Source organism: Rhizobium rosettiformans W3 (genome assembly GCF_004912135.1).
In the GTDB taxonomy this organism is placed as follows: Bacteria; Pseudomonadota; Alphaproteobacteria; order Rhizobiales; family Rhizobiaceae; genus Allorhizobium; species Allorhizobium rosettiformans.
Genome location: NZ_STGU01000012.1, coordinates 1 through 113,502 on the forward strand (window position 1 = coordinate 1; position 113,502 = coordinate 113,502).

The following is a 113,502-nucleotide window of genomic DNA, read 5'->3' on the forward strand; positions in this document are numbered from 1 at the left end:
CCTAACACTTAGCAAGTGGGAGATCGTGTCCGGGGATTTAGGGGCCACTACAAATCGTCCTTCCTAAGGCTGGTAACAATGGCGAAAATCTCGCCGCCGCTCATGCCTACATCCGGCAATCCCTGTGCCACCATTTTGGCGGCTTCACTGCCCTTGACTCGTTTGGTGGCTGGATCGATCCGGAGACGGGAGTCGAGTATATGGAAGCGGGTTTGACCTATCAGACCGGCATGGAAGACACGGCGGAGAATGCCGCCACGTTGCGCCGTATAGCCACGCAAGCGGGCATTATGGCCGGTCAACTTGCAATGGCGGTCACGCTTGCCAATCGCGCTTTTGAAGTCATCACCATTGCAGAGGAGGAGTCGCGCAATGCTCAAGCCTAAAAAGATCGAACGTCAAAACGCCCGTAAGAACAAGGAAAAACAGCGGCGATTCTTCACGGGAATCAAGCGCTAAAATCATGCGCGGCGGAGTCAGAAAATCTGACTCTGCCGTTTGACTCCTTATCCAATATGCTCTATATAGATCATATTGGATAAGGAGTCACCCAATGGTCAAGGTCATGTTTCAAGATGCTAACGGCAACGCGCCTTTCGCTGCAGCGTTCTGCTCTATCCGCGAGTCGCGTGGTGTCATGCAAGAGACACTCGCCAATCTCAAGGCGCAAGGCGTTGCAATCGTGGCCGCAGATAGCCAGCGCATTGTCACAGCGACGGGCGCCAAATATTGGCTTGCCTAGTCAGAAAATCTTACATTAGGCGTTGACACTAGCGCCTAATATGCATTATATAGATCATATTGAAACGGCAAATGGAGTCGCCGCAATGTCCTACTTCCACATTGATTGCATTGATATCGCAAACGCTGCGCGTGTTGACATCGACGTGTTTAAGAATGTCGGTTCTCTGGTGCTGGCCTCGATCCGGCAACCCTTTATCGTCATGCCGCTGCAGATGGCTGACATCTGGGCAAACGGACGGGAAAGCCGTTTCCTGTTTGGCCACAAGCGGGCTGGCTATGATTTCATCCAGCAGCATGCAAAGCGCCTGCAGCAGGCAGCAGTCCGCGCCTATGAGTGCGACGATTTGGACTCGTATATCCTGACCTTGCTGGAATGCCCTAACCTGGGAATCGTCAAGGCCTCTTTCTTCGCTCAGATGACAATCGCAACAGGTGCTTGCCTTGACATGCACAATCTCCAGCGCCTGGGCCTATCAGATACCGCCTTCCGTTTCCCTAAGGGTTTGAAGCTGGACTCGGTTCATAAGAGAATCCGCACCTATAACACGGTGTGGCGTAATGAGGGCGATTCCGCCTATTGGTGGAATTCATGGTGCGACCATGTCGCCGGTCAACAGCTTGCCAAGCGCGATCAATGGAAGGCTGATTTTAACAATGGTGCTGCAGTGTCGCGCTTGCATCGCCTTGCCCTGGGAGAGACGCCGTCTGTTTGAAATTGGTAGACTCATTGTTCTAGCTGGACTCGTTTGGATCGTCTTTAAAGCGGTCGCTAATATGTGAAGGGAAGGCGGATTAACCGCCTTCTTTCCCAATCTGGGAACGGGTCGAAATTGAATAAAATTTTACCGAGGGACCCAAAGGGGACCGTACCCCTGGGGGCCTGTCGAGGCGGGTGTAGCTGTCACGGATAGCTAGAGCATTTTCCGGCTTTTCATATTGACCGGGGACCCGGAGGCCCACCTGCCTTCTTCATCTCGATCCCTATGACACCCCACCCGGTATATGCATCGGGGGACCCAGAGACACTCCCCACGTCACATATCCGAGACACTCAACGCCCCCACGTAATTTTTACGATACACTCAGGGGACCCATCGACCGTCCCGTCATCCTATCGTCCTGTTATCCCGGCATCCTGTTAAGATGTCTTATGCGACATATCTGGCGCTAAATATGCTTTAAACGACATCATTTGGGGGACCCAAGCCGTCCTCCTGGTGAGCCGTTGGGTCAGTTATTTTGACATACTGGGCATGATGTGTCAGAATATGCGGACATTTTAGCCCAAGCAAGGATAAGACCGTGGCAACGAGAAGCGGCAAGAAGGAAATCAGCCTCAAGAACATCATGTCCAGCTATCCGACCTGGGCGCATCCTTCTGTCCATTATCACTCGGTGGACTGGGAGACGCTGCGTGACACCTTCCAGGGTGAGCGCCAGGTCAAGGACAAGGGTGAGGTGTATCTTCCGCAGCCATCCGGCCTGGATGATAGCGAGTACGCCCTCTACCTGGACAATGCCACCTACTACAACATGACGAACCGCACGGTCGGCGCCCTGGTGGGCACGATCTTCCGTCGCAACCCCGTCATCTCGAACCTCCCCAAGAAGCTCCAGAAGAGGGTACGCAAGATCACGAAGGACAATCAGTCCCTTCGTTCATTCACGCGCCGCGCCGCCAAGGAAGTGATCCACATGGGGCGCTATGGTGTCCTGGTCGACATGCCCGAGAGCGGTGGGAACCCATACCTGACCGGCTACGTCACCGAGGCGATCCTGGACTGGTCTTTTGAGATGGTCGGCGACCGCGAGGTGCTCACCGAGGTCATGCTGATGGAGGCGTATCTGCGTGGGCATGAGGCGGGATCGACCAGTGGTCAGCGTTCCTACTCGATCCGCATCCGTGCGCTGCGCCTGGTCAATGGTATCTACCAGCAGCACGTCTATGATGCCCTCTCGAACCAGACCTTCCCGGATGTGACGCGCAACCCGGATCGTGTGATCACGCCGACCAATCGTGGTGTCGCACTCGACTACATCCCCTTCATCATCTTCGGTACCGAGTCCAACTCGCCGGACATCGAGCGCTCTTCCATGCTCGACATCGCCCAGATGAACATCTCCCACTTCCGCTCCTACGCTCACCTTGAGCATGGTCGCTTCTACACGGGCCTGCCCGTCTATTACGTCTCGAAGGGGCAGGGCGAGGGCAAGGGCGAATACACCATCGGCGCCAGTGTCGTCTGGGAAGTCGGCCCCGGTGAGAGCGCAGGCATCATCGAGTTCAACGGGAATGGCCTGAAGTTCCTGGAGAATGCGATCTCCACCAAGGAGCAGCACATCTCGACCCTGGGCGGTCGTCTGATCGGTACCGGCAGCTCGTCTGGCGCGTCCGAGTCCGACAACCAGGCCAACATGAAGGACCGCAATGAGCAGGCGCTTCTGCTAAATGTCTCGATGGCCCTGGATGAAGGCTTCACGCAGGTCATGCAGTGGTGGGCAAGCTGGCAAGACGTCAAGAATTCCGACGCCGAGGAGATTAGCATCGAGTTCAACAAGGACTTCATGCTGAAGGACGCCGCCGCCCGCGAGTTCCGTGCGATCCAGCAGATGTACAATGATGGCATCCTGCCGATTGAGGTCGTCTACGACTACCTGAAGAAGGCAGAGGTCATTCCGGACTGGCTTGAGCTGGAAGAGTTCAGAAAGCTCCTCGAGTCCAAGAACAGCTTCCCGAACAATCCGGATGCAGAGGCCAATTCTCGCGGCTTCCCGGATCGCAAGACGGAGCTGGAGCTGGAAGAAGCGGACAAGGACCGCAAGAGCCAGGAAACCATCGCCGAGAGCCAGGCAGCGGTCGCGCTGAAGGCAGCTCGCAACCAGCCGGAGCAGCCGCCCGCCAAGAAGCCGGTTGGTGCAGCGTGATCATGAAAATCTGGGGGAGGGTGGTGACGGCCTGGATCGTCCTCTCCCTCCTCCTCGCAATCCCCTCGATCCCATACATCACGGAAATCCTGGTCGGCTCACTGATCGTCGGATTCCTCACGCTGGTGGCGTCGATCTACCTATTTTTCAACCACGTGAACGTGAGAACCCGAAATGCTCGCTCTGAAACTCATCATCGCCCAGGTTAAGCGCAACGAACTGCAGCACTTCTGCATGGCGTTTCCTGAATTCGTGCGCCTTTACGGCTTTTTCCCCTTTCCGAACGGCGCTCGCCTGTAAGAGACAGAATTTCTGACATTTGCTGTTGACTTCTCTGTCATCAGGTGATTAATTCTGCCCAACAGGTTAGAAAATCTGTCAGGTAGGGAAATGGAGCAAGGCATGAGCGAGAATCCTTTCCAGTTCGATCCAGGCATCACGAAGACCGACAAGGTTCTCGCTGTCTGCATCATGCTGGCGGGCATTGCCATGTTCTGGGTAGCGACCGAGCTGCTGGAGACGTTCCTCTTCTCGATCCTGGCGCAGCTGTAGGAGTCGCCAGTGACCATTCATCAAACCCTTTACGCCCGTGACACCTCGGGCAACGTACGCGTCTGGAAACTGGAGAGCGAGGGTCCCGCATACCGTTCGCTCTCCGGTCTGATCGACGGCAAGCTTGCAGAGTCCGGCTGGACCACCTGCTCGCCGAAGAACGTGGGCAAGAAGAACGAGACGACCGCCGAGGCTCAGTGCCTGAAAGAAGTCGAAGCCGAATACACGAAGAAGGCCAAGCAAGGCTACTTCGAAGACGTCGCTGACATCGACAACTGCCAGACGCTCTTCCCTATGCTCGCCTTCAAATACACCGACCTGAAGAAGGGTTTGGACTGGTCAACCGGCGACGGCTTCTATGCTCAGCGCAAGTTCGACGGCATTCGCAACCTGGCACGTGCCCAGGGCAACTTCTCACGCACTGGTGAGCCGACGCTGACCTTCCCGGCGATCCATGAGGTGATGCAGGAGATCACTTCCTACTTCCCGCAGCTCTCGCTCGACGGCGAGCTGTACAATCACGCCCTCGCCGACGATCTGCCGAAGATCAACAGCCTGGTGCGCAAGAAGAACCCTTCTGAAGCGGATATCGCCGCCGCCAACAAGCTCCAGTATCACGTCTACGACGTCTTCGATGAGCAGCGTCCGGACCTGACCTATCATGAGCGCCTGAACCTCCTTGAGGAGCTGTTCAACGACTTCGCGCTGATGGACCATCCATCGTTCGTCTTCGTGGACACCGAATACGTCGACAACCAGGCCGACCTGGACGCGCTCTATACCAAGTGGCGCAAGGAAGGCTACGAGGGGCAGATCATCCGCTCGCCGCTCGGTATGTATCAGCCCGACAAGCGCCCGAAGGACCTCATCAAGCGCAAGGAATACATCGATGAGGAATTCGTCGTTGCGGACATCCTTGAGGGCAACGGCAACTGGGCAGGTGCCGCCAAGGCAGTCGTCTACCACCATCCGACGCGCCCCGGCGACACGTTCGAGACCGGCCTGAAGGGCACCTACGAAGACAACGTCAAGGTCCTCCAGGAGAAGGCGAAGTACATCGGTGGTGACGGCACTGTTGCCTACTTCAAGTTCTCTCCGAAGGGCGTCCCGGTCCAGGGCGTGACCAAGCTCCTCCATGGCGGCAAGCGAGCCGCCTGATGACGATCACCCTCGGAACGTGGGCGATCCCCGCGTTTCTGACCGGGTTCTGTTTCGCCTGCGCCTACTTCGGACTGCCACACAAGCCGGGACGTAAGATCGATCCCGTCTTCCTGATCTTCCAGCTGTTCGTGATGTTCGTCCCCGCGAGCGTCATGTCCTCCACCGCCTGGCTCGCCTGGGCATACAACTAGACCAAGGATCAAAGCATGTTTCCTCCCCATCTCATCGAAGACGGCAAGCAGCCTCCGTTTCAGTTTCCGGTTCTGAAGTTCGGGCGCTCGCGCTTCCCAAAGGTGATGTTCGCCGTGACGCTCGACACCCTTGCGCTCAGCTCGTTCGCCGCTGTCGCTGCGATCACCGTCACCGCCTTCAACCTGGAGGGCGTGATCGACACCCGCACGATCCTGCTCGACTACGATCAGCAGCAGCGCGACTTCGGGCGCGAGATCAACGCACAGACGCTCCGCTTCTGGCTCGAAGATGCATCTGCCAGCCGCCGCTTCATCTTGACCGAGCAGATCGGGAATCGCTTGATTGCTGATGACGCAATTTCTGTCCTCGCGGACTTTATCGCTGACCACAAGTCTCGCGCCAAGGAAACGCGCACCGTGGTCTGGACCAAGGGCATCAAGCTCGAAGCCAGCATCCTGGAACAGCTCGCCGCTGACTACGACACCGACCTGGGCATCACCTACCAGGACTGGGCCGATCTGCGGACCCTTGCGCTTCTGACCGGCGTCACCATCGGTCGCTTCGATGGCACGGACGGCGCCCCTCTCACCGCACCTGAACAAGCACTGAAGGTCATCGAAGGCCTCCAGAAGCTCAACCTCGACTGAAGGAGACCATCATGCCCCGCATCACTCGTAACAGCGCCTTCAGAGCGCTCTCCGTTTGCGCCCTCGCCGTTGTCGGCGCAGGCCTGCTCACCAGCTGCGGTGTCAACCCGCGCAATGCCACCTCAGCGCTCGAAGCCCAGGGCCTGAAGGACGTGAAGATCGGCAGCTACTCGTTCTTCGGCTGCGGGCGTGACGATACCTTCGCGTCCAACTTCTCCGCCATCGGCGCCAACGGCAAGCCGGTCACCGGTACCGTCTGCCAGGGTCTCTTCAAGGGCACCACGGTTCGGTTCGACTGACAGTGGTCGAAGTCCTCATCGTTCTCATCCTCGCAGTGGCCCTGGTGGGCTGCTGCATCTACTTCGGAGGCTCCAATGGCGAAATTTCGTAAGCTCCCCGTCGAGATCGAGGCCGTCCGTTGGGATGGCGACAGACTCGATGAGGTTACTCCCTGGATCAGGGAAGCAATCGCAAAAGCGCCGGTATCCGGTACTGCTGGCTGGCTCTTGCGCGTCAACGACGACGTTCACATCGGGACCCTTGAGGGAACCATGGTCGCTTCACCCGGCGACTACATCATCCGGGGCGTGAAGGGTGAGGTGTATCCCTGCAAGCCCGACATCTTCGCTCAAACCTATGAGGCCGTGACATGATCCCATCCAACTTCCGCCAAGCCAACCTGGTCCTCAAGGCCCCACCAGGCGAGGGAGAGAACGTCGTGGACCTGCCAGTCTTCCTCAATCGCGACGAAGGCACCGTCAGCTCGCTCTGGATGCCAACCGACGAGGAGCGCGAGATCATCGCCAAGGGCGGCGGCGTCATGGTCACGATCTGGGGCCATACCCATCCACCCGTCATGGTCGGCGCCGCCGAGCTGGTCTATGGTGAGCATTATGAGGCGACTGATGAAGCACCTCTCTCATCCTGACCTGCCGGAAGACTCACCCTTCTCCCATCCCAACCCCTTCCAGGATTGGATAATCAGGAAGTCGGAAGAACCGGTCCCCTATGACATCGTGATCCTGTGCAAGGACGGGCAGGCGGGGTACACACGGCTCTATGTCGAGCATAAAGCAGAGTTCGCCGTCACATCGCAGCCCACTGGGCACGTGTTCTTTCGTCTCAAGGACGGACGCTTCGCGGTGATTACGGCAGACCCGACCAACCTGGATGAGATTTGGCCCTGCCTCGACATCTGGAACTGGTGGGACGAAGGCATCCCAGATTTGGACACGATCCGGGAAAAGAGTGAGCTGAAGGAGAAAATATCGGCAGCAAAGTTTCATTAATTTTCCGGTTGACAGAAAATCTGACTTAGGATAGATTAATGAACATCGGAAGACGGCGGGTTCTGTGGTTCCTTATGTTACCGCCGTCTTCCCAACCGAAATTCGAATTGGCGTATATCGGAATAGCCAAACATGTTCTGGACGCGGGGGCGGTACCCGCCGCCTCCACCATGATCATCTGGGATGGTTCGAGGCCATCAAGGCCCTGATTGAGGGCACAGCACCTGGGCACAGGTGATCATGATGGGGGCGAATTAGGATCGACAGGCATTGGGAAGTGAAGACGCGCCACGGTAAGGAACGACCGACACATCTGTCCAAGACTCGTAACTGCAAAGTACGAAGCCAGCAACGACAACGTTGCATTTGAGGACATCCGCGTAGCGGCTTAACCCTCTTGGGCGCACCTGGGCGCCTCGAAACAGAAGGTGGGACCTCCCACCACCAGGGATCATTTTTGACGTGGCCTCGGTGTCCCTGCGACTCCTCCCTCCCACCGAGGTCACTTCCAAGATGATCTGCCCTTATCGAGGGCGACCGCCTGATAGCGAGACGTCGAGAGCGAGACTCCATAGCTCCCGAAACACTCGAATAGGGGACTCCCGGTCGTCCGCGATAAGAGCAGACATGTCCTCTGCTCCAGGTGGAACCGGCGCCGGTCGACAGGTAATGGGAAAGCTGTGTAGGTGCGGGAGCGCGTAGGAGGTTGATCGCCTTCATAACACGTCGGGGTTCGATTCCCTGGGAGGGACCCCATTGAGCTGGTCAAAGGACGCCAGGGCAACGCAAGTCCTCAGTTTTCCGGAACCTCGATAAAACCGGACCAATTTCCCTGACCGGGGTGCCCTCTTCCCTGGTCTGAGAACCTGCCGAGGCCAACGGTTTTAAGGTTCTCCAGTGCCCGATCCTTCAAATGGCGGGCCAGCATTTCGCTGTAGTACGCCAAGGGTTCCGTGTTCCCTTGGTTCTCAAGCCCGCCCCGGTTCACTGCCTGGGGCGGGCTTTTTTCGCGTTCGCCGCATCTCCCGCGAGCCGCCCATCGGTCAGAAATAATGGCGCATGTCAACGCAGAAATGAGCCACTCCAAAATTTTCTTGCAAAAACGGTTAACCGATGTCAGAATATCTTGCATCAGAGTTAGAAATACAAACTCCACCGGCAGTTCCGGTGGGCAGATTGCTCGGAGAGCAGCTGTCTCAACAATTCACAACCTCGGTGAGGATCGAATGCCTGAAGTAACCTTTGACACCATTGACGCCATTCCGGAGGGCCTCCGCGAGGGCGCCAAGCAAGTCGACGGGAAAGTCGTCGTAAACGTCGTACTCAAAGCCAAGTTGGATGAGTTCCGCGACAACAACACCACGCTCTCCCAGGAGCGCGACACCCTGAAAGCCTCTGTGGCATCGCTGAGCAAGCTCGTTGGCGAAGACCCGGAAGCATTCCAGGCCGAGCTTGAACAGCTCCGCACCACGTCGCAGCAGGTGAAAGACGGCAAGCTCAAGGGCACCGATCAGATCGAGGCCGAAGTGACCAACCGCGTTTCTTCCATGAAGACCGACTTCGAACGTCGTCTCCAGGAAGCCAGCCGCGAGACGGTGACCTGGAAGGAAAAGGCATCCGCCGCCGACCAGAAGTTCCGCCGCTCCCTGATCGACCGTGCGGTCACGAATGCAGTTCTGGCGGAAGCCAGCGGTGCTCAGCCTCAGGCGCTTCCGGACATCCTGTCCCGCTCCTATGGCGTGTTCACCGTGGACGACAACGGTTCGCTCGTCGCGAAGGATGGTGAAGCAACCATCTACGGTGCGGACGGCGCCACTCCGATGACCCCGGCTGAATGGCTGGACAAGCTCAAGGAGCAGGCCCCGTACTTCTTCAAGACGTCGAACGGCGGCGGTGCCGGTGGCACGAACGCAAACGGTATCCCTGGTGGCATGTCCACCGAGGACTTCAACAAGCTCTCCGGAGCACAGCAGCTGGCGCTCGCTCGTAAGCAGCAGGGCCGCGCTTAAAAATTTAGGTCGCACCTTTCCCTTCAGTGGGCGAGGTGCGCCCTGAGAAGTCAGAATTTCTGACACAAGGACAGTCTTGCCGGGGGTGAGACAGAAAAACTGACCCGCGAGGGTCAAAGAGCTAACCAACAGGAGATAACAATGGCTCTTACTCTGCTCGAAGCCTCGAAGCTGAATCCTGGCGAAGTTCTGCGCAACTCCGTCATCAAGATGTTCGCCGAAAACTCGGACATCCTCGCCGCCATCCCGTTTGACGACATTCCGGGTGGTTCTCTGTCTTACAACGTCGAAGGCAAGCTGCCGTCCGTTGGTTTCCGTGGCTTCAACGAAGGCTACCAGGAATCGACCGGCATCATCAATCCGGCGACCGAAACGCTCCGCATCGCGGGCGGTGACATGGACGTCGACCTGGCGCTCATCAAGACCCGTGGCGAAGGCGTCCGCGCAACCCACGAAGCCATGAAGGTTAAGGCCTTCTCGCTCAAGATCGCCTCGAAGATCATCAACGGTGACTCCCAGGTCAACCCGCGTGAATTCGACGGTCTGCGTGTCCGTATCGTCGGCGACCAGCTCGTTCCTGCGAACCTCACGGCTCCGAACGCCAACAGCCCGCTGTCGCTGGAAGCTCTCGACGCTGCAATCGACAAGGTCGACGGTGCAACACACCTGATCATGTCGAAGGCAATGCGCCGCAAGCTCACCGCTGCCGCACGTGCTGGCGTGGGTGGAGACATCACCTACACGGTAGATGACTTCGGTCGTCGCGTGACGATGTACAACGATCTGCCGATCCTCATCGCGGACTACGACGATGAAGGCCAGGAGATCATGCCGTTCAACGAAGCCGGTCCTGCCGGTGGTGACGACTGCGGCTCGATCTATGTCGTCAACCTCAGTGACGGTTATCTGACCGGCATCCAGAACGGCGTCATGGACGTTCGCGACCTGGGTGAAGTCGATGACAAGCCGGTCCTGCGTACCCGTGTCGACTGGCTCGTCTCGCTGTGCGTCATGCACGGTCGCGCCGCTGCTCGCGTCTGGGGCATCACCAACGCAACGCCGACCGCCTAATGGGCAGGGGCTTCGGCCCCTTCCTCTTTCGGTCCTCGCAAACTGTTCGCAAAGGAAAAGAACATGTCCATCAAGGTTTCTGCAGTGCGTTACCCAATCGACGCCGCAAACATCGTCCGTGCTGAAAGCGCTGGCGCTGTCACCGCCGCCACGGTTACGGAATCCCGTGCCCTTGGCAAGCTTGCCGCCTACTGGAATGCCGACGAACTGGCTATGCCGGAATACGTCGCGCTCGTCATCTTCGTCACGGCGAAGGAAACGGTTGATGGCGACGAGAAGTATGCTGCTTCCGTCGAAGTCGCAGCCGACGAGGCGTTCACTACCGCTACTACTGTCGTATCTGTGCCGGACCTCAAGCTCGGTCAGAATGTCATTGCCGTAGCGCGTGATCAGGTGCTCGCAGCCGACGCTGACGCCACACACATCCGCCTCGCGGTTACCCCTTCCGGCACCACGCCGAGCATCGACTTCTGGGCGCAGCTCTCGCCGCTCGTCGGTCGCTAACCCAAGCATCCTGGTGAGGGCGGGCTTAGTCCCGCCCTTTCTCTGTAAGCCTACACCTACCGCGAAGGAGCGAACATGAGCATCAACATCACACGCAATCGTTTCGCCTTCGACAAGGCCTTGGAAGTGAGGCCAGCAGGCCTGACCAACGACGAGTACAGGGTAGCGGTCGACAAAGTGATCCCGCTCGCGCAGCTCGACCCGTACTGGGAGAAGGGAACCAGCGGCACTAATGGTTTTCCGCAGGGATTTGCAGCGGTCGTGATCATTGAGCCACTCACAAAATATTGGCGCGACAATCCGTATTATCAGAACCCTTTCGAATACTCTTACTTCAACGTCGAGCTTAAAACGAGAGGCTCTGGCCTAAGCATCGTCAGCACAGAACTTCTGCGGGAAGGCCTGAATGCGCTCGGTATCACGAGAGGAAACATCCTGCGAGGCATCGAAGAGCTGAAGTATAGCGGAGACAAGCTCGAAGATTTGGCCCTCACGATCAGGGTCAGCCTCAATTCAAGCTACGACGAAGAGGGTGTTGAACACCTGATCAAACACTCGTCTTACTTCGCTCCGCTTGGCAGATAAAAGGAAACCAACATGCCATCTCCAGCAGGACGTATCCCTTATCAACTCGACCAGGTCCTCATGCTCCGGGAACCCGGATTGCCTCCCACAACCGGGGATGCGATGTCGACTATCTTCAGTCTGGATGAAATCGACAGTTACTGGACGGGCAAGGGCCTTATTGTCCCCCAGCAATTTACGGTCGTCACAGTGGTTCCTGGTTATCCAACATTGCCCGCCCACATCTGGCCCCAGGTTCAGGCGGATGTTGTCGGGCCATCCGAAGACTACGACAAGCCTCTGTTCTATTCTACTATGGGTTTCAGGAAGTCTGGAATGCAGGAGAACCTCATTCTCCGAGAACAGCTCTTCGCTTCGGGGCTGAAGTCGCTGGCGGTACGCTTTTACAGCAGGGCCTATAACTCGCAGACTTTCCAACCAACGAGCCTTCCAGTCGACTGGTACAGCTTCATCGCCCCGGCGCTTACACGATAAGGAGACGCTTATGCAGCTCACCAAAATCTGGGACCCTGGTAATCAGGTCTTCGAAGTCCCAAACAACAAGGTCGCTGGATTGGTGAAGAAGGGATGGACCCTGTCGCCCTCGAAGAAGACGGAAACGCCTCCGGTTCGCCTGGCTCTGAGTCGCAAGCAGCGCCGCCTTGCCAGGACGTCCGACTGAAAATGCTCCAGCCCTCCGCCTACCTGCAACGCCTCATCGCCCGCTGGTTCGTGGGCGAGAACTTCCCCGGCTGTCCCTCCCTGAAGGTGGGGCTGTCGCTGGCGAACCCATACGCAATCAGCGTCGAGCCGAAGGACCGAGGGTACGTCCGACAGGACCTCGATCTCGGCGTCACCTTCGGGTCGACCAGCATCTACACCAGCAACTCCAACTCGATCCAGTTCGGACCCGCGCAAGATACCCAGCTTGCCGCCGCAGGTTTCCTGACCATCTTCGACCAGGACGACAACATCCTCTTTCACGGACCGCTCCGCGATAAGTTTTCTGATGGGTCGTTCACGTTCGAGCCTGGCGAGATCACCCTTCGCATCGACGGCGCCTTTGGGCACTCCCTGGGTCCGGCGATCTTCGCCTGGCTGAAAGGACAAGCGCCTATGCCTTCGGCCCCGTCTGGGCTTAGCATTGAGGTGCAGGGTGCGTTGCATCCGATCACCCTCGAAGGTCCGGTCGCGGGCGATGGCTGTCTATTCCTCCGACTGAAGGACGATGTCCAGCTCGATGCCATGTCTGGCGAGGCCGTGGATGTCGCCATCATCGATCCGGAAGGAAGGACACTCTATACCGGCGAGTTTGCTACACCCCTCCAGGGTGCCACGGTGACCGTCTCAGCCGAGACCTTCCGCCTGATGATCCACTAACCCACCGCCAAGAGTGGGATGAGGCGCTAAGCGCCCAACTACCGGCCCGCTCGATGGAGCGGTGCCGGGTTTCCTTGAGCCAAGCAGTCAGAAAATTTGACTTTGATAGAAAATCTGACTAAGCTTTTTGATATTTCCAACTCTCTGCAGGAGAAAACATGACAAGCCCCAAGAAGGTCACGATCTACGATCTGGAGAACAAGCCACATCGCATGACCCCGTTGAACGCACGTGACATGCAGCAGCACAACGGCTGGACATTTACGCCGGTCGACCGAGCAGCCCTGGCAAAGGCAGAAGCCGCCGAGGCGGCTGACTACGAACAGGAAGGCGTTACCGTCGATATCGGCAACATCGAAAAAGAGCTGAACGGTAAGACGAAGGCGGAGATGATTGCGCTTGCGGCTGAACGATTCAACGTCCGCATCAATGGGCGCAAGTCCGAAAGCGAAGTCATCAAGGCGATCATCGACGCAGCGAAGGCCGCGTCTGCTGATGAGGCTGACACCGCCGCTGATGGTCAGGAAGGCAATCAGGATGGTGCTGGTGATGATGAAGGCGACGGCGAAGAATAATCGCCAACCATCCACCTCGATGATGAAGCCCTGGTCCAGTGCCGGGGCTTTTTCTTTTGAGCCGCTCCATAAAACGATGGCAGAAATTCTGACATTGGGTTATCATGAGTGGCATGAAGGTAGTGGAACACGATCACGAAAAATCACATTGAGATAGGGTCGTACCCACACCTTCTACGAGACACAGGTGGCATATGTACTTCAAGGTCTATGATCCGAAAGGCGAGATGTTCGAAGTTCCCGCAGGTCGACTGCAGGAGCTGATCGTCTCGCTCGGCTGGACCTTCTGGCACCCCTCGGAGAAGAAAGTCGTATTCAAGGACCAGGGCGCAAAGACCCACGAGGACGAGAGCCATGAGCAATCCCACCACGCTGTCTGAGCAGCAGATGAAGCAGATCGCAACTGAAGCAGCCAAGGAAGCCGTCACGGAGACGTTCCTCCTTCTGGGGATCGATGTGACGAGTCCGCTGGAAGTTCAGCGGGACATGGCAGCTTTGCGCGTCCTTTCCAGCCGAAGCGACGACCCTGAGGTTGGTCGTGACATGACCTATCTGCGCGAGCTGCGCCTGACGTCCGAGTCGATCAAATCCAAGACGCTTCTGTCGTTCGTGGGCATCCTGGTCGCCGGTCTGGTGTCTGCAATCGTCGTTGGTGCGAAGTCCATTTTCTCTGGAGACGGTGGTTAGATTTTCTAACCTCCTTCAACTTGAAAAACCCCTAAAAACTGACTGGTATTCGAAAAGTTCCCATCCGCAGACGAAAAAAGTGCAGAAAACGTCCGCAAATTCTAACACAGCGCTTGAATTTCTTTCCTTTGAGCGTACAAAGGACATCGTTAATGACCAACGTAGGAGTTGCCGAATGTCCAAACATGCACGATTGATCCGTGTAGCCCACGAGCTGAAGGAGGTTTCCGAACAAGACCTAACCAAGACCTCCCGAGCGCATATGCGCAAGCTTCTCACTGAGGCCGATAGTTTGCTGACGAGCCTCGGAGGGACCACCTGATCCCAGCTCAAAGGAGACCACGTTGAACGTGCATTCTCAAATCTTCGAAGCCGACCGTCCAGCCAGCAATGAACTGGACAAGTTTCTCACCCGCCGCGAGCGCAAGCAGCTTCGCAAAAAGGGAGGCCGGAACCCAGCGCCACGGATGGACATCAAGGAAGGATACAAGCCCCTCGTCGCAATGACGCCCACCCAGGCGGATTACATCGACAGCTTGACCAATGCCTCCCAGGTTTTCGCCATCGGCCCTGCCGGTACGGGTAAGACCTACATCCCAGCCCGCATCGCAGCTCGTATGCTCAAGCAAAAGCAGATCGAGAAGATTTACATCGCACGTCCGACAGTTTCCGCAAAACGTCACCAGCAGGGTTTCCTACCCGGCAAGCTGGAACAGAAGTTGGCGCCCTGGGTGGTGCCAATCTTCGACGCCATCAAGGATGAGGTGAACCCGAAGACGCTGGAAGATTGGCAGAAGAATGGGCAGATCGAGATCGTCTCTTTTGAACACCTTCGCGGTCGGACCCTTCGTGATTGCTTCGTCATTCTCGATGAGGCTCAGCTCTGCACCTACGCAGACCTGAAGCTCTTCCTGACCCGTAAGGGTGAAAGCTCGACCTACGTCATCACAGGCGACCTGGATCAGACGGAAGACGAGGTCATCCCTGACAGCGGCCTTGGAATCGTGGTCGACATGATCGAGCGGTTCGACCTGTCTCCCGACCTGATTGAGTTTGACGAGTCCGAAGTCGTTCGCTCGGCAGACGCTAAGGAATGGGTAACGGCCTTTAAACGTGCGAGCCAGGGATAGAATTTTTGACATCTGAGGCGTTCTATGTCAAAATAAGCGCCTCAGATTAAAGGATCGATCCATGGCATTCGAATTCATCCTGGAGACCGGGGAGATTGTCCCCGGCGCCAACTCATATGCAAGCGTCGAGGAAGCTGATGACTACCTCGCCGCCAATATCCATGCTGATGAGTCCTGGTCGGCCCTGCCGGAAGAGAGCAAGCAAAAGCTCCTGGTCTGGTCCACGCGCTACATCGACCAACGCGCCCGCTGGAACGGCAAACCTGTCTCTGCCACCCAGCCCCTGCGCCATCCCCGCCACGGCTTGAAGAATGCCGATGGTATCGAAATCCCTTGGAACATCATTGCTCCGCAGCTGAAGGCCGCGACCATCGAGATGGCTCGCTACCTGGTCGACACTGACCGGTCGGCGGATCGCCCGCAGGACGGACTGAAGAGCCTGAAGGTTGACGTGATCGAGCTGGAATTCCGCGAGGGATATTCGCTTCCTTCCGTACCGCAGGAGATCAACAATATGCTCGCCGGTCTCGGCTCGCTGATCTCCGGCCCTGGTGGTCACGCCAAGATTCGGAGAGCCTGATGTTCAAAAAGCTGATTAGAGACATGGTCGACGTTGCTTTCGATGTGACCGGTGATCTCAAAGAGATCGTCACCTATCGTCAGTTTGTGGAAGCAGGATACGACACCGCCACATCGACCCCGATCAACATCACCAACGACGTCTTGAATGTGAAGGCGATCTTCGCTCGCTTTTCGGAAGACGAGAGGGATGACGAAGTCATGGTACTGAAGGACTGGAAGGTCCTCGTCCCGGCGTCGGCGCTCGAATCGATCACCCTCGGTGATGCCGTCGAAGACACGATCATCGACAGCAAGGGCAAGGAGTGGAATGTGCGCCGATACATGGGCATCGTCTCCGGCGCCATGCACACTTTTCATGTGAGGGCAGCATGATCGAGATCGGCGGTCTCGACAAATTCCTGTCCGGACTGGCTCGGGCAAAGCTCGTCCCAGACGAACTGATCCGAATGAAGCTCAACTATGCGCTTCCGTTCGTGCATCAGGAGGTTACGTCGAAGACCCCGGTGTGGTCAGGTGCTGCGCTCCGAAACTGGGTCTGGTCTACCGGTCAACCTTACAGCGGTCCCGCGCTCGGCCCGTTGGGAAGCATGGCGCCTGGACCGACGAACTCGATGCCGCTGGGGACAGAACCGAGACGACCTATCAACCAGGCTGCTGCAGACGCGTCTTTTGGGCAAATCAGCACTCGCAATCCGTATCAGCAGTTCTGGCTCGCCAACAACGATCCTGACATTGTCGACCTCGAATACGGAAAACTTCCAACACCCGCACGATCAAGAAACCCACGAGGTATGGTTCGTGTAACCGTACAAAACCTCATCCTCGCGCTTGAAGGAGGCGCAAAGAAGAAATGAGTGAATCTTCAATGCGCTCTGCTATCGAAAGCCGCCTCTCTGGGTATCTGAGCACCCAGCAGCCACCGGTCAGTCTCTTCTTCGAGAACACCAAAGGCACGAAGCCTGAGAAGGCACCCTATGTGGAATTCACGATCCTGGAAGGCAACTCCCGCCGCGCCAACCTGGGTGGTAGTCGCACGGTGCGCCATGTCGGCGTTCTCCAGATCGATGTCATGTGGCCTAAGGACACTGGCATGGGAGGCGTCGAGCGCCTGGCCTCCAAGTGCGGCAGCTGGTTTGACGAATGGTCAGTCAAGCTGGACGACGATGCCAGCCTGAACTTCAAGACGCCGCGTCAGACAACACTGGGCATCGCAGGCGAGTTTCAAAGGATTGCTGTCAGCATCCCTTACTGGCGGGACGAAAAATCCAAGTGAGCCACCGGACAAAATCTTTGACGTAAGTGGGATTTCGGGATAGAATTTCTGACATTGGGTTATTTACCCTATCGTCTTTCATCCTGAAGTCAATTGGCGGGGTCGGTTCTTCAGGCAATCACATCGGAGAAGAACCGTGACATTTGCTGATTCCAACCGCGCCTCCATCCGCTACATCGCTGAAAGCACAAGCGAGTGGGGCACCATCCCAGCGGACGGCAAGAGCCGTCAGCTTCGCTTTACCTCTTCGTCGCTCGCCGCGCAGAAGGAAACGACCGTTTCGGAAGAGCTTCGCGCTGACCGAATGGTGTCGTCTGTTCCTGAAGTTTCCGCCTCGTCTGAGGGTGAGATCAACTTCGAACTCTCAGCCGGTTCGCAGGACGACTTCCTCCAGGCCTTCGTTCTTGGTGCCTGGACGCGCCCGATGACCTTTGACTACTTCAAGGGTGTCGCCGTTTCCTGGGTCGCCAACAACCGCCTCCTGATCGCCGGTCAGGACGCTCGCGGTTATTTCGAAGTCGGTCGCCGCATCAAGGTCGAGGGCTTCGTCGCCAACGACGTCAACAACGGCTACTTCGAGATCGCAGCCCTCGCCATGTCCGGCGATGACACGCAGATCACCGTGACCACGACAACGTCGGTTCCGGAAGGTTCGTCCGCTGCCACCAAGGTGCTCGACGCCAACGACGTCATCGTCGCAAACAACAGCGGGCTGCGCCTCGGCACCGCCGACGCCTCGACCATCGACTCGAACGGCGCCAACGCATTTGCCTCGGCAATCGCAGCTGGTCAGCTCTCGGTCGGTCAGATGATCTTCCTCGACCTGCCGGTCAGCGAGATCACCTTCGACAGCTACACGGTCACCTTCGCCGCTGCCGCAACCGCTGGCGACAAGATCATCGTCAACGACGGCCTGAACGTCATCGACTTCACCGCAGGTCGTGAATACCAGGTTGGCGCCGACGAACTGGAATCCGCTGCTGCCTTCGCGCTCGCCGTGAACCAGAAGCGCGTTGCCGGTAACATCAACGCCAAGGCTGTTGCAGCTGCCGGTGTCGTGACCGTCTACATCTTGTCGAACCACGTCAACTCGGAAGCCTCCACAACCGGCGCAGGCATCACAGTTGGTGCCAAGGTTGCTGCGACTGCCGCCGACGCCCGTGGCTTCTACAAGCTGACCGGTGTCGCCGACGACGTTCTTACCGTGACGCCGCAGATTCCGACTGTAGCCGCGCCTGGCGTTGCCACGATCAAGGGTTCGATGCTCCGCAACCCTGGTGACGTTGAGGACATCACGCCTCAGTCGTTCGCCCTGGAGCAGTCGTTCAACGACGTCGACAAGCACTTCATCCAGAACGGCATGCGCGTCGGTTCCTTCTCGCTCGAAGTCGCCTCCGGCTCCATCGTGACCGGTGCCATGAACTTCATGGGTAAGGAAACCCAGACCGTCACCGCTTCTCGTCTCGGCAAGGCGCCTTACACGACGCTCGAATCCACCGCGACCGAAGTGATGAACGCGACGACCAACGTCGGCAACCTGACCAAGAATGGCGCGATCCTGTCGACCGCCGTCCAGTCGCTGTCGATTGAAGGTGACGCTTCGCTCCGTAACCAGAACGCGGTCGGCTCGAAGTTTGCTCGCGGTATCGGTACCGGTCGTTTCCAGCTGACGGGTGCGCTCACCGCGTACTTCGAAGACCTGACCATGTACAACCACTTCCTGAACCACGACACCATCTCGATTGGTTTCGACTTCAAGGACCAGGACTCGAACGTCTACTACTACACGATCCCGGCCCTGAAGATCACGTCCGACCCGATCACCCCTGGCGGTATCGACCAGGACGTTCTGGAAGAGATGGAATGGTCCGCTCTTCGCGATGCCGCCACCCGCTGCATGCTGCAGGTCGACCGCTTCAGCTCCGTTCTGCCAACCTAAGGAGACAGAAATTCTGACATCGCATGTCAAGTGCGCTGTCAACCCGACAAAGAAAACACCCCTTGGGAGCGAGTGATCGGGCGCTCGCTCCCGCCCTTACCCGAAAAGGACTGACTACCATGGCTCTGAAGACCAACCTCCACAAGAACTACGCCACCTCCTCGGACAAGGAAGAGAACGGCACCTGGCAGGAATTCGAAGGCGGCATCCGCCTGAAAATCCGTCGTCTGAATTCGCAGGCATCGCTCGACGCCCGCAAGGAAGCCGAGAAGCCCTACACGTCGCAGCTTCGCCAGAAGAACCCGCCGACCGACATCCTCGAAAAGGTTCTCATCACGCAGCTCGCCTTCGGCGTGATCGCTGATTGGGAAGGCATCGAAGGTGAAGAAGGTCCCATCCCTTACTCCGGCGAGACGGCATTTGAGCTTCTCTCCGACGAGTCGCTCAAGGACTTCCGTGGCGAAGTGCTCTCGTTCGCCCTGAACAAGGACGCCTTCCGCGCCGAGGACGTCAAGGAAGCCCTGGGAAACTAACTGAATTCCTGAAGCAACAGCTCAGGCCAGACGCCAAGAAGCTGGCCTTCCGCAAAAAGCTCCAGGAAGAAGGCAACGTCTCCCGCAAGTTCGCAGACGATGCCGATTCCGAAGCTGAACTGTTCCCAGACCTCACGTGGGTCTGGGACATTTTCACCCTTCTGAACAGGCAGCGTCAGGTCGGGTCTAACGGCCCTCAGCCAATCTCCCTGCAGGACATTCGCTCGATCTGCGAGCTGAAGAACATCACCCGCAGCGACGACATCGAACTCCTCCTCCTCTCGATCCCAGAACTCGACGCCATGGTGCTCAAGAAGCACTACGACGAGGTCGAAGCTCAGATGAAGAAGGCAAACAAGAAAAAGCAGCCTGCGAGAAAATAAATGTCTGAGACTCATAGCATTAATCTGAATATCAACGCCACTGGTGCTAAGCGCGGCGCCACGGAATACAAGGCCGCGATCAATCAGATCACTGCGGCTACTCAGGCATACAAGAAGGCGGTCGAATCCTTCGGTCGACCATCTGTAGACTTCTCGAAGATGGCGCGTGATCTCAATGCGCTATCCGGTGTCCGTTTCTCTGCCAGCACTGCCAAGAATATCCAGGACCTGGGCACTGCCCTCCGCAACTTCCGTGGTCCCTCGGCTTCTCAGCTGAAGGGGACACGTGACTTCCTGCGTGTCATTGCCTCTGCCTCGGTCAACCCATCTGTCGCCCGAAACATCGCTGCAGTCAGTGCAGCCTTCTCCACATTCCGAGGACCGACACGCAACAACGCGGCAGCTGTCCGTGAACTGTTCCGTGCGCTCAACAGCGCCCGTATGAACCCTGCGACAGCCGGTCAGCTGGCGGCGATCACAGCTTCACTTTCAGGCTTCCGTGGCCCTTCGGCGGCAGCAGTTCGCAATGTTGATGCGATGGTCACCGCCATCAATCGTCTGCGCACTCCGCCTGACATGGGTCGCCTCGTATCCGCCCTGAACCAGATCGCCCATGCTGCGCAGAATGCAAACACCCTTCTGACGCGCCTGTCTCAGAGCCATCGCGGCAACGTGACGGGCATGAGAAGCGCATCGAGCGCCACCCTCAGCCTCACCGGCAACATGCGAGGCCTGGAGAACGCAATGTCGCTCTCCTACCAGGCTGGATCGCAGCTGCGCGTTCTGCTGGGATCGTTGACGCTCGGTCAGTTCACACAGGGCGTCTACAATGCGACCCTGTCCGCTCAGCGCTTCGAGACCGCCATGGGCGTTGCATCGAAGACCGCGATTGAACAGCAGTCGTCTATGAATTTCGCTGCCGAAGCTGCCGACAAGTACGGCATGTCTCTGGTCGGCATCCGCGAAGAATACGGCAAGTTTTACACCTCCGCTCGTCTCGCCGGTCAGTCGGTCGAGAACACCCAGTTCGTCTTCGAATCCATGTCCGGCGCGATGCGCGTCATGGGCGTTGACGCCATGGGTCAGGCTCGTTCGTTCAAGGCTCTGACTCAGATGTTCTCGAAGGGTGCGGTAATGGCGGAAGAACTCCGCCAGCAGCTCGGCGAGCAGCTCCCTGCTGCATTCCCTCTGATGCAGGAAGCTCTGTCTGAGCACCTGGGTAAGAAGGTCGATCTGTCGAAGATGCTGGAGCTGGGTCAGGTTTCTGACGATGCTGTGGTTCTGCTCGCCAAGAAGATGGCGGAAGTCTTCGGTCCCCAGATCATCGCTGCGCTCGACCGCGCCGACACCAAGATTGGTCAGCTGCAGAACAGCTGGACCAAATTCCAGGAGCTGGTCGGTAAGAATGGGGTCATGGACGCCTTCGGCGACGTTGCCCGCGCTTTGACGGATGTCATGGAAAGCGCCGAATTCAAGGGGAACGCTGTCGCTATTTCACAGGCTCTTGGGGACACTATTCGTGCCTTGGGAGATGCCGCCATCTGGGCACTGAAGCATGTCAAGGAACTCGGGGCAGTAATGCTCGGCGTGATGTCATCTGGTTTGATCGCTGGCATCGCGAAGGGCATTTCCGTGTTCGGAATGCTGGGGTCGGTAGGGGGCATCGTCTCCGCCGCATTCGCAGCAATTCCAATGGCTGTTGGAGCTGCTGGTGGTGCTCTCGCATATTACTGGGACACGCTCGTCCAGGTTGGCGAAACTTCCGTCACCGTGGGGACAATGGCAACGCAGGCGTTCTATGATGTCCGTGATTGGATTCTGAATGCCTCCACAGCTGCGGACAGCTTCTCGCTTCAGGGAATTGTAGACGCGATCATCCTTGCTGATACAGCAACTGCTACCGGCTTCAACAATATGGCGCAGAACGGGGAAATGACTGCGGCCAAGTTCAAGCTGCTGTTCCAGAATGCTGGGTGGGTGGTATTGGCTGAGCTTAGCAAGATGCTGCTTAGTTTCGGCGTCTACTCTAACAAACTCATCGCTACAGCCGCTCGCAACATGGACTATTATACGTCCAAGTTGAACCCATTTAAGTCTGAAGATGAACGTCTTGCCGAATACAAGGCTAATCTGGAATCCGACATTGCCGCATTGAACCGGACCCTGGAATCAGGGTCGAAAGCTATCGATGAATGGTTCCAAGTTGACGAGCTATATAAGCAGTCTGGCGATATTCTAAAGCCGGTGTTGGAGGCCCACGCCGAACATTCAAAGCAACTGCAGGAGCTGCGAGACAAGGAGGCAGCTGCCCGCAAGGCTGAATTGGACCAGGCAGCTCGCGACCGTGAGCAGGCAAGACTCGACACGCTGAAGCTCACAGATACCTCCGATCTCAATCCCCTGCGTGGTGACATGACCGGGGATAAGAATGCGGTCACAAAGCGCGCAAAGGATGCTGAAAAGGCTGTCAAAGACTACCGTGCCGAGATCGATGCTCTGAATTCTCAGCTGCAGGCTGGGAAGATCACGCTCGACCAGTACAACGCCGGAATCGAATTCCAGACTCGCAAGATGCAGGAGGTCTCGGACCCCTACGCGGCGATGGTCCGTTCGATGAACGACGAGGTTGGCCTCCAGAATATGGCGTCCCGCGCACGTGAGATCGAGATCGCGCATCGTGAGAAGATCAACGAGCTGGCGGAAAAGGGCATTCACGTCACAGCCGAGCAGAGCGCCAAGCTGCGTGAATTGATCACGACCCAGCAGAAAATGAATGATCGCCCGCTGAAGGAATGGGTCGACGGTATCGAAGATATCGGCGTGGCGACCGACCGTGTTGCGGTCACCGCCATCGAAGGCCTGTCCGACAACATCGCCGAAATGGTGGTGACCGGCAAAGCAGACTTCGCATCACTCGCCCAGTCGATCCTGAAGGACTTCATCAAGGTTGGTCTCCAGTCGATGATGAAGGACACCTTCAGCAGCTGGTTTGGCGGTGCCAAGAGCGCGACCCAGGAACAGCTGTCGACCGCTCAAAAGAGCAAGGACCAGGCAAACGCTTGGAACCTCGGTCAGCAGGCTCAGAGCTGGGACCTGAAGGGCGGATTCGGCTTGAAGGGCGCCCCGCAGAACCAGCACTGGGAAATGAAGGGTGGCTTTGGTCTCGACGGTGCTCCACAGGCTACCAACGCCTTGGCTGCTTCTGTATCGACTGCAACCCCGCAGATCGATGCGATGGCAACTGGTGCCGTCAATGCGGCAAACGCTTTGAACAGCCTGGCGACCGCTGCTGGTGGCAAGCAGGTTCCGTTCATCAATCAGCCGATGCCAGCCAGCCAGAGCGCCGCAGCTGCCACGGCCTACGCTAGAACCGGTGTGGACCCGATGCAGGTCACGCAGTCTGCAGCTCGCATGGCGGCGACCCCCTACAACCTGTCCAGCAAGACGCTGTCACTGACGCCGCAGGAAATCACCGATCTGAAGAAGACGCTGATGACCGAAGTCGACGCCTCTCTGACTGGTCCGGCTTACGAGTCGCAGGCAGCAGGCGTTGTCGACACGATCCTGAACCGCAAGGTCTCCGGGAAGTGGGGCGATTCCGTCACCTCCGTCGTCAATGCCAAGTCGCAGTTCTCGGACATCAACGGCCCGGTCGCCTGGAAGAACGGTCGTCAGGGCGTTGAGTATCTGTCGGACAGCCTACTCGAGTCTGGTCGTGGCAAGCGCTCAAGCGAGTTTGTCGATCAGTACCTGGCAAAGCGAGCTGCAGGGCAGGCCTCGTCGGTCGGCGGCAACCTGCACTATGCGAACCCCGCTTACTCGGATGCTAAGAACCAGGAATGGATCAGCAAGCTCGACGGCCCGACCCTCGGCGCAGGCGACCGTCTGCACAAGCACGGCACGACGGCAGGCTTCAAGCCGGTCGACCCGAACTATGGGATCAAGCTGCCGGGTCAGCCGTCGACCAACGCCATGGACTTCGTCGGCAACTACAAGAACGGCGTCGACCAGCGACTGACCAACATCCTTGAGGATGCGTCGAAGAATTATGAGGCGCAGACTGGCTACAAGGTGGAAGCTTTCTCCGGCTTGCGTCCCGGCGACAAGCGCCTGCACGGTCAGGGACTGGCAACCGATGTCCGCATCATCGATCCGGCGACCGGCAAGGAATTCGGCAACTACCAGGACGAGTCGGGCTTCCGCACCTACGAGCAGTTTGCTCAGCAGGCGAAGATGTCCCAGGAGCGCCTGTATCCTGACATGGACCCTGAGGCTCTGCGTTGGGGTGGCTACTTCTCCGGCGACCGCAGCAAGTACGGGTCGCTCGACTCGATGCACTTCGACCTGGGCGGTGAGCGCGGACTGAAGATGGGTGGCGGCTCATGGGAGAACGGCTTGTCTGCGCAGCAGCGAGCATTCTATCCGAACGCGGTTTCCGTCGGGATGGGTCAGCAGCAGCAACAGCAGGTCGATCCGATGGTGACCAGCTCGATCCAGCAGGTCAATACGCAGCTGCAGACGCTCGGTACAACAGCCAGCCAGGCCTCGATGCAGACGCAGACGAAGATCGCTGCCGATCAGCAGGCGGGTATGGCGGTGCAGACTGCAGGTCAGCAGGCTCTGCAGGCAAGCCCCGGCTTCCAGCAGGCGGGTCAGTCCATCCAGTCGGCGAGCCAGCAGGCTCAGGCAGCCCAGCCTGGTTTCCAGCAGATGAGCCAGGGCCTTGGCGCTCTCATGGGTCCTCTGTCGTCGGTGATCCCAGGTCTGGGTCAGTTCGGTGGCGCGATCATGTCGCTCCTCGGCTCGCTCGGTTCGAGCGGCGGTATGGGCGGAGGCGGTCTCGGCGCTTTGTTTGGTCTCTTCGCCGAAGGTGGCCTGGCAACAGCGCCGGTCGCCATGGGTAAGATGCCTCACTTCGCCGAGGGTACGGCAAACACCGGCTCATATGGTCGCGGCGGCATCCCGTCCGTCCTTCACCCGAACGAAGCGGTCATCCCGCTTTCACGCGGTCGCAAGGTGCCGGTCGAGATGAACACTCGCGAAGAGAAGCAGCCGACTTCGGAATTCGCAGCAGCCCGCCAGGGTGGAGGCAACACCTTCAACCTGAACCTGACCGGACTGAAGAGCGCCGACGACTTCAAGCGCAACCAGCGCCAGATCAGTCAGCGCCTGGCACACGCCCAGGAGCGCACCCAGCGCCGCAACGCATAATCCTCCTCGCGAGAAATCGCGGGGACCCTTCCCGATCCATCACATGAGGAAACATCATGGCTTTTCATGACGCCGTCTTCCCTGAAGAAATCTCCTACGGCTCCAAGGGCGGTCCCCAGTTCCGTACCACCATCGTTACGCTCGCTTCCGGCCTCGAACGACGCAATGTCGAATGGCGCCGCGTCCGCGCCGAGTACGATGTATCCCACGGGATCAAAGACCCAGATCAGCTACAGGAGCTGCGCAACTTCTTCTATGCCCGCCGTGGGCGAGCGCACTCCTTCCGCTTCAAGGATTGGGGTGACTTCGAGTGGTTTAATCAGGCAATCGGCTACGGCGACGGGACGACCAAGACTTTCCAGCTGATCAAGAGCTATGAGCCGGGTCCCTACCAGTACGACCGCGTGATCACCAAACCCGAGCAGGGTTCGCTTGAGCCTCTAATCGTGGGCGGAGAGACCTTTGTCGAGAACGGCCCGACGACCGGAGGCGGAGGGAACAACGCTCGTGTAGCCTACAAGGTCAATTATTCTAACGGAACGGTGAATTTCACGACAGCGCCCGCTGCGGGCTTGTCAATTATTCTGCCCTATGGTAGATTTCACGTACATGCTCGATTTGACGTCGATGTGTTCGATCCGACGCATGACTTCTGGAACTACCAGTCCTGGGAGTCCATCCCCATCGTTGAAATCAAGGATACCGAATGAAGACTATCTCGCCAGCAATGGCGGCTCATCTGAGAGGTGAGACCACCACACTGACGACGTGCTGGCGCATCACCCGGCAGGACGGCAAGGTGTTTCGCTACACCGAGCTGGACGAGGACGTCACCTATCAGGATGAGGTCTACAAATCAGCGGCTGGCTTCAACAAGTCAGCCATGAAGTCCAGCGCCAACTTCGCCGTGGATGAGATGGAAGTCACCGGCTTCCTCCGCGACGACGGCATCAGCGATGAAGAGATGCGCAACGGCGCCTTCGACTTCGCGCTCGCCGAGGTCTTCCTCATCAACTACGAAGATGAGACCATGGGCGAGATCAAGCTCCGATATGGCTACTTCGGTGAGGTGAAGACGACCGGCTCCGGCGCCTTCCTGGTGGAGCTGCGAGGCCTGGTCGATCTCCTCTCGCAGAAGATCGGTGACACCTATCTGAACGAGTGCCGTCTCGATCTCGGTTCGAAGAAGTGCGGCATTGAAATCCAGCCTCCCGTCCATCGCCCCGGCTCCAAATACAAGGTCGGTGACCGTGTGCTCTTCCCGCTCGCCTCGCTGATCGAGCGCCCGCGATACTATCCGGACGTCGTCGGCGTCTATGATGGCAGCAAGTGGTACCACGGGGATGTGTTCGGCGAAGACATCAACATGACGCCGATCTCGGGCGGCAAGGTTCTGGCTTTCACCAACAGCAATGAGCGGTCGATCAGCTTCTTCCCGAATGAGATCGGACTGACGCCGGAGCAGATCGCCAGCGGACGCTACAAGCTCGTCTTCTCAGGGCAGGCTTACGGCTACTGGGCAGACTCGTCGGGTTGGGCATCTGTCGCATGTCAGTACCAGTATTTTGGGACCAACTTCTATTTCAACATCGCTGGCGCAAGACGGTCGACCGAAGTGCCATCCCAGGTCCCCGACCGCCGCTGGAGGCCCTTCTCAGTTGAGGTCGACGTCGACCCCGGCTCTAAGCGCTTTTCCGTGGCTCTGGGCGGTCGCCCTGGCAATGACGGGCTGACGCGCCGGATCGCTTTCGATGAGCTGACCATCGCTGTCATGCTGAAAGATGAGATCGAGCCAGGCTATGAGCAGTATGGCGGCATCGAATTCATCGCCCGCTCAGCCGGAATGACATCCGTCGATCCTGTCGAGCTGAGCGGCGTCCCCGGCGCCCAGACTGTCGACGGCACAGTCACCTGGGAAGCTGTCGCCCCGCGCTATCGGTTCCTCGGTGAGGTACCAGAACTGTCGACCCGCACGACACAGGTGCGCTCGACTGACCTGGCGGTCGCAGACGGTTGGCTCGACTGGGGCGTCATGACCTTCCTGACTGGCAAGAACGCCGGTCGCTCGATGGAGATCATGGGATACGACAGGCCGAGCGGCATCGTCTCGCTGGCTCTGCCTTTGCCCTATCAGCCGCAGATCGGCGACCAGTTCACCGTCACCGCAGGCTGCAACAAGACGGCGTCCGAGTGCGCCGCAAAGTTCAAAAACATCCTCAATTTCCGAGGTCATCCGCGAGTGCCGGGTGCCGGACAATATTTCAAAGTGGCAGGTATGTGATGAGTGCATCATTCGATCAGATCGTAGCAGAGGCGAAGTCCTGGATCGGCGTCAAGTTCAAGAAGGGTGGGCGCGACCGCATGGGCGTCGACTGCATCGGATTGCTTGTCAACGTCGGACGTTCTTGCGGAATCGAAATCAACGACACGACGGAATATTCTTTCGATCCCGAACCCGCGAAGTTTCAGCAGTTGGTTTACGGGCAGACTGATCCGATGCCATTCCAGGGCCTGAAGCCTGGCTCGATCATTCTGCTGCGCCAGTCCATCTTCCCGATGCACACAGGCATTCTGTCGCGAGATGCCCACGGGCGCCTGTCGGTGATCAACGCCAACCTGCACAAGCGCCAGGTCGTTGAGCAGCCCTACACCGACTGGAAGGACATGGTCATCTCTCTGCGTAGCTACAAGGGAGTGGTGTAATGCAGCTTGCCGTTCTCGGGGCGTCTAGCCTCTTCTCTGGCGCCGGTCTTTTCAAGGCGACTATCCTCGGCGCATCCATCGCCGGGTCGATGATCATGAATGGTCGCAAGAAGCCGACCGGGAAGCTCAACGACGTCCGCGTTTCCTCCGCCTCATACGGTCGCGGCATTCCCAAAATCTGGGGCACCATGCGCGTGACCGGCAACATGTTCTGGGCGACCGACTTCCGCGAGGAGAAGGTCTATGTGACCCAGAAGGGCAAGCAGAAGTCGGGCGGCAAGGGTAAGATGAAGGGCAAGAAGGGCAAAGCCCAGCCCGTCTACAAGTATTACGCCAACTTCGCCATGGGCCTCGCCGAGGGTCCGATGGCTGACGTCCTGCGCATCTGGGCAGACAACAACCTGATCTACAATAAGCTCAATCCCGACGATGACGATCTGGTCGGCCCCGGCTTCTCGACCCGCGACCAGGAAGAGTCCGGCAAGCGCTCGATGAAGTCTGCCGGTGGCAAGAAGGGGCAGGGTGGTGCATCCGGTCGCTTCGCTTGGCGCTTCTATGCCGGTGACGAGCAGCAGATGCCTGATCCATTCATGGAAGAGCAGGAAGGTGTGGGTAAGGTCCCCGCCTACCGCGATCTTTGCTACCTGATGTTCCAGGACTTCGCTCTTGAAGACTTCGGCAACCGCATCCCCACAATCACGGCGGAAGTGGTTTCAAAGGTGACGCGCAAGCCGCAGCTGATCATCTTCGAGAACATGGAACCGCCAACCAAGAATTGGTATCGTCCGGACTTCGGTTCGAAGATGATCGACATCGTGCGCGGCACCCTCTTCATGACTGGTCTCGATGAGAACGAGGACCGTGTCGTCCGCATGTGGGATATGGACACACGTAAAGAGGTCAAGCGCCTCAAGTACGTCGACGTTCTGCCGCAGACCGTTCCTCACGGGGAGGCAGCAACGCCGATGACCTCGTCCACGTTGGGTACACGCACATGGACCAAAGCAAACGGCAACGACTTCGAGGAATTTGGAACGACGCCGTCCGGAGACCTGGTGCTCTATAAGTTCGAAGGCAACTACGGCCCGATCCTCTTTATGGACCCGTCGAGCGGAAAGATCATCAAGTCCTGGGGACGCTCGGGGAACATCCTTGCGGACATCTGGAACGGCATCTTTGCACCCGGTGGGGCATTCCCGATCATCGGCTCTGGGTATTATGGAAACCCGGTACCCTACACCCTGGTCTATGAGGTGTTCGGACGCATCCACATCTTCGATGAGTATTACAACAAGATCGGCACCATCGAGTCCGAGGGTCGACGCACGAACTACCGCCAGGGGTCCATCGGCACCGAGCAGGCACTGTTGATGACTTCGACCGACTATGCGGGCGTCGACCGTTTCAACTTCTACTATGCGCCCGTGGTGGGACCATACATGGGGAAGACAGGCACGTCGAAAGACCTGGCATTGGGCTTTGAGCCATCCAGGGCTTATGAGACGAAGCTCGGTCAGTGGCCTGAGGTGCGCGGTAGCAAGGGCGACGTCCTGGTCATGTACGACATGGCATACATCGTCGGCGCAAACTGCATCGGCATCATCGCTGGTCCTGCAGGCGGAACGCCGTGGGTTGCGTCGATGGACATCATGACGGGCAAAATCCTCTGGGAGAAGCGCCTGGACGGTATCTCCTGGGCACACCTGAACCTGAACGGCTTCCGCTCGCCCAAGTCCTACATCAACACCAACGGCTGGACCATCGAAGGCGGTCCCTACATCGTCAAGATCGACTTCCACCTGCAGACGGTCGATATCCAGATCGGGCGGGAAGGCTACACGAACGTCGCCATGCGTGACGGTCGCTACTACTGGTCCGAGCGCGATGCGATGATTGGCTTCGCGACCATCGGCGGCGAGATCACCCCGGTCATTCAGTACCAGGACCGCAAGGTTCAGGATAAGGTCGACATTGCGCAGATCGTGACAGATGTCGCCGAGCGCGTGGGCATCGAGCCAGATCGTGTCCGAACCAGCGGCATCGAGACGCAGGAACCGCTTCTCGGCTACATGTTCGAGCAACCGGTCGACGCCCGCTCCGTCCTGGAAGAGCTGGCAAACGTCTATCAGTTCGACTGCGTTGAGACCGACAATATGCTCGTCTTCAAGATGCGCGGCGGCGCTCCCCTGGTGACCATCCAGGAAGAGCAGTTGGGCGTGATCGAGGCGGATATCGGAACTGATAATGAGCGACTGTCTGAGACAATCCAGCAGGCCATGGAGCTGCCGGAGCGCGTCACGGTTTCCTACTACGACCCGAAAAACGACTATGAGACCGGCTCGCAGTATTTCAAGCGCCCCGGTCGTCCGCTTCCGGTGATGTCGACCAAGGAGCACCTTGAGGTCACCTTCAACATGTCCCTCCTGTCCAAGGATGCGAAGGCCATGGCGAAGCGCATTCTTTATGCTGCCTGGTCGGAACGCACCACGCAGGAATTCCGCCTGCCGCGTGACTTCCTGTTCCTCGACGCTTCGGACGTTGTGACGATCCAGCTCAAGGACGGTCGCGCCATCGAGTGCCGCATCACCGACATGACCATGGGCGCCAACATGGAGCTTGAGGTTGTCAGTGTGGCGAACCTCGCTGAGAGCTACCTACACACCGCAACGACCGAGCAGCCGCAGGGCACGGTCAACCAGCCTGGCGGCTCTGTTGCGTTCGCCACGCCGATGGTCGCGAACATCCCGTACATTGACGACAACCACCAGAACCTGAACGTCAAGATCGGCTACTATTGGGGTGCCGGTGCTCACAAGCCGGGGTTCAACTTCGGCATGCTGCAGTCGCGGATCGAGGACACCAACTGGTCGACGGATGGCTATACGCAGGTCGATGCGATCTGGGGCTACACCAAGCAGCCGGTCCCGCCGCCAGCGAACGGTTGGAACATCCAGGACGATGAGACAGAGATCAACCTCATCCCCGCCTTCGACTTCAATGAGCAGGCTCAGCTCTGGTCCTGGGAGACGATCCCGGATGAGGAATGGCCCTCGACCCAGAACATGATCATCATCGGCGACGAGGTGATCCTCTTCAAGAACGCTGTCGAAAATTCTGACGGGTCCGTCACAATTTCTGCCTTAATTCGAGGGTATCGTGGCACAATTGACGCCGCGTATCGTCACGGCAATGGCGACACCTGGATGATCTACACCGAGAACAGTGTTCACCTGGCATCGGACTCGCTCGAATATCTCGACAAGGATCAGCAGTTCATCGTCAACACCGGCAACGTTCTGGCGCCCTTCGTGGCGAGCAAGACGCTGGCACTAACAGGCGGAACAGAACGACCTCTGCCTGTTGGGAATGTGCGCAGAACGAACCTCGCCAATGGTGACGTCCGCATCCAGTGGTCCCGTGCAACGAGGATCGGCGGCGCGATGAGCAACAATGGTTCGGTCCCCCTGAACGAAGAAAGCGAGCGCTACTACCTCTTCCTCCTCCCCGGCGAATACGACGCGAAGAAATGGGACCCAGAGGACGATTCTCTTTACGTGTGGAAGTCAGAAATTCTGACATCCGGACAGGTAATAATTCCGGCAGCAACCCTCGGGACGCTGTCTCTCTCCAACCGACGCGACCTCAACGTCGTGATCCACCAGATGTCAGCAAATGTCGAATGGGGCTTTCCGCTCGGAACCAAGCTCCCATACGCCCTAATCGGAGTATAAAATGGCTCTCTCGCCGATCCTCAAAATCCCGCTGCTCGCAACGTCCCAGGCTGCAAAGGAAACGACCGTCAACACGATGGTCGCTTACCTCGAACGCGCCATGAACGATGCGGTTGACATCGACCTGCAGAACGGCTCGCTCGCGCTCACTGAGACCGACTTCAATCGCTACATGATGTTCTCGATGCAGAACGTGGCGGTCGGCTCGACGCTAACGGTACCGGCGACCAAGCGGCTGTTCGTGGTCGACAATCGCGGCAACGTCAATCCTCTGACTGTCTCGATTGGTCCGGATTCCAAGGAAGTCGCCCGCGATGCCCTGGTCATCTTTCACTCGTCGCCAACCCGCCTGACCTACGTCTCCAACTCCGCTTGGACAGGCTACGACGACGCGATGCCCTCGGAAGAGCCGAACGGCAAGCACACCTTCTGGCGCGTCAAGTTCCTCACCGGCAAGAGCAGCAACTCGGCTGTCGTCGGCGACCTGATCATGCGCGACACGCTGACCGGCGACCAGCTCGCCACAGGCGGTACGGCAATCGGTAGCGGGGGCACCCTGGCGAATGCGTTCGACAATACCCTCACAACCTTCTGGCAGTCCCAGTCCGAGAACCTATCGAACGGCAACACCTGGATCGGCTATCAGTTCGCTCAGCCGGTCGCGATCACCAACCTTGAGATCAAGCAGGCGGTCCCCGGCAGCACCGACCGCCGCCCGCAGTCGGGCGTGGTGGAATTCTCCGACGACGGCCTCACCTGGTACGAGAGCTGGGCTTTCTCCGGCCTGGTCTGGGCTGCGTCCACGGCTGACACAAAGCGTCTGGTCCACCCGCGCTATCAGAAGGTCTACGACAGCCTGGGTGATCTGGAAGACACCGACTTCCTGGCGCAGCCGCCGCAGGAGGGTATGGTCCTCACGTACAACTCCGTGACCCAGAAGTGGGAACCCAAAGCCGCGACCGATAGCGACGACTCCCTGACGCACCGCTTCTGGCGCATCTTCGTGCTGGAGTCGAACGACGGCAACAACACCTACATTCACAACCTCGAATTCCGAAACATCGCAGGCGTTCCGCAGCAGGCGACCGGGGGCGTGGCTATCCGTGGCGGATCGTCCGGCACAGCTGCCAACGCCTTCGACGGTGACGACGCCACGTTCATGGCGCTGAACCCACACGAGAACAACTACATCGGATACGACTTCCTCTCCCCGGTCACGGTTCGCGAGGTCGCGATCCGCATTGGCTCGGTTGCATCTCGCTCGCCTAAGGTCTTCCGCATCGAATGGTCCGACAACGGGACGAGCTGGAACGTCGCTGGTCTCGAAACGAAAACCGACTGGGTTGCTGACGAGACCTACCTTGTCACGCCGACATCCAATTTCCAGGAGCTGCCGGACGGCGGCGCCCAGGGTCAGCTGCTCGCCAAGAATTCCTCGGCTGACGGCGACGTCGCCTGGGTCGATGCACCTGTGAGCCTGCCTGCCGGGGGCACCGAAGGTCAGGTTCTTCAGCGTGACGTGAACGGTGAAGCGATCTGGGGCGACGTCGAAGCTGGGGGCCTCGGTGCCGGTTATCGTGGCGCTTGGGGCGGTGTCGTTCCGATCACCTTCGAGGATGGTGTAATCCCAGCGAAGTTCGTGTTTGACGCTCCCGGTGCTGCTATCGTCAACGAGAGCGACCCATCGGCGCTTTCCACGAAGTCGCTGCGTTTCCGCTCGATCCCTGACAATGGTCTGACCTACTTCTTCTTCACGGAAACCTTCCCGGAAGATGGGACTTACACCGTTCGGTACCGCACGTCTGGTGAAGCGCCGGACAGGTTCATCGTCAGCCTTGATGGCGTCGAGCAGTTCAATGACGGCGGCGTCACCAACACCTACAAGCAGGCAACCTTCGCTGTCACGGCAGGATCGCACACGCTGCGTTTCGCCTATGACAAGGATGGAAGCATCGCCCAGGGCGACGATACGATCTTCATCTCGCAGCTCACCTTCACATCCGCGACCGCCCGCCCGTATGAGGCGGGCGACACCGTCGATTATCAGGACGACCTGTGGATGTGCGTGATCACCGGGACGACGGATGAACCAGGCGCCACGGAAGCATGGCGCAATCTGACATCCGGTGGTGGTTCCGCTTCCTATCCGGACTTCGTCGGAAACGCCGGACGTGTTCTCGCGGTCAATGCAGACGAGACGGGTGTCGAGTGGGTGACGATGACAGGTGGCGCACCTTCGTCGCTGCATGCGGCGAACCAGTGGCGCATCCTGATCGAGACAAACGGCGGCGATGCTCGCACCGGCCTGGGCGAGCTGGAGATGCGCGTTCTGCCGGGTGGCGACAATGTGGCGACCGGTGGCACCCCGGAAGTGTCATCTTCCTTCATGGGCGATGCTGCCGCAGTCTTCGACGGCGACACAGCCAACACCTGGCTCGCCGCTGACGTGGCAGACGAGTGGGTTTCCTACACTTTCGACCAGGCGGTCACGATCCGCGAAGTTGCCCTGACCACGGTCGCTGAAGAAGGCTTCGGCGCCGCGACCGCTCCGAAGAATTTCAAGGTTCAGTATTTTGATCCTGAGACCTTCTCGTGGGCAGATGAATGGACGGTGACGGACGCCACCTTCACGGGTGACTCCGAGACACAGGTCTTCGCAAACCCGGCGCCGGTCTACAACTTCGAGACCATCCAGGCAGTCGTGAAGACCGAAGACGCGACACTGACGCTGAGCGACATCGGCAAGATTGTCCGCTTCAAAAACCTCGCTCCCGCCACGTTCACGATCCCGACCCAGGCAGCTGCCGCGATCCCGGTCGGAACGCTGATCGACGTCCTGGCAGACAGCGACCAGGACCTGACGTTTGCCGCCCAGGATGGCGTCACCCTGAACTATTCCGGTGGTCTCTCGATCTCAGGCCCTGCAGTCAAGGTGACCTTGCTGAAGGTAGGCACCAATGAGTGGGACGTCATCAAGTCCGGTGGTGCCGGTGGCGGAGAAGTCCCGGATGGAGGCACCCTGTCCTTCCGGTTCTGGCGCTTGGCTGTCTACGAGAACAACGGCGACTCGGCTTATCTCGCAATGGCAGGTCTGGACTTCCTGGACGAGGACGGTGCGAGCCTGCGAACGGGTGGCTCTGCCTTCGCTTCGAATTCGTCTTCTGATGGCAACAAGCAGCCTGCCAATGCGTTCGGCCCTTGGACGAGCGACTCTGACTACTATTGGACCACGCAGGCAAATCCTGTGTACCCGATCTATATCGGTTGGGAATTCCCTGAAGCCGTTTCTGTCCGTGGTATGACCATGACCGGCGTTCGCTTGGCAGAACGCAACGCGAAGGTCTTCTGGATCGAGTGCTCTAACGACGGCGTCGAATATACCACGGTCGAGAAGTTCGGCCCTGAAACCAACTGGGCGCTCGGCGGCACTGACACGCGCAGCTTCGTCGTTCCTGCCGTTGTTCAGGACAACACGATCCCGATGATGTTTGGCAACGAGGGCAAGGTCCTCGCTGTCAACGCGACCGCTACTGGCTTCGAATTTATCGACGGCGGTGCCGGTGGTGCGAGTTACCCATCATTCACTGGGAACGCTGGCAAGCAGCTCACGGTCAACACGACCGAGGATGGCGTCGTCTGGGCAACGGTCGGCGGATTCACGGAGCTGCACACCGAATGGCGTGTCCTGTTCCTCGCGAATGGCGGCGACTCTCGAGTCGGTATCTCCGAAATGGAGATGCGTCAGGACCCGGAAGGGCCTGACGAGTGCGTTGGCGGGACGGTCACTGTCTCATCTTCCTTCGCAGGCAACGCAGCGACCACGGTCGATGGTGACCTGACAAACTACTGGCTCGCCGATTCGGCGACGAATGAATGGGTCGCCTATGCATTCGCCAACCCGGTCGAGATCAATGAGGTCATGTTGGCTTCGACATCGCAGCCAGCCTACGCGGTTGCCTGCGGGCCGAGGGATTTCGATGTCCAGTACAAGAGCGAGTCAACCGGCGAGTGGACCACGTATTTCGCTGTTCGGGACAACACCTACACCGCCTACAGCGAGCCGAAGGTCTTCACCAACGAGAATTATTCCAGCGGGAACAATGGACGCCTCCGAGATGCCTCCGACGTCAACCTCGATGGCCTGCTGGACGGAGACACGCTGCGCTACAACTCGGCAAGCGGGAAGTGGATTCCATACAAGCTCCAGAAGGAATTCGCGACCTTCCTTGGTGGCAACACTCAGGCTGGCGAGTTGGTCTTCCGTCATGCGGTCACGAAGAGCTTTGTGCTGCCGGTCGGTCTTCTGGGCAGCGTCATCAATGCCGGTACCGCCGCCAGCGCCGAGACGGTCTTCACGATCAAGCGCAACGATGCGGTGATCGGAACCGTGACCTTCGTCGCCGGGTCGACTGTCGGTGCTGTGTCCTTCGCCACGGCGGTGGTGTTCGCTTCGGGGGACATCTTCCAGATCGTGGCGCCGACCACGCCTGACCAGGCACTCGCCGACATCTCCTTCTCTATCATTGCGAGCTAAACATGACTGTTCTCTTCGCTGGATCATCCATCGCTGACGTGTCCCTTTCACAGGGGACACCGAAGGTGGTCACCAATACGAGCTACATCACGTCGACCTGTCTCGAAGGCATCGACACAGGGAACTATCAGGAAGGGTTCAGAATCCCGTTCCCAGCTCCTTTGAGAGAGGTGTATGCTTCGGCGTACGTGCGTCGAGTAGCGCTGACCACCACCGGCTCACCGTATCCATTCCGGTTTTACTCGCCGACCAATGCCACGCTCATCAGATTCCGCGCCACCAGCAGCAACACCATGATCCTGGATATCTGGAACGGTACCGCATGGGTGGCTGAGGCTACCACCTCAGCTGTACCTGGGGTTGGCGTTGTCGAGCGCATCGATTTGTACGTGAAGCTCGGGGTCACTGACGGACGAGTGCGCTTGAAATATGCGAACCAGGTGATCCTTGATTTTACCGGGCGCACTGACTACGGCGTGGCTGATCTGGCATCGCTCACATTCAGCTCATTCGGCTCAAACTCAAGCTATTACTCAGGGATCGTGGTGGCTGATGAACCGACCGACTACATGACGGTCCATCAGACGCTTCCCACGGGGAACGGCGCAGAGACTGCCTGGACCGGCGACTATACGGCGGTCGATGAGACCGGCGTGAATGATACCGACTTCATCCAGGCGACAGCAGCCGACCAGGTGGAAACCTTCACCTTCTCGCAGCTCGGCAGCGAATGGGCGGCTTACGAGATCAAGGCGGTCACGGTGGGCATGAGAGCCGTGGGCGGAGTAGCGACCCCGACTGTGGAAGGTGTCGCCCGCATTGACGGGGTCAATTATGCCCAGGCAGCGCAGCTTCCGACCCCGGCAACTTTCGGCGCTGTCCAAGCCGTCTTCGAAACAAATCCGGCAGACGACTCCGCTTGGACTCGGGACGTCATCAATGCAGCTCAGTTTGGTGTGAAGGCCGTAGCGTAATGTCAGACGTTTCTAAACTTTCCCGATACCTCGTATCGCAGCGCCTCGCGCCAGAAGTAGCGAAGGTCTCGCGATACATTGTGACCGGCGCCCGCGCCACATCCGCCCGTGTTCGTCGTCGGACCCTGATCAACGACTATCTGTCATCAGCGGCTCTGGGCGGTCTGCTTCCGATGTCGTTGCCAGTACAGAACGCAGATGCATCGAAGGGCGTGAACGGTTGGACTGCTCGCGCTGGAACCGGACCCCTGGTCATCACCGGCATCTATGCTCACTCTGGAAACACCCATTTTGCAGCAGGTAGTGAGTTGCTCGGTCGCTGGGACCAGGACATCGAAGTGCCTGTAGTCCTGACGCCACGTGTCGACGCTGGGCTTGTTATGATGGAGCTGTCTGCTTACCGCGCCGCCTGGACGGATGCCGACGAATCCGGAATGTACATCGAGATGCTCAATGGCGCCGGTAAGATCATTGCCAGCGAGTATCAGCCGCGCACAGACCCGGCGAACAACAGCAACCCGGTCTGGGCAAAGGATACCCTCGCGGTGTTCCTGGCACCGCAAACTCGGACGGTGCGAGTGGGCGTCTGGCACGAGCGAGATTCAGGCACTGAAAGCTCCACCTACTTCGATGATTTCGAGGTGATGTTCAAGGCACCTGATAAGACCTACAGCCAGGTGTTTTATCTGGAACCCGACCTTGGGGACCAGATCGGCTTCTTCCGCACCGAGGGGACCACGGGGAATGCCCATATCTATCGCGGAACTGCGAACCGCTTTCTGTTCCCCGGCTTCGGCTTGGATGGGACCGGCGAAGTCTATCGCGATTTCACCTTCACTGAGGCGCAGCTCGACCTCGTCGGAACAGGTGGCGCGGAGATCGATTGGACATGGCTGGAGGGTCAGTATCCGGGTGGAGCGGATACCTACCGCGTTCAGCTCATCTTCTTGGATGAGAATGACGCACCCATCGCGCACGACCCGATTGAATCGAGTGCAGGGCTTACGGCCCCCGCTGAGACTTGGACAAAGCTGAAGCGAACTGCTGTGGTCCCGGTGCAGGCTCGTAAGGTGCGTTTGATCTATACAGGTGGAGGCAGCTCGGGCAGCAATCGAGACGGCTACTTCGCTCATATGCGCCTGGTCATTTCGGTGGCGAGCATCGGCGGAGCGCTTCTCACCGTGCCTTCTTACGACGACCTGACCACCATGCCTGTGAAGGGCGCCTGGGGTCTTCGCCGCCTCATCTCCACCTACTCTGGACCTATCGTTCGCCTGCGCAATCAGGCAACGAATGAGGAAGTTGATCTTGGCTCGACCAACAACGGAAACCTCGCGAAGGTGCCTGACGCAGCCGCGATCTACAAGGTCGTTCGTCTATATGATCAGTCAGGACTAGGTTCAGACCTGGTTCAGACCACCGCTGCTCGTCAGCCTGAATTCCGTCAGGCTGGGTCGCCCAACGGTCGCCCGATCATGAAATTCGATGGCGCGGGCACCCATATGATCGACGTGGAGGAAGGCACCAACCGTCCCTACATGATCCCCTATCCAAACGTGGTCTGGCTTGGCGGCGCAGGTTCAGAAGTTGGTTCAGCGTCCTATCAGACGATGTGGGGCATCCCACAGGCATGGGGTTCGAACAGCCCGCCGTACTTCCGTACTCAGGTCGGCTGGGCGAATAACCAGGACACGGCATTGGTCCGAAACGCTGCCGTAGAAAGCAACATCCAGCAGGGCACGTTTGGCTGGAACGGTGGTTGGGGCGGGTGGATCACCTGGGCGCAAGCCGGTCGCATCCAGCCGCTGGGCATTCCGGTCGAACGTCAGTTCGGGGATGCATCGACGCCGACAACCTATCCTAACTCGACCAGGATGGTGCTCGGTGGAGGTGGTCTCGGAACGACTGATGCATTCTCAGGCTTCTTCACCGAAATGGTTGTCCTGGAAGGATCGCCTAACCCTGATGTTCGCCGGACATTCCGGGATGAAGTCGAAAAGGTGCTCGCCGCATCGGTCATGGGTGATGGCACGATGTACCGTATCTACCTCAAATCCAGCTTTGGCGGATATGAGCGCAACGGTAACTTCTCGGAAGTTCGTCTGTTCAACGATGGTGGCGAAGTCGACCTGACGGATGAAGGCGGGACAGCCTTCTCGTCCAAGAACTTCAGCACGGGCGAGCGTGAACGCAATGCGATCAACAATAACCTGAACGACACCTGGACGGCGGGCGCCGACCCGGTTGACGCCTATTGGGGCGTAAGCCTCAATGGCGACTACAAGCCGAGTCGGATGGATATCGTCAACCGCAACGCCTACACGGACTATATGCCCGACAAGTTCGAGATTCAGCAGCTGACCAAGGATGGCTGGCGGGTGGCTGCAGACGTAAACGTGGGCAGTCAGGGTCATTCAGCCAACCAACTCTATGTGATCGAGTGGGTTAATTCCGACTTCTAGAGTCAGAATTTCTGACATAATGGCGTGAGCCACCGGACTCCGGTCGTAATCTATGGCATAATTGTCAAAAATTACGACCGGAGAATTCTATGGAAGTCAAGTACCATAAGCTCGCGGGTGTCGAATTTATCCAGTCGCCGAACGGCGGTGGACCGATCACCCCTCGCTTCCTCACCATGCACTATACGGCTGGCTATGACGCTCAGTCGGCAATCGACACGTTCAAGAACCGTACGTCCGAGGTGTCGGCTCACCTGGTGATCGACACCGATGGCACCATCACGCAGATGATGCCCTTCAACAAGAAGACCTGGCATGCCGGTCCTTCCGTCTTCCAGGGCGTGAAGAGCCTCAACAGCCACGCCATCGGCTTCGAGTTCGTCAACATCGGCTTCCTGCGTAAGTCCGCGAAGGGCCTGGTCGATGCCTACGGTCGTCCGGTCAAGGAAGACCTCTTCGAAGACTACGTCATCGCGCCGAACGCTCGCGTTGGTTCCGGTGACTTCTGGTGGCCTGTCTATCCGAAGGTCCAGATCGAAGCGGGCCTGGCTGCGGCGAAGGCGATCATCGACGCCTACAAGATCGAGGGCATCTGCTCGCACGAGGAGATCGACACTCGTGGTTGGAAGACCGACCCAGGTCCGGCATTCCCGATGAAGTCCTTCACGAACCTCCTGGGCGCCCATCGCAAGGACCCTGACCAGGCGAGCCAGAACGTACCGTTCAACGTGGATGTCAGCTCGCTCAATGTGCGTGGCGGCGCCGGTACCAACTGGCCTGTGATTGCAGGCGTGAAGCGCGGCGACCGCGTCTATGTCGTCGGCACGGAAGGCGGCTGGTCCCGCATCCTCTTTGACGGAGGCGAGGGATGGGTAAGCACCCAGTACCTGGAGAGAGCCTAAGCCAGACCAAGCAGCGGACGCGCCGAACGCAATACGTGTTCGGCTCGACCGCCCTGTTCATCGCGATCATCTGCGCCGTCAACTACTTCGGGAACACGGGACCAATCGCTGAAAGAACCGTCGATGGTGCCTATGGGATCATTGAGCTTCTGGTGATCGGCTTCCTGTTCTCAACGACCGTGGATCGCTCCGAAATCCTGCACAACATCGGCAGGGGCGTCCGCGACTACGGCAGCAGGAAACCTCTGCGCACCGGCCTGACCAGTGGGCGAGACGATGCCGATGATGATCCAGCTGAGAAGGAGAAGACCTATGGCTAACGTGTTCGGATCGATCACAGCCTTCATCGACAAGTATCTCATCGTGGGCCTCTCAGGGGCCTGCGTCGTCCTGGGGATCGCCTTTGGTGTTGCCCAATATCGGCTCAGCTCCAGCCAGGCAGACCTGAAGGACGCAGAGACGCAGATCGAAGTCCTCACAGACAAGGTGCTGACCAGGGACGTCCAGCTGACGCTCAAGGACACCACGATCTCGCGACTCGAGTCCCGCAACGCCGAACGCCTGGTGGAGCAGTCGACCTATCAATTTGACCTGAAAGGAATCCTCGATGCACCTGCAGAAGAGAACCAGAACCCTGTTGACGACGTGCTGTGTCGCGCTGTCTCTGGGACTAAGTGCCTGCAAAACAACTGAGCGCACCATCCAGGTTTCGACACCTGAAGTGCCCAAGAGCATGCTGGTCTGTGGCGATGAAAACTCGCCCACCGACGACGGCATCCCGGCAGCTCCTCAGCAGCCTTACGATCAGAAGGCGGTCGCCGCCTACATCGTATTGCTGAAGGCAGTGATCCGGGAGTGCCACGGTAATAAGGATGCGGTCGAAGAGCTGCTGAACGAGTATCAGCTCAAGGCTGTCGAGCTGGCGAAGGCGAAGCAGTGAACCTGTTCTTCCTCGCCTCCGTCATCCTGACAGCCGCATGGCTGTGGAAGAAGATTCCGGGACCCGACCAGGCTCCCGGCATCAAGCCGCCAGCGTAGACAGCTGTTCGGCAATCTGACGCTTCTTATCGCGGGTGTCGCGGTCATTGAACAGGTGCCCGTACACTCGAAGCGTAAACGCCGGATCGGCGTGTCCCATGTTTGTCGTTAGGACCTTAAGATCAACACCTGCTTCGATCAGGCGGGAGGCATAATAGTGGCGGCATTTGTGAAAGCCACCATGCGGCACATCGGCGACCGACAGCAGGTCCTTCCAATACTTCTTCAGCGCATCATAATCGTAGGCCTTGCCGGTCGTCGTCTCGAACACGAACCGTGTGTCGCCATCCTGCTCCTTCTTCTCCTGCAGCGCCGCCAGCAAGCCGCGTGACAGGATGAGTGTTCGCTGACCGGCTTCGGACTTGACCCACGTCGGTTCTTTCTCCTCCTTGATGATCGCCTGGTTGATCAGCATCTCACCCTGATCGAAGTTGATACGATCCCATTCGAGCGCCAGAAGCTCACCCACGCGAATTCCGGTTTCGAACAGCACGTAGGGCACCAGCCAGAGGTTTCGCTTCGTGTGGCCGTTTTTACGGGGCTGACCGGCATTCCTACCGAAGCGAACAGGTGCGATTGCCTTGTCGCGTAGCGTGGCGGCGTTAGTGAGGATCGCCTGGGCTTCCTCCTTACTGAACATCTCCATCTTGAGTGCGCCGGACTGGGCATTCGCATTCTTCATCTTGATGGTGATCCCAGCGGACGGATTGGCCGGGATGATTTCCATCACTACGGCGTAGGCGAGGGCGGCTTTCACCTGCTTGAACACTCCGACAATCGTCGGTTTCGAGTAGCCCGACTCCTGAAGCGCCATGCGCAGCTCCCTGATCTTCTTCGGCGTCAGATCGCGCACAAGGGTTTCGTCCGGCAGGAACCTGCGGATGACGTTCCGATCCTCCTCCGCCTTGCGAGCGGTCGACGCCTTCCAGGGGTCGTTACCATCGCGCCCGATCTTGCTGTCGCGGATGTAGGTGTCGATCAGATCGCCATAGGTCAGCTGACCTTTGAGCAGCGGCTTGTTCTTGCCGGTGGTCTCCTTGCGCTCGGCCTTGGCAGTCTTCTCAAAGCCCAACGCCTTAGCTCTCTGGGTGAACGTTCTGGATGTCCGCTTGCCCTCCTCGTTGTAGAAATAGACCACCCACTTCGACGGCTTGCCGTCCTGCTTCAGTTCCACTGGCATGAAATTCTATCCTTTCCTGGCGCTCCTAACTGTCATATATTATGACATCGGACAGGAAACAGGTCAAGTGAGTCATGCACGAAGTTGCACGAGAGAGTTAAATTGACCAAGGGAATCAAAGTGTTAGAAATTTTGACGTGACCCTACGAATCTGGGGGTCAGGAGTTCGAATCTCTTCGGGTGCGCCATTCTTCTTCTAAGCAATAGTGAACCGTCGTTTCGCGCGTGCCATGCGCAATCGCTTGTATCCGCGTGCAATTCCAAGGCGGATGGCTGAGGTTCGATCTTTCCCTCAAAATTTAGCTTTCCCGGTTCCTCGACATTCATCTTCTTCCGTAACCAGACTCTAAAACACGGATGATAGCGTCCTCATGCGAAATCACCGCCGGTGCGGTGAAGGCATAGTGGAGCATCGCATGGCACTGTCTTCCTGGACCGATCAGCAGGTGATCAACCAGCTCAATTCGGGCTCCAAATGGTCCGGTTCGGTGATCACCTATTCGTTCCCGACGGTCGTCACCGGCATGGCGCGATACAGCGGCGAGGGCACCGGCTTTTCGGCCTTCAATGCCACCCAGCAGGCGCGCGCCGAACTGGCGCTGACGCTTTGGGATGACGTGATCGCGACCTCGATCCAGAAAGTTGCGCCCAGCACGACGAGCACCGCCTCGAACATCGAGTTCGGCAATTCGACATCGGGCGTCTCCTACGCCCATGCCTATTTCCCGACCGTTGGCAGTGTGTGGATCAACAGCGCCTACAATTCCAGCCAGGGTACCAACGACCTGATGACGCCGAAGATCGGTGCCCATGGCTTCCTGACCTTCGTCCATGAAATCGGTCACGCGCTCGGCCTAGAGCACATGGGCGACTATAACCGCAGCGCCGATACGCCCTCGTCCTATCAGGACTCGACGGTTTATTCGGTCATGTCCTATTTCGGCCCGTCCTGGGGTTCGGGTTCGGCAAATGGCCAGGGGCTGGTCGCCTGGGCGGATTGGGTCGGCGCAGACGGCAAGCTTTATTCGCCGCAGACACCGATGATGAACGACATCATGGCTATGCAGGCCATGTATGGTGTCGATACGACCACACGCACGGGAGACACGGTCTACGGCTTCCAATCCAATGTCACCGGGACAACCGCAGCGATCTTCGACTTCACCCAGAACCTCAATCCGATCATCTGCATCTGGGACGCTGGCGGCACCGACACGCTGAACCTCTCCGGCTGGAACACCGCAAGCAATGTCGATCTGGCGCCGGGATCCTTCTCGTCTGCCAACAGCATGACGATGAACATTTCGATCGCCCGGGGCGCCTGGATCGAGAATGCGGTGACGGGCAACGGGAATGACACGGTGCAGGGCAACGCCCGCGACAACGTTATCACCACCAACGGCGGCAATGACACCATTCGCGCATTGGCCGGCAATGACACGATCGCAGCCGGCGCTGGAAACGACACGATCGATGGCGGCGATGGCACCGATGTCGTGATTTTCAACGACAGCTGGTCGAACATCAGCTGGACTTACAGCGTCGCGACGGCGACCTTCACCTTCATGGGGCTGCTGATCGGGACCGATACTGTGACCGCGGTGGAGCGTTTCATCGACGCGCTCAATGTCGAGCGGAGCCTTGAGTCCCTTCTTGATCCTGATCTGTTGCCGGCACTTGTCTCGGTGGGTGCTGATGCGGCCGAAGTGACGGAAGGTACGGGCGAACCGACGGCGGTCACCTTCACCGTCTCTTTGAGCAAGGCGGCGCTTTCGGAGGAAACGCTGACCTGGCGTGTGGCGGGAACGGGCTCCAGCGCCGCCAATGCCCAGGATTTTGCCGGCGCGCAGTCTGGAACCGTGTCGTTTGCCGCGGGTGAGACATCGAAGACCATAACGGTCTACCTTGCCGCCGACACCACCTTCGAGGCGAGGGAGACTTTCGCCCTGACGCTGTCCGCCCCGTCGCTCGGCCTCAGCCTCGCTACGGCATCGGCAACGGTCTCTATCGTCAATGACGACGCCCAGCTGACGCCGATCGTCAAGCGGGGTGGCCGATCCGCCGACACGCTCACCGGTTCGGACGCCATGGAGCATCTGGATGGCGGCAACGGCAATGACGCGCTGCGCGGCCACGGCGGCAACGACACCCTGGTCGGGGGTGCCGGCCACGACCTGCTCGACGGTGGCACCGGTAACGACCGAATGGTCGGGGGAACCGGAAATGACACCTACCTCGTCGATTCCGTCGGTGATGTGGTGGTTGAGGCTCGCAACGGCAACACCGATACGGTGCGCGCAACTTTGGAGGCCTACACGCTGACCGCCTGGGTCGAGAACCTGGTCTATGTTGGCGATGGTGATTTTGTTGGGACGGGCAACGAGCTCGCAAACAAGATCTGGGGTGGAACCGGAAACGATGTCCTGTCGGGTGGCGGCGGCAATGACAGCATATCCGGTGGCGGTGGCAACGATACCGTCTACGGTGGCAGCGGGAATGACGTCCTGTCGACGGGCGCTGGCGACGACTACATCAATGGCGGCTCCGGGATCGACCGCATGACGGGCGGTGCCGGGAACGACACTTACGTCGTCGACAACACGCGCGATGTTGTCGTGGAACTCGCCAATGGTGGCACGGACACGGTGCAGACGACGCTCACAAGCTATCGCCTCGGCGCCCATCTGGAGAATCTGACCTATCTCGGCTCCGCTTCCTTCACGGGAACGGGCAATGACCTCGACAACGTCATCACCGGTGGCAGTGGGGCGAATACGCTGAACGGCGCCGGCGGCAACGACACGCTCTACGGCAACGGCGGCAACGATGTCCTCATCGGCGGGACCGGCAACGACAATCTCTATGGCGGTTCCGGAAACGACCGTCTGGATGGCGGCACCGGCAATGACTGGCTCTATGGTGGCCTTGGGAATGACACGCTGACCGGGGGAGCCGGGGCCGACATGTTCGTCTTCGACGAAATCGGGTCGGGCAACGCCGACCGCATCATCGACTTCGACGGGACACTCGACCAGATTTTGATCGATGCCGACGTCTTTTCCGACATCGGTTATCTCGGAACCTTGCTCGAGGAGAACTTCGGGACCGGAACGGTCGCCACCACGGCGGACCAGCGTATCCTCCATGACCAGGCGTCGGGCGCACTTGCCTATGACGCCGACGGCGATGGCGCCGGTTCTGCCATCGTGTTTGCCTATGTGAAGGCAGGTCTGACGATCGCTCACGAGGATATCGCCGTCGTGTAATGGGTCTTGTCACCCAGGCCCATGACGCTCATGGCAGGCGTCGTCCAGCCCGTTGCGCATTTTGTTCAACAAAGCACTTGGATATGCGGTCGAGCTGAACTAACAGTTTGCGGCAACGTTGCAGATCGCGTCCTGTGACGTCTCTCCTTGAGATCAGGCATTGAGATATGCTCTTGGAGGGGGAAGCCCGCTGCCAGGCGGGAAACGGACCGGCGGTGGGAAAACCAGATGAGATGGAAGCGCACACTTCAATTGCTCGACGTTCACGCGGAGGGTGAGATCGGCAAGGTCGCCGTGGGAGGTGTGCCCAAGATCCCGGGCGAAACGGTGGCCGATCAGCTTGTCTGGCTGAACAGCGATCCCAAGGGCGAGGCGCTTCGCCGCATGCTCGTGCTGGAGCCGCGCGGGGCCCCGATCGGTTCGGTCAATCTCTTGCTGCCGCCGAAGAACCCGGCAGCCGACGCCGCCTTTGTCATTCTCCAGCCGGATCAGGCCCATGCAAGCTCCGGCTCGAATTCCATCTGTGTGACGACCGCGCTTCTGGAAAGCGGCATGGTGGAAATGCAGGAGCCGGAAACGATCGTGATGCTGGAAACGGCAGCCGGGCTCGTCAAGGCGACCGCCACCTGCCGCGACGGGCGCTGCGAGCGCGTGAAGCTCACCATGGTCCCGTCCTTCGTCCACGAACTGGATGTGGCGCTCGACACCGAGCAATGGGGCCGCATCACCTTCGACTTGAGCTATGGCGGCATCTTTTACGCGCTGGTCGATGTCGGTCAGGTGGGCCTGACGATCGAGAAGGGCAATGCCCGGGCACTCGTTGATGCGGGCATGATCCTGAAGGAAGAGATCAATCGGAAAATCCCGGTCGTCCATCCCGAGATCCCGGCGATCTCGGGTGTCGCCTATGTGATGTTCCGGGACGTCGATCCTGATGGCGCGATCCGTACCTGCACGACCATGTGGCCCGGTCGTGTCGATCGCTCGCCGTGTGGCACCGGCAATTCGGCGAACCTCGCGACGCTCCATGCCAGAGGCAAGGTCAAGGTCGGCGACACGATGCTGTCGCGATCGATCATCGGTTCCGAATTCGAGGTCGGCCTTTCGGGACTCTCGCAAGTCGCTGGCCGGCCCGCCGTCATTCCGACGATCAGCGGCCGCGGCTTCACCTTCGGCCTGCATCAGATTGCACTCGACCCCTTCGATCCTTTCGAGCGGGGCTTTGCGCTGACCGACGTCTGGGGACCGTCCTCAGGCTCGATCGGTTGACTTTTCGAGCGCTGTTTCTGCATTGTTCCAAATTGAATAAAATTCGATGTTAGCTGGTAGCCGAATTGTAAGGGTCTTGCTTCCCGGCATCTTGCTAAGCATCGATGCCGGCGAATAAGTAAGCTTCATCGTCATGAACGAGACAAGTAATCCGTAAATGAAAGCAAACGCTACGACAGGTTCTGCCCTGCCGCTTCCGGCAAACGCGCTTCCGACATTGCGCGGATGCGCCATCTTTGCTGGTCTCACTCCAGAAGAAGATCGCGAATGGCTTCTGCGCTGCCACTCCCGTACGTTGAGCGCCGGCGAAAGCCTCGTCGACTTCGAGGATATGTCGAAGGACGTCTTCATCGTTCAGACGGGCGAGATCCGGGCCGTGCTGCGCTTTTCCGTCGGCAAGGAGGCCATTCTCGGCAGCTTCAAACGCGGCGACATTCTTGGCGAGCAATCCGCGATCGACGACATGGCCCGCTCTGCAAGCTTGATGGCCGTCAGCGACGCCACGGTGACCGTCATCCCCTGCATCGTTTTCCATGATATCCTGAGGCAGAGATCCGACGTGGCGCTGGCGCTGCTGCAGCTTCTGTCCAAGCGCATTCGCGCCATGAACGACCGCCTGTCGGAACTCTCTTTTCTCGACACCAAGCACCGTCTCTACAACACGCTGCTGCGGCTTTCCCGCGTTCGCAACGATGGCGGACGCGAGCGCATCATCTCGCCGCCGCTCGTGCATGCGGAATTGGCCGAACATATCGGCGCCAGCCGCGAAACGGTTTCGCGCGAAATGTCCCGGCTGGCTCGTGAGCAGCTGGTGGAGCGCACCAGCCGCGCAATCGTCCTGAAGAACCCGGTCGAGCTCTCCCGCCGCATCTCGCGGGCGCTTGAAGGCTAAGCGGACGGGTAGATCACGCCTTTGCGCAGGATGACATTGGCATAGAGCCGCGGCTCGCCCGTCTGCACGACCGTATGGGCAGCCTTTACCCTGTTGTAGAAATCGGCACCGACGAGCTTGGTGACGGGCACTTTCGGCTCATGCTTTGCGCAGCAGTCGATGATCTCCTGATGCACCGGGTCCACCTGGTCCGGTTTGCCGCCGACCACCGAGCGGAAGATTGCCTCCGGCACAAAATCATCGATCGGCATGACGCTGAGCACTGCATTCAGGACCGGAACGAGGTGATGACCGTCGAGGCGCACGAGACGCCGAGCGTGCTCCAGCGCCGGATAATTGCCGTCGACAATGGCGATCTCGTCGCCATGGCCCATGGCACGCAGGGTGGCGAGAAGCTCGGGGCTCAGCAGGGGATCAATACCCTTCAGCATGGGTGGTATCCTTGAATAATACGGTTTGATCGATGAGGTAGCGGTGGAAGATCGGCAGGCTCGCGCCGCCGATGGCGCGAGCCTGGTCTCCGACTTCGCCTTCGACGATATCGGGGATAACGACGCCCTGAAGGTCGAGCCGGTTCATGGCCTCGACCGTCGCCTTCACCAGGCGGTGGCGCACCCAGGCGGGGAAGCCACCGTCGATGATGGCGGCAGAGAAGTCGATGATCGAGGCGGCGGCAATCACGGCTTGCGCCAGGGCGGCGGCCGTGTCCTGCAACCAGATCTCCAGCGGCTCGCCGAAATCGATCCATTCCTCGGCCGCATACCAGAGCGGTTGCGGATCGATGCCGCGCTCCCGCAGGAGATTTTCGAGCACGAAGATCGAGGCAATGTCGAGAAGCTGGCGTGTCTGGCCGTGCTTGTCGCGCACGGGCAGGGGGCCGATGGCGCCGGCCGTGCCGGTGCGGCCGACAAACAGCGAGGAATTGACGACGATACCGCCGCCGATGAAGGAGCCGATGTAGAAATAGACGAAATCCGGATAGCGCTGCCCGGCACCGAAAACGAGTTCGGCACCGCAGGCGCTGGTGGCATCGTTGCGCAGATAGACGGGGTGGGCCATACGAGTCTGAACCTCGACCTGCAGATCGACATGGCGCCAGATCTCCATGGCCCCTTCGGGCGCGCCGACTTCCTCGGCCCAGTTCCACAACTCGAAAGGTGCTGCAATCCCGATCCCGGCGATCCGCCCCCGCATCGTCGCGGTCATAGCCGCTTCCATCTCGGCGATGCCTTCGCTGATGAACGGCAGCAGGTGATCGGGATGGGGATAGCGGTAGGTGCGGTGCCGCTGCTCGCGGATGTTGCCGGCGAAATCCATCAGCACGAGGTCGGCGCTGCGGCGACCGATCTTGACCCCGAAGGAGAAGACGGCCTCCGGATTGATGAACATCGGCACCGAAGGTTGCCCCACCCGTCCACGGATCGGCTCACCGCGCATGAGCAGTTCGTCGCTCTCGAGCGAGCGCATGATGACGGACACGGTCTGGGCTGACAGTCCCGTAAGCCGCGCAATGTCAGCCTTCGAACAGCCGGGATTCTGGCGAACCAGCGACAATACGAGACGCTCGTTATAGGCGCGCACGCGCACCTGGTTCGAGCCGCCGCCAGCGCTCACCCTGGGCGCCGGATCCGCCAGTCTTGCTTGATCATCCTGTGACACTTAAGGCCGCTCCTCCCGACCGCTCTCTTTTACGAGAGCCTCTCCAGAATGTCACACCGATTTAATAATTCAACTGGATTTATTTATTGACAGTCCAAATGTTCTGATGTTCTAAATGGGTCCGTGGAGGAGTGGATGCCTGATGGCAGCCGAACGGATTGCCAGGGGGGTGATCCGTGCCGACACGTTGCGGCCGGAGGAGCTGGCCGACACCATTCGGGAGGAATACCAAATGAAAAAGTCTCTGATCACTGCTGCCCTGTCGACCCTGGCTCTCGGCGTTGTCTTCGCCGCGCCGGCACAGGCAGCCGACGTTTCCGCCTGCCTCATCACCAAGACCGACACCAACCCGTTCTTCGTCAAGATGAAGGAAGGCGCGACCGCCAAGGCGGCTGAACTCGGCGTGACGCTGAAGTCCTACGCGGGCAAGATCGACGGTGATAGCGAAAGCCAGGTGGCGGCCATCGAAACCTGCATCGCCGACGGCGCCAAGGGCATCTTGCTGACGGCGTCCGACACCAAGGGCATCGTCCCGGCTGTCCAGAAGGCCCGCGACGCCGGCCTCCTGGTCATCGCTCTCGACACCCCGCTGGAGCCGATCGACGCTGCAGACCAGACCTTCGCGACCGACAACCTTCTCGCCGGCGAACTCATCGGCAAATGGGCTGCTGCAACCCTCGGCGACGCTGCCAAGGACGCCAAGATCGCCTTCCTCAACCTGACGCCCTCGCAGCCGTCGGTCGACGTCCTGCGTAACCAGGGCTTCATGAAGGGCTTCGGCATCGACGTTGCCGACATCAACAAGATCGGCGACGAAACCGATCCGCGCATCGTCGGCCACGACGTGACCAACGGCAACGAAGAAGGCGGCCGTACCGCGATGGAAAACCTTCTCCAGAAGGACCCTTCCATCAACGTCGTTCACACCATCAACGAGCCGGCCGCTGCCGGTGCTTATGAAGCCCTGAAGGCTGTCGGCAAGGAAAACGACGTCCTGATCGTTTCCGTCGACGGCGGCTGCCCGGGCGTTAAGAACGTCGCTGAAGGCGTCATCGGCGCCACCTCGCAGCAGTATCCGCTGCTGATGGCCTCGCTCGGCATCGAAGCGATCAAGAAGTTCGCGGACACCGGCGAAAAGCCGGCCGCAACCGAAGGCAAGAACTTCTTCGACACGGGCGTTGCTCTCGTCACCGACAAGCCGGCTGCCGGCGTCGAGTCGATCGACACCAAGGTCGGCACCGAGAAGTGCTGGGGTTGATCTCAGCCTCCTGCGCCTGAACTGAGACGCCGGCGGGAGTTCGCTCTCGCCGGCAGGCGCAACGCCCGGCCTTGCGCGGCGGCGGGCCGGGCGTATCCTTCATGTAAAAACTGAGCAACGGCAGGGAGGATGACCCATGCAGCCGGCCAATCCCGAAACGCGGACCCCACAGGAATTTGAAAAGGTCCTGTCTTCGAGTTCGACAGAGGTCGCCTCGTTCGACCGCCATGAGAAGAGCGCGCTCGAGCGCTTCCAGCATTTCCTGCATTCGAGCCCGGCAGCCGTGGCGCTGATCGTGCTCGTGCTGTCGATCGCTGTCTTCGGCCTCATTCTCGGCGGCAAGTTCTTCTCCGCCTTCACCCTGACCCTCATCCTGCAGCAGGTGGCGATCGTCGGCATCGTCGGAGCCGCCCAGACGCTGGTCATCCTGACGGCCGGCATCGACCTATCGGTCGGCGCGATCATGGTGCTCTCGTCCGTCGTCATGGGTCAGTTCGCATTCCGCTACGGTCTCCCGCCCGAGCTTGCTGTGCTTTGCGGCTTTGTCGTCGGCGCCTTCTGCGGCTTCATCAACGGTGTTCTTGTCGCCCGCATGAAACTGCCGCCCTTCATCGTCACGCTCGGCATGTGGCAGATCGTGCTCGCCACCAACTTCCTCTATTCGGCCAACGAGACCATCCGCGCCCAGGATATCGAAGCCAATGCGCCGATCCTGCAATTCTTCGGCGAGAGCATCCGCATGGGCGGGGCTGTGTTCACCTATGGCGTCATTGCCATGGTCCTGCTGGTCGCCGTGCTCTGGTATGTGCTCAACCACACCGCCTGGGGCCGCCATGTCTACGCGGTCGGCGACGATCCGGATGCGGCGGAACTCGCCGGCGTCAACGTCAAGCGCATGCTGATCTCCGTTTATACCCTCTCCGGTCTCATCTGCGCGCTTGCCGGCTGGGCTCTGATCGGCCGTATCGGCTCGGTCTCCCCGACCGCCGGCCAGTTCGCCAACATCGAATCCATCACGGCCGTGGTCATCGGCGGCATCTCGCTCTTCGGCGGACGCGGCTCGGTGCTCGGCATGCTCTTCGGTGCCTTGATCGTCGGTGTCTTCCAGCTCGGCCTGCGCCTGATCGGAACGGACCCGCAATGGACCTATCTCCTGATCGGCGTCCTCATCATCGCAGCCGTGGCAATCGACCAGTGGATCAGAAAGGTAGCAGGCTGATGACCCAGAACCCCATCCTCACCGCCCGCGGACTGGTCAAGCGCTACGGTCGCGTCACCGCTCTCGATCACGCCGACTTCGACCTCTACCCCGGCGAAATCCTCGCCGTGATCGGCGACAACGGGGCCGGCAAGTCCTCGTTGATCAAGGCGATCTCAGGCGCGGTCACGCCCGATGAAGGCGAGATCCGCCTCGAAGGCAAGCCGGTTCATTTCCGCTCGCCGATCGATGCCCGCCAGGCCGGCATCGAAACGGTGTACCAGAACCTCGCCCTGTCGCCGGCGCTTTCGATCGCCGACAACATGTTCCTCGGCCGCGAGCTGCGCAAGCCGGGCGTCATGGGCTCGGTCTTCCGCAAGTTGGATCGTCCGGCGATGGAAAAGATCGCGCGGGACAAGCTCTCCGAACTCGGCCTGATGACCATTCAAAACATCAACCAGGCCGTGGAAACCCTGTCGGGTGGCCAGCGCCAGGGGGTGGCGGTCGCGCGTGCGGCAGCGTTCGGCTCGAAGGTCATCATCCTCGATGAACCGACGGCAGCACTCGGGGTCAAGGAGAGCCGCAAGGTTCTCGAACTGATCCTCGACGTGCGGTCGCGTGGTCTGCCGATCGTGCTGATCTCCCACAACATGCCGCATGTGTTTGAAGTTGCTGACCGCATCCACGTCCATCGCCTCGGCAAGCGGCTCTGCGTCATCAATCCGAAGGACTACACAATGTCCGACGCGGTTGCCTTCATGACGGGTGCGCGGCCGGCGCCGGAGGCCGAGCAGGCCGCATGAGCCAGTCGCTGGACGAGCTTCTGTCTGAAATCGAGAGACGGGCGCAATCCGACGCCCGTCTGCTCGTCGGCGTCGCAGGCCCACCGGGCGCCGGCAAGTCGACACTTGCCGACCGTCTGCACGAGATCCTGATGGAAAGGGGCCAGCGGAGTGCGGTCCTTCCCATGGATGGGTTTCACCTGGACAATGCAATTCTGGAACAGCGCGGCGATCTCTCGCGCAAGGGCGCACCCCATACCTTCGACGTGCGCGGGCTCGCTGATCTCTTGCGCGCGGTAAAGGCCGGAGGCGAGGTCTTCGTGCCGGTCTTCGATCGCTCCCTGGAGCTGGCAATTGCTGCCGCTCGCTGCATTGCGCCGGAGGATCGCATCGTGATCGCCGAGGGAAATTATCTCCTGCTCGACCAGGGGCGCTGGGCAGGCCTTGCCGATCTCTTCGATCTCACCGTCATGGTGGCGCCACCGATTGAGGAACTGGAGCGGCGGCTGATCGCCCGTTGGGTGCATTATGGTCTCACTCCGGCACAGATCGAAGCGAAGGTGGAAGGCAATGATCTTCCGAATGGCCGACTCGTTCTGGAACGCAGCCGCATGGCAGATTTCACCTTCGACCAGTTCTGAAGGTGCCGGATTCCAAACGTAGTCGGACATGCGAAAATTATTAAGTTCTAATTAAATGCGCCATCGGTAAAATTGTACCGGTTTGGTTCAGCGAATTTCAGCCTCCCCCTGATACAACTCCTCCATGAAAGGTTAACGCGGCACCCGCCGTGTTGACGAGGCTTTGAAAGCCTCGTTTGGGTGCTTTGGACAGGGGGTGTAAATGGCTATTTTGATTGTCGAAGACAATCCGACCAATGCGATGATCATCAAGCATCTCGCAAAGAAGGTGACGGCCGCAGAGATCAAGGTCGCCGGCGACGGGAATACGGCGCTGATGCTGTGCCACGCTGAAAATTTCGAAATGTTGATCGTCGACCATATGCTGCCGGGCATGTCCGGGCTGCAGTTCACCAAGGCCGTCCGCCTCATGGATCGCTACCGTGACGTACCCGTCGTCATGGTGACGGCCGATGACGAGCCTCGCCTGCGCGAGGAAGCAAACGCAGCCGGCGTGACGGATTTCCTGCACAAGCCGGTCGAGGCCGTCGCCTTCCGCAAGCTGCTGGCCGATCACCTCGGTGCTGCGGCTGTCCATGCCGAACTTCGCTCAGCCTGATTGAAGGACGCTGAACCATGAAAAGCATTCTCGTTGCACTTCTCGCGAGCGCTTTGACCGCAACGGCCGCCCTCGCACTCGATGCCCCGACCGGACCCGTCGTCCTGACGGTAAAGGGCAGCATCTCGAACACCAATGCCGGCGACACGGCCCAGTTCGACCTGGCCATGCTGGAAGCGCTGAAGGGTCGAAAGGGTGAGATGGAAACGCCCTGGACCGAGGGCAAGGTCACCTTTGAAGGCCCATTTCTGCGCGAGGTCCTGTCCGCCGTGGGTGCCACGGGCGCCAATCTCAAGGTCCGGGCACTGAACGATTACGCCGCCGAAGTGCCGGCAGAAGACGCCAAGCTCGAGACGATCCTGGCCACCAAGCTGGACGGCAAGCCGATGTCGGTCCGCGACAAGGGCCCGCTCATGCTGGTCTATCCCTTTGATCTCGATGCCGATCTCTACAACGAGAAGTACTTCTCGCGTTCGGTCTGGCAGATCAAGGAAATCGAGGTCATCAAGTGACATTGACGGGAGCAACAGCGCGGAAGTTTGTAGGCGGAGGCACGGTTGCCTTCGTCCTGCAAACCGTTTCGGCCATGCTCCTGCTTGTCCTCCTCGTTCTCTTCGTCGATATCGCCCGCCAATACCGGATCATGGAAGATGGCGTCCGTGAGAACTCCCTGTGGTCGGTGTACCAACTCGACCGCGAAGTGCGCCAGCTGAACCACAGCCTCGCAGATGTCCGTCGTGATGAACCGACACCGCAGGAGCTCGATGAGCTCGCCCTGCGCTACGACATTCTCTACTCGCGCATCTCCATCCTCGACCAGGCGAAGTTCGGCACGTATTTCTCCGGCGACGAGAAGATCCGCAGCTACATCAACGAAGTCACGCAGACGGTCCAGGCGGCGCAGCCAATGTTCGACGCCTATGCGGCGGGCATCACTCCCGATTCCGCCCAGCTGCAGCAGCTCGACGATCTCCTGGGCCCGATGGGCCGGGCGGCCGAGGACTTCCTTCTCTACACCAATACACGCGTCAGCTACGAACGCGCCGAGAGCCGCTCGACCATCCTCAATCTGGAGCGCACCTCCACGGTGATGCTGACATTGCTGATGGGGTCGGTGGTGTTCCTCGTCGTGACCCTCAACCGTCAGCTCCGCTCGGTCCGTCGCTCGAGCCACGAATTACAGGTCATGGCGGCTCAATTGAGTGAGGCCTACGAGGCGGCGGATGCCGGCAACCGGGCGAAGTCGCAATTCATGGCGACCATGGGCCACGAAATCCGCACGCCGCTCAATGCCATCCTCGGCATGTCCGAACTGCTCGAACTGTCGGAACTGCCCGATGACGCGCTTTCCAGCGTCAAGACGATCCGCTCGTCCGGCGAGGCGCTGCTCGAGATCATCAACGAGATCCTCGACTTCTCCAAGATCGAACACGGCAAGCTGGAGCTCGAGGAGCGCGCCTTCGACGTTTGCGCGCTCGCCGAAAGCACCGTCAGCATCATCCGCGGTCGCGCCGATGATCACCAGAACACCGTGATCCTCGATCTGCCGGATTCGCTTCAGGCGCTGTACGTCAAGACCGATCCAACGCGCCTGCGCCAGGTCCTGCTCAATCTCCTGTCGAACGCGGTCAAGTTCACCCACCAGGGCACGGTCACGCTCCGCCTGCGCGACTTTTACCGCGAGGGCAAGCTGATGATCCGCTTCGAGGTGGAAGATACCGGCATCGGCATCGACGAGGCCGGCCTCGACAAGCTGTTCAAGCCTTTCTCGCAGGTCGATGCCTCGATCAGCCGTCGCTATGGCGGCACGGGTCTCGGCCTTACCATTTGCAAGCAGATCGTCGAGAAGCTCGGCGGTGAGCTCGGCATGAGCAGCACCGTCGGTGTCGGTTCGATCTTTTGGTTCGAACTCGGCGTCGTGCCGGTCACCCGCGAAGAGGCAAGCGGCCTCGATGCCAAGGTCGTCGCCGAGGAAACCCTACCGCGCAAGCGCATCCTTCTGGTCGAGGACAATAAGGTCAACCAGATAGTCGCCACCCGCTTCCTCGCCCGCCTGGGCCAGGACGTGGAGATTGCCAATGATGGTGCCGAAGCCGTGTCCATCTCGCGTGAGCGGGCCTTCGATCTGATCCTCATGGACATGCAGATGCCAGTCATGGACGGCATCGAGGCGACGAAGCGGATCATCGCCGAAGGTGGTCCCTCCGCCGAAGCCCCGATCATCGCCATGACGGCGAATGCCTCGGACGACGATCGTCGCCGTTGCCTCGAGGCCGGCATGAAGGGCTTCGAATCCAAACCCGTGACGTTGGAGAGATTGAAGAAGATGATTGCACACGCCACGTCCTCGACGCGCGAAACCGCGCCGACAGCGGCAACGACGACAGCGCCCCAGAAGCTGGAACTGCCGGAAGTGGATCTGGTCGACATGCCGCTTCAGTCCATGCCAGGCCTCGGCATCGAAGGGCTCGACGAAGCCCGTCATGCCGAGCTCGTCGATGCACTCGGCGAGGACGTCTTCCAGGAGCTTGTGGAATCCTTCTTCGACGACGCCACTGGATTGATGGACGAGTTGAACGAGGCGCTCCGCAAGAACGATCCGGAACGGGTTGATCGTGTTCTGCACACGATCAAGGGAGCGGCCTTCAATGTCGGTCTGAACGATCTTGCCCTGAGAGCAAACGCCCTCAGGAGCCAGACACCGGCGCCCGCGGATATCGAAATGTTCGGCGAGGAGATCCTCGCACTCAAATTCAAACTGGTTGCCTGAGAAGCAAGGAGGCGTTCATGCGTATTTTGTTGGTGGACGACAACAGCACAAACCTAAAGCTCCTGACGAAGCTCGTCGGCAAGCTCGACAACTGCGAGGCCCTGCCTTACGCCAGCCCCGACGCCGTGCTCTCGGCCTTGCCCGAACTCGATTTCGACATTGCGATCATCGACTACCAGATGCCGGTCTATAACGGGGTCGAGCTCTACACGGAGATCGTCCGCTTCGACAAATATGCGGAGGTGCCGGTGATTTTCGTAACCGCCGACAAGGACATGACGACCCGCATGGCGGCCTTGAATGCAGGCGCAATCGACTTCCTGACGAAGCCGGTGAACCCCGTCGAGTTTCAGGCGCGCGTGCAGAACATCGTCAGCCTCGCCCGTGCCCGTCGCCAGTTGGCGGACCAGGCCGAGTGGCTGCGCCGCGAGGTTGAGCGTGCGGTCGGCGAATTGCGCGAGCGTGAGCAGGAGATCATTCACCGGCTGACGCTCGCCGCTGGCTACAAGGACCCGGAGACCGCACGCCACACGCTGCGCGTCGCGCTCTATTCCGAAGCCATTGCGATCGAACTCGGCCTCTCGCCGCAGCTCTGCCATGACATCCGGCTGGCAGCCCCGATGCATGACATCGGCAAGGTGGCCATGCCGGATACGGTGCTCCTGAAGCAGGGGCGCCTGACCGAAGCCGAGTATCGCCAGATGCAGGCCCATGCCGAAATAGGCAGCGATATTCTCGGCCGCTCGCACTCTTCGCTGCTGCAGCTTGCCTCAGAGATTGCCGCCAGCCACCACGAGCGCTGGGATGGCCAGGGGTATCCGAACCGTCTCGTCGGCACGGCAATCCCGATCTCGGGGCGCATCGTCTGCATCGCCGACAACTTCGATGCCCTGACCACGGAGCGGCCCTACAAGCCGGCCTGGACCTTCGAGCGCACGGTCGAGCATATCCTCGGCCGCGCCGGCACGCAGTTCGATCCCGACTGCGTGGCCGCTTTCGAGCGGGCGCTGCCGCGGATCAAGGCGATCATGGAGCAGGATCGGCTGGAGCAGGCCCAGGAGGCCGAAAAAGCCATGATCTCGGCGAGCGAACGCGTCGCCTGATGCTTTGATCCCAAGGGATGGACATGCTAAGGGCGGCGAGTTCTCGTCAAGCCGGAGGCTCGCCCCATGTCATCCCTCACCATCCGCCGCCCAGACGACTGGCACCTGCATCTGCGCGATGGTGCCATGCTGGAAGGCGTGATCGGCGACACAAGTCGGCATTTTGCCCGCGCGATCATCATGCCGAACCTCGTGCCGCCGGTCGTCACATCAGCGGATGCGCGCGCCTATCGTGAGCGAATTCTGAAGGCGATTCCCGCAGGCGATCGCTTCGAGCCGCTGATGACGCTCTATCTGACAGAGCACACCAATCCCGATGACGTCGAAGATGGCAAACGCTCCGGCCTGATCACGGCCGTCAAGCTCTATCCCGCAGGCGCGACGACCAATTCGCATGGCGGTGTGCGGGACATGGAAAAGGCCATGCCGGTGCTGGAGCGCATGGCCAAGATCGGCCTGCCGCTCTGTGTCCACGGAGAGGTGACCACACCGGAAGTCGATATCTTCGATCGCGAGAAGGTCTTCATCGACACTGTCCTTGATCCGTTGCGCAAGCGGCTGCCGGAGCTGAAGGTGACCATGGAGCACGTGACGACCGAAGACGGCATTGAGTATATCCGCTCCGCAGAGCGCAATCTGGCGGGCTCGATCACCACGCATCACCTGATCATCAACCGCAACGACATTCTGGTCGGCGGCATCCAGCCCCATTACTACTGCCTGCCGGTTGCCAAGCGCGAGAATCATCGCCAGGCTCTGCGCAAGGCGGCCGTCTCCGGTGACGCAAGGTTTTTCCTTGGGACTGACAGTGCCCCGCATGTTGATCCCTTGAAGGAATGCGCCTGCGGCTGTGCGGGCATCTATACGTCGATCAACACGATGAGCTGCCTGGCGCATGTCTTCGAACAGGAGAACGCTCTGGACAAGCTCGAAGCCTTCGCCTCGCTCAACGGCCCCGTCTGGTACGGCCTGCCGGCGAACGAGGAGACGATCACGCTCGTGAAGCGGGATCAACCGGTCGAATTCCCGCAGAAGATCTACACAGGTGCCGGTCCCGTGACCGTCTTCGATCCGAAGTTCCCGCTCCACTGGGATGTCGCCTGAAAAGAGAGCACCTGACGCTAGACGTCAGATGCTCGTTTTGGAGCTTTACCTGAAAGCTCTCGGCCTTCTTCAGCCGCCCATCGTGGCCAACTGAGGCCAGAGCCCGAGGACGCCGACGAGGATGAGATAGAGCGCGACCACGTAGTTGAGCAGGCGCGGCATGATGAGGATGAGAATGCCGGCGATCAGGGCGACGAGCGGCTGGATGACGAGGACGTTGTCCATGATTTGCGATCCTTTGTGGTTGGCAGAGCATTTAAAGATCGGCCGACCCGGATTGTTCCATCGCTGCCCATCTGGCGGGCCGGGCAGCTTGCTGCTATTGCGCTTTGACTGAAGTTTGACAGGAGCGCCCGATGATCCAGACCCCCTTCACCGATCCCGCCGTCATGGCAGACCTCGTGGCGAAGATGCTCTGGGAGATCAAGGCGGTGCATTTCAACGCGGCCGAGCCCTATAAGCTCTCCTCGGGCATGAAGAGCCCGGTTTACATCGACTGCCGCAAGCTTCTCTCCTATCCGCGCGTGCGCTCGGCGGTGATGGACTTCGCAGCCGCGACCCTGATGCGCAATGCGGGCTTCGAACAGTTCGACTGCATTGCAGGCGGTGAAACGGCCGGTATCCCGTTTGCAGCGCTTCTCGCCGATCGCCTCGCCCTGCCGATGATCTATGTCCGCAAGGCCCCCAAGGGCCATGGCCGCAACGCCCAGATCGAAGGCCATATGCCGGAAGGTGCGCGCGTGCTCGTCATCGAGGACCTGACGACAGCGGGCGGCAGCATGTTCAAGTTCATCGATGCCATCCGGGCTGCCGGCGGCGTCGTCGACCACGGCATCGCGCTCTTCTTCTACGGCATCTTCCCGCAGGCGCTTGAGCGCTTCGATGACGGCAAGGTCAAGCTCCACTACATCGCCACATGGCGAAACGTTCTTGCCGTCGCCCGCGAGCAGAAACTGTTCGACGAGAAGACGCTGTCCGAGGTCGAGGCTTTCCTCGATGCACCGCTCGAATGGTCGGGGCGCAATGGCGGGATTTCGTCGCTCGCCTGAGCAAATGCTCATGGTCGCTCTGGAAATCAGGCGCGATTTGGTTTAAATCGATTGAAACAGATCACTGGGAGGTCGAGATGATCCTGTGTTGCGGCGAAGCGCTGATCGACATGTTGCCACGCGAAACCACGCTGGGCGAGCGCGCCTTCGCGCCTTATGCCGGCGGCGCGATCTTCAACACGGCGATTGCGCTCGGGCGCCTCGGCATCGACACCGGCTTCTTCACCGGACTTTCCGACGACATGCTGGGCGACATCCTGCGCGACACGCTGAAATCCTCCGGCGTCGACTTCAGCTATTGCGCCACACTCTCGCGCCCTTGCACGATCGCGCTGGTGAAGCTCACCAACGGCCAGGCATCCTACGCGTTCTACGACGAGAACACGGCCGGCCGGATGATCACGGAAGCCGATCTGCCGGCGCTGGACGACCGCTGTGAAGCCCTGCATTTCGGCGCTATCAGCCTGATCCCGGAGCCCTGCGGCTCGACCTACGAGGCGTTGATGACGCGCGAGCACAAGACCCGCGTGATCTCACTCGACCCGAACATCCGCCCCGGCTTCATCAAGGACAAGGCGGCCCACCAGGCCCGCATCGCCCGCATGGCCGACATGTCCGACATCCTGAAATTTTCAGATGAAGATCTCGACTGGTTCGATCTCCAGGGCACTCAGGACGAGCGCGCCGCCTATTGGCTGACGCGCGGCGCAAAGCTCGTGGTGCTGACGAAGGGCGCCGAAGGCGCGACGGCCTATACGGCCAACTTCAAGGTCTCGGTGCCCTCGAACAAGGTCGAGGTGGTCGACACCGTCGGCGCCGGCGATACGTTCGACGCGGGCATTCTGGCATCGCTGAAGCGTCAGGGATTGCTGACCAAGGAAAAGGTCGCAACTCTTTCGGAAGAGGCTGTGCGCGAGGCGCTGACGGTGGGCGCGAAGGCCGCCGCAGTGACGGTGTCACGGGCAGGGGCCAACCCGCCGACGGCGGCGGAGATTGGGTTCTGAGGCTTAGCTGCTCTTTGGGTCTCCGTAACCTAGTTTGTAGCCTTCGTTGGTGCTGATCGCGTCTACCCAGTACTGTGCCGCGAGGATGGAGCCATGAGATCGCTTGGTGCTTGGATACGAATTCTTACCCTCGCCAGAATGGGTTGCGGGCAGTAAGCCCTACGCAATTGCGCTGGGAGCAGTTGGCGCCGGCTTGGCGTACTATGGCGTGCGACGGCTCTTGAATCTGCCGCCGACTACCAAGCGTCATCAGATCATCAATGATTTGCTAGCGGGGCCGGGTTTTTTCCTATCGAGGCAAAAAAGGCAGAAGATTAGCCTCGCGCTCTTACCGCTCGCCGGCTTCGCAGCGGCATATGTATCAGTCTCCCAGCTTCTCCCAATGTCTATTACACTTGCTATCGGCAAGCAGGCCGAGCGGACTTATCAGGTTGATCGTGTGGTGCAGGATAAGGCGTGCAAATACGCTGTCTACTTGCGTGACATGCCGTTCGGGCGCGATCCACTTTGCGGCTTGCCTGAGTGGTTTCGCATTTCCCTCAAGCCGGGGGATTCTCTAGTGATCGAGGGCACGGGATCAGCTGCAGGCATCTTCATCGATACCGTACGCGTCGTTGGAAATGGGGCTCGTAGTCACACCGAAGTCAGGTAGGCCGTTGCTATGCAGCGCGTCTGGCGTGACATCTTACGCGTCTGCTCACCCCGTCTTCCGTTCCGCCAGCGCCGACACCAACCCCGCCGTCGAGCTGTCGTGCCCCGTGGCCGCCACTTTGCCCTGCACCACGGGCAGAAGCCCCGTCGCCAGTTCCTTGCCTAGTTCCACGCCCCACTGGTCGAAGGAATTGATCCGGAAGACGACGCCTTCGACGAAGACGCGGTGTTCGTAGAGCGCGATCAGGCGACCGAGGGTGAAGGGGGTGAGCTGCTCGTAGACGAAGGTGATCGACGGGCGGTTGCCGGAGAAGACGCGATGCGGGGCGAGGAAATCGGCCTCTTCGTCGGAGACGCCCTTGGCGGTCAGCTGGCTCTTGGCTTCCGCGAGCGTGCGGCCCTTCATCAGGGCTTCCGACTGCGCCAGGCAATTGGCGATCAGCAATTCGTGCTGGTGGCGCAGTTCCGGTTCGAAGCCGTTGGCCGCGATCAGGAACTCTGCCGGGATGACGCTCGTGCCCTGGTGAATGAGCTGGTAGAAGGCGTGCTGGCCATTGGTGCCGGGTTCGCCCCAGACGACCGGGCCCGATGCCCTCTGCACCGGCTTGCCGTCGATCGTGACGCTCTTGCCGTTCGATTCCATGTCGAGCTGCTGCAGATAGGCAGGAAAGCGCGACAGACGCTGATCGTAAGGCAGGATCGCGCGGGTCTGATAGTTCAGCACATTGCGATGATAGACGCCAAGCGCGCCGAGCAGCATCGGCAGGTTCTGCCGGAAGGGGGCGTTGCGGAAATGCTCGTCCATCGCATGGCCGCCGGCGAGAAAATCGCCGAAATTGTCCGGGCCGATCGCGATCATCAGCGGCAGGCCGATGGCCGACCAGATCGAATAGCGTCCACCGACCCAGTCCCAGAAGCCGAAGACGCGGGATGCATCGATGCCGAAGGCGGCGACCTTGTCGAGCGCGGTCGAGACGGCGCAGAAATGATGGCCGACAGCTGCTTCCCCGAGCGCATCGGCGATGAAGGCGCGCGCCGTCTGGGCGTTGGTCATGGTCTCGATGGTGGTGAAGGTCTTCGAGGCGACGATGAAGAGCGTGGTCTCGGCCGAAAGCGCCTTCAGGGTGTCGGCGATATGGGCGCCGTCGATATTCGAGACGAAATGCAGGCGCGGACCGTCATGGAAGGGAGACAGCGCCAGCGTCGCCATGACCGGACCGAGATCCGAGCCGCCGATACCGATATTGACGACATCGGTGATTGCCTTGCCGGTCGCACCCTTCATCTCGCCGGAGCGGATGCCATCGGCAAACTTGCCCATGGCCTCGAGAACGCCGTTCACGTCAGGCATGACATCGCGGCCGTCGACGATGACCGGACGGTTCGAGCGGTTGCGCAGAGCGGTGTGCAGCACGGCGCGACCTTCGGTGAAGTTGATCGGCGCACCGGAGAACATCTCGTCACGCTTTTCGGCAACCTCGGCCGCCGTCATCAGTTGCTCGAGCAGATCGAGCACCTCGTCATTCACGGCGCATTTGGAATAATCCATCAACAGGTCGTCGAGCGAGGCCGAAAAGCGGCTGAAGCGCTGCGGATCGGCGGCAAAGGCGGCGCGCAGATCTTCGGCATGGGTGGCGGCGACCGTGCTCGTCAGTGTGTCGATGATGGATTGCATCGGAATGTCCCTGGTTCGACGATGATGCCGGGGACCTTATTAGCGACTTGAGACGGGATCAAGACGAAGGGGAGGCCGAAGCCTCCCCAAATTTAAATCGATTTATTTTCCGTCGCGCAACTCGCGCCGCAGGATCTTGCCGACATTGGTCTTGGGCAGTTCGGTGCGAAACTCGATGTAGCGCGGACGCTTGTAGTTGGTGAGGTTGGCGGCGCAATGCGCCTTCAGCTCGTCGATGGTGAGGTTCTCGTCCTTCTTGACGACAAAGAGTTTCACGGCCTCGCCCGAATGTTCGTCCGGAACGCCGACGGCAGCGCATTCGAGAACGCCGGCATGCATGACGGCCACTTCCTCGATCTCGTTCGGATAGACGTTGAAGCCGGAGACCAGGATCATGTCCTTCTTGCGGTCGACGATCTTCACGTAGCCGCGCTCGTCCATCAGGCCCATGTCGCCTGAGCGGAAGAAACCGTCGGCCGTCATCACCTTGGCCGTCTCTTCCGGTCGCTGCCAGTAGCCGGCCATGACCTGCGGGCCGCGGATGCAGATCTCGCCCACTTCGCCGATGGGCAGCGTGTTGCCGTCCTCGTCGCGGATCTCGATATCCGTGGAGGGAAGGGGCAGGCCGATCATGCCGGTAAAGTCGCGCACGTCCAGCCGGTTGACGGTTGCGACCGGCGAGGTCTCCGAAAGGCCGTAACCCTCGGTGATCGGGCGCCCGGTCATCTCCAGCCACCGCTCGGCCACGGGCCGCTGGATCGCCATGCCGCCGCCAAGGACCAGCATGAGCGACGAGAAATCGATCTTCTTGAAATCCGGATTGTTCATCATCGCGTTGAACAGCGTGTTGAGGCCCGGGAAGACATGCGCCTTGAAGCTCTGCAGCTCCTTGATGAAGGCGGGAATATCGCGCGGATTGGCGATCAGCAGGTTGTGGCCGCCAAGCGCAATGCCCATCAGAGAATTCACGGTCAGCGCGAAGATGTGGTAGAGCGGCAGCGCGCAGACGAAGTTCAGCACATCGGGACGTCCTTGTCCCGCAAAAGCCGCCTCCAGCCACAGCGCGATCTGCTGCTTGTTGGCCAGCAGATTGGCATGCGTCAGCGTCGCGCCCTTGGAAACACCCGTCGTGCCGCCGGTATACTGAAGGAAAGCGACGTCGCTCGACACGACCTCGACAGGCTTCAGCGACAGCTTGTCACCTTCGGCCAGCATCGCCTTGAAGCCCTTGTGGCCGGGGATCGACCAGGCCGGGACCAGCTTCTTGACCTTGCGCACGACGAGATTGACGATGTGGCCCTTGAGGCCCAGCATGTCACCCATGGTGCAGACGATGACATGCTTCACGTCGGTGCGGGCAACCACCTGCTCGACCGTGTGAGCGAAGTTTTCCAGAACGACGATGGCCTTGGCACCGGAATCCTTGAGTTGATGCTCGAGTTCGCGCGGCGTGTAGAGCGGGTTGACGTTTACCACTGTCATGCCGGCGCGCAGGATGCCGTAGACGGTCACCGGGTTCTGCAGGATGTTCGGCGTCATGACGGCAATGCGGTCACCCTTAACCAGGCCCTTCGCCTGGAGCCAGGCACCCACCTTGCGGGACTGCTGCTCCAGTTCGCGGAAGGTCATGCCCCGGCCCATGCTGGAAAAAGCCAGCCGGTCGGCGAATTTGGCGCAGCTTGCCTCGAAGAGCGCGCCCAGCGATGCATGGGCATGCGGCGCGATCTCAGCCGGCACGGCGGCCGGATAGGACTGGATCCAGATTTTTTCGGCGGCGCGGCCGCTGAGGCGGCTCATGGTTTCCGTCATCGTGTACCTCCCGAAACCCTTGTTGTCTGCATGCCCTTCCCGGGGCCGATTCCTCCTCAGGCCCCGAGAGCTTATGCTTTCACACCGGCAGTGCAAGTGACGGGACGCTATATAACCTTGACGTAAACGTCAACAATCGCGTGGTCTCTCCACAAGGCGTCGGCGCGGAACCAAGCTCTTCCGCACCCGTTTACCCATCACGAACAACCGAGAAGGAGGATTTCCCATGTTGCAGGAAAACCGAAACAATGTCGCCGGCCAGGACCCCTACGTGAAGGACACCGCGAGCCTCATCGCAAGCGACAAGGTCGAAGGCACTGCGGTCTATGGCCGCGACGGTGACCGGATCGGCTCGATCCAGCGCATCATCCTCGAAAAGCGTGGCGGCCGCGTCGCCTATGCGGTTCTCAGCTTCGGCGGTTTCTGGGGTATCGGCGACGACTACTACCCGCTGCCCTGGGAAAAGCTGACTTACGATGAAAGCCTCGATGGCTATCGCATCGACCTCAGCAAGGAGCAGGTCGAAGCCGCGCCGCGCTATCGCGACGACAGCGAGGACTGGTACCGCAACAACGGCCGCTCGGTCTACGACTACTATGGCGTTCCGCCCTATTGGATCTGACCGGCAGCGCCAGATGACATGATCGAAGGGCTCCGCAGTGCGGGGCCCTTTTCCGTGCCGTAGTATCAAAGAAAAGAATGGGCGGCAGCGTAATCGCGCTGCAGCGGGAGAGACGTCAATCAACCCGCCCGAGCCCGTACTAAAGTTTACGGCACTCGCGTCCGACGGCGCTCTTAGCACAGAATGCCAAGACAGGAATGTATATTCCGCAGTCTATGATGATTGAGAAAAAAGTGGTGCCGCTTACGTGACTCGAACACGTGACCCCGTCATTACGAATGACGTGCTCTACCAACTGAGCTAAAGCGGCCTCTGCGATCCGGTTTGACCGTCGCGTTTGGTGAGGGGCTGATACAGGGATTGCCGGGTGATTTCAAGCCGGTTTTCGGCCCTCGTGGAAAAATTCCCGAGCGTTGCTGAGGCGGGGCCGTCGCGATGCCGACCCCCGCCGCATGACCTACTTCACCGGCCAGGTCTTCGGCCAGCTGCCGGGATCGATCTCGTCCGTCTCGCTGAACTGTTCCGGGCAATCGCGGTAGGTCTCCTCGGTCAGCACAAGCTGCGGGCCCATGGCGCCTTCTGCAATGCGCCACTGGCTGTAGGTGCCGCAATCGCCGATACCCCGGCCTTTGAAGAAGGACGAAAAGCTCTTTGTCTCCCAGTCATAGGCGAGGTTGAAGGCCTGCGGCGTGGCGCTGGGAGCGCCGTCGACCATGGTCGGGAAGGCAAGCGGAAAGATCATGCCGTAGGCGTCGGCATAGGCGGCATAGGGCATGTTATAGGCGCCGCTCATGCCGCAGGGCGTGACGTAGATGGTGGTGTTTTCGTCGATCGCATGGGAGAGCGCATTGCCGTTGAACATGGCGGGATCCGTCTCGGCGCAGTCGCCGCCTTCGGCGAAGTGGCTGCGGATCCCCTCCGGCAGTTCGGCAATCGACATGAGATCGGTTACCGGCAGCGGCGGGTTCGGGGCCTTGTCGCCCTTGGCGCTCATCGCGTCGACATGGCCTATGCGGTCCTGATACTCGTCGATGAACAGGAGGCTGGCAGCCGCACCGGCCAGAGGAAGGTCGGCCTTTGCGGTCTTCTCACCGCGCTTCATGGTAACAGTCGCGGTCGTGCCGTTCTTCAGGCTGTCGATCAGCCCGTCGCCGATGAAATCGCCGTTGAGGGTGAAGGCATAGGTGCCGGGTTCGGCGCTGACCGTCGAGCCCGTCATGACCAGCGGTTCCGACCCGTCGACGGAGATCGTGACCTCCGCGACACCTTCGCCTTCGATCAACGCGTTGTCGCTCGGCGAGACCACCAGCACGACCGGAGCCTCGGGCTTGCCGCTGCGCTGCAATTCGAAGCCGGACAAGGGATTGTCGGAAAGGAATTGCCGCATGCTGCAGGAACGCGTCTGGCTGCAGGAGACCTGCCAGGACTTGAACTCCTTGTAGGCGCCGTCGTCCGCCTGGCTGGAGAGGGCTCCGCTCAACAGGGTGACGAGTGTGAGGGTGGCTTTCAGATAACGCATGGGTCCCCGCAAATCAGATCTACGGGGACGCTAGCAGCCGAAGCCTCAGCCGCAAATCGCCTTTTTTGCGTCTATATATTCGCGCTCCAGTCGGTCGACGACGGCCGAGACCGGCTCGACCGCCTTGACCGCGCCGATGCCCTGGCCGCAGCCCCAGATATCCTTCCAGGCCTTGGCGCCCGTGGTTGCCTTGTCGAAGTCCATCTTCGAGGGGTCAGCAACCGGCAGATTGTCCGGATCCATGCCGGCTGCCACGATCGACGGCTTCAGGTAGTTGCCATGGATGCCGGTGAAATAGTTGGAATAGACGATGTCATTGGCATGGGCGTCTACGATCGCCTGCTTGTATTCGTCCGAAGCACGCGCTTCTTCCGTCGCGATGAAGGGCGAGCCGATATAGGCCATGTCGGCGCCCATGGCCTGGGCTGCCAGCACGGCGCCACCATTGGCGATCGCGCCCGCCAGCAGCAGTGGACCGTCGAACCACTCGCGGATTTCCTGGACGAGAGCGAACGGAGACAAAGTGCCGGCATGACCGCCGGCCCCGGTCGCAACGGCGATCAAACCGTCTGCGCCCTTGCGAATGGCGGAATTGGCATGGCGGTTGTTGATCACGTCATGCAGCACGATGCCGCCATAGGAATGCACGGCGGCATTGACCTCCGGCACGGCGCCAAGCGAGGAGATCACGATCGGCACCTTGTACTTCACGCACATCATCAGGTCGTGTTCGAGCCGCTTGTTGGACATGTGCACGATCTGGTTGACGGCAAAGGGCGCGGCTGGACGATCGGGGTTCTTCGCATTGTGGGAGGCGAGTTCTTCCGTGATTTCCGCCAGCCACTCGTCGAGCTGCGCTTCCGGACGTGCATTGAGAGCCGGGAAGGCGCCGACGATGCCGGCCTTGCACTGGGCAAGCGTCAGCTTCGGATGCGATATGATGAAGAGTGGCGAGGCGACGACAGGAAGCCTCAGATTGTCTTTCAGGATCGGCGGCAGAGCCATCACTTCACCTCCCAGGAAGTTTACGTTTACGCAAACGTCAAATATCAGAACATTGGTCGCGAGAAAAGCCGGTCCATGTTACGGATGGTTTCGATGTCGCTTTGATCTGTCATCCGCCGATGACGCTGCCAGCGGCTCGGCCTCATTCCTGTGTTTATTGCGCGCCATAGCGATGTTCCGGGCTTGTGCTGGAAAAATCGAGCGTTTACCGAATCTAAACTATGAAATTGATGTGGCTGGGGCGACCCCAAATGGAGTATGGCGGCCAATGAGCGGATTGGAAACGGCCATCAGAAACGCCTTGGAGCGCTCGGAGCGGACGAATGCGGAAGCGCGCGCTCGCGTTTATCAGTCCGCACGCCAGGCGCTGGAGACGGGCCTGCGCAAGCAGAACATCGATGATCCCGAAGCCATCAACTACCAGCGCCGCCGGCTCGAGGCCCTCATTCATGAAATCGAACTGGAAGAACGCGCCCGCCTCGAAGTGAGGCCGGAGCCGCCGGTCTCTCAGGTCGCTCCTCCGCCCGTCTCTCCCGCCGCAGCGCCGGTGCGTGCCGCGCCAGAGCCTGCCGTATCGTCAACGACGGACCGCCGAACGGGCCGTGTTGAACCGGGCTTCGCCTCCGTCGAGCCCGCGGACCGCACGCCTGAGCCTGCCCGTGAACCCTCGTTTGCCGACGACATCTCCGTTTCGCCCGACGTTGCCCGCGATGCGCATGCCGGTGATGAAGGCCCTATGCCGGACATGCGTTCGGAGCGTCCGCTGAAGGCGCCTCGCCGCCGTCGCGGCGTGGTGGCGCGCCTGATGATCCTGTCCATCTTTCTGGCGACACTCGGCATTGGCGCCTGGTGGGTCTATTCCTCCGGTTTGCTGCTGTCGGAGGCCGAGCGTGATACCTCCGTGCCCAATCCGCCGCCGCGTGTCGAAGCAGAGGACTTTTCCGGAACGCCGGAGCCTGCAACGCCTGCCGCGCCCGCAGGCCCCCAAGCGATCGACGCTCGCGGCGGCTTCTCGGATGACTGGATCGAGGTCTTCGAGCCGCAGCAGGTCTCGGCCCTTCGCCCGCGGGCCAATGCTCTTGTCGATATCGTCACGGCCAGCGACGGAAATGCCGCCCAGATCGTCTCGCGTAGCGCAGATGCGGCCGGTGCCGTTGAAGTGACCGTGCCGACAGAGATCCTGCGCGAACTGGCAGGGCGCACCTCCACAATCGCGCTGACGGTGCAGTCCACCGACGACAAACCGGTGCAGATCTCGGTGGAGTGCGATTTTCCGCGCATGGGTGACTGCCCGCGTCATCGCTTCACGGTCAATCCGCAGAAGCTCGACGCTCTGTTCCGCGTGTCATTCGACAACGGCATGGCGCCTTCGACACCGGGTCGGCTCTTGATCAATGCCGATCTGGCCGGCGAGGGCAGGGGTGTGAACCTCTACGCAATCCGCATCCTGCCGGGTCAGTAAGCCCCGGCAGGGCATCGCCTGGCCTTCTTACTTGAGGAAGTCGGGCCCGCTGCCGATGATCTTCTTGTCGAGTTTGCCGATCTTTTCCGGATCCTTGCCCTCGTAGTCGAGGGAAAGCAGCATGTGGCGGATGAGATTCAGCCGCGCCCGACGCTTGTCATTGGCATGCAGCACTGTCCACGGCGCCTTCTCGGTATGCGTTTCCTTTAGCATCCGGTCGCGGGCCTTCGTGTAATCGTCCCATTTGTGAAGGGCAGCGATATCCATGGGCGAGAGCTTCCAGCATTTCAGCGGATCGTGCCGGCGGTCGTGGAAGCGTTTGAGCTGCATCTCCTGCCCCGTGTCCAGCCAGAACTTGAAGAAGCGGATGCCTTCCCGCTCGATAAGCTTTTCGAAGCGCGGCACCTGTTCCAGGAAGCTCTCGTACTGATCGGGCGTACAGAAGCCCATGACCGGTTCCACCCCGGCACGGTTGTACCAGGAGCGGTCGAAGAGCACGAATTCTCCGGCGGTCGGGAAGTGGGAGATGTAGCGCTGGAGATACCACTGGCCGCGCTCGGTCTCGGTCGGCTTTGTCAGCGCAACGACCCGGGCGGAACGGGGGTTCATATAGGAGAGCGTGGCGTGAATGGCGCCGCCCTTGCCGGCTGCGTCCCGGCCTTCGAACAGGGCCATCACCCGCTCGCCAGTCTTCTGCATCCAGAACTGAACCTTGACCAGCTCGATTTGCAGCTGAGTCAGTTCCTTCTCGTAATCCTTTTCCGACAGTTTCTTGTCATAGGGGAAGCCGCCGGACTTCAGCGCATTGTCCTCGATCCAGTCTGGAAGTTCCGGCAGGTCGATATCGAAGATCCGCTCGTGGCCTCCGACTGTCAGTGTCACTGCCCGGCTTTCCGTCTGCGCGTCCATCCCGATTTCCCCTTTGGCTGCTTTTGGTTTTCCTACTTGAGACCAAGCCGAAATGAAGTTCAAGCGTCTCTGTTCCACGCCGGGCCGATCGCGAGCAGCGGGGATAAGACGATCCGTCCAATGGTGCGCTGGTGTAACTTCTGTCATGAATCACGGTTATCAGGCTGGAACAATGATGAAGCGGAGCGTGCGCACGCAATGACAGACGACACTGGCGACGGTTGGCGCAACGATCTTCGGCGGGTTCTGTCGGCTTGGGTTTATATTCTGGCAGCGGCGATCCTCTCCGTCGCGGCCTGGGCGACCGGCGCGGCAACCGGTTATGCCGTCATCCTGTTCTGCTTGCTCTTCCTGCTCGTCGTCTTCAGGCAGTTGCCGGTTGAAGAGGCGCCTGTCGTGCCAGCGCCTGCCGCAGAGGTGGAGGAGCCGGCCCCGGATCCGCTGCCCCTGATCCTGGCATCACTGGATGGGCTCGACATGCCGATCTTCGTACTGGGGCTGGAAGCCGAGCTTATCGCGCAGAACCAAGCGGCAGAAAAAGTATTTGGCGATCTGGTCGCCGGCCTGCATGTTTCGACACGCTGGCGCTCTCCCGGCATTCTCGACATGATCCGGGAGACCATCGAGACGGGCGCGCCGAACCAGATCGAACATTCCGAACGTCATCCCTCGGAGCGCGTGTATATCGTTCGCGTCGCGCCCGTCGATCCGTCCTTCACCTCTGGCGCTTCCTATTTCCTCCTGTCCTTCCGGGACATTTCTGAACTGCGCCGCCTCGACCGCATGCGCAGCGATTTCGTCGCCAATGCCAGCCATGAACTGCGCACGCCGCTCGCGTCACTTCGCGGCTTCATCGAAACCATGCAGGGGCCTGCCCGCGACGATGCGAAGGCCAAGGATCGCTTCCTCACCATCATGCTCGATCAGGCGAACCGCATGAGCCGTCTCGTCGACGATCTGCTCTCCCTGTCGCGCCTGGAACTCAAGGCGCATGTGGCGCCAGACCAGAAGGTGGAGCTCGCGCCGATCCTGGGCCATGTGCGCGACAGCCTCGCGCCACTGGCCGCCGAACTCGGGGTGGAGATCCGGCTCGATCTGCCCGAAGAGAAGGTCGAGGTCATGGGCGAGCGGGATGAACTCGTGCAGGTCTTCGAGAACCTCATGGAGAACGCCTGCAAATACGGTCAGGACGGCAAATTCGTCGATGTCTCCCTGCGCCGTGAGCCCGGTGGCGCGACGGAAGTGAGCGTGCGCGACCACGGTCCGGGCATTCCGGCCGAGCATGTTCCGCGGCTCACCGAGCGCTTCTACCGCGTGAATGTCGAGGACAGCAGGTCGAAAAAGGGCACCGGTCTGGGCTTGGCGATCGTCAAGCATATCCTCACACGCCACCGGGCCCGCCTCATCGTGCGGTCAGATCTCGGCGCCGGAAGCGTCTTCACCGTACGTTTTTGACATAAAACCGTCGTCTGTTTGTCGGTCATTTCCGTAAATAATTGAAATTACGGATTTTTCATTGTCACAAATGTTTCACCGAACTGACATAAAAGCGTGAGCCTAGAGCCGCTAAGAACTCAGTCGCCGCTGCTCGGGAGACGCCGCAACGGCCGCAAAGACACACAAGCCCATTCCGGGAGATGATCATGAACGCTCTGAAACTTTCCGTAGCTGCCTTGGCGGCCTCCGTGGCCTTCGCCGGCGCTGCAGTAGCCCGCGACCAGATCCAGATTGCTGGTTCTTCCACCGTTCTGCCTTACGCTTCTATCGTTGCCGAAGCCTTCGGCGAAAACACCGACTTCGCGACCCCGGTTGTTGAGTCCGGCGGTTCTGGCGCTGGCCGCAAGAAGCTCTGCGAAGGCGTGGGTGAAAACACCATCGACATCGCAAACTCTTCCTCGCGTATCAGCAAGTCTGACATCGAGCTCTGCAAGACCAACGGTGTGAACGACATCCAGGAAGTTCGCATCGGTTACGACGGCATCGTATTCGCTTCGGACATCAACGGTCCGGAATACGCCTTCACCCCGTCTGACTGGCACAACGCTCTTGCTGCCAAGGTTCTCAAGGACGGCCAGTTGGTCGACAACCCCTACAAGGCCTGGAACGAAATCCGCGCCGATCTGCCGGCGCAGCCAATCCTCGCCTTCATCCCGGGCACCAAGCACGGCACGCGTGAAGTCTTCGATGAGAAGGTCATCATCGCAGGTTGCGAAGAGAACGGCGCCTTCGAAGCGCTGAAGACCGCCAGCAACGGTGACGAAGATGCTGCCGAAGAGGCCTGCATGGCTCTGCGTACGGACGGCGTTTCTGTCGACATCGACGGCGACTACACCGAGACGCTCGCTCGCGTCGACGCCAACAAGAACGGCATCGGCGTCTTCGGTCTGTCCTTCTACCAGAACAACACCGACAAGCTCCGCGTAGCCACCATGGGCGGCGTTGTTCCTTCGGTTGAGAGCATCGCCAAGGGCGAATACCCGGTCTCGCGTCCGCTGTACTTCTACGTCAAGAACGCCCACCTCGACGTTATCCCGGGTCTCCAGGAATACGTAGAGTTCTTCGTTTCTGACGAAATGGCCGGCCCGGATGGCCCGCTCGCTGCTTACGGCCTCGTTTCCGACCCGGAACTGGCCAAGACGCAGGAAGCCGTCAAGGCCCGCACGCCGATGGCGCCGCTGAACTAATCTGAGTGATCGACCGGCGGCGCGCTTCGTGCCGCCGGTCTTTTTTGTTTGGCAGGGGGCGTCTACGATATGAGTGGCGGCATCATAGTTCTAATTCTGGCGGTCCTTGCAGCGGTCGGCTTCGTCCTGGGCAAGCGCCGCGCTCGTTTTCTTTCAGACCGCAGCGGCGAGAAGCTTCACTCGCTTCCGGGCTATTACGGCCAGACCGTTGCCCTCTTTACCGCAGTCCCGGCATTCCTCTTGATGTTGGCCTGGCTCTTCCTGCAGCCGATATTCGTCGAGAGCCGCGCAGACGCGCTCATTCCTGACAGTGTCATCCCCGAAGGAGGCGCCCGCAGTCTCGTTCTCTCGGATGTTCGCCGTATCGCCGGTGGCCTCGACGCCATGATCGCGAACCAGGACGCAAGCGCCAGCGCGCTTGTCGATGGCCAGATCGACGTCTCCACGGTCCGGGCGCGCCTGGCCGAGGTTGGCGTGGCATTGGCCGGTGATGTGCCGGCAGAAGTCTTCGAAGCCGCCAAGGTTTACCGCGATCTCTCGCGCACCGGATCGATCGCGATGACGATCGTGGTTCTGGCGCTCTCAATCGGTCTCGGCCTCTGGTCCCTGAGCCGGATCCGCACCGACATGCGCGCCCGCAATGTCAGCGAAACCTTCGTGACGGTGCTGCTGATCGCGTCCTCCACGATCGCCATTCTCACCACGGTCGGCATCGTTGGCTCACTCGTCTTCGAGACCATCAACTTCTTCCGGATGTATCCGGCCTCCGAGTTCTTCTTCTCGACCGTCTGGAATCCGCAATTCCGCGGTGGGTCCGAGCTTGGCATTCTGCCGCTGCTCTGGGGAACGCTCTACGTCTCCTTCGTTGCACTCCTGGTTGCTGTTCCGCTCGGTCTGCTCATTGCCATCTATCTCTCGGAATATGCCGGTGCGACCCTGCGCAGCTTTGCCAAGCCCGCAATCGAAGTGCTCGCCGGCATCCCGACGATCGTCTACGGTCTCTTCGCTCTGGTCACCGTCGGCCCGCTGATCCGCGACTGGCTTGCCCAGCCGCTGGGCCTTGGTACCTCTTCGTCCTCGGTTCTGACCGCGGGTCTGGTCATGGGCATCATGATCATCCCCTTCGTCAGCTCGCTTTCGGACGACATCATCAACGCGGTTCCGCAGTCGCTCCGTGACGGGTCCTATGGCCTCGGTGCCACCCAGTCGGAAACGATCAAGCGGGTGATCCTGCCGGCCGCACTTCCGGGCGTCATGGGTGCCATCTTGCTGGCCGCAAGCCGCGCGATCGGTGAAACCATGATCGTCGTGCTCGGCGCAGGCGCCGCTGCGAAGCTCGATCTCAATCCCTTCGAGGCCATGACGACGGTGACGGTCAAGATCGTCAGCCAGCTGACGGGCGACACCGAATTCGCAAGCCCTGAGACCCTGGTCGCCTTCGCGCTTGGCCTCACACTTTTCGTCATCACGCTCGGCCTCAACGTCGTGGCCCTCTACATCGTGCGCAAGTACCGGGAGCAGTACGAATGACCGACATCACCGCTTTCGAATCCGCCCCCAAGGCTGCCGGCGCCAAGTCCATCCTTGCCTCCGACGCCCGCACCCAGAAGCGCAATGCGGCGGAAGCCCGCTTCCGCATGATGGGCCTGATTGCCGTCATCATCGGCGTTCTGGCACTCGTCGGGCTCCTGGCCTCGATCCTGTCGAACGGCCTGTCGTCCTTCCGCCAGACCTACATCACTCTGAATGTCGAGCTGGACGCCGCCAAGCTGGACAAGCAGGGTAACCGGGACGTGGCAGAGATCGCCAAGGTTTCGACATTCGGCTATGCACCTCTGATCGAAGCCGCACTGGGCAGGACCATGCAGGAAAACGGCATTGCCGTCGAAGGCATGAATGCAAAGGCCGCTGCCGAACTCATTTCCAAGGAAGCGCCGGCCAGCCTGCGCAACTATGTACTCGCCAACCCTGACGTGATCGGCACCACGGTGTCCTTCGACCTCCTGGCCTCCGGCCGGATCGACGGCTACTACAAGGGCCGTGTGACGATGGAGAGCGCCGCGCTCGACCGCAACACGTCGCCGGAGCAACTGCGCCTTGCGGATGAACTCAAGGAAGCGGGCGTGCTGACCACCCGCTTCAACTGGGACTTCTTCACCGCACCTGATGCCTCCGACACCCGGCCTGAAGCTTCCGGACTCGGCGTTGCCATCCTCGGCTCGGCTTACATGATGCTGATCGTGCTTTGCCTCTCCCTGCCGCTCGGCGTCGCCGCCTCGATCTATCTCGAGGAATTCGCGCCGCAGAACTGGTTCACCGACCTGATCGAGGTGAACATCGCCAACCTGGCGGCCGTACCCTCGATCGTCTTCGGTATCCTCGGTCTTGCCGTCTTCATCAACTATGCCGGCCTGCCGCAGTCGGCGCCGGTAGTCGGTGGCCTCGTACTCACCTTGATGACGCTGCCGACCATCATCATTGCCACCCGCGCAGCATTGAAGGCTGTCCCGCCGTCGATCCGTGATGCGGCCCTCGGCGTCGGCGCCTCGAAGATGCAGTCGATCTTCCATCACGTGCTGCCGCTCGCCATGCCGGGCATCCTGACCGGCACGATCATCGGTCTCGCTCAGGCACTGGGCGAAACGGCGCCACTGCTTCTGATCGGCATGGTCGCCTTCGTTCGCGAATATCCGGCTGGTCCGCCGGAAGGCTTCTTCGACCCGGCCTCTGCGCTCCCCGTCCAGGTCTACAACTGGACCCAGCGTGGCGACCCGGCCTTCGTCGAGCGTGCCTCCGGTGCCATCATCGTGCTTCTGGTATTCCTGATCCTGATGAACCTGATCGCAATCATTCTTCGTCGCCGCTTCGAGCGTCGCTGGTAAGGAGGTGTATGATGATGAACAATCTCGCGACTAAAATGACCACGACGAAAGCGCCACCCATGAACGAAACGAAGATCACCGCCCGCAACGTGCAGGTCTATTACGGTGAGAAGCACGCCATCAAGGACGTCAACATCGACATCCGTCCGCGTTCCGTCACCGCCTTCATCGGCCCGTCGGGCTGCGGCAAGTCGACCTTCCTGCGCTGCATCAACCGCATGAACGACACGATTGCCAGCTGCCGCGTCGAAGGCAACATCCTGATCGACGCCGAAAACATCTATGACGCCAAGGTTGACCCGGTCCAGCTGCGCGCCAAGGTCGGCATGGTCTTTCAGAAGCCGAACCCGTTCCCGAAGTCGATCTACGAGAACGTCGCCTATGGCCCGCGTATCCATGGCCTCGCCCGCAACAAGGCCGACCTCGACGAGATCGTCTCGATCGCCCTGCAGAAGGCCGGTCTCTGGAACGAAGTGAAGGATCGTCTGGACTCCGCTGGCACAGGTCTCTCCGGCGGTCAGCAGCAGCGTCTGTGCATTGCGCGCGCCGTTGCCGTCAGCCCGGAAGTCATCCTGATGGACGAGCCCTGCTCGGCGCTTGACCCGATCGCCACCGCCAAGGTCGAGGAGCTGATCCACGAGCTGCGCGAAAACTTCACCATCGTGATCGTCACCCACTCGATGCAGCAGGCCGCGCGCGTCTCCCAGCGCACCGCGATGTTCCACCTCGGCGAACTGGTCGAGGAGAACGACACCGACAAGATGTTCACGAATCCGGATGACCAGCGCACGCAGGACTACATCATGGGCCGCTTCGGCTGAGCCCTGACCTCATCCACGGTTGAACTCACTTTCAAGGATGTTTCCTATGGGCTCCTCTCACATTTACTCGGCTTTCGACGACGAACTGAAGTTCCTGATGCGCCGCATCTCCGAAATGGGTGGTCTGGCCGAGCAGATGGTCGCAGACAGCGTCCGTGCACTGGTCAATTCCGATGCCGCACTGGCACAGAAGGTCATCTCCGACGACGTGGTCATGGATGCCATGGAGCGCGAGATCGGCGACAAGGCCGTCGTGACGATCGCCAAGCGCCAGCCGGTGGCGTCCGACTTGCGCGAGATCATCGGTGCGCTCCGCATCGCAGCTGACCTTGAGCGCGTCGGCGATCTCGGCAAGAGCAACTCCAAGCGCGTCGTCGCCATTCAGGCAACCGGCGTGCCGCGCAAGCTGGCCCGTGGCCTGGAGCATCTCTCCGACCTGGCGCTTGCCCAGCTCAAGGAAGTGCTCGACGTCTACACGACCCGTTCGGCCGAAAAGGCGAAGTCGATCCGTGACCGCGACGAGGAGATCGATGCGATCTACACCTCGCTGTTCCGCGAACTTCTGACCTACATGATGGAAGATCCGCGCAACATCACGAGCTGCACGCATCTGCTCTTCTGCGCCAAGAACATCGAGCGCATCGGCGACCACGCGACCAATATCGCCGAAACCATCTACTACATGACCACCGGCGCCCAGCCGGAAGGTGAGCGCCCGAAGGAAGACCAGACTGCTTCCGTCGGTGCGATCTCCGAGTGACGACGGCCAGCGAGGTTGATGACTGATGCAGCCTAAGATCGCCGTAGTCGAAGACGAGGAGGCCCTGTCGGTTCTCCTGCGCTACAATCTCGAAGCCGAGGGATACGAGGTCGAGACCATCCTGCGAGGCGACGAAGCCGAGATCAGGCTTCAGGAGCGGGTTCCTGACCTGCTCATCCTCGACTGGATGCTTCCCGGTGTTTCCGGGATCGAGCTTTGCCGCCGGCTGCGGGTGCGCCCCGAAACCGAGCGCCTGCCGATCATCATGCTGACGGCACGCGGCGAGGAAAGCGAGCGTGTGCGTGGCCTCGCGACCGGTGCGGACGACTATGTGGTCAAGCCCTTCTCGACGCCGGAACTGATGGCCCGCGTCAAGGCCATGCTGCGGCGCGCCAAGCCAGAGGTCCTCTCCAGCGTCCTGCGCTGCGGTGACATAGAGCTCGACCGCGAAACGCACCGCGTACACCGCAAGAGCCGCGAGGTTCGTCTCGGCCCGACGGAATTCCGCCTTCTGGAGTTCCTGATGGCGTCTCCCGGTCGCGTCTTCTCGCGTTCGCAGCTCCTGGATGGCGTCTGGGGTCACGACATCTATGTCGACGAGCGTACGGTCGACGTCCATGTCGGTCGCCTGCGCAAGGCGCTCAATTTCTCGAACATGCAGGATGTCATCCGCACCGTACGTGGCGCGGGATACTCCATGGAAGCCTGAGCGCTCCCAATCCACCCGTCCAGACAAGGCCGCACGGTTTGCCCGTAGCGGCCTTTTTCTTTGGCTCTACGGCCAAAAGAAAACGGGCCCCGAAGGACCCGTTCATCATCTGATCTGTCGCCGAGGGATCAGCGGGCAGCCTTGCGGCGCTCGCTGACCGGCTGATAGGCGAGCTTGGCGTGATAGGTGCAATAAGGTGCACTATCGGCAATCTCGCAGCCGCAGAAATGGAAGTCGTCCTTCATCGGGTCGCCGATCGGCCACTTGCAGGTCCGCTCGGTGAGCTCCGTCAGCGCCAGGCGGCGCGAGATCGGAACGACGACGTTCAGCGACCGGCGGACCTCGACCTCTTCATAGGCCTCGACTTCGATCTCTTCCTTCAGCGCGGTCGCACCGGCAGTCCGGGTAACCGTGCGGGTGCTGGTGTTGGCCGCCGGACGGTTCTGGAACGCAGCAGGGCGCGGCGTCTGGGCCGGGCGCTTGGCAGGACGGGCCGCAGACGAGCTGCCGCCGGCCTTGGCGCGACCGGGAAGGTTCAGTCGGTGAACCTTGCCGATGACGGCGTTGCGGCTTACGCCGCCAAGTTGTGCTGCGATCTGGCTGGCGCTGAGACCTTCGGCCCATAGCCGTTTCAGTTTCTCGACCCGCTCATCAGTCCATTGCATAGTCGTCATGCCATTTCTCTCCGCCGCTCGCGTCTGTGATGGCAGAATCCGTCACCGCTGCTTCGGATTAATCCGAAACACAACCGCCTCGATACTGTCGGTGAGCACTTCCGCCGCATGCAATCTATTAATGAAATTTAACCTAGAGCCAGCCTGACTCCGTGACAAGAGTCGCCGGAATCATCTGGAATCGATTTCGCGGTTTTCCCCAACTTGCTTCCCGAGTGAGTCAAGTATGCAACAGGTGGAATCTTGCTCGGCACTCGTCCTGCGTGTGTCGATCAAAAGGGCGCTTACTCCTGCGATTCCTGCAGAATTCGTTGACAGCTCAGGGCGAAATGCTGATAGTGCCCCCGCCGCCGAAAGGCGGCATTTTTAATTTTTCTTGGGCCTCGCTAGGGCCTGTCCGTCACGTCACGGAACGTCGAGAAGGATCGTAAACGCCATGGCCGAAGCTACGCCGCTCTACCAGACCTACAATCGGGCGCCGCTGCGTTTCGAACGAGGCGAGGGCGTCTGGCTGGTGACCGAAAGCGGCGAGCGCTATCTCGATTTCGCAGCCGGTGTCGCCGTGACCTCTGTGGGCCATGGCCATCCGCACGTCGTGGGTGCGCTGAAGGATCAGGCCGACAAGGTCTGGCACCTGTCGAACCTCTACGAAGTACCCGGTCAGGAAGTGCTGGCCAAGCGGCTGACCGAGGAGACATTCGCCGATCGCGTCTTCTTCACCAATTCCGGCGCGGAAGCGCTGGAATGTGCCATCAAGACGGCTCGCCGCTACCACTTTGCGAAGGGACATCCTGAGAAATTTCACATCATCACCATGGAAGGCGCCTTCCATGGCCGAACGATCGCGACGATCGCGGCCGGCGGCCAGGAAAAATATCTGGAAGGCTTTGGCCCCAAGGCTCCGGGTTTCGATCAGGTGCCGTTCGGTGATCTGGATGCCGTGAAGGCGGCCATATCCGACGCCACCGCCGCGATCCTCGTCGAGCCCGTACAGGGCGAGGGCGGTATCCGCCCGATCCCCGTCGAGATGCTGAAGGCTCTGCGCGCCCTGTGCGACGAGCACGGCCTGCTGCTGATCCTGGATGAGGTTCAGTGCGGCGTCGGCCGCACGGGTAAGCTCTTTGCGCATGAATGGGCCGGCATCAAGCCTGATCTGATGGCGGTCGCCAAGGGCATCGGCGGCGGCTTCCCGCTCGGCGCCTGCCTCGCGACCGAAGAGGCCGCCTATGGCATGAAGCCCGGCACCCATGGCTCGACCTATGGCGGCAATCCGCTCGCCATGGCCGTCGGCAACGCCGTGCTCGACGTCGTGCTGACCGACGGCTTTCTCGAGAACGTACGCGATACGGCGCTCGTTTTCCGCCAGGGACTGGCTTCTCTCAAGGACCGTTTCCCCGATGTGATCGAAGAAGTGCGCGGCGAAGGCCTGATGCTCGGCATCAAGGCCAAGGTCCCGAACACCGAACTCTTGATGGCGATGCGTGACGAGCACTTGCTCGGCGTTCCCGCCGGCGACAACGTCATCCGCCTTCTGCCGCCGCTCACGGTAACGGCCGAAGAAGCACGTGACGGCCTCGCCCGCATCGAACACGCAGCAGAACACATCCGCGCCAAGGCCGCAGTCGCCGCGTCAGCCTAAGACAGGATTCATTTATGGCATCTCCGAAGCATTTTCTCGATCTCTCCGCTGTCACGGCCGGGGACCTACGCGGTATTCTCGAAGACGCGAAGACCCGCAAGCAGGCCACCAAGGCTGGCACCGCCGACAAGCCACTTGCCGGCAAGATGCTCGCGATGATCTTCGAGAAGCCTTCGACCCGCACCCGCGTCTCCTTCGACGTCGGCATGCGCCAGCTGGGTGGCGAGACGCTGTTTCTCTCCGGCACCGAGATGCAGCTTGGCCGCGCCGAGACGATCGGCGATACGGCCAAGGTTCTGTCGCGCTATGTCGATGCGATCATGATCCGCACCACCGACCATGCCCGCCTCTTGGAAATGGCCGAGCATGCGACGGTGCCGGTCATCAACGCGCTGACGGACCTGACGCACCCCTGCCAGATCATGGCCGACATCATGACGATCGAGGAGCATCGCGGCCCGGTCACGGGCAAGACGCTCGCCTGGACCGGTGACGGCAACAATGTCCTGCATTCACTCGTCGAGGGCGCGGCCCGCTTCGGCTACAAGATGAACATGGCCGTTCCGCTCGGGTCCGAGCCGGATGACAAGATCCTCAACTGGGCTCGCAACAATGGCGGCGAGATCATGCTGTGCCACGATGCCGATCGCGCTGTTGCCGGCGCTGACGCCGTGATCACCGACACCTGGGTCTCGATGAACCAGGAGCACAAGGCGCGCGGCCACAACGTCTTCCAGCCTTTCCAGGTCAATGCCGACCTGATGAAGAAGGCAAAGGACGAGGCTCTCTTCCTGCATTGCCTGCCCGCCCATCGCGGCGAGGAAGTCACGGACGAAGTGATCGATGGCGTTCAGTCTGTGGTCTTCGACGAGGCGGAAAACAGGCTGCATGCGCAAAAGTCGATCCTGGCCTGGTGCCTGGGCGCCATCTGAGGCCGACAGAGCGGCGGCCGCGCCTGACTTGACCTTTGGCACGGGTGATCCCATCTGTGCCCTTTCTGATCGGGCCGCTCGGGCCCTGCGTATGGCGCCTGGGGCGCCGGGAGTACATTCATGTCGACGAGACAAGCAGAACTCGGCGAATTCGGTTTCGCCGGCGATGATCGCGTGGTCCCCTTTCAGGTGGAAGGGCTCGACGTGCGCGGTCGCGCGGTCCAGCTCGGACCGCTGATCAACACCATCCTTGACCGTCACGCCTATCCGGCGCCGGTGGCACGGCTTCTGGCCGAAGCCATCGTCTTGACGGTGCTGATCGGGACATCGCTGAAGTTCGAAGGCAAGTTCACCGTGCAGACCAAGGGCAACGGCCCGGTCGATCTGCTGGTGGCCGATTTCACCACGCCGGAGAACGTGCGTGCCTATGCCCGCTTTGATGAGCAGGCCGTGGCGGATGCGGTTGCCGCCGGCCGTGCCTCGCCGGAAGAGCTGCTGGGCGAGGGCGTGCTTGCTTTCACCATCGACCAGGGCTCCTTCATGCAACCCTATCAGGGCATCGTGCCACTCGATGGGACCTCGCTCGAGGACATCGCGGGTGTTTATTTCCGGCAGTCGGAGCAGATCCCGACACGCGTGCGTCTTGGCGCTGCCGAACTCTTCGATCGCGACGCCGATGGAAAGCCACGCCGGACCTGGCGGGCAGGCGGTCTGATCGCGCAGTTCCTGCCGGATGCGCCCGAGCGCATGCGCCAGCCGGATCTGCATGGCGGCGACGGTGACGACCGCGACACCGATCTGCATGGTGGCGACGACGCCTGGGACGAAGCACGTGTCCTGGTCGAAACCATCGATGCGGACGAGTTGACCGATCCGCAGGTCGGCATCGAACGGCTGCTTTTCCGGCTCTTCCACGAGCGCGGCGTACGCGCTTACGATCCGCAGCCGGTCTACGACCGCTGCAGCTGCTCCCGCGAGCGGCTAAAGGGCGTGCTCCAGGGCTTCTCCGCGGAAGAGATCGAGGCAAGCTCCGAGGACGGCAAGATCACGGTGACCTGCGAGTTCTGCTCGACGAACTATGATTTCGACCCCGCAGAACTCACGGCGGCTTGAGACGAATGAAGTGATTTGAAAGGGGCCGGGCAACCGGCCCTTCTTGCATCTTCCGGCGGCCGGGTCCTGCGATCCTAGCCGGCGCGGCTCACCCAGCAGGCGTCAGTAGCTAGTCCACGAGACTTTCAGGATTTTGCAAGCGCTTCGGCGACCGCGATTTCCGCCATCTTCAAAATCGCCTCGCGAGACTTCGCTGCAGCGATGAAGCGACCGTTGTGACAGAAGGTGGCGCCTGCGACGCCTGAGACTGCTTCCAGATCGGCATTGCTCAGTCCGGCCCAGGCCACGGGCAGATCGGCGCGTTGCTCGAAGCTGTCTTCCGTCTTGCGGATGCCGGTGATGCACCAGTCCTTGTCACGAGGATGCACGACGAAGAGCAGATGGTCGGCGCCAGCCTTCACGATCGCAGGGCGGAAGGGCATGCCCATCGGCAGTTCCAGGACGCGACTGGTGCCATTGGCGGCGATGGCATCGAGCACCATGCTTTCGGCGCGAAGCTTGGAGGCGCGCTGCGCGATGCCAGCCTCGACGATCGCGCGGGCGATGGCGAGCGCCGCATGGAAACCGCGATCATCGGCGCCGGGCGCTCGGTCATCGAAGACGGGTTTTAAGGTTTCAAGCAGGCTCGGCAGTGTGAGATCCGCCAGCGGCCCTGCGGCAGACGGGCTGAGGGCGCCATTGTCCATCAGATCGATCGGCAGGACGAATTTCGTGTCGAAGCTCTGATGAAGTGCCTCCACATGATCTGCCGGGATGCCGAGCGCGGCAAGATAGGCGCGCCCGTAATGCTTCCAGATGAGGCCGAAAGAGCTGTAAGGCTGGCCATCCTCGCGCAAGGGCGCGCCGCGCTGGTGGTGATCGAAAATCTGCGCCGCCGCATCATAGGCACCACCGACATCATAGATGATGCGTTCGGAGGCAGGCGTAATCCATTCGGGTGCGCGGCTGCGCACGATCGTCGCGTCAGGATGGAGCCGGGTGAGAATGACGGAGGACAGCAATTCGTCGGCATGGAAGCCGCCACTATGGGTGACGAGATGGGTGATGGTCATGCCGGAAGAACCTTTGCCGCAGGGATGCTGATCAAGCCTTCCAGATAACGGCAGGCACCCTCCAACTCAACTGCCAATCGTCAATTGAGAGTGCGCACCATGCCCGGGCTGTCGAGCGAGAAGGCGGGGATGGCCACATCGAAGCTCTCCCCATCGTCGGTCTCCATCCGGTAGGTCCCGTACATCATGCCCGAGGGCGTATCGAGCGGGCAGCCGGAGGAGTATTCGTAGGTATCGCCAGGATCGAGACGCGGCTGTTCGCCGACGACGCCGGGCCCGCTCACTTCGTCCACCTGGCCGTTCTGGTCGGTGATGTGCCAATAGCGGTGGGTCAGCCGAACGCTCTTGCCGGAATGGTTGGAGATCACGATCCGGTAGCCCCAGACATAGCGGCTGTCATCGGGGTCCGACTGTTCCTCGAGATAGTAAGGTTCAACGAGAACCTCTATGTCCCGTGTCAGTGCGCGATACATGCCTGGACCCTGCGAAAACATCCTGCGATCATGACAGAAATGGCGTTCTTTGTGGCGGTAGCAAGATCAGCCGCAGAACGTCACGAAGCTTTCAAGGGATAACGACGCAACTGGTGCCGTCAAGGGCCATGGACCGGCTGCGAGACGTCTCGCAGCCGAATTTGTTGCAATATGAAGCGCTTTGAGCAGCGCTCAGAGGCGGTTGAGGGCCTTGGCCAGATCTTCGAGCAGATCCTGGGTATCTTCGATCCCGCAGGAGAGACGCACGGTTCCGGCAGAAATACCGAGCTCGGCACGGGCTTCGTCGGTCAGGTTCTTGTGCGTCGTGGTCGCCGGATGGGTGATCAGGCTCTTCGCGTCGCCGAGATTGTTGGAGATCTTGATGATCTCCAGCGCATTCTGCAGCTTGAAGGCCGCTTCCTTGCCACCCTTCATCTCGAAGCAGACCAGCGTCGAGCCACCGGTCATCTGCTTGGCGATGATGTCGGCCTGCGGATGATCCTTGCGGCCCGGATAGATGACCTTGCCCACCGCGGACTGCTCGGCCAGGAAATCGGCAATCGCGGTTGCGTTCTCCGTCTGCTGCTTGACGCGCAGCGGCAGCGTCTCCATGCCCTTCAGAAGCGTCCAGGCATTGAACGGCGACATGGCAGGACCCGTGTGGCGGAAATAGTCATGCAGGTTCTCGTTGATCCATTCCTTCGACGACAGCACCACGCCGCCGAGGCAGCGGCCCTGGCCATCGATATGCTTGGTCGCGGAATAGACGACGACATGCGCGCCGAGCTCCAGCGGCTTCTGGAAGAGCGGCGTCGCAAAGACGTTGTCGACGATCAGCTTCGCGCCAACCTGATTGGCAAGCTTGGCGACACCCGCCACGTCGATCACTTCGAGCGTCGGATTGGTCGGGCTTTCCAGGAACATCACCTTGGTGTTCGGCCGGATGGCAGCTTCCCAATTGGCGAGATCACGGCCGTCGACAAGCGTGCATTCGACGCCGTAGCGCGGGGCAAGCGTCTCGACGACATAGCGGCAGGAGCCGAACAGCGCGCGTGCCGCGACGATGTGATCGCCGGCCTTGACCTGGCAGAGCACGGCAGCGGCAACGGCGGCCATGCCGGACGCCATGGCGCGGGCATCCTCGGCACCTTCCATCATGCACATGCGCTTTTCAAACATGTCATTGGTCGGGCTGCCATAGCGGGCGTAGATATAGCCGTCGTTCTCGCCCTTGAAGCGGGCTTCTGCCGCTTCCGAGCTTTCATAGACGAAGCCCTGGGTGAGGAAGATCGCTTCAGACGTCTCGCCATAAGGAGAGCGCAGCGTGCCGCCATGGACGAGGGTGGTGGCCGGGCGCCAGTTCTTGCTCATGCACGTGCCTTTCGAACACAAAAAAACCGGTCGCGTGAACGGACCGGTTTCGTAAACCCGGTCTATTTAGCCACTTGTTTAACGTGGCTGCAAGCCGACCGGCCAAATCACCACGGGATAAGGCTGCCTTACGCCTTCGCGGCCCTTGCGTCAATTGGTGGGCTTTGGTTTTGTCGAGCCCAAACAGGATTGAGATCATGACCTTGAAACCCGGGATTTTGTCCGATCGCGCGATCGGCGCCTTGTTCGGTGGCGGCCAGCTGAAGAGCGAAGTCATGCTCGACAAGGACCAGATCCAGCCGGCAAGCCTCGACTTGCGTCTGGGCGGCAAGGCGATCCGCGTGCGCGCCAGCTTCATGCCGGGGCGCGGCCACACCGTAGCCGAAAAGCTGGAGCGGCTCACACTGCACGAAATCGATCTGGAAAACGGGGCCGTGCTTGAAACCGGCTGCGTCTACATCGTGCCCTTGATGGAAAGCCTCGACCTGCCGGTCGAGATCTCGGCCTCCGCCAATCCGAAGAGTTCGACCGGCCGCCTCGACATCTTCACCCGCGTGATGGTCGATTACGCCCAGGAATTCGACAAGGTCCCGGCCGGCTACAAGGGCCAGCTCTATCTCGAAATCTCGCCACGCACCTTCCCGATCATCGTGCGCCGCGGTTCGCGCCTGTCGCAGATCCGCTTCCGCGTCGGCCATGCCGTGTTGGGCGAAAGCGAGCTTTTCGATCTCCACAAGGCGGAAACCCTCGTCGCAAGCGACATGCCGAACGTCTCCGGCGGCGGCATTGCGCTCTCGATCGACCTGAAGGGCTCGGGCCCGGAAGGGCTGATCGGCTATCGTGGCAAGCACCATACGTCTGTCATCGATGTCGACCGCAAGGGCGCGCATGACGTGCTCGACTTCTGGGAGCCGCTCTACAGCCGCGGCCGCGACGAACTGATCCTCGACCCGGACGAATTCTATATTCTCGTCTCGAACGAAGCCGTGCATGTGCCGCCGCTCTACGCCGCCGAAATGACGCCCTATGACCCCTTGGTCGGCGAGTTCCGCGTGCATTATGCGGGCTTCTTCGATCCGGGCTTCGGTCATGCCCCGGCCGGCGGCTCAGGCAGTCGCGCGGTTCTGGAAGTGAGAAGCCACGAAGTGCCCTTCATCCTCGAACACGGCCAGGTCATCGGCCGCCTGGTCTACGAGCACATGCAGGAGCGCCCCGAAGGCCTCTACGGCACGGGGCTCGGCTCCAACTACCAGGCGCAAGGGTTGAAACTCTCCAAACACTTCCGCCTACCCTGAGGCATGCGCCGCCTGCAGGCTTCGCTGCCAGCGCTTGACACTGGCAGCGAACTGTTGGATTCCTCTCCCCGTCGCGGGTGTAGCTCAATGGTAGAGCAGCAGCTTCCCAAGCTGAATACGAGGGTTCGATTCCCTTCACCCGCTCCATCGAAGCCCTTCACCCGCTCCAGCCTTTGTTCACCTTTCCCCCGCAAACTTCGCAAACGCCGCCAAGAGATCCCCCAGCCGCTTGGCCGTCGCCTCGTCGGTGAGGTTGCCGTCGGCATCGAACAGGGTATGCGCGCGAGACACCATCAGCCGCTTCTCTGAGAATGTCCGGCAGCCCAGCGTGTGCAGCACACTAAGCCAGGCATTCTGGCTGAGCAGCGTGCCGAAATTGCCGGGAGAGGCGCCGACGAGGGCGAAGGCTTTGCCGCCGAAGACCTTCGGGATGTCGGAAGAGGGACGCGACAGCCAGTCGATGGCGTTCTTGAAGGCACCGGGTATGCTGTTGTTGTATTCGGGCGTGAACAGGATCACGCCGTCGGCGGCGATGATCTTTTCCTTGAGGGCCGTCACAGGGGCCGGAATGCCCTCTGCCGCTTCCAGGTCCCCGTCATAAAGCGGAATGCCATGAATGCCGGCGGTCTCAAGAATATAACCCTCGGCCGGCAGGCCGGCGGCGGCCTTCAGCAGCGCCGAGTTGAGCGAAGCCTTGCGCAGACTTCCCGAAATGCCAAGCAGTGTCACCATGATCTGGTCCCCGTGTCGATATGTTGTAAGGAAGGGTAGAACAGGGAGACGAGCATGACCAGCGGCCTGCACCACATCACGGCGATCACCCGCAAGATCCAGGCGAATGTCGATTTCTACTGCGGCTTTCTGGGGCTGAGGCTCGTCAAGCGCACCGGCGGCTTCGAGGATGCGGCACAGCTCCATCTGTTCTACGGCGATGCCGAGGCAAGCCCCGGTTCCCTGGTGACCTTCCTGGCCTGGGAAGATGGATCACCCGGCCGTGTCGGCCATGGCGCTGCAAGCGAGATCGCATTTGCCATTCATCCGGAAGCGATCGGCTTCTGGCTGACCCGTGCATTGCAGTTCGGCGTATCCGCCTCGGGTCCGGCGACGGAATTTGGTGAGCCGGTCCTGAGGCTGACGGATCCCGATGGCATCATCGTCAAGCTCGTCGGCACAACGGCGGTAGAGCCCGGTGCCGCATGGCCCGTTCGCGGGATCGAAGAAGCCGATGCCATTACCCGCCTGCGGGCGGCCACGCTCCTGTCGGAGAAGCCGGCGGAGAGCCTCGACTTCCTCGCCCGACATGCAGGCTTTTCCGTCGCTGGAACCGAGGGCACGATCACGCGGCTGATTTCGACAAGTGGCCAGGCGATCGACGTGCGCGATGCCACTGGCTTCTGGCCGGCGGCCCCCGGCACGGGTGCGATTGATCATATTGCCCTGCGCATGCCTGATCGGGCGGCGGTTGAGGCGCAGGCGGCGGCGCTCAGATCCCGCGGAGACGACATGATCAACATGCATGACCGCAAATATTTCTATTCGCTTTATGTGCGAGAGCCGGCCGGCGGGCTGATCGAACTCGCCTCGGACGGCCCAGGTTTTGCTGTCGACGAGCCGCTGGAAACCCTCGGCAGCCGGCTCTTCATCCCCGAGCACTTTCATCTGCGCCCCGAGGATATCGTGCCCATGCTGCCGCAATTCGGGCTTCCGGGAGAGCCGCGCATCATCTACCGCGATCTGCCTTTCGTGCACCGCATCCATGAGCCGGACGCGCCGGACGGATCGACGCTTGTCCTGCTGCATGGCACGGGCGGCAACGAGGCGAGCCTCCTGCCGTTCGGCCGGAAGATCGCCCCCTCCTCGACCCTTATCGGCCCACGAGGGCGCTCGACGGAGGAGGGCGTTGCGCGCTTCTTCCGCCGCTTTGGCGCGCGCGAATACGATCAGAGGGATATTCGCTCGGAGGCAGAGGCATTCATTGCCTTTATCCAGCAGGCCGAGGAAGCTTATGGCTTGGACAAAGAGCGCGTGTCCTTTGCCGGCTATTCGAATGGCGCGAACTTCCTCGCCGCGGTGATCATGCTGCATCCGGGCCTCGTGCGCGAGGCCTTGCTGCTGCGCCCGGTGCCGGTCCTGGTCGACCCGCCGGACAACGATCTCGCCTGCACGCGCATACGGATCCTCGCAGGTGCCGATGATCCTGCCGGCGAGGAGACTTCGGTTCTGGCCGAACAGTTGCGCAGGCGCGGAGCCTCGGTCGATCTGGTGACAGTTGCCGGGGATCACACCTTGTCCGAGGCGGATGTCATCGCAGCGAAGACTTGGGCCGGGTGAGCAGCAAGGCCCGGTGGCAGGGAGCCGCTACGGCTTGGCGTGTGGGGCGTCTTGTTCCAGTGAAAGGGCTTGAGCCTCAGTTCGAGCACCGCCTTCCAGGCGGCGAGCGACACGGCCATCCAGTAGATCGGGATCATCGCCCATTTCCAGCCCATGCCCTTCTTCTCCCGGTCGGTCATCGGGGTTGCCCCGAGGGCAAAGAAGACGGCGTAGCTGCCGAGAATGTTGAACACGTCCATGGCGAGCATCATCGTTGTAAAGACACTCGGCTGAGGCGCCGGGATCTGCATCAGCGAGAGGACGGAAAGAGTGATGAAGACGATCAGCCCGGGATGGCTGAGTGCCGCGACCAGCATGCCGCCGACAAGAAGCTGGAAGACGAGGAAGGAGAGCGGCCCCATCTCGCGCGCCGTGCGCAAAGGCCGGCGCATCAGCACCAACCAGGTTTGCAGCCAGCCCTTGTACCAGCGCGTCCGCTGGGCAAGCCAGACCTTGAACTCTGTCGGCGCGTCCTCGTAGGTCGGAAGCGTCAGTGTCGACGCGCGGTAACCCATGCGGCAGAGGCGCATCCCGAGATCGGCATCCTCGGTGACATTGAAGGGATCCCAGCCGCCACTGGCCTTCAGGAGCGCCGTTCGAAAATGGTTCGAGGTGCCGCCGAGGGGCAGCGGCAGCCGGTAGAAGCCGAGCGCCGGCAGCAGGCGACGAAACAGCGCCGAATATTCGAGCGCAAAGATGGCACTGATCCAGCTCTCGCCAGCATTGCCGATGACGAGCGGCGCCTGCAGGCAGGCGAGTTCTGACGGTCCCAGCTCGAAGGCGTGGAAGGCTTCGCGCAGCTGCTGCGGATGCGGCCGGTCTTCCGCGTCGTAGATGGTGAGGAACTTGCCGCGCGCACCGGCCAGCGCATAGGTCAAAGCCTTGGGCTTGGTGCGTGGTGCCATGGCCGGCACCTCGACCACTTCGATATGCGGTCCCGGTCGCGCCTGTCGGATCGCCTCCAGCGTCTCGAGGTCGTCGGCCTCGCAGACCAGTTTCACGTCGAGCAGACTGCGCGGCCAATCCAGAGCATCGAGCGCCGCGATCAGTTGCGGCACGACAGCGGCCTCGCGGTAAAGCGCGACCATGACGGTATAGACCGGCAGGACATCGCATCCGCTTTCCAGCGAGGCTTCGAGCCTCGGATGCCGCTTGCCATGCGAGACGGCCATGATCCTCAGAAAGAGGGCGGCTGCATGGAAGAAGGAGAGCAGCATGTGCCCCAGCACGACGGCGAGCATCGGAGCGAAGACCAAAAGCAGGCTGAGAAGACAGAGGCTGGCACCGGCAACAAAGCCTTGATCGCCGGTGACCACCAGCCTTGCTGAGAGAGACTGCACGCTGTCGAACAACCCCCGCACGGCATCGCTGACGCGCCGTGTTTCCCCCGCCTTCCACAGCGCTTTGCGGATCGCCGACGGCGTCGTGATGGCAAGATTGCCGGCGCCGTTGCCATGGCGGCCAAAGCGTCTGGCAAGGCCCTCCATGTGCAGGATCTGCGGCGCCACAGCCATCACCGGCTGCCTGTCGGTGTATTGCAGCCGTACCATGTGCGGCTCGGCCAATTGCGTATCGCCGCAGAGGGGATCCCCAACCAGCGCGGGATCGATCACCGGCAGGAAGGGCAGTCCATACATGCGCGCAAGCCCGGCAAAATAGGCGTCTTCTTCGATCACGCCGCTGGCGAGAAGCTCGGCCTCGATGCTGGTGCCATTTATCACCGCGCGTTGCGCCATACGGGCGATCAGGGGCTTGGAAATTCCCAACCGGTGCAACAAGCCGGCCTCGGGTTTCAAATGCTGAAAATCAGGGGATCCGGCTGCGCGGCTCGCGCTCCGTTGGTCATGCACCCGCGTTGGACCCTGGCGCACGGCAACGATCCGCGGGCCGTATTCCCTCGTCCACACCAAGCTGCTACACGTCATCCGGTCGGATCGACGCCCCACTCATACCCCGGTTGATGATGATAGAGATGCGCGCAAAAGTTACATCCCTAGATTTAATGGGGTTGTGGGCCTCGGTTCTCGCCTTTTTGATGTTGATTTCGGTCTCGACGCCGCCGGCGCGGGCCCAGAATACGGACCTCCCGATCCTCTTCGATGCGCGCGAACGGCTGGTGCGGCCCGATGTGAGCAGCGTGTTGCGCCTGCGCTTCCTGACAACGACGGACTTTCCGCCCTTCAATTTCACCGATCAGAGCGGCCGTCTGGCCGGTTTCCACGTCGATCTTGCGCGGGCGCTCTGCGCCGAACTTGGTCTGCAGGCTCGCTGCCAGATCCAGGCAATGCCCTATGGACAGCTGGTCTCGGCGCTGGAGGCAGGGCAGGGCGAAGCGGTGATGGCCGGCGTCGCCGTAACGCCGGAGCTGCGGGAGCAGTTCAATTTCACCCGGCCCTATCTTCTCCTGCCGGCCCGCTTTCTGATGCAGGGTGATACGGTTCTGCCGCGGCAGGATGCGCAGGGGCTGTTCGGCCGCAAGGTCGGCGTGGTCAAGGATACCGCCCATGCCGCCATGCTGAAGAGCTTCTTCCCCGATATCGAAGCCGTCCCCTTTGACGATCAGGATGCCTTGATGACGGCATTGAAGGAGAAGCAGGTGCCGGCCGTCTTCGCCGACGCCTTGCAGCTGTCCTTCTGGATGATGAGCCCGGCCGCAGACGGATGCTGCCGCTTTCTCGACGGCCCATTCCTGTCGGAGCGGCATCTCGGCGAAGGCATGACGATCATGGTACGCGGCCAGGACGGTGCGCTGATGGCGGCTCTTGAAAGTGCGCTCGCAGCGCTGTCGAAGGATGGCCGGCTGGAGGAGATCTATCTGCGCTACTTCCCCGCCGGCCTCTTCTGAGAGCAGTCAGATCCGGCGATAGCGCGCAGACGCGCTGCGCTCCAGCGCGGCACAGGTGAGCTTGTCCAACTCCAGGCGGTCGCGCAACATCTGCAGCAGGCGCAATTCCTCCGGCTTGACCGAGAGGTCGACGGCTGCGATCTCGACAGCCAGTGCGTAAGCCGTCTCATGCAGCCATTCCGGCAGCGCGTCTCGAATGGTCTCGAGCATGATGTCGAGCCCCTCGGGTCCGGAGATCAGGCTTGCGCAACGTTGCGAAACCTCGATCAGGCGTTCCTTGTCGAAATTTTCGAAGACCGGCAGAATATCGATCAATTGACCGATGCGGACGAGTTCCTTTTCCGCCATGGCATTGTCGACGGCCGATGCCATGACCATGACGAAAATCAGCGCTTCTTCCGGAGAGACAGGCTTGTTCATGTAACGTGGTTTCCAGTTGCGTGCGGCCAGAGAGTAGGAGCCGCTTTGCAGCCTTTCAAGGGAGCGGCGATTGGCACCCCCTTGATGACCCAGGTCCGATCAACGCTGAGGCTCACCAAAAAGCCCGCGTCTTTCGGCGCGGGCTTCTTCCGTCAGCACGGCAAGCGCCGAGCCGGGTTCCGCTTCCGCCCACCCGTATTTCGCAAGCCAGGAGGAGACATCCTGAACACCCACCCAGCAGCGCGCCTTAATTTCTCCCTGCCATGCGGCGGAACTCGTTTCGCAGGCAAGCGAGCGGTTGCGCAGGAAAAGCCTTTGCTGGGTCCGTGCCATAACACCGCAAGGCCAGGAACCGCCGTCTGCGGCAAGGCAGGTGCGGTTGACATCCGTCTCCGCAATATCGGCCAGGCGCACGCGCTGTTGAGGACCGAAGGCAACAAGCCCGGCCGAGAGACTGAGCGGACGATGGAGAAGGACGACTTTGGGTTTTGCAGGCTGCACGGTTTCTGACAGCGGCGCACGCGCTTCGACCCGTTCGAGATCCTCTGCATTGGCGAAGGCCGGCGAACCGAAAACGTCAGGCTCGATGGCCCGGACCTCGCGTCGCGGCTCCGGCTCCGCCATAGGCTCGATCGCCTCGGGCGGCAGGGCGCCGGCATCGGGCAGATCGAGTTCGGACGGATCCGGCACATCGAGGTCCTGAATATCGTAGTCGACGGGGTCATCGCGCAGCGACTCGCCGGCGGCCATGACAAGATAGGCCCACAGGAGGAGCCCGATCGCGCCTGCGATGAAGGTACCGATCCGTCGCATTAGGTCCGTTTTCCTATTGGCTCGCCCAGATGATGCGGGCCACCCACTCGACGTCACCCATGTCGAGAGTGCGGGGCGGATGGTCCGGATTGAGCGACTGCAACTCGATCGACTTGGCGCTCTGCCGGGCAAGGATCTTCGCCATGACTTCGCCTTCTCGCGTCTTGACCACCACACGGTCGCCACGTCGCACCTGGGCGCCGGGTTCGACGATCACGATGTCGCCGTCGCGGTAGAGCGGCTTCATGCTCTCGCCCTGGACCTCCAGGGCATAGACGCCGTTGTTGCGGCCGGGTGCTGCGGGAAATTCCACGAGATCCCAGCCCTGGCCCGCAGGAAAGCCGCCATCGTCGAAAAAGCCACCGGCACCGGCCTGCGCCATGCCCAGCAGGGGGATCGAGCTTGCCTGAGGTGGAAATGTCCCTTGCGGCAGCGGGCTTCCCCGCAGGCCTTCCGGGGAGACGTGGCGCATGAACTGGTCGAGGCTCGCGCCTGTCGCTTCCAGAACCTTCGCGATGGATTCGGTGGAGGGCCAGCGCATGCGACCGTCAGCACCGACGCGCTTGGACTTGTTGAAGGAGGTGGGGTCGAGGCCCGCACGGCGCGCAAGACCAGAAGGCGTCAGCGAATGCTGCTCCGCCAGCCGATCAATCGCGGCCCATATGCTGTCATGCGAAAGCATGTTCGCGCCTCTTAGAGCGCCGGAAACCTCGGATGCCCCTCTCCGGCCATGGCTCACCATAGATCAGGGGATGCCGATAGTAAAGCAAAAAGGAATAAAATCCTCTGGACCGCTTACGCCACCATGGCCATGTTGATCTTGCCGAGCTGGATGACAGCCTGCGTACGGCTGTCGACCTTGAGCTTCAGCAGGATGGCAGAGACGTGGGCCTTGATCGTCGCTTCCGAGACGCCGAGCTCATAGGCGATCTGCTTGTTGAGCAGTCCTTCACCGAGCATGCCGAGCACGCGGCTCTGCTGCGGCGTCAGGGTCCTCAGGCGATTGATCAGATCGGCAACGTCGGGATCGGTCTCCTGACCACCCTGATAGCTTTCCGGCGTGGCGATGTCGCCTTCGAGCACGGACTGGATGCTCGAGCGTATCTCGTCGATCCCGGCCGATTTCGAGATGAAGCCCGAGGCGCCGAGTTCAAGCGCCCGGCGGATGGTCACGGCATCGTCCGTGGCGGACACAATGACGAGCGGCAGGCTCGCAAATTCCGCACGAAGCGCCATCAGGCCGGAAAAGCCGGACACGCCGGGCATGGCGAGATCCAGAAGCATAAGATCGGCTTCCGGATGATCCGCTGCCGCCTTGCGTGCGGCTTCGAAATCGCCGGCTTCGATGATGGTTTGTGTGCCGTCGATGCCGGTCACGGCCTGGCGCAGCGCGCCCCGAAACAGCGGATGGTCGTCGGCGATGATGAAGGTCGATGCAGCCATGTCACAGCCCCCTCCCAAGAGCGATGTCATATTGCGCACGAATGCGTGGTCTTCTTTTAGCGCTTGCGGAGCCACTAGACAATGGTCGTGCACGGATTGCGCGACCGGCGCTTGACCAATGTCAAGTTCTGTCCGGAATGGCCTCTTGTTTGGGCTGCTCCTCTGCCCCCTGGAACTCCTGAACCAGGTTGAAGAAGGCTCGCATGAAGCGCTCCATGATGCCGATCGATCGGTCGATCTCGGCATCGCTCGGCAGCTCGCCACTCCGCGCGGCCGTCCCGTCCGCCAGCTGTCGTTCAAGCGCCTCGACCCGCTTTTCCAGCCGCGCAAGGTCTTCGTCATAGGCAGCGCGCTCGTCTGCGGCCATGCGGCAGGTCAGCGTGCCCTGATCCTCGGTACAGAGTGTCACGGCGCCCGTCTGCCGATCGAGCCGCACGAAGCCGCTATCCGATTTTTCCAGCGTATAGCGCTCGGTATTGGCTTCTTGAGCGACGGTCGCCGGCGTTGCGAGTGACAGGACCGCCAAGCCGAGCACCGCTTTTCTGATGAGCATCTGAGCCTCCTCCTGTCGTTCCGCGCGCAGGGCGTGGACATTTGTCGACGTTTGCGGCAAACCGCCTCGACCCTCATGATCTGGGAGAGACCGGACCTTGGACAAGACCATATACAAGATCGTGCCGCGAGAATTATGGCAGGAAGCACGCAAGGCGGACCTTTTCAAGGGCGCGCCGATCGACCTCAAGGACGGCTACATCCATTTTTCGACGGCAGCCCAGGCCATCGAGACCGCGAGGCTGCATTTTGCCGGTGAGGCCGACCTTTTGCTCGTGGCCGTGGATGCCACCGTCTTCGGCGAGACCCTGAAATGGGAGCCCTCTCGTGGCGGCGATCTCTTCCCGCATCTCTATGCCGATCTGCCGCTCGATGCCGTGCTATGGGAAAAGCCGCTGCCGCTGGGGCCGGATGGTCTGCATGTCTTTCCACCCATGACGCAAGAGAAGCCCTGATGCCCGATCTCTTTTCGCTCGGCCGGCGTGGCCTTTTTCTCTTCGATGCCGAAACCGCCCATGGTCTTTCGATCGCGGCCTTGAAGACCGGCCTCGTCCCGACCTGCAAGGCAGAGGCCGATCCGCGTCTCGCCCAGACCGTCGCCGGGATCCGCTTCCCGAACCCGCTTGGCATGGCCGCCGGCTACGACAAGAATGCCGAGGTCCCGGATGCCCTGCTGTCACTTGGCTTCGGTTTTGCCGAGGTCGGCACGCTCACACCGAAGGCGCAGGCCGGCAATCCGAAGCCGCGCATCTTCCGCCTGGAGCGCGATCATGCGGTGATCAATCGCCTCGGCTTCAACAACGAGGGCCATGCCGCGGCGCTTTCACGGCTTTCTGCGCGGCGCAATCGCTCCGGCATCGTCGGCGTCAACATCGGTGCCAACAAGGATGCTGCCGATCGGATTGCCGATTACGTGGCAGGCATCCGTCGTTTCTATCCGGTCGCGACCTATTTCACTGCCAATATCTCCTCCCCGAATACGCCGGGCCTGCGCGATCTGCAGGCCAAGGAGAGCCTCGATGCGCTTCTCTCTGCCGTACTGGCCGCGAGGTCCGAGGAGGGGCTGAAGGCCGGCAAGCGTCTGCCGGTCTTCCTGAAGATTGCGCCCGATCTCACCGAGGAAGGCATGGACGACATCGCAGAGGTCGTCGCGGCCCATGATCTCGACGGCCTGATTGTCTCCAACACCACGCTGTCACGCGAGGGTCTCACCGACGCCACTTTGGCCCGTGAAGCCGGTGGCCTGTCCGGCGCGCCGCTCTTCGACAAGTCGACGGCAGTGCTCGCGCGCATGCGCAAGCGGGTGGGCCCCGACCTGCCGATCATCGGTGTCGGCGGCGTCTCCTCGGCTGAAACCGCGATGGAAAAGATCCGCGCCGGTGCAGACCTCGTGCAGCTCTATTCCTGCATGGTCTATGAAGGGCCGGCTCTGCCGGGCCGCATCGTCCGGGGCCTGTCGAGGCTGCTCGATCGCGAGACGGTCGCAAACATCCGCGAGCTGCGGGATTCAAGGCTCGATCACTGGCTGTCGGTAAAGGTCTGATCCGTCTTCGGTTTGAGCCTTGCAAGCAGCAGCAGGCCGCGCAGTCCGAGAAACACGTTGAGCGCAATCCAGAGCCCGTGGTTGGAAAACAGCGGGACGAGGGCGGCGACGCTTGCGAGATAGCCGGCAAGCGCCAGAAGCATCATGTTGCGCATGTCCGATGACCAGGTCGCGCCGATGAAGACGCCGTCCATATGGAAGGCGAGGGCACCGGTAAGGGCCGTCAGGGCTGCATAGACCAGATAGGTTTCAGCCACGCTGCGGACGTCGCCGGCCGTGGTGATGAAGCCGACGATGGCATTGCCGAAGACCAGAAAGAAGACAAGGCTGGCGATTGCGAGGCCGAAGGACCAGAGGCCGGTGAGTTTTACGGCACGCTCGAAGGCGGTCCGCTGCCGCGCGCCAATGGTCTCGCCGGTGATCTGTTCGGCCGCCGTTGCCATGCCGTCGAGATAGAAGCTCGCGATCATGAAGAAGTTCATGAGCACGGCATTGGCCGCCAGCGTCACGGCACCGAAGCCAGCGCCGATCCGGGTCATGACGGTAAAGGCCGTGATCAGCGAGAAGGTCCGGATCAGGATGTCCCGGTTCAGGCGGAAGAGTGCCATCAGCTTCGGCCGGTCGGTAACCATCGAGACCTGCGGCACCGCTGCCTGCCCGTAGCGCCAGAAGACGAAGGCAAAGCCGGCCAGCATGGCGACGACTTCGCCGATCACCGTTCCCCACGCGACGCCGGCAATGCCGAAGCCGAAGGTCCAGCCGAGCAGGATGGACATCGCGATGTTGACGCCGTTGAGCAGGATCTGCAGCGCAAGCCCGACGGAGCCAAGCCCGCGGCCGAGCACGAAGCCGAGCAAGGTGAAGTTGGAGAGCGTCACAGGGGCGGCGAGGATGCGGATGGCGATATAGGTCGCCGCGGCAGACTGAACGTTCCCCTCCGCTCCCATGAGTTTTGGGCCAAACCCGATGATGGCGGGAGACAGGAGAAGGATCAGAAGCCCGAAGCCGATCGAAAGCGCAATCGAGCGCCAGAAGACCGCAAACAGCTCATGCGTCTCGCCGCGTCCTTGTGCCTGCGCGACAAGGGCCGTGGTCGAGGCGCGAAGGAAATTGAGGCTGGCGAACAGGAGGTCGAAGAGGGCTGCCGCGATCGCAAGTCCCGCAAGCTGCGCGGCATCGCCGCTGCGCCCGACCACGGCGGTATCGGTGAGGCCGAGCAGCGGCGTCGTGACGAAGCCGAGCGTCATCGGCACGGCGATCGCAAGGACGCTGCGGTGGCTGACCTCGATCGGTCTGGAGGCGGGAGTAAGCAGGCTGTGCATGGAGTGCTCCGGTGGGGACCGGAGCGGAAGAATCACTCAGGCCGACAGCACCATGGCCCAGTAGGGGCGGTTGCCGGAAGCAGAATCCCAGGCCACGGCGACGCCGAGCCCGTTGAAGCCACCAAGCATGTTGTCGAGATGCCGCTTGGAATCGATCCAGGCCTGCACCGCGCGCTCGACCGTGTCTTGGCCAGCTGCGATGTTTTCGGCCGCAGGCAGCGGCACGCCATGGCCCTTCATCCGGGCGTCGAAGCTGTCGTTGAAGCCGATCAGATGCGACATCTCCCCCGCACGCGCCATCCGCTTGGCCTGGGCAATCGCCGCGACCTCCGCCGGACGGCTGCGCGAGAGTGACGAGAGCCCCCGCGACTGGCGCAGGCGATTGACCATTGGCAGGGCAGCGTCCGTCTCGGCCCGCGACTGGCCGTCATCGGGATTGAGGATGTCGGTGGAGCGGCAGCCGGCAATGGCCGCCGTCAAGAGGCCGGCCGAGACCAGGATCAGCCGGCGGCGGGGCAGGGCGAACTGGGTCATCGGCTGCTCAGTTCCGGGAGGCAAAAAGGCGCAGCAGAATGAAGGCGGGAATGACCACGGTCGCACCGATCAACAGATACTGGCCGACCCGTCCGAGAGCATCGAACCCGGTATACCAGAGGTCCAGGATAAAATGCCGGATGCCGTTCAGGAGGTCGACCGGATCGAGCCCGAAAACGGACATCACGAAGCCGACGATGAGCGAAACGACGATCAGCTTGACGAGCGTACGGCCCGGGGTGTCGCCGAGAAATCGATTGAGGCCATCAGCCATGCATATCTCCTGTTGTCGTCCGCTGATATGGGCGCGGTCCGTATGCCCCGCAAGTCGGTGAAGCAGCGGCTTGCGATAGGACTTGAGTTTTTTCTGGCGATCGGTCAAGACCGCGCGCCCACTCCATGCTGGACCATTCCAGGCTGGCGGGCGCAAGGATCTCTTCGATGCACCCCACCCAGTTTTCCTCCGGCGACGTCATCGCCGACCGCCGCGCTGATTATGCCCGCATGCTTGCCGAGAATGGCGAACATGAGGCGGCCGTGGAATTGATGGAGCAGGCTCTGGAACTGGTGCCCGATTGGCCGGCAGGCCTGTTGAGGCTCGCCGACTATGCCGAGAAGGCCGGACTGACCGCGAAGGCCGTGCCCGCCTTGCGTCGACTGCTGGACCTCGATCCCGAGGATCTGTTCGGCGCACAGCTGAAACTGGCTCTGCTCGGCGCGGAAGAGGTGCCGGATCAGCCGCCGTCTCGCTATGTCGAAGCCCTGTTTGATGACTATGCCGAGCGCTTTGACACCGCACTGGTCGAGAAGCTGGACTATTCTGTCCCGCAAAAGCTTGCCCGATTGATCGTCGAGCAGGCGGATCGAGACTTCGGCCTCGCCGTCGATCTCGGCTGCGGGACGGGCCTCTTCGGCGCGGAAATCCGCGACAGGGTCAGGCGCCTCGAAGGTTTCGACCTGTCGGCCAACATGCTGATGAAGGCGGAAGAGAAGGGACATTACGACCTTCTCGCGAAAGCCGACCTGTCGCTCGATCCGGCAACGTCGGGGCTTTTCGAGGCGGAGCTCGAAAGCGGCCGCGCCGACCTCGTCTCTGCAGCCGACGTGCTGATGTATCTCGGCGATCTCGCCAATGCTTTCGCGCTTGCCGCGATGGTCGCGAAACCCGAGGCGCTCTTTGCTTTTTCGGTCGAAGATGCGGGCGAGGGAGATGGTTTCATCCTCGCGCCAAGCCTGCGTTACGCACATACCGAACAGCATGTCCGGCAGCGTCTCGAGGAAAACGGCTTCGAACTCGTCGAGCTCACCCGCACCACCATTCGCATGGATGGCGGAAAACCGGTCTCCGGCATTCTGTTTCTTGCGAGCCGGATGGCTTAAGAAGCAGCATTCTTGCGAATTGCTCTATAGGTCAGGTTTACTGACCTATCGCCCTTGTTTTTCAGTGGATCTCGCGTAATTTTGGTGCCCGAGATCACCTTCTGGAGACGTGACATGGCGCAGTTGACGAGCATGCTGGGAATCTGGAATTCGAACCCCACCCGCCACACGCCCGCCGAAGATCTCCAGGGTCTGGTCGCCGGCAGCCTGATCGCCGCGCTCGGTCTCTATTTCCTCGCCCAGGTCGGGCTCCTGACCGGCGGCATGGCGGGGCTCGCCTTCGTCCTGCATTATTGGAGCGGCTGGAGCTTCGGTCTCCTCTTCTTTGTGCTCAATCTGCCCTTCTACATCCTGTCGCTGCGCCGTGTGGGCCTCGACTTCACGCTGAAGACATTCGCAGCCGTTGGCCTGACCTCCTTCATCGTCGAAATCGAGAGCCGCTTTCTTGTCATTCAGAGCATCGCGCCAATCTGGGCGGCGATCCTGGGCGGCCTTCTCCTCGGCTTCGGTCTCCTGGCGCTTTACCGCCACCGCGCCAGCCTCGGAGGCCTCGGCATTCTCGCAGTCTACATCCAGGACCGCTTCGGCATCCGCGCCGGCCTGGTCCAGCTCGGTTTCGACCTCTGCGTCATGGCCCTGGCCTTTGCCGTCGTGAGCCCCTCCGTGGTGCTCTACTCGGTGATCGGCGCCGTGGTCCTGAACCTCTTCCTCGCGATCAACCATCGATCGGACCGGTACATCGCGATGAGATAACCGCCTAGTCCGTGCGTTTCGTCACTGAAAGCTGCCGAAGCTGGTAGCTTTCGGCAAAATGCTGTTTGACGAGGTCGAACCAGTCGGTCGGAAGGGGGCCGAGCACGCAGGTGTCCTCGATGAGCCTCTTCTGTGAAATCCACTGAGCGGGCCGCAGATCTGGGCCCGGCCAGACGAAAAGATTGAGCTCGTCCGTGTAAATCCACTGCGGACGGTCATCGAGGCCGATATGGCGGCAGAGCTTTTGCGGCACCTGCAGCGCCCGTCGTGCCGCGGCCGGTGGCATATGCGAGATGCCCAGAGCATAGACGATTGTCGTGCCAAAATCGTCCTTCTTTGCCAGCAAGAGCGCGGTCGGATAGGTCTTCTCTCCATCCTCTCGTCGCTTAGCCTTGCTGGACCAGAGATACTCGTAAGCGATTATATGTCCGATGGGAGGTTCCGCCGGGATTCTCATCCGAGGAAACCGTCAACGTGGCTCCGCAGGCTCATCGGGCAGGTCATCAAGGTTGTACGGCTGGTCGCCAGTCACCTCAGCCTGCATGATTGCCTCGATCTCACCGATGCTGAGCTCTTCCACCGGCATGTTGACGCGGAAGCGCTCCCAAAGCTGCTGAAACATTTCGGCGGACACCAGATAGGCCGTTGGCCGACCGTAGCGGGTGATCTCAACCGGACCCTGATAGATTCGCTCGTGCCACTCGCCGAAATTCTTCTGAAACTCGGAGGCAGGTACGCTGGCCATGACATCTCCCTTTTCCGTAAGTTACGGAAGATAGCACTTTACTCTTACCTTCTCAACATTGCCCAGAGACAGGCTGGGCACCGTATCACCTCTTCTCTTTCCTCGCCCGTCCACTACCTTGGGGCGGTGACAACAGCTGATTCCGCCCTTGCCCTGCTGCCTGCCCCCTTCCTCCGCTGGTTCGGCGAGAAGGGCTGGCATCCGCGTGACCATCAGCTGGAGCTTCTGGGCCGGGCACGATCGGGCGAAAGCGGTGGCGAAAGCCTGCTGCTGATCGCGCCGACCGGTGCCGGTAAAACGCTGGCCGGTTTTCTCCCGTCACTGACGGAACTCACCGAACGCGGTCGCAAAAAGCCGGGCGAAGCCTTTACCGGCATCCACACGCTCTACATCTCGCCGCTCAAGGCGCTCGCCGTCGACATCGAGCGCAATCTGATGAAGCCCGTGACCGAGATGGGGCTTCCGATCACCATCGGGAACCGCACCGGTGACACTCCAGCCTCGAAGCGCCAGCGGCAGAAGACCAATCCGCCGGATATCCTGCTGACGACGCCGGAGCAGGTGGCGCTTCTGATCTCGCATTCGGATGCGGAGCGCTTCTTCAAGGACCTGCGCTACGTCATCTTCGACGAACTCCATTCGCTGGTCACATCCAAGCGCGGCCATCTTCTGTCGCTCGGCCTTGCGCGTCTGCGGAAGCTTGCGCCCGGCCTGAAGACCATCGGCCTCTCCGCCACGGTGGCCAAGCCGATGGACCTGCGCCGCTGGCTGGTGGCGCAGCCGGACGAGGGCGAGAGAGCCGCCGGCATCATCACGGTCGACGGCGGTGCGCGACCGAACATCACCATCCTGCAGACGGAGGATCGCATTCCCTGGTCCGGGCATCGGGCGGTCTACGCCATTCCCGAGATCTACAAGGTGCTGAAGGAGTTCCAGACGACGCTCCTCTTCGTCAACACGCGATCCCAGGCCGAGATGCTGTTTCAGGAACTCTGGACGGTGAACGACGACAATCTGCCGATCGCGCTCCACCATGGCTCCCTCGATGTTTCCCAGCGCCGCAAGGTGGAGGCCGCCATGGCCGAAAATCGCCTGCGCGCGGTTGTCGCCACCTCGACGCTTGATCTCGGGATCGACTGGGGCGACGTCGATCTCGTCATCCATGTCGGTGCGCCCAAGGGCGCCTCCCGCCTTGCCCAGCGGATCGGTCGCGCCAATCACCGGATGGATGAACCCTCGCGTGCAATCCTGGTCCCGGCCAACCGCTTCGAGGTGATGGAGTGCCAGGCGGCACTCGATGCCAACTACATCGGCGCGCAGGACACCCCACCGGTCGGCCAAGGTTCGCTCGATGTGCTGGCCCAGCATGTGCTCGGCATGGCCTGTGCCGATGCCTTCGACGAGGAGGACCTCTATCGCGAGGTGACGACGGCGCTCCCTTATGTTGACCTGCCGCGCGAGACCTTCGCCCGCATCGTCGATTTCGTCGCGACCGGCGGCTACGCGCTTCGCACCTACGAGCGCTATGCCCGCATCCGCCGCCGCAAGGACGGGTTATGGCGCGTCTCCAATCCGCAGGTCGCCCAGCAATATCGCCTGAACCTCGGCACCATCGTCGAAATGCCGATGCTGAATGTCCGGCTCGTCAAGCGCAACCATCTGGGCTCGATCGGTCGCGGCGGCATGACGCTCGGCAAGGTCGAGGAGTATTTCTTCGAGCAGCTGACCCAGGGCGATACCTTCCTGTTCTCGGGCAAGGTGCTGCGCTTCGAGGGCATAAGGGACAACGAGTGCCTGGTGTCGAACGCCTTTTCCATGGACCCGAAGATCCCGGCCTATGCCGGCGGCAAGTTCCCGCTCTCGACTTATTTGGCAGATCAGGTCCGCGCCATGCTCGACGATCCCGAGCGCCGCATGAGCCTGCCCGACCAGGTGCGGGACTGGCTGTCCTTGCAGGCGGAGAAGTCCGTCCTGCCCAAACGCGGCGATCTCCTGATCGAGACCTTCCCGCGCGGCGAGCGCTTCTACATGGTGATCTATGCCTTCGAGGGCCGGCTCGCGCATCAGACGCTCGGCATGTTGCTCACCCGCCGTCTGGAGCGGATGCGGGCGAAGCCCCTGGGTTTTGTCGCGACCGATTACGCGCTTGCGATCTGGGGCCTGGAGGACATGGGTTCCCTGATCGCGCGCGGCGCCTTAAGCCTCTCCGAACTCTTCGACCAGGACATGCTGGGCGACGATCTCGAAACCTGGCTCGACGAAAGCTTCATGCTGAAGCGCACCTTCCGCAACTGCGCCGTCATCGCCGGCCTGATCGAGCAGCGTCATCCCGGCAAGGAGAAGTCCGGGCGGCAGGTGACCGTCTCCTCCGATCTGATCTATGACGTCCTCCGCAGCCACGAACCGGATCACATCCTGATGCAGGCGACGCGACAGGATGCCGCCGCAGGACTTTTGGACATTGCCCGCCTTGCCGATATGCTGGAGCGAATCAGGGGGCATATCCTGCACAAGCGCCTCATGCAGATATCGCCGCTCGCCGTTCCGGTGATGCTGGAGATCGGCAAGGAGCCGGTGGCGGGTGAAGCCCAGGAGCACGTGCTGTCCATGGCGGCGGAAGATCTCATCGCCGAAGCCATGGCGTGAATCAGGCAGACCGGCTATGACGAGGCCGGATGCTGCGGAATGAACAGATGACGGGTATGACGGCCCGGCGCCTCGCGCCGATCGAGACAGTGGAGACGACGACCGAGATCGCCCTTTCGGGTGTCGCGGCCGTTTGTGATCTCACCGGCGCCATGTACCTGCCGGATCATCGCACCCTCGTGGTCTCGGATCTGCACCTCGAGAAAGGCGCAGCCTTCGCCAGACGCGGCCAATTGCTGCCCCCTTACGACACGCTTGCCACGCTCCGCATGCTGGAGAATGTGGTGGCGCGATACGAACCGACCACGATCGTCAGCCTGGGCGACAATTTCCACGACCGCGTCGGCTCTGCCCTGATGCCCACGCTGTTCCGCGAGATGATTTTCGGCATGGCCGGTGGACGCGATTTCGTCTGGATCAATGGAAATCATGATCCGGATGGCACCACGGCTCTGCCGGGCATTTCGGTGGATGAATTCTCGCTTGCCGGACTGACCTTCCGGCATGAGCCCTCGCTCGCCCATGGCAAAGGCGAAGTTGCCGGTCATCTTCACCCCTCGGCGACCGTCCGCCGCCGTGAAAAATCCGTCCGCCGCCCCTGTTTTGCAACCGACGGCCTGCGCATGATCATGCCCTCCTTCGGCGTCACCACCGGCGGCCTCGATCTGCGCCACAAGGCCTTCACCGGCCTCTTTGCCCGTACCGATCTGATCGCCCACCTCCTCGGCCGCGACCGGATCTACTCCGTGCGCTATGGTAATCTGTTGGGCTAACCGTCAATCCTTGCGGAAGATCAGGCTTGCGGCCCAGCCTGTGATGAGGGCGAGCAGCACCGCGAAGGCGCCGTAGGCGAGGGGGCGCTGATGGGCAGCCTCTGTGATCGCCTCTTCGAGACCGGTCTTGATGACGCGCAGCGGCAGTTCTTTTTCGGCGATGAACTGCCCCGACTTGAAGAGATAGGCATGCACCATGTGTACGCCGTTCGGGATATTGGCGGGGAGCCGGAGCGTCGCCTTGAACAGGCTGGACGACACAAAGCGCACGCCGCCGGTATCGCGCTGGTAAAGTCCGCCGGACTGCTTTAGCCGTCGAAAGGCATCGCGAAACTCACCAAGATTGGCAGCATTGCTGATAAAGCCCGTGGGCGTCAGCGCCACGTGATCGATCCCGATGCCAAGCGAGGTCAGGACATCGTCGGGTGCGATTTCTTCCACCGGCCGCGTGCTGGCCAGCGAATAGGAGATCGGCATCTGCTCGAAGGTTAGCGACGTGCGGTTCACCCAGATCCCGAAGAGCCGTTCTTTCCGGCGCACGGTCGTCCAGTCGCGCGGTCCCTCGAGCGTGACCACCACGTCATACTGGCCGATCGCCAGCAGCAACTGGTCGGTACTCGTCAGCGCCCCGAAAATCGTGAGGTCGGCGCCGGAGAAATCCGAGGTGATGGCGATTTCGCTGGTCGAGGTTCCGATGTCCAGCCCTTCGGTTTCCGCAAGCTGCGACGTCAGCGGATCCTGCGCCGCAACCGGGATCGGCAGCGATGTGAGAACGAGCAAAGCGAGGGCGAGGAGAGGTGAACGCATCTCAACCTCCGATCGCCAGCGAGTAGATGTCGTCAGGCGTTACGACCAGCTCGATCGCGAGGCGCACGCCGACGGCCAGCACGAGCAGGCCGAGCAGGGCGCGCAGTTGCTCCCCGCGCAGCTTCTGGCCGACGCGCACGCCGTATTGCGCCCCGATTACGCCTGCGACCATCAGGATGAAGGCGAGCACGATATCGACGGAATAGTTGGTCGCGGCCTGGACGATCGTGGTGTAGGCGGTGGTGAAGATGATCTGGAAGAGCGAGGTGCCGACGACGACATTGGTCGGGATGCGGAGCAGATAGATCATGGCGGGCACCATGATGAAGCCGCCGCCCACACCCATGACCGAGGTCAGGATGCCGATGCCGAAGCCAAGCGCCAGGATCGGGATGACGCTCAGATAGATCTTCGACTTCTTAAAGCGCATCTTGAAGGGCAGGCGGTGCACCCAGTTGTGCTGGCCGGGCCGCTTCAGCGGTGCCGCCTCGTTTCGCGCGGCGCGCCTGAGCGCCCGCAGGCTTTCCGCCAGCATCAGCCCCCCGACCGTGCCGAGGAAGACGACGTAGAGGAGCGAGATGATCAGGTCGAGCTGACCGAGGCGTCTGAGCCAGGAAAAGATGTAGACACCGATCGTCGCGCCGACGAGACCGCCGACAAGCAGGACCGTGCCGAGCTTCATGTCCAGCGTTCCGCGCCGGAAATGCGAGATGGCACCAGAGACCGAGGAGGCCACCACCTGGTTTGCACCGGTCGCGACCGCGACCACGGGCGGGATGTTGTAGAAGATCAGAAGTGGGGTGATGAGGAAGCCGCCGCCCACGCCGAACATGCCCGAGAGGAAACCGACAGCCGCGCCCATGCCGAGGATGATGAACACGTTGACCGACAACTCGGCGATCGGCAGATAGATCGTCACGTCAGGACCTCAAATGCAGGCAGCCGCGCACTCGGGCGCGGTCACATCAGGGCTTCCCGCCCTTTGCTCTTACTCATGCTGGGTGGCAGCAAGTCCTTGATCGGACTTGCTCCCTATCGAATTCTTTCTTGCGCCTCGCGGCCAATCAAGTCAATTCGCGAGCCCGTCATAGACCCTGATTCGCGGTCTTTTGTGACAGGCGCATCATTTGTTGCGCTGGAGCAGTTCCGTCACCAGCTTGTCCGTCACCTGGCCCGTCGGGTTTTCCCCGATGGAGGTCTGGAAAGCCTTGATCGCAGCCACCGTTTTCGCGCCCATCACGCCGTCGGGTGCACCGGCGTCGAAGCCGTTCTTGTTGAGAATGGCCTGGATGTTGCGGATTGCCTTCTTCATGTCGACGCTCGCCGTCTTCAGGCCCTTGCCGGCCCATTCGTCCGGCGTATTGGCGGAGTTTGCGTCCGGGTTCAGCTCCTTCGGCTTCCACGAGTCCACGTCAGCGCGCGCACGCTCCAGTTGGTCCGGCTTCAGCGCATTGGCCACTTCGTCACGCTTCTGGGCGGCATCGGTATCGCCACCCTTGGCAGCAATCGCGAACCACTTGTAGGAGGCGACGAGATCCTGAGCGGTGCCGTTGCCACGGGCGCTGAGGATCGCCAGGTTGAACTGGCTGTCCGACACGCCGTATTCGGAGGCCTTGGTGAACCACTCGACCGCCTTCGCATAATCCTGTGCGCCATCCTTGCCCGAGGCGTAGATGACGGCGAGGTTGTGCATGGCGCTGGCATTGCCAGCATTGGCGGCCATCTCGTAGTAGCGCTTCGCTTCCGCGATATTGGGTGCGACGCCCGTTCCCTTTTCAAGGAAGTTCGCAAGGCGGTACTGGGCGAGCGCGAAGCCCTTGTCGGCGGAAAGGCGGTACCACTTGGCCGCTTCGGCGAAGTCATTTGCGACGCCCCGGCCGTCCGTATAGCGCGCGCCGATTTCGAAGAGCGCCAGCGGATCGCCGTTCTTGGCAGCAATCGACAGGGACGGCGGCGTGATCTCGGCGGGTACGACGATCTCGGCCGATGGCGCGGCCGGCTGGATCTCCTCGGCCACCACCACCTTGGCAGGTTCGGCGGGCGCGGGGGCGAGCGTCGAGGCAACCGGTGCGGCTACGGAGGGCTCGAGCGTCTGTGTGGGACCAGTCGGAGCCGGCGCCATTAGGGCGTTGACGGGTGCGGCATTGCCGGCCTGGACAGGTTCGGCTGAGACCACATCCGATGCCGCAGCGATCGGCTCGTCCGTCTCGGCGGGAGCCTCCGCCATATCCGAAGCGGGCAGGGCCGTCGGCTCCACCACTGTATTGGCTTCGACGCCGGTCTCGACTGCATCACCCGGTGCCGCATCGGCCGGAACCGCTTCACTGGTCTGTTCTGCGGCGGATTGCTCGACAACGGCCGGCGCTTCGCTGCGGGTCAGCGTGTTGACCAGCGGCATGGCCATGGCGGCGAGCAGGATAGCACCGACGGCCATCAGGATCGGCCGGCGATAGCGGGCAAACAGCGAAGGCTCGCCGCCCTTGGCCTTGGCCTTCACGTCGGCCATTGTCTTGTTGCCGGATGGGGCGGCCTTCTGGGCGCGGTCCATCTCCATGGCGGCCGCCTGCGCGGCGCGGCGTGCAGCTGCGATGTAATCGGTCCGGTCGCCATTGTCCTCGGCAGCCGTGCCAGGCTTTGCCGCCTGCTGGCTGGCGCGCACGCGCTCCAGGATCTTGCGCACGTCCGGTGCGCCAGACCCCGGCTCCAGCAATTCATTGGCATCATCCGGCGGGATCACGTCGACCGGATCGATCGATGGCGCGGGGTCGATGGTCTGGCGAGCCTCGACGGGTGCCTTCGGGGCCTTCTTGCCGGGCATCAGCTTCTTGCCGAGACCCGCAAGCAGGCTCGGCTTGGCGGCCTTCTTCTCGCGCGCGGCGTCGATGACCGGCAGGGCCGTCATGGTCTGGGCAAAGTCGTCGGCAGCCGCGAGCAGTTCCTCGTCGATCGGATGGGGAGCTTCTACGGCAGCCTCGGCGACCACGCGCTCCGGCTGCGATGCGGCGACAGGCATTTCGGCAGCCCGCTGCTGCGGTGCGCTCGTAAGTGGTGCCTGGCCGAAGAGCGGTGCGGGTTCCGTGTGGTAGCTCGGATGATGCAGCTCATCGAGCCGGCCGGCGATCTGCACGAGCGTGTCGTGCAGCGCTTCGAAGGTCCGATGGGTGCGCTCTTCCGAGTGGCGGGTGTAGTCTTCGAGCTGCCGCAGGTGATCGGACAGCGCAGAAAGCGCCGAGATGTCTGCGGCATTCGCCTGAGAGCCCGTCGGGAAACGCTGCGTGAAATTCGCCATGACCGTTTCGGCGGCCTGGCGGGCGGCTTCGATGATGTATTCGTCGCTGGTCGCCACATAGTCTTCCAGCGCGGAGATGCGGCCTGCGACCTCGGGGTCCGCCGGCGACGGCTGGCTGATCAAAGCCGAGAGATGGGCAATCTGGTCTTCGAGCCCCTTGAGGCTGGCGCTCTCGCCACCGACCGGACCCGTGGAGCTCGTCTCCTCCAGCCGGTCGACAACGGCATTCAACCGGTCTTCGAGATTGCGCAACGCGCTGTCGTCGATGACGGCAACGGCCTGCGGTGCGTCCAGTTCTTCGATGCGCCGCGCGAGGATTTCCAGCCGGTCGGCAAGGCGATCATTGACGCTGCCGCCATCGAGCGCATCGATTTTGCGGGAGATGTCGGCGAGGTAGCCGGTCAGTTCCGGAGCCGGGGCGGGCTTCTGCACCTTCTCCAGCATGTAGGAGAGCTGGTCGAGGCGCTCCTCGAGGCGAACCGTGCCCTGCTCGGCGGACAGCTGCTCGATCCGCTCGGTCAGAAGTTCCAGCCGTTCGGCCATTTCGCGCGAGACGTCATACTGGGGTGACCGGTGGTCCGAGATTGTCTCGATCTGACGGGCCAGACCGGAGAGCCGCTCCTCCAGGCGATGGAAGGTGGCGGGATCGTTGCCCGGGCCGGTGTTGCGGCTGCCGGCGGCAATCGCCCGGGTGATCTCGTCGAGACGCGTGTCGAGCGCTGCAAATTGCTCCATCACCATGCGCTCGTTCGGATCGATATGCGCACCGATATGTTCAAGCGCGGCAGCAACGGTCACGAGCTTTTCTTCAAGCGCCCGGATGGTGCGCGTGTCGCCCATGCCGCCGAGCTGCGACTTGATGTCATCGAGGCGGTCCGCGATGCGGATGATCTCGTCACGCATGGCGCCCGTGTCGAGACCGTCGAGCCGAACCTCGACATCGTCCCAGCGGCGCTCCATGCGACGCACGGAGTCCTCGCGGGCAAGGCCATCCATCAGCGAGCGGAGTTCGTTGAAATCGTCACGCAGACCGTCCGTGCCCGGGGCCTTCAGGCCCTCAAGCCGCTGAATGCTTTCGGCAAGGCGGGCGATATCCTGGCGCATGTCGTCCTGCGGACGGCTCTCCTCGGCCAAGGCGCGGATCGAGCGCATCTCGTTTCTGAGACCGGCAATCTCGTGAGATAGGCTCTCGGCGATGTCGCGCTTGAGTTCCTGGCGCAGGCCGCTGAGCGCCTCGGTAAACTCGGAACCTGCGCGTGCAGGCGCGGCGGCACGGGTCGGATAGACGGGTTGCGATTCAGCGAGCGGCGGCAGGGGCTGGCGCAGCGGCGCGCGCGCCGGCAGCTCGTCGCTGCGGCTGTACAGGCTGCGATCGCCGCCACGGATGCGACTTTCTTCCAGCGCCCGCTGACGCTGGCGGATCTCGGCTAGCGGATCAGGCCGCTGATCGCGGTCGCTGCGGACAGGATCGTCGGCGCGACGACCGGGGATGACACGCGGTGCAGGCTCGTCTGCGCGGCTGCGGGCGGCCTGCTGGCCGATCAGGCCTTCGATCCGCGCCTCAAGCCCTTCGATTGTGCGGCTCAACGCATCCAGGGAGGATGGGCTGCCGGGCCGTTGGGTCTGGGATCGCGATCCGTTCATGGTTCTGCTCGCCTCGATGATGCCGGACGATGCTTGCGTCCGAATGCGTCCGGGTGCTCCATTTCGGCTTCGACAAAGGCGCCTGCCGTAACGGCAGGCAGGTGAGTCGGAATCGCGGATGGATCACCAGCTTTCAAACGCAACCTTTCATGAAACATGGTAAACAAGCCGTTAAGCTTCGCCTGAAATTCGCTAACGGCAGCACCTTCCGCGCTCACGTCACGCCCCGCGCAAGCGGCTTCCGTTAGGACCATCCGCTAAAGCGAAAGTGACGCCCGCAACCGGCAAAAATGCCGCGGGAGAAAATTTTGACGTTTACGCGCACGTCAATTATTTGTATAAGCCTGAACAGTCCGATCCCGTCGGAACCGAAGTCTCTGGAGGAAGATGACCGATGCCTGTCTACAAGGCCCCCGTGAACGACACGCTTTTCATTCTCAACGACGTCCTTGGTCTCGAGCGGTACAACAATCTGCCGGGCTTTGAAGACGCGACCCCCGATATGATCGAAGCGATCATCGGCGAGGCGGCCAAGCTGGCGGAAGAGCAGCTTTTCCCGCTCAACCTCTCCGGCGACCAGGAAGGTTGCGTTCGGTCGGATGACGGTTCGGTCAAGACGCCGAAGGGTTTCAAGGAGGCCTATGACGCCTATTGTCAGGGCGGTTGGCTGGGCCTTGCCGTCCCGGCGGAGTTCGGTGGCCAGGGTCTGCCCTACACCCTGCATTCGGCCGTCGGTGAATACATGTCCTCGGCCAACATGGCGCTGATGATGTATCCGGGTCTGACTCAGGGTGCGATCGCGGCCATCCTGGAGCATGGCTCCGACGAGCAGAAGCAGAAGTACCTGCCGAAGATGGTCGAGGGTGTCTGGACCGGCACGATGAACCTCACCGAGCCCCATTGCGGCACCGACCTCGGCCTGCTGCGCACCAAGGCGGTTCCGAACGGCGACGGTTCCTACAAGATTTCTGGCCAGAAGATCTTCATCTCGGCCGGCGAGCACGACATGTCGGATAACATTATCCACCTCGTGCTGGCGCGCATCGAAGGTGCGCCCGAGGGCACCAAGGGTATCTCGCTCTTCATCGTGCCGAAGTTCATGGTCGGCGACGACGGCTCCGTCGGCGCGCGCAATGGCGTCACCTGCGGTGCGATCGAGCACAAGATGGGCATCCACGGCAACGCCACCTGCGTGATGAACTATGACGAGGCGACCGGTTATCTGATCGGTGCCGAGAACAAGGGTCTGGCTGCCATGTTCGTCATGATGAACGAGGCCCGCCTCGGCGTTGGTCTGCAGGGCCTGTCGATCTCTGAGATCGCCTATCAGAATGCCGCTAACTATGCCCGCGAACGCATCCAGGGTCGCTCTCTCTCCGGTGCCAAGGCGCCGGAAAAGAAGGCCGATCCGATCATCGTGCATCCGGACATCCGCCGCGCACTCTTGACCATCAAGTCCTTCAACGAGGCCGGTCGCGCCTTCACGCTCTGGACCGCATTGAAGTCCGATATCGCGCATCGCTCGGGTGATGCCGCCGAAAAGCAGCTGGCAGACGACGTTCTCGGCCTGATGACGCCGATCCTCAAGGGTGTCCTGACCGACAAGGGCTTCGACCATGCGGTCATGGCCCAGCAGGTCTATGGCGGCCACGGCTACATCGAAGAATGGGGCATGAGCCAGTATGTCCGTGATGCACGCATCGCGATGATCTATGAAGGTGCGAACGGCATCCAGGCGCTGGACCTCGTTGGCCGCAAGCTCGGCCTTAATGGCGGTCGCGCCGTGATGGCGCTGTTCAAGGAAATCGGCGATTTCTGCGAAGAGCATCGCAATGACGAAAAGATGGCCTTCTTCACCAAGGGCCTAAAGAAGGGCTTGAACGACCTGCAGGCTTCCACCATGTGGTTCATGCAGAATGCGATGGCCAAGCCCGACAACGCCGGCGCCGGATCGACCGATTACATGCACCTCTTCGGTCTCGTCGTGCTCGGCTACATGTGGGCCAAGATGGCCAAGGCCGCCAACGACAACCTTGCCGCAGGCTCTGGCGATGCCGAATACTACAAGAACAAGCTGTTGACCGGCCGCTTCTACATG

108 protein-coding genes, 2 tRNA genes, 1 other RNA gene and 1 riboswitch (1 of these 112 only partly in view) are annotated in these 113,502 nt (G+C 60.9%); of the genes, 81 read left to right on the plus strand and 30 right to left on the minus strand.

Going from position 1 to position 113,502, the window contains the following annotated elements:
• Positions 1-200 precede the first annotated feature (200 nt).
• The 31 genes from FAA86_RS18685 to FAA86_RS18820 all read left to right on the plus strand — a co-directional run bounded on the left by FAA86_RS18685 (position 201) and on the right by FAA86_RS18820 (position 19,757).
• Positions 201-386, plus strand: coding sequence for a hypothetical protein (locus tag FAA86_RS18685; RefSeq protein WP_136542626.1), 186 nt, complete (start codon positions 201-203; stop codon positions 384-386).
• 167 nt (positions 387-553) lie between these two features.
• Complete coding sequence (locus tag FAA86_RS18690) at positions 554-742, plus strand: hypothetical protein (RefSeq protein ID WP_136542627.1); 189 nt, start codon at positions 554-556, stop codon at positions 740-742.
• Positions 743-827: 85 nt separating this feature from the next.
• On the plus strand, positions 828-1,457 hold the full coding sequence (locus FAA86_RS18695; RefSeq protein WP_136542628.1) for a hypothetical protein: 630 nt from the start codon (positions 828-830) through the stop codon (positions 1,455-1,457).
• A 589-nt stretch (positions 1,458-2,046) separates the two neighbouring features.
• The gene (locus tag FAA86_RS18700) at positions 2,047-3,669 is read left to right on the plus strand and encodes a DUF4055 domain-containing protein (RefSeq protein ID WP_136542629.1); all 1,623 of its coding nucleotides are present in this window, start codon (positions 2,047-2,049) and stop codon (positions 3,667-3,669) included.
• 174 nt (positions 3,670-3,843) lie between these two features.
• Positions 3,844-3,969 (plus strand): hypothetical protein, encoded by a 126-nt coding sequence (locus FAA86_RS25125; RefSeq protein ID WP_281281756.1) that lies wholly within the window; start codon positions 3,844-3,846, stop codon positions 3,967-3,969.
• A 102-nt stretch (positions 3,970-4,071) separates the two neighbouring features.
• On the plus strand, positions 4,072-4,221 hold the full coding sequence (locus tag FAA86_RS24660; RefSeq protein WP_167495035.1) for a hypothetical protein: 150 nt from the start codon (positions 4,072-4,074) through the stop codon (positions 4,219-4,221).
• 9 nt (positions 4,222-4,230) lie between these two features.
• Positions 4,231-5,379 (plus strand): ATP-dependent DNA ligase, encoded by a 1,149-nt coding sequence (locus FAA86_RS18705; protein WP_136542630.1) that lies wholly within the window; start codon positions 4,231-4,233, stop codon positions 5,377-5,379.
• Complete coding sequence (locus FAA86_RS18710) at positions 5,379-5,573, plus strand: hypothetical protein (RefSeq protein ID WP_136542631.1); 195 nt, start codon at positions 5,379-5,381, stop codon at positions 5,571-5,573. Before FAA86_RS18705 ends, FAA86_RS18710 begins: the two co-directional genes overlap by 1 nt.
• A gap of 15 nt (positions 5,574-5,588) precedes the next feature.
• Entirely contained in the window at positions 5,589-6,221 is a 633-nt protein-coding gene (locus FAA86_RS18715) for a 3'-5' exoribonuclease domain-containing protein (RefSeq protein ID WP_136542632.1), read from the plus strand.
• Positions 6,222-6,232: 11 nt separating this feature from the next.
• Entirely contained in the window at positions 6,233-6,520 is a 288-nt protein-coding gene (locus FAA86_RS18720; RefSeq protein ID WP_136542633.1) for a hypothetical protein, read from the plus strand.
• A gap of 75 nt (positions 6,521-6,595) precedes the next feature.
• A complete protein-coding gene (locus FAA86_RS18725; protein WP_136542634.1) occupies positions 6,596-6,874 on the plus strand; it encodes a hypothetical protein in 279 nt (92 codons plus the stop codon).
• Positions 6,871-7,149 (plus strand): hypothetical protein, encoded by a 279-nt coding sequence (locus FAA86_RS18730; protein WP_136542635.1) that lies wholly within the window; start codon positions 6,871-6,873, stop codon positions 7,147-7,149. Before FAA86_RS18725 ends, FAA86_RS18730 begins: the two co-directional genes overlap by 4 nt.
• Entirely contained in the window at positions 7,127-7,510 is a 384-nt protein-coding gene (locus FAA86_RS18735; protein WP_136542636.1) for a hypothetical protein, read from the plus strand. The genes FAA86_RS18730 and FAA86_RS18735 overlap by 23 nt, the downstream gene beginning before the upstream one ends.
• Positions 7,511-7,578: 68 nt before the next feature.
• Positions 7,579-7,946, plus strand: a transfer-messenger RNA (tmRNA) gene (gene ssrA, locus FAA86_RS18740).
• Positions 7,947-8,736: 790 nt separating this feature from the next.
• Positions 8,737-9,519 (plus strand): hypothetical protein, encoded by a 783-nt coding sequence (locus tag FAA86_RS18745; RefSeq protein WP_136542637.1) that lies wholly within the window; start codon positions 8,737-8,739, stop codon positions 9,517-9,519.
• Positions 9,520-9,660: 141 nt separating this feature from the next.
• Positions 9,661-10,590, plus strand: a complete 930-nt coding sequence (locus FAA86_RS18750; RefSeq protein WP_136542638.1) for a major capsid protein — start codon at positions 9,661-9,663, stop codon at positions 10,588-10,590.
• Between the two features lie 63 nt (positions 10,591-10,653).
• Positions 10,654-11,094, plus strand: a complete 441-nt coding sequence (locus FAA86_RS18755) for a hypothetical protein (protein ID WP_136542639.1) — start codon at positions 10,654-10,656, stop codon at positions 11,092-11,094.
• A gap of 75 nt (positions 11,095-11,169) precedes the next feature.
• A complete protein-coding gene (locus tag FAA86_RS18760) occupies positions 11,170-11,679 on the plus strand; it encodes a hypothetical protein (RefSeq protein ID WP_136542640.1) in 510 nt (169 codons plus the stop codon).
• 12 nt (positions 11,680-11,691) lie between these two features.
• Positions 11,692-12,153, plus strand: a complete 462-nt coding sequence (locus FAA86_RS18765; protein ID WP_136542641.1) for a hypothetical protein — start codon at positions 11,692-11,694, stop codon at positions 12,151-12,153.
• Between the two features lie 10 nt (positions 12,154-12,163).
• A complete protein-coding gene (locus FAA86_RS24665; protein ID WP_167495036.1) occupies positions 12,164-12,340 on the plus strand; it encodes a hypothetical protein in 177 nt (58 codons plus the stop codon).
• Between the two features lie 2 nt (positions 12,341-12,342).
• On the plus strand, positions 12,343-13,038 hold the full coding sequence (locus FAA86_RS18770) for a hypothetical protein (RefSeq protein ID WP_136542642.1): 696 nt from the start codon (positions 12,343-12,345) through the stop codon (positions 13,036-13,038).
• Between the two features lie 158 nt (positions 13,039-13,196).
• Complete coding sequence (locus tag FAA86_RS18775) at positions 13,197-13,613, plus strand: hypothetical protein (protein ID WP_136542643.1); 417 nt, start codon at positions 13,197-13,199, stop codon at positions 13,611-13,613.
• Between the two features lie 194 nt (positions 13,614-13,807).
• Positions 13,808-13,993, plus strand: a complete 186-nt coding sequence (locus FAA86_RS18780) for a hypothetical protein (RefSeq protein ID WP_136542644.1) — start codon at positions 13,808-13,810, stop codon at positions 13,991-13,993.
• The gene (locus tag FAA86_RS18785; RefSeq protein ID WP_136542645.1) at positions 13,968-14,300 is read left to right on the plus strand and encodes a hypothetical protein; all 333 of its coding nucleotides are present in this window, start codon (positions 13,968-13,970) and stop codon (positions 14,298-14,300) included. The genes FAA86_RS18780 and FAA86_RS18785 overlap by 26 nt, the downstream gene beginning before the upstream one ends.
• 350 nt (positions 14,301-14,650) lie before the next feature.
• Positions 14,651-15,430, plus strand: coding sequence for a PhoH family protein (locus FAA86_RS18790; protein WP_246035128.1), 780 nt, complete (start codon positions 14,651-14,653; stop codon positions 15,428-15,430).
• A gap of 61 nt (positions 15,431-15,491) precedes the next feature.
• Positions 15,492-16,010 (plus strand): DnaT-like ssDNA-binding protein, encoded by a 519-nt coding sequence (locus FAA86_RS18795; protein ID WP_136542647.1) that lies wholly within the window; start codon positions 15,492-15,494, stop codon positions 16,008-16,010.
• Positions 16,010-16,384 (plus strand): hypothetical protein, encoded by a 375-nt coding sequence (locus tag FAA86_RS18800; RefSeq protein WP_136542648.1) that lies wholly within the window; start codon positions 16,010-16,012, stop codon positions 16,382-16,384. Before FAA86_RS18795 ends, FAA86_RS18800 begins: the two co-directional genes overlap by 1 nt.
• The gene (locus FAA86_RS18805; RefSeq protein ID WP_136542649.1) at positions 16,381-16,866 is read left to right on the plus strand and encodes a hypothetical protein; all 486 of its coding nucleotides are present in this window, start codon (positions 16,381-16,383) and stop codon (positions 16,864-16,866) included. Before FAA86_RS18800 ends, FAA86_RS18805 begins: the two co-directional genes overlap by 4 nt.
• The gene (locus FAA86_RS18810; protein WP_136542650.1) at positions 16,863-17,285 is read left to right on the plus strand and encodes a phage tail terminator-like protein; all 423 of its coding nucleotides are present in this window, start codon (positions 16,863-16,865) and stop codon (positions 17,283-17,285) included. The genes FAA86_RS18805 and FAA86_RS18810 overlap by 4 nt, the downstream gene beginning before the upstream one ends.
• 136 nt (positions 17,286-17,421) lie before the next feature.
• Positions 17,422-19,224 carry a phage tail tube protein gene (locus FAA86_RS18815; protein WP_136542651.1) on the plus strand — a complete coding sequence of 601 codons (1,803 nt, stop codon included), beginning with the start codon at positions 17,422-17,424 and terminating at the stop codon, positions 19,222-19,224.
• A 119-nt stretch (positions 19,225-19,343) separates the two neighbouring features.
• Positions 19,344-19,757 (plus strand): hypothetical protein, encoded by a 414-nt coding sequence (locus FAA86_RS18820; RefSeq protein WP_136542652.1) that lies wholly within the window; start codon positions 19,344-19,346, stop codon positions 19,755-19,757.
• Here FAA86_RS18820 and FAA86_RS18825 read toward each other — a convergent pair.
• Positions 19,754-20,155, minus strand: a complete 402-nt coding sequence (locus FAA86_RS18825) for a hypothetical protein (RefSeq protein WP_136542653.1) — start codon at positions 20,153-20,155, stop codon at positions 19,754-19,756. The genes FAA86_RS18820 and FAA86_RS18825 overlap by 4 nt on opposite strands.
• Here FAA86_RS18825 and FAA86_RS18830 point away from each other — a divergent pair.
• The 12 genes from FAA86_RS18830 (at position 20,141) to FAA86_RS18885 (ending at position 41,597) form a co-directional block, all read left to right on the plus strand.
• A complete protein-coding gene (locus FAA86_RS18830; RefSeq protein WP_136542654.1) occupies positions 20,141-25,351 on the plus strand; it encodes a tape measure protein in 5,211 nt (1,736 codons plus the stop codon). The genes FAA86_RS18825 and FAA86_RS18830 overlap by 15 nt on opposite strands.
• Before the next feature lie 56 nt (positions 25,352-25,407).
• Positions 25,408-26,061, plus strand: coding sequence for a DUF2460 domain-containing protein (locus FAA86_RS18835; RefSeq protein ID WP_205910044.1), 654 nt, complete (start codon positions 25,408-25,410; stop codon positions 26,059-26,061).
• On the plus strand, positions 26,058-27,632 hold the full coding sequence (locus FAA86_RS18840; protein ID WP_136542656.1) for a DUF2163 domain-containing protein: 1,575 nt from the start codon (positions 26,058-26,060) through the stop codon (positions 27,630-27,632). Before FAA86_RS18835 ends, FAA86_RS18840 begins: the two co-directional genes overlap by 4 nt.
• Positions 27,632-28,054, plus strand: a complete 423-nt coding sequence (locus FAA86_RS18845; protein WP_136542657.1) for an NlpC/P60 family protein — start codon at positions 27,632-27,634, stop codon at positions 28,052-28,054. The genes FAA86_RS18840 and FAA86_RS18845 overlap by 1 nt, the downstream gene beginning before the upstream one ends.
• Positions 28,054-31,785 carry a phage tail protein gene (locus FAA86_RS18850; RefSeq protein WP_136542658.1) on the plus strand — a complete coding sequence of 1,244 codons (3,732 nt, stop codon included), beginning with the start codon at positions 28,054-28,056 and terminating at the stop codon, positions 31,783-31,785. Before FAA86_RS18845 ends, FAA86_RS18850 begins: the two co-directional genes overlap by 1 nt.
• 1 nt (position 31,786) lies before the next feature.
• Positions 31,787-36,319 carry a hypothetical protein gene (locus tag FAA86_RS18855; RefSeq protein ID WP_136542659.1) on the plus strand — a complete coding sequence of 1,511 codons (4,533 nt, stop codon included), beginning with the start codon at positions 31,787-31,789 and terminating at the stop codon, positions 36,317-36,319.
• 2 nt (positions 36,320-36,321) lie between these two features.
• On the plus strand, positions 36,322-37,293 hold the full coding sequence (locus FAA86_RS18860; protein ID WP_136542660.1) for a hypothetical protein: 972 nt from the start codon (positions 36,322-36,324) through the stop codon (positions 37,291-37,293).
• Positions 37,293-39,755 carry a discoidin domain-containing protein gene (locus tag FAA86_RS18865; protein WP_136542661.1) on the plus strand — a complete coding sequence of 821 codons (2,463 nt, stop codon included), beginning with the start codon at positions 37,293-37,295 and terminating at the stop codon, positions 39,753-39,755. The genes FAA86_RS18860 and FAA86_RS18865 overlap by 1 nt, the downstream gene beginning before the upstream one ends.
• 89 nt (positions 39,756-39,844) lie before the next feature.
• Positions 39,845-40,657, plus strand: a complete 813-nt coding sequence (locus FAA86_RS18870; RefSeq protein ID WP_136542662.1) for an N-acetylmuramoyl-L-alanine amidase — start codon at positions 39,845-39,847, stop codon at positions 40,655-40,657.
• Positions 40,624-40,977, plus strand: coding sequence for a hypothetical protein (locus FAA86_RS18875; protein WP_136542663.1), 354 nt, complete (start codon positions 40,624-40,626; stop codon positions 40,975-40,977). The genes FAA86_RS18870 and FAA86_RS18875 overlap by 34 nt, the downstream gene beginning before the upstream one ends.
• On the plus strand, positions 40,970-41,350 hold the full coding sequence (locus tag FAA86_RS18880) for a hypothetical protein (RefSeq protein ID WP_136542664.1): 381 nt from the start codon (positions 40,970-40,972) through the stop codon (positions 41,348-41,350). Before FAA86_RS18875 ends, FAA86_RS18880 begins: the two co-directional genes overlap by 8 nt.
• Positions 41,351-41,378: 28 nt before the next feature.
• The gene (locus FAA86_RS18885) at positions 41,379-41,597 is read left to right on the plus strand and encodes a hypothetical protein (RefSeq protein WP_136542665.1); all 219 of its coding nucleotides are present in this window, start codon (positions 41,379-41,381) and stop codon (positions 41,595-41,597) included.
• 81 nt (positions 41,598-41,678) lie between these two features.
• On the opposite strand, the gene FAA86_RS18890 is transcribed toward FAA86_RS18885, so the two are convergent.
• Positions 41,679-42,875, minus strand: a complete 1,197-nt coding sequence (locus FAA86_RS18890; protein WP_136542666.1) for a tyrosine-type recombinase/integrase — start codon at positions 42,873-42,875, stop codon at positions 41,679-41,681.
• Between the two features lie 416 nt (positions 42,876-43,291).
• Here FAA86_RS18890 and FAA86_RS18895 point away from each other — a divergent pair, with 416 nt between their 5' ends.
• The 3 genes from FAA86_RS18895 to FAA86_RS18905 all read left to right on the plus strand — a co-directional run bounded on the left by FAA86_RS18895 (position 43,292) and on the right by FAA86_RS18905 (position 48,302).
• Positions 43,292-46,141, plus strand: a complete 2,850-nt coding sequence (locus tag FAA86_RS18895; protein WP_167495037.1) for a M10 family metallopeptidase C-terminal domain-containing protein — start codon at positions 43,292-43,294, stop codon at positions 46,139-46,141.
• Between the two features lie 228 nt (positions 46,142-46,369).
• A complete protein-coding gene (locus FAA86_RS18900) occupies positions 46,370-47,410 on the plus strand; it encodes a 4-hydroxyproline epimerase (protein ID WP_136542668.1) in 1,041 nt (346 codons plus the stop codon).
• A gap of 157 nt (positions 47,411-47,567) precedes the next feature.
• The gene (locus FAA86_RS18905; protein WP_113460100.1) at positions 47,568-48,302 is read left to right on the plus strand and encodes a Crp/Fnr family transcriptional regulator; all 735 of its coding nucleotides are present in this window, start codon (positions 47,568-47,570) and stop codon (positions 48,300-48,302) included.
• On the opposite strand, the gene FAA86_RS18910 is transcribed toward FAA86_RS18905, so the two are convergent.
• Together FAA86_RS18910 and FAA86_RS18915 are read right to left on the minus strand one after the other, a co-directional pair.
• On the minus strand, positions 48,299-48,733 hold the full coding sequence (locus FAA86_RS18910; RefSeq protein WP_136542669.1) for an RbsD/FucU family protein: 435 nt from the start codon (positions 48,731-48,733) through the stop codon (positions 48,299-48,301). The two genes, FAA86_RS18905 and FAA86_RS18910, sit on opposite strands and share 4 nt — an antisense overlap.
• Complete coding sequence (locus FAA86_RS18915) at positions 48,717-49,961, minus strand: ROK family transcriptional regulator (protein ID WP_113460099.1); 1,245 nt, start codon at positions 49,959-49,961, stop codon at positions 48,717-48,719. Before FAA86_RS18915 ends, FAA86_RS18910 begins: the two co-directional genes overlap by 17 nt.
• A gap of 232 nt (positions 49,962-50,193) precedes the next feature.
• Between FAA86_RS18915 and FAA86_RS18920 the strand changes: the two genes are divergently transcribed.
• The 9 genes from FAA86_RS18920 (at position 50,194) to pyrC (ending at position 59,415) form a co-directional block, all read left to right on the plus strand.
• Positions 50,194-51,219 carry a sugar ABC transporter substrate-binding protein gene (locus FAA86_RS18920; protein ID WP_113460305.1) on the plus strand — a complete coding sequence of 342 codons (1,026 nt, stop codon included), beginning with the start codon at positions 50,194-50,196 and terminating at the stop codon, positions 51,217-51,219.
• Positions 51,220-51,355: 136 nt separating this feature from the next.
• Complete coding sequence (locus FAA86_RS18925; RefSeq protein WP_113460098.1) at positions 51,356-52,438, plus strand: ABC transporter permease; 1,083 nt, start codon at positions 51,356-51,358, stop codon at positions 52,436-52,438.
• Positions 52,438-53,220, plus strand: a complete 783-nt coding sequence (locus FAA86_RS18930; protein ID WP_136542670.1) for an ATP-binding cassette domain-containing protein — start codon at positions 52,438-52,440, stop codon at positions 53,218-53,220. The genes FAA86_RS18925 and FAA86_RS18930 overlap by 1 nt, the downstream gene beginning before the upstream one ends.
• Positions 53,217-53,840, plus strand: a complete 624-nt coding sequence (locus tag FAA86_RS18935; protein ID WP_136542671.1) for a nucleoside triphosphate hydrolase — start codon at positions 53,217-53,219, stop codon at positions 53,838-53,840. The genes FAA86_RS18930 and FAA86_RS18935 overlap by 4 nt, the downstream gene beginning before the upstream one ends.
• 202 nt (positions 53,841-54,042) lie before the next feature.
• Positions 54,043-54,438 (plus strand): response regulator, encoded by a 396-nt coding sequence (locus tag FAA86_RS18940; RefSeq protein ID WP_113460095.1) that lies wholly within the window; start codon positions 54,043-54,045, stop codon positions 54,436-54,438.
• A 17-nt stretch (positions 54,439-54,455) separates the two neighbouring features.
• Positions 54,456-54,950: a putative pterin-binding protein gene (locus FAA86_RS18945; RefSeq protein ID WP_136542672.1), complete on the plus strand. Its 495-nt coding sequence runs from the start codon at positions 54,456-54,458 to the stop codon at positions 54,948-54,950.
• Positions 54,951-55,024: 74 nt separating this feature from the next.
• On the plus strand, positions 55,025-57,208 hold the full coding sequence (locus tag FAA86_RS18950; RefSeq protein ID WP_246035126.1) for an ATP-binding protein: 2,184 nt from the start codon (positions 55,025-55,027) through the stop codon (positions 57,206-57,208).
• A gap of 17 nt (positions 57,209-57,225) precedes the next feature.
• The gene (locus FAA86_RS18955) at positions 57,226-58,311 is read left to right on the plus strand and encodes an HD domain-containing phosphohydrolase (protein WP_136542673.1); all 1,086 of its coding nucleotides are present in this window, start codon (positions 57,226-57,228) and stop codon (positions 58,309-58,311) included.
• 66 nt (positions 58,312-58,377) lie between these two features.
• The gene (gene pyrC / locus FAA86_RS18960) at positions 58,378-59,415 is read left to right on the plus strand and encodes a dihydroorotase (protein WP_136542674.1); all 1,038 of its coding nucleotides are present in this window, start codon (positions 58,378-58,380) and stop codon (positions 59,413-59,415) included.
• 69 nt (positions 59,416-59,484) lie between these two features.
• On the opposite strand, the gene FAA86_RS18965 is transcribed toward pyrC, so the two are convergent.
• Positions 59,485-59,640, minus strand: coding sequence for a DUF3096 domain-containing protein (locus FAA86_RS18965; RefSeq protein ID WP_136542675.1), 156 nt, complete (start codon positions 59,638-59,640; stop codon positions 59,485-59,487).
• 131 nt (positions 59,641-59,771) lie between these two features.
• Here FAA86_RS18965 and FAA86_RS18970 point away from each other — a divergent pair, with 131 nt between their 5' ends.
• From FAA86_RS18970 to FAA86_RS18980, 3 genes are all read left to right on the plus strand, one after another.
• A complete protein-coding gene (locus FAA86_RS18970) occupies positions 59,772-60,464 on the plus strand; it encodes an orotate phosphoribosyltransferase (RefSeq protein ID WP_136542676.1) in 693 nt (230 codons plus the stop codon).
• Between the two features lie 77 nt (positions 60,465-60,541).
• Positions 60,542-61,468, plus strand: a complete 927-nt coding sequence (locus FAA86_RS18975; protein ID WP_136542677.1) for a carbohydrate kinase family protein — start codon at positions 60,542-60,544, stop codon at positions 61,466-61,468.
• Between the two features lie 103 nt (positions 61,469-61,571).
• Complete coding sequence (locus FAA86_RS18980; protein WP_136542678.1) at positions 61,572-62,120, plus strand: hypothetical protein; 549 nt, start codon at positions 61,572-61,574, stop codon at positions 62,118-62,120.
• A gap of 45 nt (positions 62,121-62,165) precedes the next feature.
• Here the strand turns inward: FAA86_RS18980 and pgi are convergent, their stop codons facing one another.
• Together pgi and FAA86_RS18990 are read right to left on the minus strand one after the other, a co-directional pair.
• On the minus strand, positions 62,166-63,794 hold the full coding sequence (gene pgi, locus FAA86_RS18985) for a glucose-6-phosphate isomerase (protein WP_136542679.1): 1,629 nt from the start codon (positions 63,792-63,794) through the stop codon (positions 62,166-62,168).
• Positions 63,795-63,896: 102 nt separating this feature from the next.
• Positions 63,897-65,603, minus strand: coding sequence for a long-chain fatty acid--CoA ligase (locus tag FAA86_RS18990; RefSeq protein WP_136542680.1), 1,707 nt, complete (start codon positions 65,601-65,603; stop codon positions 63,897-63,899).
• Between the two features lie 226 nt (positions 65,604-65,829).
• On the opposite strand from FAA86_RS18990, the gene FAA86_RS18995 reads away from it, so the two are divergent.
• Positions 65,830-66,225, plus strand: a complete 396-nt coding sequence (locus tag FAA86_RS18995; RefSeq protein ID WP_113460082.1) for a PRC-barrel domain-containing protein — start codon at positions 65,830-65,832, stop codon at positions 66,223-66,225.
• A gap of 234 nt (positions 66,226-66,459) precedes the next feature.
• Here FAA86_RS18995 and FAA86_RS19000 read toward each other — a convergent pair.
• The 3 genes from FAA86_RS19000 to FAA86_RS19010 form a co-directional block, all read right to left on the minus strand.
• Positions 66,460-66,535, minus strand: a tRNA-Thr gene (locus FAA86_RS19000).
• A gap of 147 nt (positions 66,536-66,682) precedes the next feature.
• A complete protein-coding gene (locus FAA86_RS19005) occupies positions 66,683-67,744 on the minus strand; it encodes a DUF1176 domain-containing protein (protein ID WP_136542681.1) in 1,062 nt (353 codons plus the stop codon).
• A 45-nt stretch (positions 67,745-67,789) separates the two neighbouring features.
• Positions 67,790-68,749 (minus strand): NAD(P)H-dependent flavin oxidoreductase, encoded by a 960-nt coding sequence (locus FAA86_RS19010; protein WP_136542682.1) that lies wholly within the window; start codon positions 68,747-68,749, stop codon positions 67,790-67,792.
• Positions 68,750-69,017: 268 nt separating this feature from the next.
• On the opposite strand from FAA86_RS19010, the gene FAA86_RS19015 reads away from it, so the two are divergent.
• Complete coding sequence (locus FAA86_RS19015; protein ID WP_136542683.1) at positions 69,018-70,211, plus strand: hypothetical protein; 1,194 nt, start codon at positions 69,018-69,020, stop codon at positions 70,209-70,211.
• A gap of 27 nt (positions 70,212-70,238) precedes the next feature.
• Here the strand turns inward: FAA86_RS19015 and ppk2 are convergent, their stop codons facing one another.
• Complete coding sequence (ppk2, locus tag FAA86_RS19020) at positions 70,239-71,120, minus strand: polyphosphate kinase 2 (RefSeq protein WP_136542684.1); 882 nt, start codon at positions 71,118-71,120, stop codon at positions 70,239-70,241.
• 198 nt (positions 71,121-71,318) lie between these two features.
• Here ppk2 and phoR point away from each other — a divergent pair, with 198 nt between their 5' ends.
• The 7 genes from phoR (at position 71,319) to phoB (ending at position 78,976) form a co-directional block, all read left to right on the plus strand.
• Complete coding sequence (gene phoR, locus FAA86_RS19025; protein ID WP_136542685.1) at positions 71,319-72,575, plus strand: phosphate regulon sensor histidine kinase PhoR; 1,257 nt, start codon at positions 71,319-71,321, stop codon at positions 72,573-72,575.
• A gap of 188 nt (positions 72,576-72,763) precedes the next feature.
• Complete coding sequence (locus FAA86_RS19030; RefSeq protein ID WP_136542686.1) at positions 72,764-73,804, plus strand: substrate-binding domain-containing protein; 1,041 nt, start codon at positions 72,764-72,766, stop codon at positions 73,802-73,804.
• 69 nt (positions 73,805-73,873) lie between these two features.
• Positions 73,874-75,334, plus strand: coding sequence for a phosphate ABC transporter permease subunit PstC (gene pstC / locus FAA86_RS19035; protein WP_136542687.1), 1,461 nt, complete (start codon positions 73,874-73,876; stop codon positions 75,332-75,334).
• Positions 75,331-76,686, plus strand: coding sequence for a phosphate ABC transporter permease PstA (gene pstA / locus FAA86_RS19040; RefSeq protein ID WP_136542688.1), 1,356 nt, complete (start codon positions 75,331-75,333; stop codon positions 76,684-76,686). Before pstC ends, pstA begins: the two co-directional genes overlap by 4 nt.
• A 35-nt stretch (positions 76,687-76,721) precedes the next feature.
• Positions 76,722-77,507 carry a phosphate ABC transporter ATP-binding protein PstB gene (pstB, locus tag FAA86_RS19045; protein WP_246035129.1) on the plus strand — a complete coding sequence of 262 codons (786 nt, stop codon included), beginning with the start codon at positions 76,722-76,724 and terminating at the stop codon, positions 77,505-77,507.
• Positions 77,508-77,553: 46 nt separating this feature from the next.
• Entirely contained in the window at positions 77,554-78,267 is a 714-nt protein-coding gene (gene phoU, locus FAA86_RS19050; protein ID WP_113460073.1) for a phosphate signaling complex protein PhoU, read from the plus strand.
• 25 nt (positions 78,268-78,292) lie between these two features.
• The gene (gene phoB, locus FAA86_RS19055; protein WP_006727960.1) at positions 78,293-78,976 is read left to right on the plus strand and encodes a phosphate regulon transcriptional regulator PhoB; all 684 of its coding nucleotides are present in this window, start codon (positions 78,293-78,295) and stop codon (positions 78,974-78,976) included.
• A 128-nt stretch (positions 78,977-79,104) separates the two neighbouring features.
• Here the strand turns inward: phoB and FAA86_RS19060 are convergent, their stop codons facing one another.
• Positions 79,105-79,641: a GcrA family cell cycle regulator gene (locus tag FAA86_RS19060; protein ID WP_136542741.1), complete on the minus strand. Its 537-nt coding sequence runs from the start codon at positions 79,639-79,641 to the stop codon at positions 79,105-79,107.
• Between the two features lie 445 nt (positions 79,642-80,086).
• Between FAA86_RS19060 and FAA86_RS19070 the strand changes: the two genes are divergently transcribed.
• The 3 genes from FAA86_RS19070 to FAA86_RS19080 all read left to right on the plus strand — a co-directional run bounded on the left by FAA86_RS19070 (position 80,087) and on the right by FAA86_RS19080 (position 83,334).
• Positions 80,087-81,289 carry an aspartate aminotransferase family protein gene (locus tag FAA86_RS19070; protein ID WP_136542690.1) on the plus strand — a complete coding sequence of 401 codons (1,203 nt, stop codon included), beginning with the start codon at positions 80,087-80,089 and terminating at the stop codon, positions 81,287-81,289.
• A 14-nt stretch (positions 81,290-81,303) separates the two neighbouring features.
• A complete protein-coding gene (argF, locus tag FAA86_RS19075) occupies positions 81,304-82,221 on the plus strand; it encodes an ornithine carbamoyltransferase (RefSeq protein ID WP_136542691.1) in 918 nt (305 codons plus the stop codon).
• Between the two features lie 120 nt (positions 82,222-82,341).
• Entirely contained in the window at positions 82,342-83,334 is a 993-nt protein-coding gene (locus tag FAA86_RS19080; RefSeq protein WP_136542692.1) for an Hsp33 family molecular chaperone, read from the plus strand.
• A gap of 125 nt (positions 83,335-83,459) precedes the next feature.
• On the opposite strand, the gene FAA86_RS19085 is transcribed toward FAA86_RS19080, so the two are convergent.
• The 3 genes from FAA86_RS19085 to FAA86_RS19095 all read right to left on the minus strand — a co-directional run bounded on the left by FAA86_RS19085 (position 83,460) and on the right by FAA86_RS19095 (position 86,230).
• Entirely contained in the window at positions 83,460-84,386 is a 927-nt protein-coding gene (locus FAA86_RS19085) for an MYG1 family protein (RefSeq protein WP_136542693.1), read from the minus strand.
• Positions 84,387-84,466: 80 nt separating this feature from the next.
• A complete protein-coding gene (gene apaG / locus FAA86_RS19090; protein ID WP_113460067.1) occupies positions 84,467-84,859 on the minus strand; it encodes a Co2+/Mg2+ efflux protein ApaG in 393 nt (130 codons plus the stop codon).
• A gap of 192 nt (positions 84,860-85,051) precedes the next feature.
• A complete protein-coding gene (locus tag FAA86_RS19095) occupies positions 85,052-86,230 on the minus strand; it encodes an O-succinylhomoserine sulfhydrylase (RefSeq protein WP_136542694.1) in 1,179 nt (392 codons plus the stop codon).
• 45 nt (positions 86,231-86,275) lie between these two features.
• Positions 86,276-86,354, minus strand: a riboswitch (SAM riboswitch).
• 73 nt (positions 86,355-86,427) lie between these two features.
• Between FAA86_RS19095 and FAA86_RS19100 the strand changes: the two genes are divergently transcribed.
• Positions 86,428-87,525: a 2'-deoxycytidine 5'-triphosphate deaminase gene (locus tag FAA86_RS19100; RefSeq protein ID WP_136542695.1), complete on the plus strand. Its 1,098-nt coding sequence runs from the start codon at positions 86,428-86,430 to the stop codon at positions 87,523-87,525.
• Between the two features lie 73 nt (positions 87,526-87,598).
• Positions 87,599-87,672 (plus strand) — tRNA-Gly (locus tag FAA86_RS19105).
• A 30-nt stretch (positions 87,673-87,702) separates the two neighbouring features.
• Here FAA86_RS19105 and FAA86_RS19110 read toward each other — a convergent pair.
• Complete coding sequence (locus FAA86_RS19110) at positions 87,703-88,257, minus strand: NADPH-dependent FMN reductase (RefSeq protein WP_136542696.1); 555 nt, start codon at positions 88,255-88,257, stop codon at positions 87,703-87,705.
• A 54-nt stretch (positions 88,258-88,311) separates the two neighbouring features.
• Here FAA86_RS19110 and FAA86_RS19115 point away from each other — a divergent pair, with 54 nt between their 5' ends.
• Complete coding sequence (locus FAA86_RS19115) at positions 88,312-89,856, plus strand: VOC family protein (RefSeq protein WP_136542697.1); 1,545 nt, start codon at positions 88,312-88,314, stop codon at positions 89,854-89,856.
• Here FAA86_RS19115 and FAA86_RS19120 read toward each other — a convergent pair.
• Positions 89,805-91,673 (minus strand): glycosyltransferase family 2 protein, encoded by a 1,869-nt coding sequence (locus tag FAA86_RS19120; protein WP_246035127.1) that lies wholly within the window; start codon positions 91,671-91,673, stop codon positions 89,805-89,807. The two genes, FAA86_RS19115 and FAA86_RS19120, sit on opposite strands and share 52 nt — an antisense overlap.
• 194 nt (positions 91,674-91,867) lie before the next feature.
• Between FAA86_RS19120 and FAA86_RS19125 the strand changes: the two genes are divergently transcribed.
• Complete coding sequence (locus FAA86_RS19125) at positions 91,868-92,740, plus strand: transporter substrate-binding domain-containing protein (RefSeq protein WP_136542699.1); 873 nt, start codon at positions 91,868-91,870, stop codon at positions 92,738-92,740.
• Between the two features lie 6 nt (positions 92,741-92,746).
• On the opposite strand, the gene FAA86_RS19130 is transcribed toward FAA86_RS19125, so the two are convergent.
• The 5 genes from FAA86_RS19130 to FAA86_RS19150 form a co-directional block, all read right to left on the minus strand.
• Positions 92,747-93,160 carry a tellurite resistance TerB family protein gene (locus FAA86_RS19130; RefSeq protein WP_136542700.1) on the minus strand — a complete coding sequence of 138 codons (414 nt, stop codon included), beginning with the start codon at positions 93,158-93,160 and terminating at the stop codon, positions 92,747-92,749.
• Between the two features lie 99 nt (positions 93,161-93,259).
• Positions 93,260-93,973 carry a thermonuclease family protein gene (locus tag FAA86_RS19135; protein ID WP_136542701.1) on the minus strand — a complete coding sequence of 238 codons (714 nt, stop codon included), beginning with the start codon at positions 93,971-93,973 and terminating at the stop codon, positions 93,260-93,262.
• A 13-nt stretch (positions 93,974-93,986) separates the two neighbouring features.
• On the minus strand, positions 93,987-94,655 hold the full coding sequence (locus FAA86_RS19140; RefSeq protein WP_136542702.1) for a S24 family peptidase: 669 nt from the start codon (positions 94,653-94,655) through the stop codon (positions 93,987-93,989).
• A 113-nt stretch (positions 94,656-94,768) separates the two neighbouring features.
• Positions 94,769-95,416: a response regulator gene (locus FAA86_RS19145; protein WP_113460057.1), complete on the minus strand. Its 648-nt coding sequence runs from the start codon at positions 95,414-95,416 to the stop codon at positions 94,769-94,771.
• A gap of 121 nt (positions 95,417-95,537) precedes the next feature.
• On the minus strand, positions 95,538-95,969 hold the full coding sequence (locus tag FAA86_RS19150) for a hypothetical protein (protein ID WP_136542703.1): 432 nt from the start codon (positions 95,967-95,969) through the stop codon (positions 95,538-95,540).
• 97 nt (positions 95,970-96,066) lie between these two features.
• Between FAA86_RS19150 and FAA86_RS19155 the strand changes: the two genes are divergently transcribed.
• Complete coding sequence (locus FAA86_RS19155) at positions 96,067-96,423, plus strand: DUF952 domain-containing protein (protein WP_136542704.1); 357 nt, start codon at positions 96,067-96,069, stop codon at positions 96,421-96,423.
• Positions 96,423-97,511, plus strand: a complete 1,089-nt coding sequence (locus FAA86_RS19160; protein ID WP_136542705.1) for a quinone-dependent dihydroorotate dehydrogenase — start codon at positions 96,423-96,425, stop codon at positions 97,509-97,511. The genes FAA86_RS19155 and FAA86_RS19160 overlap by 1 nt, the downstream gene beginning before the upstream one ends.
• Here FAA86_RS19160 and FAA86_RS19165 read toward each other — a convergent pair.
• From FAA86_RS19165 to FAA86_RS19175, 3 genes are read right to left on the minus strand one after another with little or no spacing between them, the layout of a single operon-like run.
• Positions 97,487-98,833 (minus strand): MATE family efflux transporter, encoded by a 1,347-nt coding sequence (locus tag FAA86_RS19165; protein ID WP_136542706.1) that lies wholly within the window; start codon positions 98,831-98,833, stop codon positions 97,487-97,489. The genes FAA86_RS19160 and FAA86_RS19165 overlap by 25 nt on opposite strands.
• Before the next feature lie 36 nt (positions 98,834-98,869).
• On the minus strand, positions 98,870-99,367 hold the full coding sequence (locus FAA86_RS19170) for a CAP domain-containing protein (RefSeq protein ID WP_136542707.1): 498 nt from the start codon (positions 99,365-99,367) through the stop codon (positions 98,870-98,872).
• Between the two features lie 7 nt (positions 99,368-99,374).
• Entirely contained in the window at positions 99,375-99,641 is a 267-nt protein-coding gene (locus FAA86_RS19175; protein ID WP_113460051.1) for a DUF6460 domain-containing protein, read from the minus strand.
• Positions 99,642-99,808: 167 nt separating this feature from the next.
• Here FAA86_RS19175 and FAA86_RS19180 point away from each other — a divergent pair, with 167 nt between their 5' ends.
• Positions 99,809-100,747, plus strand: a complete 939-nt coding sequence (locus FAA86_RS19180; protein ID WP_136542708.1) for a class I SAM-dependent methyltransferase — start codon at positions 99,809-99,811, stop codon at positions 100,745-100,747.
• A 114-nt stretch (positions 100,748-100,861) separates the two neighbouring features.
• Positions 100,862-101,500 (plus strand): YitT family protein, encoded by a 639-nt coding sequence (locus FAA86_RS19185; RefSeq protein ID WP_136542709.1) that lies wholly within the window; start codon positions 100,862-100,864, stop codon positions 101,498-101,500.
• Between the two features lie 4 nt (positions 101,501-101,504).
• Here FAA86_RS19185 and FAA86_RS19190 read toward each other — a convergent pair whose 3' ends face one another.
• Both FAA86_RS19190 and FAA86_RS19195 read right to left on the minus strand, forming a co-directional pair.
• A complete protein-coding gene (locus FAA86_RS19190; RefSeq protein ID WP_136542710.1) occupies positions 101,505-101,957 on the minus strand; it encodes a plasmid maintenance toxin (PemK-like) in 453 nt (150 codons plus the stop codon).
• A 12-nt stretch (positions 101,958-101,969) separates the two neighbouring features.
• On the minus strand, positions 101,970-102,245 hold the full coding sequence (locus tag FAA86_RS19195; protein ID WP_136542711.1) for a type II toxin-antitoxin system Phd/YefM family antitoxin: 276 nt from the start codon (positions 102,243-102,245) through the stop codon (positions 101,970-101,972).
• 126 nt (positions 102,246-102,371) lie between these two features.
• On the opposite strand from FAA86_RS19195, the gene FAA86_RS19200 reads away from it, so the two are divergent.
• Positions 102,372-104,891: a ligase-associated DNA damage response DEXH box helicase gene (locus FAA86_RS19200; RefSeq protein ID WP_136542712.1), complete on the plus strand. Its 2,520-nt coding sequence runs from the start codon at positions 102,372-102,374 to the stop codon at positions 104,889-104,891.
• 56 nt (positions 104,892-104,947) lie between these two features.
• On the plus strand, positions 104,948-105,664 hold the full coding sequence (pdeM, locus tag FAA86_RS19205) for a ligase-associated DNA damage response endonuclease PdeM (protein ID WP_167495039.1): 717 nt from the start codon (positions 104,948-104,950) through the stop codon (positions 105,662-105,664).
• Between the two features lie 3 nt (positions 105,665-105,667).
• Here pdeM and FAA86_RS19210 read toward each other — a convergent pair whose 3' ends face one another.
• The 3 genes from FAA86_RS19210 to FAA86_RS19220 form a co-directional block, all read right to left on the minus strand.
• Positions 105,668-106,471, minus strand: a complete 804-nt coding sequence (locus FAA86_RS19210) for a TIGR02186 family protein (RefSeq protein WP_136542715.1) — start codon at positions 106,469-106,471, stop codon at positions 105,668-105,670.
• Between the two features lies 1 nt (position 106,472).
• The gene (locus FAA86_RS19215; protein WP_136542716.1) at positions 106,473-107,390 is read right to left on the minus strand and encodes a sulfite exporter TauE/SafE family protein; all 918 of its coding nucleotides are present in this window, start codon (positions 107,388-107,390) and stop codon (positions 106,473-106,475) included.
• A 204-nt stretch (positions 107,391-107,594) separates the two neighbouring features.
• Positions 107,595-111,404 (minus strand): peptidoglycan-binding protein, encoded by a 3,810-nt coding sequence (locus FAA86_RS19220; RefSeq protein ID WP_136542718.1) that lies wholly within the window; start codon positions 111,402-111,404, stop codon positions 107,595-107,597.
• A gap of 394 nt (positions 111,405-111,798) precedes the next feature.
• Here FAA86_RS19220 and FAA86_RS19225 point away from each other — a divergent pair, with 394 nt between their 5' ends.
• On the plus strand, positions 111,799-113,502 hold the 5' portion of the coding sequence (locus FAA86_RS19225; protein WP_136542719.1) for an acyl-CoA dehydrogenase C-terminal domain-containing protein. Its footprint extends 90 nt past the window's final position; 1,704 of the gene's 1,794 nt are visible here — the first part of the coding sequence; it begins with the start codon at positions 111,799-111,801; its stop codon lies beyond the right edge, outside the window.

Excerpts from the sequence above, each read along its gene's own strand:
- FAA86_RS18685 (WP_136542626.1), top strand. The coding sequence starts at position 201 with ATGGAAGCGGGTTTGACCTATCAGACCGGCATGGAAGACACGGCGGAG.
- FAA86_RS18690 (WP_136542627.1), top strand. The coding sequence starts at position 554 with ATGGTCAAGGTCATGTTTCAAGATGCTAACGGCAACGCGCCTTTCGCT.
- FAA86_RS18695 (WP_136542628.1), top strand. The coding sequence starts at position 828 with ATGTCCTACTTCCACATTGATTGCATTGATATCGCAAACGCTGCGCGT.
- FAA86_RS25125 (WP_281281756.1), top strand. The coding sequence starts at position 3,844 with ATGCTCGCTCTGAAACTCATCATCGCCCAGGTTAAGCGCAACGAACTG.
- FAA86_RS24660 (WP_167495035.1), top strand. The coding sequence starts at position 4,072 with ATGAGCGAGAATCCTTTCCAGTTCGATCCAGGCATCACGAAGACCGAC.
- FAA86_RS18710 (WP_136542631.1), top strand. The coding sequence starts at position 5,379 with ATGACGATCACCCTCGGAACGTGGGCGATCCCCGCGTTTCTGACCGGG.
- FAA86_RS18715 (WP_136542632.1), top strand. The coding sequence starts at position 5,589 with ATGTTTCCTCCCCATCTCATCGAAGACGGCAAGCAGCCTCCGTTTCAG.
- FAA86_RS18720 (WP_136542633.1), top strand. The coding sequence starts at position 6,233 with ATGCCCCGCATCACTCGTAACAGCGCCTTCAGAGCGCTCTCCGTTTGC.
- FAA86_RS18725 (WP_136542634.1), top strand. The coding sequence starts at position 6,596 with ATGGCGAAATTTCGTAAGCTCCCCGTCGAGATCGAGGCCGTCCGTTGG.
- FAA86_RS18730 (WP_136542635.1), top strand. The coding sequence starts at position 6,871 with ATGATCCCATCCAACTTCCGCCAAGCCAACCTGGTCCTCAAGGCCCCA.
- FAA86_RS18735 (WP_136542636.1), top strand. The coding sequence starts at position 7,127 with ATGAAGCACCTCTCTCATCCTGACCTGCCGGAAGACTCACCCTTCTCC.
- FAA86_RS18745 (WP_136542637.1), top strand. The coding sequence starts at position 8,737 with ATGCCTGAAGTAACCTTTGACACCATTGACGCCATTCCGGAGGGCCTC.
- FAA86_RS18750 (WP_136542638.1), top strand. The coding sequence starts at position 9,661 with ATGGCTCTTACTCTGCTCGAAGCCTCGAAGCTGAATCCTGGCGAAGTT.
- FAA86_RS18755 (WP_136542639.1), top strand. The coding sequence starts at position 10,654 with ATGTCCATCAAGGTTTCTGCAGTGCGTTACCCAATCGACGCCGCAAAC.
- FAA86_RS18760 (WP_136542640.1), top strand. The coding sequence starts at position 11,170 with ATGAGCATCAACATCACACGCAATCGTTTCGCCTTCGACAAGGCCTTG.
- FAA86_RS18765 (WP_136542641.1), top strand. The coding sequence starts at position 11,692 with ATGCCATCTCCAGCAGGACGTATCCCTTATCAACTCGACCAGGTCCTC.
- FAA86_RS24665 (WP_167495036.1), top strand. The coding sequence starts at position 12,164 with ATGCAGCTCACCAAAATCTGGGACCCTGGTAATCAGGTCTTCGAAGTC.
- FAA86_RS18770 (WP_136542642.1), top strand. The coding sequence starts at position 12,343 with ATGCTCCAGCCCTCCGCCTACCTGCAACGCCTCATCGCCCGCTGGTTC.
- FAA86_RS18775 (WP_136542643.1), top strand. The coding sequence starts at position 13,197 with ATGACAAGCCCCAAGAAGGTCACGATCTACGATCTGGAGAACAAGCCA.
- FAA86_RS18780 (WP_136542644.1), top strand. The coding sequence starts at position 13,808 with ATGTACTTCAAGGTCTATGATCCGAAAGGCGAGATGTTCGAAGTTCCC.
- FAA86_RS18785 (WP_136542645.1), top strand. The coding sequence starts at position 13,968 with ATGAGCAATCCCACCACGCTGTCTGAGCAGCAGATGAAGCAGATCGCA.
- FAA86_RS18795 (WP_136542647.1), top strand. The coding sequence starts at position 15,492 with ATGGCATTCGAATTCATCCTGGAGACCGGGGAGATTGTCCCCGGCGCC.
- FAA86_RS18800 (WP_136542648.1), top strand. The coding sequence starts at position 16,010 with ATGTTCAAAAAGCTGATTAGAGACATGGTCGACGTTGCTTTCGATGTG.
- FAA86_RS18805 (WP_136542649.1), top strand. The coding sequence starts at position 16,381 with ATGATCGAGATCGGCGGTCTCGACAAATTCCTGTCCGGACTGGCTCGG.
- FAA86_RS18810 (WP_136542650.1), top strand. The coding sequence starts at position 16,863 with ATGAGTGAATCTTCAATGCGCTCTGCTATCGAAAGCCGCCTCTCTGGG.
- FAA86_RS18820 (WP_136542652.1), top strand. The coding sequence starts at position 19,344 with ATGGCTCTGAAGACCAACCTCCACAAGAACTACGCCACCTCCTCGGAC.
- FAA86_RS18830 (WP_136542654.1), top strand. The coding sequence starts at position 20,141 with ATGTCTGAGACTCATAGCATTAATCTGAATATCAACGCCACTGGTGCT.
- FAA86_RS18825 (WP_136542653.1), bottom strand. The coding sequence starts at position 20,155 with ATGAGTCTCAGACATTTATTTTCTCGCAGGCTGCTTTTTCTTGTTTGC.
- FAA86_RS18835 (WP_205910044.1), top strand. The coding sequence starts at position 25,408 with ATGGCTTTTCATGACGCCGTCTTCCCTGAAGAAATCTCCTACGGCTCC.
- FAA86_RS18840 (WP_136542656.1), top strand. The coding sequence starts at position 26,058 with ATGAAGACTATCTCGCCAGCAATGGCGGCTCATCTGAGAGGTGAGACC.
- FAA86_RS18845 (WP_136542657.1), top strand. The coding sequence starts at position 27,632 with ATGAGTGCATCATTCGATCAGATCGTAGCAGAGGCGAAGTCCTGGATC.
- FAA86_RS18850 (WP_136542658.1), top strand. The coding sequence starts at position 28,054 with ATGCAGCTTGCCGTTCTCGGGGCGTCTAGCCTCTTCTCTGGCGCCGGT.
- FAA86_RS18855 (WP_136542659.1), top strand. The coding sequence starts at position 31,787 with ATGGCTCTCTCGCCGATCCTCAAAATCCCGCTGCTCGCAACGTCCCAG.
- FAA86_RS18860 (WP_136542660.1), top strand. The coding sequence starts at position 36,322 with ATGACTGTTCTCTTCGCTGGATCATCCATCGCTGACGTGTCCCTTTCA.
- FAA86_RS18865 (WP_136542661.1), top strand. The coding sequence starts at position 37,293 with ATGTCAGACGTTTCTAAACTTTCCCGATACCTCGTATCGCAGCGCCTC.
- FAA86_RS18870 (WP_136542662.1), top strand. The coding sequence starts at position 39,845 with ATGGAAGTCAAGTACCATAAGCTCGCGGGTGTCGAATTTATCCAGTCG.
- FAA86_RS18875 (WP_136542663.1), top strand. The coding sequence starts at position 40,624 with ATGGGTAAGCACCCAGTACCTGGAGAGAGCCTAAGCCAGACCAAGCAG.
- FAA86_RS18880 (WP_136542664.1), top strand. The coding sequence starts at position 40,970 with ATGGCTAACGTGTTCGGATCGATCACAGCCTTCATCGACAAGTATCTC.
- FAA86_RS18890 (WP_136542666.1), bottom strand. The coding sequence starts at position 42,875 with ATGCCAGTGGAACTGAAGCAGGACGGCAAGCCGTCGAAGTGGGTGGTC.
- FAA86_RS18895 (WP_167495037.1), top strand. The coding sequence starts at position 43,292 with ATGGCACTGTCTTCCTGGACCGATCAGCAGGTGATCAACCAGCTCAAT.
- FAA86_RS18900 (WP_136542668.1), top strand. The coding sequence starts at position 46,370 with ATGAGATGGAAGCGCACACTTCAATTGCTCGACGTTCACGCGGAGGGT.
- FAA86_RS18905 (WP_113460100.1), top strand. The coding sequence starts at position 47,568 with ATGAAAGCAAACGCTACGACAGGTTCTGCCCTGCCGCTTCCGGCAAAC.
- FAA86_RS18910 (WP_136542669.1), bottom strand. The coding sequence starts at position 48,733 with ATGCTGAAGGGTATTGATCCCCTGCTGAGCCCCGAGCTTCTCGCCACC.
- FAA86_RS18920 (WP_113460305.1), top strand. The coding sequence starts at position 50,194 with ATGAAAAAGTCTCTGATCACTGCTGCCCTGTCGACCCTGGCTCTCGGC.
- FAA86_RS18925 (WP_113460098.1), top strand. The coding sequence starts at position 51,356 with ATGCAGCCGGCCAATCCCGAAACGCGGACCCCACAGGAATTTGAAAAG.
- FAA86_RS18930 (WP_136542670.1), top strand. The coding sequence starts at position 52,438 with ATGACCCAGAACCCCATCCTCACCGCCCGCGGACTGGTCAAGCGCTAC.
- FAA86_RS18935 (WP_136542671.1), top strand. The coding sequence starts at position 53,217 with ATGAGCCAGTCGCTGGACGAGCTTCTGTCTGAAATCGAGAGACGGGCG.
- FAA86_RS18940 (WP_113460095.1), top strand. The coding sequence starts at position 54,043 with ATGGCTATTTTGATTGTCGAAGACAATCCGACCAATGCGATGATCATC.
- FAA86_RS18945 (WP_136542672.1), top strand. The coding sequence starts at position 54,456 with ATGAAAAGCATTCTCGTTGCACTTCTCGCGAGCGCTTTGACCGCAACG.
- FAA86_RS18950 (WP_246035126.1), top strand. The coding sequence starts at position 55,025 with ATGCTCCTGCTTGTCCTCCTCGTTCTCTTCGTCGATATCGCCCGCCAA.
- FAA86_RS18955 (WP_136542673.1), top strand. The coding sequence starts at position 57,226 with ATGCGTATTTTGTTGGTGGACGACAACAGCACAAACCTAAAGCTCCTG.
- pyrC (WP_136542674.1), top strand. The coding sequence starts at position 58,378 with ATGTCATCCCTCACCATCCGCCGCCCAGACGACTGGCACCTGCATCTG.
- FAA86_RS18965 (WP_136542675.1), bottom strand. The coding sequence starts at position 59,640 with ATGGACAACGTCCTCGTCATCCAGCCGCTCGTCGCCCTGATCGCCGGC.
- FAA86_RS18970 (WP_136542676.1), top strand. The coding sequence starts at position 59,772 with ATGATCCAGACCCCCTTCACCGATCCCGCCGTCATGGCAGACCTCGTG.
- FAA86_RS18975 (WP_136542677.1), top strand. The coding sequence starts at position 60,542 with ATGATCCTGTGTTGCGGCGAAGCGCTGATCGACATGTTGCCACGCGAA.
- pgi (WP_136542679.1), bottom strand. The coding sequence starts at position 63,794 with ATGCAATCCATCATCGACACACTGACGAGCACGGTCGCCGCCACCCAT.
- FAA86_RS18990 (WP_136542680.1), bottom strand. The coding sequence starts at position 65,603 with ATGACGGAAACCATGAGCCGCCTCAGCGGCCGCGCCGCCGAAAAAATC.
- FAA86_RS18995 (WP_113460082.1), top strand. The coding sequence starts at position 65,830 with ATGTTGCAGGAAAACCGAAACAATGTCGCCGGCCAGGACCCCTACGTG.
- FAA86_RS19005 (WP_136542681.1), bottom strand. The coding sequence starts at position 67,744 with ATGCGTTATCTGAAAGCCACCCTCACACTCGTCACCCTGTTGAGCGGA.
- FAA86_RS19010 (WP_136542682.1), bottom strand. The coding sequence starts at position 68,749 with ATGGCTCTGCCGCCGATCCTGAAAGACAATCTGAGGCTTCCTGTCGTC.
- FAA86_RS19015 (WP_136542683.1), top strand. The coding sequence starts at position 69,018 with ATGAGCGGATTGGAAACGGCCATCAGAAACGCCTTGGAGCGCTCGGAG.
- ppk2 (WP_136542684.1), bottom strand. The coding sequence starts at position 71,120 with ATGGACGCGCAGACGGAAAGCCGGGCAGTGACACTGACAGTCGGAGGC.
- phoR (WP_136542685.1), top strand. The coding sequence starts at position 71,319 with ATGACAGACGACACTGGCGACGGTTGGCGCAACGATCTTCGGCGGGTT.
- FAA86_RS19030 (WP_136542686.1), top strand. The coding sequence starts at position 72,764 with ATGAACGCTCTGAAACTTTCCGTAGCTGCCTTGGCGGCCTCCGTGGCC.
- pstC (WP_136542687.1), top strand. The coding sequence starts at position 73,874 with ATGAGTGGCGGCATCATAGTTCTAATTCTGGCGGTCCTTGCAGCGGTC.
- pstA (WP_136542688.1), top strand. The coding sequence starts at position 75,331 with ATGACCGACATCACCGCTTTCGAATCCGCCCCCAAGGCTGCCGGCGCC.
- pstB (WP_246035129.1), top strand. The coding sequence starts at position 76,722 with ATGACCACGACGAAAGCGCCACCCATGAACGAAACGAAGATCACCGCC.
- phoU (WP_113460073.1), top strand. The coding sequence starts at position 77,554 with ATGGGCTCCTCTCACATTTACTCGGCTTTCGACGACGAACTGAAGTTC.
- phoB (WP_006727960.1), top strand. The coding sequence starts at position 78,293 with ATGCAGCCTAAGATCGCCGTAGTCGAAGACGAGGAGGCCCTGTCGGTT.
- FAA86_RS19060 (WP_136542741.1), bottom strand. The coding sequence starts at position 79,641 with ATGCAATGGACTGATGAGCGGGTCGAGAAACTGAAACGGCTATGGGCC.
- FAA86_RS19070 (WP_136542690.1), top strand. The coding sequence starts at position 80,087 with ATGGCCGAAGCTACGCCGCTCTACCAGACCTACAATCGGGCGCCGCTG.
- argF (WP_136542691.1), top strand. The coding sequence starts at position 81,304 with ATGGCATCTCCGAAGCATTTTCTCGATCTCTCCGCTGTCACGGCCGGG.
- FAA86_RS19080 (WP_136542692.1), top strand. The coding sequence starts at position 82,342 with ATGTCGACGAGACAAGCAGAACTCGGCGAATTCGGTTTCGCCGGCGAT.
- FAA86_RS19085 (WP_136542693.1), bottom strand. The coding sequence starts at position 84,386 with ATGACCATCACCCATCTCGTCACCCATAGTGGCGGCTTCCATGCCGAC.
- apaG (WP_113460067.1), bottom strand. The coding sequence starts at position 84,859 with ATGTATCGCGCACTGACACGGGACATAGAGGTTCTCGTTGAACCTTAC.
- FAA86_RS19095 (WP_136542694.1), bottom strand. The coding sequence starts at position 86,230 with ATGAGCAAGAACTGGCGCCCGGCCACCACCCTCGTCCATGGCGGCACG.
- FAA86_RS19100 (WP_136542695.1), top strand. The coding sequence starts at position 86,428 with ATGACCTTGAAACCCGGGATTTTGTCCGATCGCGCGATCGGCGCCTTG.
- FAA86_RS19110 (WP_136542696.1), bottom strand. The coding sequence starts at position 88,257 with ATGGTGACACTGCTTGGCATTTCGGGAAGTCTGCGCAAGGCTTCGCTC.
- FAA86_RS19115 (WP_136542697.1), top strand. The coding sequence starts at position 88,312 with ATGACCAGCGGCCTGCACCACATCACGGCGATCACCCGCAAGATCCAG.
- FAA86_RS19125 (WP_136542699.1), top strand. The coding sequence starts at position 91,868 with ATGCGCGCAAAAGTTACATCCCTAGATTTAATGGGGTTGTGGGCCTCG.
- FAA86_RS19130 (WP_136542700.1), bottom strand. The coding sequence starts at position 93,160 with ATGAACAAGCCTGTCTCTCCGGAAGAAGCGCTGATTTTCGTCATGGTC.
- FAA86_RS19135 (WP_136542701.1), bottom strand. The coding sequence starts at position 93,973 with ATGCGACGGATCGGTACCTTCATCGCAGGCGCGATCGGGCTCCTCCTG.
- FAA86_RS19140 (WP_136542702.1), bottom strand. The coding sequence starts at position 94,655 with ATGCTTTCGCATGACAGCATATGGGCCGCGATTGATCGGCTGGCGGAG.
- FAA86_RS19145 (WP_113460057.1), bottom strand. The coding sequence starts at position 95,416 with ATGGCTGCATCGACCTTCATCATCGCCGACGACCATCCGCTGTTTCGG.
- FAA86_RS19150 (WP_136542703.1), bottom strand. The coding sequence starts at position 95,969 with ATGCTCATCAGAAAAGCGGTGCTCGGCTTGGCGGTCCTGTCACTCGCA.
- FAA86_RS19160 (WP_136542705.1), top strand. The coding sequence starts at position 96,423 with ATGCCCGATCTCTTTTCGCTCGGCCGGCGTGGCCTTTTTCTCTTCGAT.
- FAA86_RS19165 (WP_136542706.1), bottom strand. The coding sequence starts at position 98,833 with ATGCACAGCCTGCTTACTCCCGCCTCCAGACCGATCGAGGTCAGCCAC.
- FAA86_RS19170 (WP_136542707.1), bottom strand. The coding sequence starts at position 99,367 with ATGACCCAGTTCGCCCTGCCCCGCCGCCGGCTGATCCTGGTCTCGGCC.
- FAA86_RS19175 (WP_113460051.1), bottom strand. The coding sequence starts at position 99,641 with ATGGCTGATGGCCTCAATCGATTTCTCGGCGACACCCCGGGCCGTACG.
- FAA86_RS19180 (WP_136542708.1), top strand. The coding sequence starts at position 99,809 with ATGCACCCCACCCAGTTTTCCTCCGGCGACGTCATCGCCGACCGCCGC.
- FAA86_RS19185 (WP_136542709.1), top strand. The coding sequence starts at position 100,862 with ATGGCGCAGTTGACGAGCATGCTGGGAATCTGGAATTCGAACCCCACC.
- FAA86_RS19190 (WP_136542710.1), bottom strand. The coding sequence starts at position 101,957 with ATGAGAATCCCGGCGGAACCTCCCATCGGACATATAATCGCTTACGAG.
- FAA86_RS19195 (WP_136542711.1), bottom strand. The coding sequence starts at position 102,245 with ATGGCCAGCGTACCTGCCTCCGAGTTTCAGAAGAATTTCGGCGAGTGG.
- pdeM (WP_167495039.1), top strand. The coding sequence starts at position 104,948 with ATGACGGCCCGGCGCCTCGCGCCGATCGAGACAGTGGAGACGACGACC.
- FAA86_RS19210 (WP_136542715.1), bottom strand. The coding sequence starts at position 106,471 with ATGCGTTCACCTCTCCTCGCCCTCGCTTTGCTCGTTCTCACATCGCTG.
- FAA86_RS19220 (WP_136542718.1), bottom strand. The coding sequence starts at position 111,404 with ATGAACGGATCGCGATCCCAGACCCAACGGCCCGGCAGCCCATCCTCC.